This is a genomic window from Pragia fontium DSM 5563 = ATCC 49100 (assembly GCF_900112475.1).
GTDB lineage: Bacteria > Pseudomonadota > Gammaproteobacteria > Enterobacterales > Enterobacteriaceae > Pragia > Pragia fontium.
The window spans coordinates 118,081-215,762 of the sequence record NZ_FOLW01000003.1 but is presented as its reverse complement, the minus strand read 5'-3'; the positions used below and the strand labels follow the sequence as shown (position 1 = coordinate 215,762).

The following is a 97,682-nucleotide window of genomic DNA, read 5'->3' as shown; positions in this document are numbered from 1 at the left end:
AGCCGGGTTAGGGGCGCTCCGGTAGCTAAAGCTACTACGACCCCAACACCCGTCTCTCCCAACGGTTGAGTACGGTAGAATTTTGTCAGCCACCAGAACTTCCCATAACCGACATGGGAAGCTCAGGCTAAAATATCAATTCAAACGTTAACGATTAGAAAAACACCAAATAGATAACGCCGGCCACAAAGAAGCGATAAATCGCGAAAGGGATAAACGAAAAACGTTTAATCAGGTTCAGAAAGGTTTTAATCGCCAATAGTGCGACAACAAATGCGGTGAAGAACCCAACGGTAAACATCGGCAGATCGTCCCACACCAGCAGGCCAATACTTTTATACATCACCAGTATGGTGGCACCCAACATCATCGGTACCGCCAGAATAAAAGAGAATTCAGATGCCGCATAACGACTCACGCCCATCAGCATTCCCCCAGAAATCGTTGCCCCTGAACGGGAGAAACCCGGCCACAATGCTAAACACTGGAAACAACCAATTATAAAAGCCTGACGATAAGTCATATCATCCAGACCTTCCGCCCGCGGTTTTTTCGGTTTCAGCAACTCCGCAGCGATCAGCAATAAACCACCGGCAATCAGCGCATACATGACGGTTTTAGCGCCAAATAGATTCGCTTTAATCATATCGTGCAAGGCGAATCCGACGACTACCGCCGGCAGCATGCCCAGAATAATATGACCAAGCGTTAAGCGCCCCTTACCTCTCCCTTCATGGGGTACTTCACCAAAATGAATACCGATTAAACCAAACAATCTGCGCCAGAACACCACAACAACGGCAAGAATAGAACCTAACTGTATAACAACTTCAAAGGTTGAAGCCCTATCACCGGAAAAGCCTAACAGTTCACCAACAATGATCATATGACCCGTCGACGAAACCGGTAGGAACTCTGTTAATCCCTCAACAACTCCGAGAATAAATGCAACCACCAGATCGTGGAAATTGCCCATCAATGTTATTCCTTGCTAAAGAAGAAAAATAAAATAAATAATAACTATAGTCTGTACAGCGCTTATTGTTTATAAAGCTGTCTAACTCAGACACAAAGCAACATATTTAGTTTCATTCGGGCATGATAACCGATGGTAAATTAAACAATTACCGTCAAACTGAGCGGGAACCACGTTCAATGATTACACCGACCTGTTTCGCCTCTGCGACAGCGCCGGGTTTACTCACTTTAATTTTGATCCAAGGAATAGAAAACTGACTCATCAATAAATCGGCCACTTCCTCCGCAACGCGCTCAACCAAGGCAAAACGCTCGTTTTCAACCTTTTGAATCACCGCTTCACTCACATCCGCATAGCTCAGACAGTCGGCAACATCATCACTGGCCGCTGCTTTACGGTTATCCCAGCCCATTTCGATATCGAAAATTAGCCTCTGACGGATGGTCTGTTCCCAGTCATAAACCCCAATAGTTGTAATAACGTTTAGCTGTTCTATAAATACAATATCCATTACACCACTCTCAGTTTTTCAATTAAGACATACCACTTCGGGCAGAATATGCGTATTATCCATGTTAGCAATGAGTAAAACGACAATTATTAGATGGAATCGAGTTTATGAGTGCTATCGCGCTTGGCATGATCATTATCGCCTATCTATGTGGCTCTATTTCCAGCGCAGTGTTGGTTTGTCGTATCGCCAAGCTGCCCGACCCACGAGAACATGGTTCCGGTAATCCCGGAGCAACCAACGTGCTACGCATCGGCGGAAAAACCGCGGCGGCGGCAGTATTAATCTTTGATGTATTAAAAGGCATGATACCGGTTTGGGTTGCTTATAAACTGAATCTTTCTCCGCTGTATCTTGGCCTGACTGCCATTGCGGCCTGCTTAGGCCATATCTATCCGATTTTCTTCCATTTTCGCGGCGGCAAAGGCGTCGCCACCGCATTTGGTGCCATTGCCCCAATTGGCTGGGATCTCACCGGCCTGATGACTGGAACCTGGCTCTTAACGGTATTACTGAGTGGTTATTCCTCACTGGGTGCGATTGTGAGTGCGCTGATTGCTCCGTTTTATACTTGGTGGTTCAAGCCCCAGTTTACCTTCCCGGTTGCTATGCTTTCCTGTCTGGTGTTAATGCGCCATCATGACAACATTCAGCGCCTGTGGCGCGGTCAGGAAGGTAAAATTTGGGATCGGTTCAGAAAGAAGAAAAAAGAAAATACAGTTACCGATTCGGATGATAAATCTGAATAGTTACTTACCCCATATTCAATTACAAAAAAGCGCGTAAATTACGCGCTTTTTGCTATTTAAACGGAAAGTTCTATTACACTTTCACTGCCGGCAGTTGCTCCAACGGCCAACGCGGCCGTACGGTCAACTCAAGCCCACTGTGCTCACCCGCTTTTAAGCGTACCATTCCAGCATAGGCAATCATGGCACCGTTATCGGTACAAAACTCAGGGCGGGCATAAAACACTTCACCTTTGCGCTGTTTCATCATCTCCGCCAGCTTGCTACGCAAAGTGCGGTTAGCGCTTACGCCACCGGCCATCACTAAGCGATTAAATCCTGTTTCTTCCAATGCACGACGGCACTTAATCGCCAGCGTATCAACTACCGCATCTTCAAACGCTTTGGCAATATCCGCCTTCGTTTGTTCATCATCGCCGGATTGGCGAATGGTGTTAGCGGCAAAGGTCTTTAATCCGGAAAAACTAAAGTCCATACCGGGACGATCGGTCATAGGGCGTGGGAAGGTAAAACGACCGGCCACCCCTTGCTGCGCCATTTTTGACAGCATCGGGCCACCTGGATAGTCGAGCCCCAGTAACTTGGCGGTTTTATCGAATGCTTCACCTGCCGCGTCGTCAATCGACTCGCCCAGCAATTGATATTCACCAACGCCAGTCACGCTAATCAGTTGAGTATGCCCGCCGGAAACCAGCAAAGCGACAAAAGGAAACTGCGGAGGATTATCTTCCAGCATCGGGGCTAACAAGTGTCCTTCCATATGGTGAACCGCTATGGCAGGTACATTCCACGCCAGCGCCAGAGAACGCCCAATGGTAGCGCCAACCAACAAGGCTCCAACCAGCCCCGGACCTGCGGTATAGGCTACGCCATCAATATCTGTCGGTTGTAAATTGGCCTGTTTTAACGCGGCCTGAATCAATGGCACAGTTTTACGCACGTGATCGCGAGAGGCTAACTCAGGAACAACGCCGCCATAATCAGCATGCAGTTTAACCTGACTATACAGTTGATCTGCCAATAACCCTTGCCGATCGTCATAAATCGCGACACCCGTTTCATCACACGACGTTTCGATACCTAAAATACGCATAACCCGTTAAACAGCCTCTGAATTCATTATTTAGCCCCGCTGTATTTCCAAGGGTAACCCCGAGAAACAGCGCATCTGCTGATACATCTATGGGCTAAATGATATCACAGACCGTATGCTCGAAATAAATAATCACTCACCAGAAGAAAAATTCTACTGAATATAATGAAATAGCGACAGCAGCCTATAGATTTCGCTAAACTACGCATAAAGTCGCTTGCAGCACACCAGAATCTCTGGGTATGCTTCGCTTTTCTTTATATCCATCCACGCCAAACAACCATTTGATTGAGATAGAAATGACTAAAGCTCAAAGTGTTAAACGCGGAATTCATTCCCTGGCATTGTTGAGTGCACTGGTACTCGCCGGCTGTAGCTCAACCGATCCAAATATGAATCTTCCTGCTGCAGTAAAGACGGCGGGTTCTGCGGATCAAATAACAAAATCTGCCCATAAAGCCAATGCCCAAACCGGGCCTGAAGTGCTGATGTCTGCCGGGCAGAACAACGGTAGCTATAACAATATGCGCCGTGCTCTGGTTCGTTCTGAACTCCCTGCTAAGAACGGTATCCAGCTTGCTGAATGGGTGAATTTCTTCCCTTACGACTATCCACAAACTCAGGGACGTATTCCTTTCTCCGCTGTCAGTGAAATGGCTAACACCCCGTGGAATCCTAACACTCGCTTATTGCGCGTGGCGATAAAAGCCGATGATGCCCAGACCAGCGAACGCCGTGCGGCCAATCTGGTGGTATTTGTTGGTGCGGATGGTAGCGACCTATCTCTTATAAAACTCAGCCTGACGCGTCTGGTTAATCAGCTTACCGCACAGGATAGTTTGGCGATTATCACCACCGCTGGTGACAACGGTGTGTTATTAGCCCCAACCTACGGCAGCAGTAAAGATAAAATGCTGTCAGCCATTGATAATCTGAAAAGTGGGAAGGCCAACAAGGATACCGATCGCCTGAGCCAAGCCTATTCACTGGCTAAGGAACATTACCTCACTGATGGTATCAACCGCGTTATTCTGGCCGGAAACAGCAATTTCAGCGCCGGGTTTAAAGACATCGCAGAAGCACAGAACTTTTTTGCCAATCAGCAAAATTCTGGCGTTTCCCTGACCGCTTTAGGCTTTACCGCGACACAATTTACCCCATCCTCACTGGCTGAAATCGCCGATGAAGGAAACGGTGTCTATAGCTACATTGATAACCAACGCGATGCCGATAAAATCTGGTCTGAACAACTACGTTCAACGCAAACGCCAGTCGCCAAGGACTTCTCCATGAAAGTGGAGTTTAACCCAAGCTATGTGAAAGCCTATCGATTGCTGGGCTATCAGGCACCGGCTACGGACAATGAGTCAGCCAATAAAGGCATCGTGGTGACCGGTCAAACGTTAACGGCGCTCTATGAAGTGATTCCAGCAGGCGATGCTGGAAGCTGGGCCGGTCAGGAGTTTGGCCCGATTTATACGCCATCAAACAGCAGCTACCTGAGCAAGACCAAAGAAATGGCCATGGTTCATCTGCGTTATCACAAACCAACCGCACAGGGTGACTCTCAGCGCATTGAGCTACCGGTTCCTGCATCACGGATGAATACCCCGCTGAAAGACAGCAGCCAAGACTTCCGCTTTGCTGCGGCCGTCGCTGCCTTTGCACAACAGCTAAAAGATGGTGGTGTCACTACCGGTAACTTTACCCTGAATGACACGCTAAAACTGGCTAATGAGGGTCAAGGTAGCGATAAATTTGAACTACGTGGTGAATTTATCCAACTGGTAAAAAATGCCCAAGAAGCGTTACCAAAAGCTTCTCCGGTAAAAGGTAAAGAAGACAAGTAACCCGCTGATTAGCCTCAGTCATAGCGGGTTAGGAATCCATTTCCTGACTCGCTATTTCAAGGCAATAGCACCATTGCGAAAATTTATATCACGAATAAAGGCCGTTTTATCTGAGATACCGGTGAATGAATCGGTAACAGGACTTTACAAGCGCCCCCTATTCGCAGTAGAATTCCGCACCATTTTGAATATGGCTGGCACTAGCGCCAGCAGCAAAACCGATTTCTATTGAGGTGAAAGGCACATGCCGGTAATTAAAGTACGTGAAAACGAGCCATTTGACGTAGCATTACGTCGTTTCAAGCGTTCATGCGAAAAAGCAGGTATCCTTGCTGAAGTTCGTAGCCGTGAATTCTACGAAAAACCAACTACTGAACGTAAGCGCGCTAAAGCTTCTGCTGTGAAACGTCACGCGAAGAAATTAGCTCGTGAAAACGCACGCCGCACCCGCCTGTATTAATTTCTTTCGGATAGCTCCGAGCGCGCGATTAATGCGCAGGTTGGTCGTGTAGCTAAAGCTAGTAATAGCTAACTGCATATAAGTATGCCGTGCTTTCCGGAAGGGATGCGCGGCTTATTCTCATTTATGGATTTACGAATTGAGGCTTAATGGCAGGACGAATCCCACGCGTATTTATCAATGACTTGCTGGCCCGTACGGACATTGTCGATCTTATAGATGCCCGTGTGAAGCTGAAAAAGCAAGGCAAGAATTATCACGCCTGTTGTCCGTTCCATAATGAAAAAACGCCCTCTTTTACCGTAAACGGTGAGAAACAGTTTTACCACTGCTTCGGTTGTGGAGCTCACGGCAACGCCGTTGATTTCCTGATGAACTTTGACCGATTAGAGTTTGTGGAAAGTATTGAAGAGCTGGCCACGATGCACAGTCTCGAGGTTCCTTACGAATCGGGAACCGGCAGTAGTCAGCTTGAGAGACACCAGAGGCAAAGCCTTTACAAACTGATGGAACCGCTATCCCAGTTCTATCAGGAATCATTAACCCAGCCTCAATCTCAAGAAGCGCGCAATTATCTGGCGCAGAGAGGTCTAAGCGACGATATTATCCAACGCTTCGCCATTGGCTATGCGCCTTCCGGCTGGGATAACGTATTAAAACGTTTTGGTCGTTCACCGGAGAATCGCGAATCACTCAGCGATGCCGGAATGTTAGTGACTAATGATAACGGCCGTACCTACGATCGCTTTCGTGAACGCGTGATGTTCCCAATCCGCGATAAACGCGGTCGTGTGATTGCCTTCGGCGGTCGAATTTTAGGCAGTGGAACACCGAAATACCTGAATTCGCCAGAAACAGAGATATTCCATAAAGGCCGCCAGCTATATGGCCTGTATGAAGCCCAGCTCAATCATAATCAGTTGGCTAAGCTGCTGGTGGTTGAAGGCTATATGGATGTGGTGGCGTTGGCGCAGTTTGGCATCAATTATGCCGTTGCCTCGTTGGGTACCTCCACGACCGCAGAGCATATTCAGTTAATGTTTCGCAGCACGGACAACGTTATCTGCTGCTACGACGGCGATAATGCAGGTAGGGAAGCAGCATGGCGCGCTTTAGAAACCGCACTGCCCTATCTGACCGATGGCCGCCAGCTTAAATTTATGTTTTTACCCGAGGGTGAAGACCCAGATACATTAGTACGGAAAGAGGGTAAAGAGGCTTTCGAGCAGCGTCTGGAACAAGCCCAACCACTTTCTATGTTTCTATTTGATACACTTATGCCTCAGGTTGACCTCAGCTCGCCTGATGGACGTGCTAAACTGAGTACACTGGCATTACCTTTAATTACCAAGGTGCCCGGCGAGACACTGCGTTTGTATTTACGCCAGCAGTTGGGTCAGAAACTCGGTATTTTAGATGATAGCCAGCTTGATAAACTGATGCCCAAAACCATTGAGTCTGAACAGCAAGGTTATCAGGCTCCACAGCTAAAGCGCACTACCATGCGCGTACTGATAGGACTGATAATCCAACGACCAGAGTTAGCAACACAGGTACCCTCAATACAGGGATTGGAACAAACCGGTCTGGCCGGAGTCCCGCTATTTATCGAGTTGGTAAAAACCTGTCTGGCACAGCCTGGTTTAACTACCGGGCAGCTTTTAGAGCTATATCGAGGTAATAAATTCAGTCAACAGCTTGAAACCTTGGCAACATGGAACCACATGATTGTAGAGGACATGATTGAAGAAACATTTATCGATACATTAGCCAAACTGTATGACTCAGTTCTGGAACAGCGACAGGAAGAGCTGATCGCTCGCGACAGAACACACGGCCTGAATGCCGACGAACGTAAAGAGCTCTGGTCATTAAATATGGCCTTGGCGAAAAAAGATTAGTTTTTAACAGAATTAACGGCTTAAGTGCCGCTCATTGCAGGAACGAAATCCTGCGCATAGCTGTTAACAAAGGCGACAGCTGAATAAATTAGCCCGACGACTTATGATTACCGGCTTTAGCCGATAAAAAATTTAATACTCTGAAGTGTGGATACCGTCTTATGGAGCAAAACCCGCAGTCACAGCTTAAACTTCTTGTTACCCTTGGCAAGGAGCAAGGCTACCTGACCTATGCCCAAGTCAATGACCATCTGCCAGAAGATATCATCGATTCAGATCAGATCGAAGATATCATCCAGATGATCAATGATATGGGTATTCAGGTTATGGAAATAGCACCTGATGCCGATGATCTAATGCTCGCAGAAAACACGGCAGATACCGACGAAGATGCAGCAGAAGCTGCTGCACAGGTGCTTTCTAGTGTTGAATCCGAAATCGGTCGGACCACGGATCCCGTACGTATGTATATGCGTGAAATGGGAACCGTTGAACTCTTAACCCGCGAAGGCGAGATCGATATTGCAAAACGCATCGAAGAAGGGATCAACCAGGTTCAGTGCTCCGTTGCTGAATACCCGGAAGCGATTACCTATCTGCTTGAGCAATATGACCGCGTTGAAACCGGTGAAGCACGCCTGTCTGACATTATTACCGCGTTTATCGATCCGAATGCCGATGACACCATCGGTCCGGCGGCTACTCATGTAGGCTCGGAGCTCTCCACCGAAGAGCAAGACGACGATGATGAGGATGAAGACGAGGATGATTCCGATTCTGATGAAGATATCGGTATCGATCCAGAACTCGCTCGTGAAAAATTCAATGACCTGCGTGTGCAGTATGAAGCTGCGCGTAAAGCCATTAAAGAGTTTGGCCGCAGCCATCAAAAAGCGATAGACGAGATCGTTCAGCTGTCTGAAGTATTTAAACAGTTCCGTTTAGTGCCTAAGCAGTTTGACTATCTGGTCAACAACATGCGCCAAATGATGGATCGCGTTCGTACTCAAGAACGCTTAATTCTTAAGTTGTGTGTTGAGCAAAGCAAGATGCCGAAGAAAAACTTCGTCACCCTGTTTGCCGGCAATGAAACCAATATGGCTTGGTTCCATAGCGCCATTGCGCTGGGTAAGCCTTGGTCTGAAAAGCTGAAAGATACCACTGAAGAAATTGAACGCAGCATTCAAAAACTGCAGTTAATTGAACAAGAAACCGGCTTAACCATTGAACAGGTTAAAGATATCAACCGTCGCATGTCTATCGGTGAAGCTAAAGCTCGCCGTGCGAAGAAAGAGATGGTTGAAGCGAACTTGCGTCTGGTTATTTCTATCGCTAAAAAATACACCAACCGTGGCTTACAGTTCCTGGATTTGATTCAGGAAGGTAACATCGGTCTGATGAAGGCAGTAGACAAGTTTGAATACCGCCGTGGTTATAAGTTCTCAACCTACGCCACTTGGTGGATTCGTCAGGCGATTACCCGTTCGATTGCCGATCAGGCGCGTACCATCCGTATTCCGGTGCATATGATTGAAACCATTAACAAACTCAATCGTATTTCTCGCCAGATGCTGCAAGAGATGGGGCGTGAACCGCTGCCGGAAGAGCTGGCTGAACGTATGTTGATGCCGGAAGATAAGATCCGTAAAGTGCTGAAAATCGCCAAAGAGCCAATCTCCATGGAAACGCCAATCGGCGACGATGAAGATTCTCATTTAGGGGATTTTATCGAGGATACCACCCTCGAGCTGCCGCTGGATTCCGCTACTTCGGAAAGCCTGCGTTCAGCAACGCACGACGTTCTGGCTGGTCTGACAGCTCGTGAAGCCAAAGTACTGCGCATGCGTTTCGGTATTGATATGAATACTGACCATACGCTGGAAGAAGTCGGCAAACAGTTCGACGTAACCCGTGAGCGTATTCGTCAGATCGAAGCGAAAGCGTTACGTAAATTACGTCATCCAAGCCGTTCAGAAGTTCTGCGCAGCTTCCTTGATGAGTAATCTTGTCTGATTGACAGCAAAAAACCCCGGTCTCCGGGGTTTTTTATTGGCCTAAATTCAGCCTCTAAACCATTTTTAACGCCACTGCCAACTCATGATAGCTGGCGGTTAGCTGTTCCAGCGTCGCTCGATTTAAACCGCTTGGATTGGGTAATAACCAAACCTGAGTTTGACCAATACAGATGTCCTGCTTTCCCCATTTAGCATTACGTACGCCAAAGGCCTGATGATAAGCCTGCTTACCTAATATCGCCACGGCGCGAGGTTGATAGCGTTTAATGTTATTAATCAGCGCCTCTCCCCCCTGCTTTAATTCATCCGCCGAGAGTTGATCGGCTCTTACCGTCGGGCGATCAACCAACCGGGTGATACCGCAATGATTATCCAACAGCATCAACTCATCCTGCGGCGCTAACAAGGTTTTGGTCAATCCAGCCAGATAGATCACTTTCCAAAACCGATTAGTCGGATTGGCAAAATGAAATCCGTCAGAAGACGAGGTTAAACCGGGATTAATACCGCAAAACACCACCTGCAGGCCGGGACGTAAAATATCGTTAGTCATAGAGCTCCTAAAATTAACGCACGAACCACCAATGCTTACGCTATCAATAAATACAATCACCTACAACTGTACAGAAAACCAACGTTTGCATTAAGTAGCTATGGACTAAGCGCTAAAGATTACCGTATAATCCCCGCCACTTGGCCCCTTAGCTCAGTGGTTAGAGCAGGCGACTCATAATCGCTTGGTCCCCCGTTCAAACCGGGGAGGGGCCACCAAATTTTAGTAGTAGATATAGAGAGTTAAGCCCGCTTTTTAGAGTGGGCTTTTTTGTGCCTGAAGCAGAGTGTCGCACGAGTTTTTTGTACCACAAACGCAATGCAAAAGAGGTATAGATCTGGTATTGAACCTAGCACTATTAAAAACGCTGCGACTTATATTGACTCTCTTGACTAAGCTGAATAACTAACGTTATCAATTTCAGTATTTCATTTTTCCTATTCTTCCGAAATCAGCGATTTTCTCAAGCTCTTTCAAAAACTGTAATCCAATAAAAACCCTTTCAAAATTTTATCATTGTGGAATTGGTGAAAAAAACCAGCAGCAGCGTGATTGATAGGATCCTTTTAATTCTAATTCGGATTCATCTTAGATAATACGGACTGTGTAAATATGGGATCCATTAAGCAATAATTAGTAAGTATTTACCTTTTAATTAAGACACTTACGTTGTACTTCTTAGATCTGATCGACTTTCTATCTACCCATAAACTGAACTTCCCTTCAGTTAATAAAAATCAATACCTAAATGCCACTAACTCATTGAATAAATATGTTTTTGCCTTTCCATCTCTTTTTCCCTACTTTAATAAATTCGATACTGATTAAAGCAACAAGGACTGTTTGCTATGCCCAGAATGTTAGCCTGTTTAGGCAATAAAACAACGAAGGGAACCATAATTCACGCTTCCAGCACCTTATTTGAAGGCTCTCATCCTCTCGCCAGAGACGGCGATTTAGCTTGGTGCAATGAGTGTAAAAATTCATTTCCTATGCTCGGTACAGCAACCAGCATAATTGATGATCGTCCAATGGTCGCTTTCGGAGACAAAGTATTATGCCGGTGCTCCGATCATTGGGTAATCGCCCAATCTACTTGGTTTTGTGAACATCAAGACTCAGGTAAAGAGAGCACAATAACTAACCAACAATCATTCACACAGAGTAATCCACCTTCCCTAGCTGAATTATCATATACCGATAACTCTCCGTCTGTTGAGACTGTTTTTGCCAAATCCTGTTTGCTTAGCGACGGTTGTACTGATGCTGGTCAAGAGCAAGAACCAGTAGAGAATTTTGGTGAGGTTTCATTATTTCAGGGAACTGACATTGAGTGCGGTTATCGTTGTGAGCCTTCACCATCACCTCAAATAACTTCAGTGGGTGCGCTGATAGCCTCACAGACCGGTATAAGAGTTTTACAACACAGTGCTGGAACATCTATTGCCGGACGCTGGATGGTATCTAATCCGATCTCCATATTATTAATTGGCTTATTTTATTCTCCAGAAATCAGTCAAGGTAGTCATCGTGATGGATTGGCCGATTATATTGCCCGTGATAAATTAGATTATTTGGCAACGACAGGTGGAACGGCTACAACACGGGTCCGCTTTCAGGCTCGAGTGAATATACAAACAAATCAACCAGTAATTGAGGGATACCACACACCAGCTAATTCAGAATTAGACCAAGTTCCAGTTATTAAGATGAGGCTGGATAGTTCTAACGGCATACGGCGATATATTCCTGAAGGTCAGAGTGGCCCGAGTATTATCTGGACACCAGCAGAACCAGAGTATAGCCCCATTAATCATACTGGCAATCATTCAGGTTATTCTGCTCCGCTATCTATTCTGGTTAATCCACTACCAGAAACTCCAGGGGATCATTCGACAACCTCGCCAATACCTGAAAAGAAAAACTTTAACGATTATATTTTGGTTTTCCCTGCTGATTCAGGTATGCCACCTATCTATATTATGCTGGATAGTCCACGCAATGAATCTGGTGTTGTCATTGGTCAGGGTGAAACCATCTTTGGTACTTGGTTAAGGGATGCGGGAGCAGGTTTAGGTTGCCCTGTTCCAGCTCAAATCGCGGATAAACTTAGAGGAAGAGAATTTACAAATTTTGACCAATTTAGGGAAGCATTCTGGATAGAGGTTTCAAAAGATGCAGAATTATCTTCTCAATTCATTCCTTCAAATCGTAAAAAAATGGCTAATGGTAGAGCGCCAAGAGCTAGATATAGAGATACTGTTGGTGGCCGCCGCTCTTTTGAATTACACCATAAACACCAAATACAGCACGGTGGAAACGTTTATGATGTTGAAAATCTAAATGTCGTCACACCTAAAAGACATATTGATATACACAGGGATAATTAATAATGATTCTACGTAGCCGATTAAACGAATATACAGAAGCTGAGTTTTTGGAGTTGATTAACGCATTATGTAACGATTTAGGTACGGAACAACAACAAGATTTATGGTTAGAACACTTTATCGAAGTAACAAACCACCCCGATGGTTCTGATTTGATCTATTACCCAGTGCATGAAGAAGATAGCACCCCTCAGAGAATTATTGAGATTGTAAAACAATGGCGTTCATCTCAAGGATTAGCCAGCTTTAAGGATACACAATAATTCTATAGGTCGGTTTTCGAAGAGGTTCATTTACCAATTTCTCTACATAAGAACCGACCTACTATTTAGAATCTATCAATAACTCAGTGTATTCCAAGGTATTAAAGGTTAAAGCTTGATCATCCAACTCGATAATAAAACAACTAATTACCAGCTACTTATTCTGAATTTTCATACTCCCACATTTTCAATGCCAACTTGCTGTCACCCTGTGTAATTATCACATATAACCCTATCCTCACCCACAAACGATAATGAAAATAATTATCATTTAATATTGTTTATTTAATCATTGTTTGCTTCAATAAAACGCAGTGTCAGGGCTGAAACTGTTACTTTAATGGCTGATTCAGTCCTGAGTCACAACAACAAATAAAAACCAGTGCATCAAGGACAACAAACAATGAAAAACTACACACTGCTGGTAGGATTACTACCCGCGATAATGGTGACGGGTGCGGTAAATGCGGCTGAACTGTATAACAAAAATGGTAATAAGTTAGATCTTTCCGGTCAAATTGAAGGGAATCACTACATTTCCGATGATAAGAGCGAAGATGGCGATAATAGCTTTGTCCGTTTCGGCCTTATGGGTGAAACTCAAGTTAATGATCAAATTACCGGTTATGGTTTTTATCAGGCAGAACTGACCGCCAGCGCTTCTGAAGACGATGGTGATAACGGTTCAAAAACCCGTTATGCCTATGCCGGTCTTAAAGTTGGCGATGCGGGCTCCTTTGACTATGGCCGTAATAACGGCATTCTGTATGACGTTGGCGGTTGGACCGACGTTCTACCGGAATTCGGCGGTGACTCCTATCAACAAACCGATGTCTTTATGACTCAACGCGCCGGTAATCTGGCGACTTATCGCAACAAGAACTTCTTTAACCTGATTGATGGGCTGGATTTTGCGGTTCAATATCAGGGGCGTAACGACGCCAACGATCGCAATAAAAGCGAACGTAACGGTAACGGCTGGGGTATGTCGACCACCTACGACTTAGGTATGGGACTCTCTTTAGGTGCCGCCTATAGTTCATCCGAACGCACCAACAAACAAAAGGAAGATGGCAACGGCGACCGTGCCAATGCGCTAAGTACCGGCCTCAAATATGATGAAAACAATCTCTATTTAGCCGCACTCTACGCCCAAACCTATAATATGAATCTCTATGGCGGTGACGATCGCGTTACTAATAAGACTCAAAACGTAGAGTTAGTGGCGCAGTACCAGTTTGAATCCGGCCTGCAACCCTCTTTAGCCTGGGTCTACTCTAAAGGTAAAAATCTCGGACATGAGATCGGCAGCAAAACCTATAGCAGTGAAGCATTAGCAAACTACATTGATGTGGGTGCTAACTACCACTTTAACAAAAACATCACGGCCAAAGTCGATTACAAAATCAATATGTTGGATAACAGCGCCTTTACCAAAGACGCCGAAATTTCGACCGATGATATCGTCTCACTGGCAATTATTTATCAGTTCTAATACTGAGTAAATAGACCTACAACACATCACCATCGTTTAGCCCGCTATCAGCGGGCTAATTGTTCACAATAAGACTTATCACCCGGTTTACAACCCGCTTAAGCCCTACTCCTATTGACGCCCAGATGCTGAATTATCAGCTTCAATATCCTGCGGTTGGTGCAAATGAACTTCTAACTGATTGAATGCAATATCAATATTATTCTCTCTGCACAAAGCATCAATCGTGCGATTTAGCTCATCAACCGTACGAGTCCGATATTTCAATTCACCCACATAAAAACGCAGCTCATGATCGAGCGTGCTATCACCAAAGTTGAGGAACAGTACCTGCGGCTCCGGCTCTGGCAATACGTGCGGATTCATTTTCATCGCTTGTAATAAAACGGATTTTACCTTATCTAAATCAGAGCCGTATGCCACACCCAGCTTAATTGAAACGCGCGTTACCGTGTCTGACAGCGTCCAGTTAATCAATCTTTCAGTTACAAACGATTTATTCGGAATAATCACTTCCTTACGGTCAAAATCGATAATCGTCGTGGCACGGATATGAATCTTACTGACTTTACCAGAATAGGTACCAATCGTTATCGTATCCCCGATACGTATTGGCCTTTCAAATAAAATAATCAGGCCTGAAACAAAATTAGCCAGAATTTCCTGTAGACCAAAGCCTAAACCGACGGAGAGCGCTGCCGCTAACCACTGTAGCTTATCCCACGAAATACCCAATCTGCCTAATGCAATCATGATGCCAATCACTGCAATCAAATAGGTTAAAACCGCGGTAATTGCATAAGAAGTACCCGGTCTTAATTGCAGTCGGGACAATACCGAAACTTCTAATAATCCCGGTAAGTTACGCATCATAATGTAGCTCACGACTAATATCGCCAGACAGACTAATAAACTGCCCAACGTCACCGATTGCAACATCGCATTACCAGAAACGACGGCATCATAATTCCAAAGGGTAATACCGTATAAGTAAGAAAGATCGACAATGAGATCGGACCAAATCCAATAGAAAAGAACCGCAAAAATCAAAAAGAAAACCATGTTAATAATGCGCAGAGACTGATGGTTAATTTGCTCCATGGCTAACTGAGGCTCTTCTATCGGTGTTGGGTCATCATCCCCATTTTCCTCTTGTGTTAAATCCTGACGACGTACCACTGCTCTGCGATGGGCCAATTTTTGAGCGGCAACTCTTAGCACACACAGGGTGGTTAAAAAGATATAGTTCCATGCAATCAATAAATAAAGGCTATCAATCCAGCGGCTCGCTAAGCGTAATGTGGTATAAAAATACCCCAACACCATCAAAACAATGAAAATTAACGGCACAACGGCAACAATACCGACCACCGATAGGCGAATGGTAAGTGAATGACCCTGTTGTAAATAGCGCCGACACACCGGGAAAATTTGGACGCAGAGTAAAATCAAGATAAAGAGAATGATCGCCTGACCAATAACATCATCCATTAACCACAGCGGATTTTGCTCGCCTAATACTGACCAAAAAATAAAAGGTAAAATCGTCAGGCTCAACCATAACGTCTGACGCCGATATTGAATACAGTGCTGTGCCGGAAAAGCAAAATGATGCTCAACAATACCTTTCGGCGAAAGGCTATGCCAAATAAAGGCGCAAACAAACCAAAACAGCGCAAGTTCAAGGGACAAACGCCAGCAAAAATGGCTAATACTGCTGTTTGATTTTAAACACACTAAACCCACGGCTAAAATCATTAACGCTCCGGGAAGCGCTTTGATTAACGTGAGATAAATTGCTTTGGGGGTATTTATCTGGTTATCCTGAAAGTGACCAACTTCTGCCGATAACCGAGCAAGAGACCGATTAATACTGCGCATCCGCCAATAAATAACTCCGATGCCAAAGAGTATTAACAATAAATAACCAATTGAATTTTTCACACCTTGCATCAAGGCATCAGACGATATTGATAAATCAGTCGTTTTTAATTGCTGTTTAGCGGCGGCAGGAAAGTCAGTCAGCCAAGATAAATTCATGGGCTTATTACTGCTGACCCAAAAGATCTGTTGAGTCAGCGTACGCCAAATCGCGGTATTAATTTCAATTAACTGTTGTTGATTAATCTGCAGCTTGATTGACTGCGTGAGCTGATTGCCTAATTGCTCATTCAACTGCTCCAATAACTCCAGTCGAACCATAACAATCTTATTTAATGTCTCTCGCAGTTCACTGGATTGCTGCTCTGCACTTTGGCTGACAAGTAAGTTATTAACGTATTTCTCAGAGTCAAACAGCGTATTGATATTTTGGCTAATGTTAAACTTTTCAATACGGATATTATCAATATGTAAATCCTGCACCAGTACCTCAGACTGGAAATTTTTCTGTTGCTGATACAGAAGGCGGGAAAGTAATAGCGTTCCCCGAAACATATTGATCTGTATATTAAGATTACGCTGAACTTCCTGAACATTATTCAGCCCACCTCTAACCCTGATGTTTTCCTCAACTAAACGATTAGTATCATTTGTTACGGTATTGAGACGTTGGCCAATCCGATCGATCGCCTCAAGCTCTTGGTTAATTAATGGATGTTGCTTAACGTCTCCGGCAAGGTGCTCATCTTCAATAATACTTTTTGATAAATTAAGCCGCTTAGTATTTAACTCTGCTTGCAACTCAAACACCGTACTCTGTAATTTATTAATATAAACAGAAAGATAATCATTGCGCATTTGTACTAAACGGCTTAACTGAGTATTAATGTCTAACTTTTTAAATTCTAAAGCCCGCTGTACATCTAAAAAACTTTGCTGATTAACCAGCATAAGACGCTCAGTTGGACGTACGTTACTTGAAGAAGACAAATCGCTCAGTTGATTTTGTAATGCGACCTGCTGATGAGTCAGGTCTTGAATAATACTTTGGGCTCGTTCTGGTAATGTTTGTAACGAGGCTAGCTGGCTACTATAAGAAAAAAGACTTTCCTGAGCTATTTGTAAGCGGTTAGTTATATCACTAAGTAGGCTTTCTAACTGCTTAATTGATTGTGACCGTAACTTATCCGGTGTGGGTAACAGATTATCAGCCTGATTTAAGGTAATAAGGTTACTCGTTTCACTTTGTATCTGTGCTGGCTGTTGTTCTAATGCCAAACGTTCTTGTGCAACGTCATTAATTTTGTCCATATACTCTAACGTATGCATTAGATCATCTTTGATCAGCTTATCTTCTGGCGAAAGATTATTGTTATTATTCAGTATATTAAGCTGATTACTGACTTCATCACGCGTCGGAAATTGATTACTCAGTGCTAATACATCTGGCACCATAAATAAGAAAAAAAGGCAGAATAACGCGCCCATTCGACGAATCTGAAATAATACAAAGGTGGCCGACTTAGCTGATTTAGTCATTTTATTTATAACTCGATAAAGTAAAGATAAAAATAACAAAACGTTTAAGACAAATCTGTGTGACATGAGCAATATCGTAGAATGTTCATATCGTCTTATAAAAAAACTATAAATTAGTATCATTTAAATAGATATAAACGCCCGATGTTTTTTCTCCTCTATTTTGCACCAACCAGAAAAACAGGATAAAAAATACCAGTCTTTTTCCTCGCCTCAATAATCAATGTGCTAATCGTGTGTTTTTCTTTCTATCAAGGCCACTTTATTCTTGATATATGACATGGCCATAATGAAAAAAACATCCACCATAAGCCAGTACAAAAAACCAACTTTAAAGACAAATTCAATATAAATATTCTTTAACCAATATTATTATTTAACGATAACATCCAACTAGCTAACCCGATACGAAGTGCAACATAATCAAAAATAAAAAAATATAAAAAAAACATTCTAATAAAATCAAAAAGTAATACTAAAAAGGTCTAAATAACGCACTATCATTCTTTTTTAGATTATTCCACTGTGCTTATATTTGTTAGATAATACCCATGACAACTATTAGATAAAGTTATAGTGTAATTTTTAGATGCTAATAATGAAAAGGAGGCCATTAACATAGATCTTGCTTAAGCTGGGGTGTCCTATGAGTTGGATGGTAGATGCGTTCGCAACCTATCTCTACGGTATGAAAGTCATCGCTATTGCACTGGCCATTGCCATGCTGATTAGCGGAATCGATGATTTATTCATTGATATTATTTACTGGTTTCGTCGTATAAAGCGCGCCTTCACCGTCTATCGCCGCCATAAGCATATGGATTATCGTGAACTGTATAAGCCTGATGAAAAAGCATTGGCGATTATGGTTCCCGCCTGGAATGAAACCGGGGTCATTGGCCATATGGCTGAGCTTGCCGCCACTACCCTAGACTACGAAAACTACCATATCTTTGTCGGTACCTACCCTAACGATCCGGATACCCAACGCGATGTTGATGAAGTCTGCGTCCGCTTTCCCAACGTACATAAAGTGATTTGTGCTCGCCCGGGTCCAACCAGCAAAGCCGACTGTCTCAACAATATATTGGATGCCATTACCCAATTTGAACGTAGCGCTAATTTCACCTTCTCCGGCTTTATTCTGCACGATGCCGAAGACGTTATCTCACCGATGGAACTCCGCTTATTCAACTATCTGGTCGATCGTAAGGACTTAATTCAAATACCGGTTTATCCATTCGAACGGAAATGGACCCACTTTACCAGCATGTCATACATTGATGAATTTGCTGAACTACACGGTAAAGATGTGCCGGTACGCGAGGCCATAGCCGGACAGGTTCCCAGCGCCGGAGTCGGTACTTGCTTTAGCCGCCGCGCCATCATGGCCCTGTTAGCGGACGGTGACGGTATCGCTTTCGATGTACAAAGCTTAACTGAAGATTACGACATCGGCTTCCGCCTAAAGGCCAAAGGCATGACCGAGATTTTTGTGCGTTTTCCAGTCATACCGGACGACTACGACAGCCGGAAAAAGGCATTTTTACAGCGCACCCGCTCCGCTAACGTTATTTGCGTGCGTGAATATTTCCCCGATACCTTTAGCACCGCAGTACGTCAAAAATCACGTTGGATTATTGGTATTGTTTTTCAGGGATTTAAAACCCATAAATGGAGCAATAGCCTGACGCTAAACTACTTTCTGTGGCGCGATCGCAAAGGTGCCATCAGTAACTTTCTTAGCTTCACCGCCATGATTGTGATGATCCAGCTGGTATTGCTGCTGATCTATCAGCGCCTTTGGCCTGATGCCTGGCAGTTCCTGTCTATTTTCAGCGGTAGTCAATGGCTGACCACACTGCTGTGGCTCAACTTAGGGCTAATGATCAATCGTATTTTCCAACGGGTGATTTTCGTCACCGTTTATTATGGATTAAAGCAGGGACTGTTATCGATCCTGCGCCTGTTCTGGGGCAACCTGATTAACTTTACCGCCAACTGGCGGGCGCTAAAACAGGTGATTCAGCATGGGGATCCGCGTCGGGTTGCCTGGGATAAAACCACCCACGATTTCCCCAGCGTTACTGGCAATAACCGCGCGTTAAAACCGCTGGGACAAATTTTAATTGAGCAAGGTGCCATTAACCAAACCCAGCTTCAGGATGCGCTGATTCATCGCATGCCCGGTCTGCGTCTGGGCGGTACCCTAATCTATCGCCAAGTGATTACTGCCCAGCAGTTGGCTGCCGCATTGGCCGAACAAAGCGGCGTGAGTGCCGAATCTATCGATGCCTGGCAGATCCCCGAAGCGCTGATTAAGTTGATGCCAGACTCTGTCGCCCTGCACTATGCGGTATTGCCGCTGCGAATTGAGGACGGCACCCTGATACTGGCTAGCGAATCCCCTATCGATCCGGTTTCGCTGGCGGCGCTGGGGCGTAAAATGGACAAGCCAGTACGCTATATTATTGCCCCTCGCGGTCAAGTGGTGGTCGGCCTACGCCATTGGTATGCCCGTAAACGCCAAAATGATGAACGCTCCCTGCTGCAAAAAGCGGTTCAACGCCGTTGGCTCTCGGCGGAACAGGCAGAGATCATTTGGTCAAACTTCGTTCCACGTCAGCTGCTGTTCGCTGAAATCCTGATCTCTCTGGGTGATATTGATATGGCCGCCATGAATTCGCTGCTATTGCGCTATGAACGCAGCGATTTAGCGCTGGGAGAGTTTCTGGTTGAACAAGGCGTGATAAGTGCTGAGACACTGAATTACGCTCTCGAATTACAGCATCAGTTGCAGGTCTCGATGCCGACCCTGCTACAGCAGGCCGGAATCAGTGAAGAACAGCTGCAACAGTTGGAACGGGAGAACGCCTGATATGTTAACCACACCACGAGTTAGCCACCTTACCCTACTGAGCCTACTGCTGACGACCGCGTTGGTTAGCCTACCGGTACAGGCCGATGAGCATCAACAAGCGACTCAAACCGATCTCGGCCTTAGCGATTATCACCGCTTTATTATTTTCCCGCATTTTGAAAAAGCCCTAAGAGCCCAAAAGAATAATGATGAAAAAACGGCGCTGTCTGAGTTTGAATATATGCATCAGCAGTTTCCCGACAATATTGCCATTACCCTGTATCTAAGCGAATCCTATCGCCATTTTGGTCATCATGATAAAGCGCTCCAGTTACTGCGCCAGCAGTTGAAAAAAGCACCAAATAATGCACAGCTACAAAGCGCCTATGCGGCAATTCCCGTTGAGATAACACCGATTAACAATCTCGAGGAGTTACTGACTCAGGAACGTCAATGTCATAGCCAGCCCGATCCCCTGTGCCGCAGTCGAATCGGGCAAAGTGCCCTCAATCTGGCTAAATTAGACATTGCCGACCGCCAGCTAACCGGCAGTTTCGCTGATTCTCCGCAGGGAGCGACATTACGGGAAGCCATTCTCCAGCGAGCGGTTTATCTAAAGCAGTGGCAATATGCCGACGAGATGTTGATGCAACTACACCAGCAGCGCACACTGAGCGCACAACAGGCTCAACAATGGTTTGATATTCTGCTTGCCGCCCAACGAGACGATCGCTTGTTGGCGCTCCAGTCTCAGGGGTTAATCAACTCGCCAGAACAGCAGATTGGCTACGCCAATAGCCTTATCGCCCGCAACGAAACCGCTAAACTACAAAACTATCTGGCCAACCGCCATCCATCGTTTGCTAACGCGGCACAGGAGAAAAGCTGGCTGTATCTGCTCACTCGCTACAGTAAAAATCCGGCACAGTCGCTAAGCCAATTTAAGGCGCAATTTCCGCAAAATCAGCATTATCAAAACGGCTTTAAACTGGCGGATGCGCTAAAGGCTAAAGATTACGCCACCGCCCAGCGGTTGTTGGCTACTTTGCCAGAAAATGAATGGCTGGAAGAGCGCTTTACCGTCAGCCTTGCTCAGGGCAACACAACGCAAAGCCGTCAATTGGCACAGCGGTTATCCGCTCAGCAACCAAAAAACATGGCCTTGTTGGATAGGCTCAGTTATCAACTCATGCAGGCTGGTAAGAGCAAAACCGCCGCCCAACTCTTACTATCATCCTATCCGTTTTCAGCGTCCACGATTGCCAGCCAAAACCTGAACACTCGCTTATTTGGCTTATTGACTCGGTACCCTGAGCTAGCCAGCCCAGAACAGATAGCCAGACTAAGTCGCCCATTGTCTACTCCATCCCAGCGGGAAATTCAGGCCGCATGGCTCGCGCCAAATGGGCAATGTGCCGATATTCAGCGACTACTGGGGGATATGTCCACCAGCTATAGCGCCAATAGTTGGAATTTACTGGCAAACTGTTATCAGAAAACGCTGCCGGGTCTGGCGCTGTATGCCTATCAGCAAAGCGCTCAGCGTCAACCCAGCACCAACGCCCTACGCGCTGTAGCCTATCAGGCTTATCAAACCGAGGATTATGCAACGGCGGTGCGCACATGGGCCGATCTCAGCCCAGCAACGCTAAGCGACCAAGATATTATGGCCGCGGCCAACTCGGCTCAGGCAGCCGGTAACCAAACCGCGTTGCAAAGTTGGTTAGCTCAGGCCCAAAGCCGAAACCTCACCCACAGTGAAGCTTACTGGTGGTTACACGCTCAGCGCTTTATACCTAACGATCCTGATGCTGCGCTGGCGGATCTGAATCGGGCAAACCATATTCAGCCCAGCGCGCGGGTCTATGCGGCACGGGCAAATATCTATCGCCAACGAGGGGAATATGCGCAGGCCATCACCGAGCTGCAACAGGCGCTGAAGTTAGAACCGAATAACAATGATATTCAAGCTAACCTTGGCTATACGCTATGGGATAACGGCGATGTCGCACCGGCGCGCGAAATGTTGCAACAAGCTAATCAAACAACACCGGACGATCCAGCCTTATTAAAACAGCTGACATACGTTAATCAGCGACTGGCGGATATTCCGCAAACTCGGCATTACGCTGAACGAGTCATTGACGATATCGATAATGCCAGTGCATTACAGCCGATGAACGAACAAACGAACCAACAACGATTCAACTTCCGTCGATTACATGAAGACGTATCCCGGCGCTGGACCTTTAACTTTGATACGGTACTGGGTCTGCGTTCTGGCGCCGTCAATTCCGCCAACAATAACGTGGGTGGTCAGCCCGGCCAAAGCTATCGTAGCTTTGGTCAACTGGAAGCCGAATACCGTATTGGTTCTAATATGTTACTGGAGGGGGATCAGCTCTCCGCCTATAGCCGCGTATTTACCGGCACCGGTACCAGCGGAGTATTTATTCCCAGCAAAGATCCCATGTGGGGCACCGGTATCCGCTGGAAGCCGCTGTCCAGTCAGGTATTTTTTCTGGCGCTAGAACAACAAATTCCTCTCGATCGCCACCATGGCGAATCCGATGTCATGATCCGTGCCAGTAGCTCATTCTTAAATAGCGGAAAATTCAGTGATGCGTGGCACCCAAACGGCAACGGCTGGCTGGCACAAAATCTCTATCTGGATGCTGCCCACTATATACGGCAAGACAACCAGGCCTATACCGCCGACTACCGCATCAGTTGGCATCAGAAAATTGCCGCCAATCAAACCATTGAGCCTTATAGCCATGTTCAATATAACGGATTTAACGGTGATAGCTTTCAGGGTGCACAGTTAGCCGGCATCGGGGTACGCTGGAATATCTGGACCGGGGAAAGCCATTATGATGCCTGGCAACATAGAATGAGTCTGGGTCTGGAATATCAAAATACCTTTAAGGGTATCAACCAGCATATTGGTGAAAGAAACAGTGCCTTTATCACTCTGGGAGTTCATTGGTAATGTTAAACCTATATCGCATATTCATGATCGGCCTGATGCTGGTCGCTCCCGGCGCTTTCGCCATTAACGGCGTTATTTATCAACCACAGCTGCGGGATAGGCAAAGCGATCCAGCCCAGTGGCAAGCCCTGATGACTAAACTCCATCAACAGCAGATAGATACGTTGGTGGTGCAGTGGACCCGTTATGGTGATGCCTTTCAATCTCCGCAGGAGCAGCAGTGGTTACAGCAACGGCTGTTAACCGCTCATCAGTCCGGGCTGAGGCTGATTATCGGTCTTAACGCCGATCCGGACTTCTTTAGCCGCCAGAACCAACCACCGGCGGCGCTGGAGAACTATCTGAACAGGCTACGCAATCAGGATGTTCAGCAGGCTAAAGTCTGGCAACGGTTACTGGGCAGCCATCGTATCGATGGCTGGTATATCAGTGCAGAAATCGATGATCTCAATTGGCGCAGTGAAGCCAAGCAGGCTCAGGCTGAACAATGGCTACAGAGCACTCGACGCCAGCTTAACCAACTCGATGATAAACCGGTATATATCAGCAGCTTTTTCGCCGGCAATATGTCACCGCAAGGCTATCAACAATGGATAAGCCGGTTAGCGGCAAGCGGTATGAAAGTCTGGGTACAGGATGGTGCCGGCATTGCGAAGCTCTCGCCTAATGAACGGAAACTCTATCTCAATCCCTTGGTCGAATGCACGAATCCATCACCAGCAGCGGGGGTAGTGAATGAGGTTTTTCGCCAGTTACCGGGAGACACCTTTAAGGCTCAACCCATCACGGAGAAACAGCTCAAACAGCTGCTTACACAGCCTCAACGCTGCGCGAAAGATCGGCTGTTATTCTCGCTACGCTATCTACCCCAGGCTCAGGGTGTATTGGATTACCGCTAGAATCGCAAAATATCAGGGGGCTAAATCCATGGGTTTAGCCCTCACCACAACCAAGCTTAAGCCACTAACTCAGCACCATCTCCAGCGCTTTTACCGGGCAAACAAACGCACATTCGGCGCAGCCATCACACGCCTCGGTTAATATCTGCGGCGAAAGTCCACTTTGCCAGCGAATCGCGTTTTTACTACAGCGCTCAACGCAGCTATCGCAGTACATATAGCTATTCTGACAGGCATGATTTAGCGTCGGACGAGCATGAATATTAAAGGTATTTTTTTGCAGTACGCCGATTGGGCAGGCCTGAATACAGGCTTCACAGCGGGTGCAGTAATTCGCCAGAAAATCGATCTCCGGCCGTTGTTCATTTAATACAATCAGCGACTCAGGACAGGCGGATACGCATTCGCCACAGCCGGTACAGGCCTGACGAAATAGTACTTCAGCTACCGCGCCGGGAGGACGAATCACTTCGGCTTTGATGTTATCTTCGTGCTGAATCTCTGGCGTGACTTGCGCTCCCTTTAATAAGCCACGAAACAGCCCCCGTCGGCTGACGGTTCGATGTTCCATATAGGCTTTATAGAAACGCTCATCTTTCATTACAGATACAAGTCCGTTGGTTTCTCATTTAAATCAAGCTGCTGCTGCAACGTTTGCAAATAGATATCTGCAATTTGTGCCAACAAAGGATAAAACCGCTGGCCGCTGTCATATTGGCTAACTAACTGCAAATAACGTCCGGCCCACGGCAGGATATATTGACTTAACAGCTCTATCGCTGCCTGAGATTTATCCGACTCTAGCAGGTAGGCAAAGGCCATCAGCATCAAACCAAACTGGTCATCTGGCTCTGGATTTTCCGTATCAGTTACCACGCCATTGCTCAACAGAAACTCGCGATAGCGTTGAGTTGACTCCCCCATCAGCAGGTTGTCCTGCTCCAAATAAACCGAACTCCATGGCGGAGCAGGCATTTCCCCCTGCCCTTCAAACAACACCGAATAGTCATAATCCAGTAATGCCAGATCAACCTGTGATATTTGCTCTGCATGCTGGCGAATCAGCGCCGGCTGCGGCCATGGAAACAGATCGGCCAGCTCGGATAAAGCGCCCGTTAACTGACTAAAGCTGTTTGAATAAGGAGGATAATAAAAGCAGGCGCCAATAATTCGGGGAATGGTGGTATTCAGTAGCGTCACGGTAAAGCCTCTCAAAATATATCAGAACTGACTGACCAGAAAACCCGGCCAGTCAGATACGGCCTATCTCCACATAGTTCAAGTTACAAATTGAAGTATGGCGGAGATTACATCGGTATTGCCCACAAGTTATAGAAGGCAATACGCGCAGACAGCTCACCAATCACCACGGCACCGGCGCATAACGCCAGCAGTGCGGAGGATCCCTCGCGCTTAACCAGTGCCACCACTGCCATCAACAGCCCCACGGCCAGACAGAAGGTCTGTACTGCCCAGAACAGGGTTTGCTGAGAAGAAAGCATTGGGTCGGTATGACTGACAAAGTCGATATAGTCAGGCTTAGCAATCAGGCTGATCACCACGCCAATCGACAGCGCAATCGCACCAGTTTTACGTACCCCAGCCAGCACGGCACAGGCACCGCCGCCAACTAACACCGTTAGCCACATTTGTAGCGAAGTATGCAGGCTATCCCAGCTTGCCACGGTTTTCAGTTGGTAAACCTGAATAATTGACCAAACAAATACCAGACCAACCAGAATCGCCGCGACGTTACATACCCGCGCAAAACCGCTATGTTTTTTCAGATAAGAGAAGAAAATAGTGCCGCAAACCAGCGCAAAGAAAGCGCCGCACAACACAATTTCATTACTCATTGGTGAGCGGCCTAATCCGGCCAGCATATTCGGTGCCCGGAAAATCTGCCCTAAATGGAGAATACCAATAGCCAGACCGATTGCCATCAGCACAAACGCCAGCAGATTAGCGCGCTTCAGCTGCTCCCCATCGCTCAGTTTTAGCTGATAGCTAATAAAGGCCAGCAGGAAGATGCCGACGGCGCTTTGTCCTAAAACGGTAAAAAATACCAATGGTAATTCATGCATCTTACACCTCCGCCGGATTCTGAATATAGCCGGATGTATCACCGTTTGGTTTGGCATCTTGATGCGCCTTAATCACCAAACTCGGCTTAGTTAATGACGGATCGGGCAATGGCGCTACACCATCTTCATGACCATACTTCTCACGCAGTAAACCAATTTCATCAAAGTCCAACGCTCGCTGCGGACAAGACTCAACGCAAACCGGCTTCTGTCCCTGAGCCACACGCGCATAGCAACCATCACACTTGGTCATCACTTGCTTAGTGGCATCAAACTGCGGAGCACCATAAGGGCAGCGCATTTCGCAGTAACGACAGCCAACGCAGATGTCCTGATTCACCACCACTAAACCATCTTCTGCTCGCTTATGCATGGCTCCGGTCGGGCAACCAGCGACGCAGGTGGGTTCCGCACAATGGTTACAGGCGATAGACAAATAATAGCTGAACACGTTTTGGGTCCAGACATTACCTTGCTTCGCCCAGGTACCGCCGCCGTACTCATACACCCGACGTAATTTTGGCCCCAGCTGTAGGTCTTTTTCATCCTTACAGCTAATCTGGCAGGTCTTACAACCGGTGCATTTGGAGCTATCTACATAAAAACCATACTGTTTCATCACTATCTCCTTATGCAGGTTGTACTTCAACCAGGTTAGTGTGTTGCGGGTTGCCTTTCGCCAGTGGAGAAGGACGCTGAGTCGTCAGGGTATTGATACACCCGCCGACATCCACACCTTCAGCATTGGTATTGCGCCACGCCCCCTGCGGTACACCAATAACGCCAGGTAAAATACGGGCAGTCACTCTAACTGGAATGCGAATACGACCGCGATCGTTAAAGATCTCCGCCATATCCCCCTGCTTCAGGCCTCGAACCTGTGCATCAACCGGATTCATCCACACCATATGCGGTACAGCTTCACGCAGCATCGGTACCGAGTAGTAAGTTGAGTGGGTATGCCCCTTATCGTGGAAACCGATCATTTGTAGCGGATAGGTCTTTTTCTTCTCGCTATCCTGCACCCCTTCAAACGATGGGCAATATTCAGCTACCGCTGGAATACGATCCCCTTCGGCCAGATCCCAGATTGCGCCAATCGTCGCCAGCGCCTCAGAGTAAATCTCAATTTTACCTGATGGCGTTTTGAGTGGATTAGCCTGCGGATCGTCACGGAACGCTTTCAACGCAATGTGCTTACTGCTGTCCGCCAGCACCCGATCGATAATGCCTTTATCGTTGGTATCGGCAAACGTCGGCAGGGCTGGGTTCTTCTCACGCATCTTGTTATAGCAATACTCGATCCACTGCTCATGAGTGCGGCCTTCGGTAAACTTATCACCGATGCCCAGTTTCTCAGCCACTTCAGCCAGCACATCATAAGACTGACGGCACTCCCATAACGGCTCAATGGTATTTTGCATACGTACAAAGTAGTGATAAGCACCGCTGGCGTAAGAGTTATCAATTAAATCGTTAGACTCTACGCTGGTCACATCAGGCAACAGCAGGTCGGCATATTTCGCCGTAGCGGTCATATGGTTTTCCCATACCAAAATAAACTCACATAGCGATTCATCCTGCAAAATCGTGTGGGTTTTATTGGTATCAGAATGCTGATTCATTAACACGTTGCTGGCATAGTTCCATAAGAACTTAATGTTGGTTTCTAGCTTATCTTTCCCCTTCACGTGAGCATTTTTCGCAGTCATTTCCGTGCCACGGGTAATGGCATCAGTCCACATAAAGCAAGGGATAACCGTTTTCACCGGGTTCGGCAGGCTAAAGCCTTGAACCGCGTATTTAACGTTACCGCCCCACCCGCCAGTGTTGGTGCCTGGGCGCCCAATCTGACCGGTCATCAGTGGAACCATCATCACCGCACGAGCAGCCTGTTCACCGTTGGCCGTACGCTGTAGCCCCCAGCCTTGAGAAATCCAGGCCGCTTTTGCCGTAGCGATTTCACGCGCCAACTGCATAATGCGATCCGCTGAAATACCGGTAATCTCACTGGCCCACTCGGGAGTTTTCGCGGTATTGTCCGGGCCATTACCCAGCAGATAATCTTTATAGGACGCGTTTCTCGGTGCTGAATCCGGCAGCGTAGACTCGTCCCAGCCGACACAATACTGCTTAAGAAAATCTTCATTGGTCAGGTTTTCTTTGATCAGCGTATAGCCAATGGCGGCCACCAGCGCACCGTCAGTTCCCGGATAAATCGGGATCCATTCGGCATCCAGCGTGGTAACGCTATCGGTGCGGCGCGGATCGATAATGATTACCCGGGCTTTACTCTGCTTAAGGGCATTCAGGGTTTCATAAAATTGACCACCGCCTGACATCCGCGTTTCCGCCAGGTTATGACCAAACATCACCACCAAATCGGAGTTTTTGATCTCCGACAGCAAGCTTTCAGGCGCGCCGCCGTACACGTAAGGGAAAACGGTATTAATCTGAGCGGTGGAATAGGTGCCATGCTGCTCCAGGAAACCACCGTATAAATTCAGCAAGCGTTTACAGGCATTGCGTCCCTGTAAGTTCGCACCGGTCGAACCGGAGCCATATTGATAATAGATCGCCTCATTGCCGTATTTCTCAACGGTATATTTCAGCTTCTCAGCCAGAATAGTTGTAGCTTCATCCCAACTGATACGTTTGAATTTACCTTCGCCACGCTTGCCGGTACGCAGCATCGGATACTTAACTCGATCCGGATTGTAGGTTTTCCAGCGTACTGAGCGCCCGCGTAAGCAAGGACGAATTTGGTGTTCACCGAATGTTGAGTCGTCATAGATTGACTCATTAGCAATCTTGGTAATGACTCCATCTTTAACGTGCACTTTAAGTGGGCAACGGCTACCGCAGTTAACCAGACAGGCACTGTATTTAATGGTTTCCGCAGAAGAAGAGTCAGACGTTGGTGTTGCGCTGGCAGTAAACGGTAGCGTAATTGAACTCGCCACCGCCACTGCTCCCGTCGCTGCTACAGAAGTTTGAAGAAACTCCCGTCGTGTCACCTCGCCAAGGTGAGATACTTTTTTAGTGTGCATCGACATTACCCTCGTGGTAATAACAATAAGAAATATAAAAGATTTTTATTTATTATGCTTACTGATATTACAATTAACTCCGCATACCCTTACTGATCTATATCAACGGCATTTCGCAAAATTCGAGAATGGCATCTTATTTGTTAAATCCATGCCCAAAGTATCACTGCACATAGTCAGAAAATAAATTAACAAGCTGAATAATATGAAATTTATTTTTATGCTAAATAAATCTGATGACGTCTAATTATTGGTATTTATGGCGAAGGGAACAGAAGCTGATTAAAAATCAAGCCAATGGATAACCGGAGAATAATCGGCGTCAATCACCTAACCGTTTGGGATGACCACACAGAGACTACCGCGCTATTTATCAGCACCTAAAATAGTGCTATTTTTGAACAATGGCAGCCATTGCTCAGAGAACCATCATGCCTCTACTCGAACAGCTTATTGAAGGTATTCAGCGCAAAAAAGAGGATATCTTTTTACAATACGGTCGAATTCCGTCGGACAAACTGCTGCTGGTGATGCGGAAAGACGATATGCATGAATTGTTTAAAATGCGCTACAACAATAAAAATGCGCCCCACATCACGCTCACTGCGGGCTATATGCTGAAAGTGATGGATATCAAGATCATCACGGCACCGGAAGAAGTGCTCAAGGGCAAGCTCTTTCATCTGACCATGATTACCTGAGAAATTTACCACTACGCGGAAAAATCAAATCCCAAAGCGTTGCTATTTCCCCTGCCAATAACCGGGAATATTGACAGCTATATTGAAAAACTAATTCATGCGATCCTTATGAGTGAGCTAACCTTAAGAAGAAGGATTGTAGGCGGCTCAGGATTTCACCATCTACAGGGACACTATTATGGTCAACATGCTTAACCTTATTGCTAATATCCTTAGCGTTATTAGTATATTAATCATTTCTTATGGCGCACTGATTGCGATCATCAACTTTCTACGGGGTGAGATAAAACGTGATGCTTCGCCCCTCACCGCACTCACTACCGTTCGCACCACATTAGGTTCCTACCTGCTATTAGGCCTGGAAATACTGATTGCCGCTGATATCTTAAAAACCATTCTGGAGCCAAGCTACAGAGAACTGATCGTTTTAGGTTCTGTTGTGCTGATTCGTACTGTTCTGTCCTTTTTCCTGAATCGGGAGATCAGCGAACTGTCTGCCCGCTCGGAAGCGGTAAATAAAGTCACCACGCCAGAGATCGTGATTATAGATAATATCGTTAAAGATGAGATAAAGCCGGAAGAAGAGAAAGCGGATAAATAAACATGATTTTATCATGTTAAGTTTAATGACCGAGCAAAGGCGCTAAAATCAGCGCCTTTGCTCCGAGTTCAGGTCGGTTATGCTTAAACTATTGAGGGCGAGATCCCATCACTTCTCGCGCCAACTTAACCACAATCAGCGCCAGACCAATTACCCCAACAATCAATAACCCCCACAGTAGCCATTTTTGCCACTGACTGGCCTGCTCCGCCGATGACGTCGCCGTCAAACGCTGTTCTCCCCCCAAGACCATCACCGATCCAACGTGAGCTCTTGGCAAATCATTCAATCCGCTTTTTGGTATAGCGCTTGCCGGAATCAACTGTTCAATCATCATTGTCGCCGCTGGTGCCTGATGCGATCCCCAGGCCAGTAAATAAGGCGAACTCCCCTGAGCATTAAAGATCACATCGATCTGATTGCGGGTTCCCGTCATGGTCGGCGGTTGTTCGCCCCAGTTGCCGTTAATCGCCTTAATGCGTATCCCCTGCACTAGCTTTTGATTTAATGACAGCGGCTCAGAAACCCGATATCCAGTTTCACCATCAAGCTGATACACCACCGTATTCATCAACCAATGCCACTGGTCATCATGACTGGTACGATACTCAATGCTAATCGGCAACACCGTATTTTTCTGTTCAGGAACAATCGATAGTGTCGTCAGCGGCTGTGGACGATCCAAAACGTATTCCACTTCGATTTTCGATACCGCTTTGGCGTTGAAAGGTAAATCAACCGTCTCAGTCCGCTGGTCGCGAATAATAGCAATACTGTTGGCTTTAGTGATTATCGGCGCAGATGACTGACCATCGCTATTAATCACCAGCAACCAATAACGAGCTCGTTTGCTATTGTAGTTATCATCAATATCGATATGGTTGAGCAATAATCGATCGCTGCCGGAAGCCAGATCCATCAGCGGAGCGTTATCCGCCTGTTTATGCCAGCTTTTTAAATCACGGCTGCTAAATACCGTCACGTGGGCTTGCCAATTATGTTTCGACTGTGCCCAGTTCAGAACAATCTGGTTGAGGTTCTGATTTTCCTGTTCTCCTTCTACCTGTAGCAGATAAGAAGTGGCTAATTCACTCTTCTCATCCTGAGAAATCTTAATCTCCACACCGTCAGCTGACTTTAGAGTAATTCTTTCCCCTTGATAGCTGCCATCTGGCTTATCCACGCTCATTTTCAGCGGGAAAATCCGTAATGGACTCTCCCGCATTTCAACGCTGGATTGTTCAACCGGCGATAGCGAAAACGTCACAGCCTGCCCCGAGCTGTTAAACACCCGCATATCACTCAGATCGGGTTTGACGCTTTCGCGATAAACCTCTTCCGGCAGCGTTACGCGGTAAAAAGGAAAAGCCTCCGTCGTTTCCAGCTCTGCCCCATGATAAAAATCCTGCGGCGTCAGCTCAGGTGATTCTGCGTAAACCGGTGATAGGCTGAACAGGCATAATATCCCCAGCGCCACGCCCGAATTAAACGTTGAATTTTTTATATCCTTTAACCACATCATGCCTTTGACTCCTGCTCAATCGACGGCCGGGGAGGCAGAGGCGAAACGTATCCCACCACTAATAACAATATCGCGACCCCAATAAACGCGATAGCCCGGGCCAGACCGCCACCCTGAGCACTATCGACCAAAAATAGTTTAACAATCACCACACCTAACACTGCTGCCCCCGTAAACCAAAGCGTTCTACGAGCGATGCGAGTTGAATAAATCATACAGACCAGCGCAATCAGCGTCCAAACAATGGCAAACGTCGCCTGAATCAATCTTGATGCCCACAAACTATTAAGCCACCATGGCACATCGGCATAATAGGCCAGCGCTCGTAGTAGCATACCGTTCAACCACCATGCGGCTATTGCCCAAATAATCCAATGCACTAACACATCAAATTGCGGGGCAAACTGTCCCATCAGTGACGAAGTACGACGCAACCAAACGGCCAGCATCAATATGCCAAAAATCGCCGCTTCTTCTAACGGATTCACCAACGGAACATAGGTCCAATTGACCATCTGTCCATCCATCATATTGCCGGTCAATAGCATAATCATCATCGATAAAACCAAAGGAATACATCCCAACCAATAAACGTCACCATGCGTTTTTATTGGCCAAGCCTGACGGCGCTCTGCTATCCACAACAGCAGAATAACCAGCGACAGACTGCACATAAACAGGTAGAAGCGCCACTCGCTCATTCCCCATGACAACTCACTAATACGCCAGAGGATTTCACTACCAGCCAATATCAATACCAGCCAGAACAACAGCAAATGAGCACCTTTCTCCAATATCATTGGTAACAGTTTTGACGCATCCTTGAACAGTAAAAAAGCGGCAGAGACAATCACCGACAACCAGCTCAGGTTCCACCATCCCATTTCCAAAGGATGCGAACTACCCTGCAATTGGATTAACAAAATAAAACTGGCTACCGGCCATAATAGCCACACGGTTTGCTTCAGTTCCCGCCAGTCTAAGCGCTGTCCGGCTTGACGCCATATCCACACTGAGAGACTAAAGCCGAGCAGCGATAGCAGCACCGGTTGCAAATCGTAGGTACGCATATAGAAATAAGCCGGCATCTCCGCCAACCACCAGCCCCAAACCGCAATACCGACCATCAGCATGCCCAGGCTTAATACCTGCCACGGGCTGTGTTGTGGTTTGTAATGGCGCCACAGCGCACCTGCGCTAATAAAGCACAGGAAAACCACCGGCAGTACCAATACCAGCGAGATCCCCCAGAGATAATCGGTATAGGCAACCAGTTGAGACCCCAGAGCCAGCACCAACAATGCGCTACCGCTCCAGCTTAGACGACGCTGGTTCTGTAGCAGACCAAACCATAGAATCCCCAAGCCTTCCAGTGACCATGCCAGTGCGGTCCATTGGGCTGACAGGGCTAACGGAATCGCCAGCGTGACGAAACAGCCACCCAGCGCCAAATAGCCTGTAGCAATGCGCTTGCCATCCAGCGGGAATCGTCGCAGCGTACCCCAGGTAATCACCAAATAGATCAGCCCAAAACCCAGCGCGGAGAAGGCGGGGCCAAATGCCCAATGGGAGGTTATGGCATACTGCATAGCAAAGCCAATCAGCGGTGGGCCAAACAACAATGTGCCGTCGATAGCCATATGCTGTTGAATACGATTTTTTACCGCAAACAGTTCGGCCAACAGACTAAATAGAATCAGGTTAGCCAGTAAAAATAGCTGGCAAGAGAGGTAATATTCAGGGCGGTAATATTCCATTCCCCAAATTGTTGCCACACCGAATGTAAACACAAATCCCAGCAGGTTTAACACCCGCCACGATTGCCAAACAGCAATGACTAAAATACCGCTGGAAATCAGCAGGTAATAAGAGAATAAACCGACATGATTCGCACTGCCGGTTGATAATAGAATTGGTGATAAATACCCACCAATGCTGGCCAACATCGCCAAGCTTAGCGCTCGCTGTAATACCGCTAAACCAACGCTGGCGGCGCAGATGAGCAGCATCAGGCCAAAAGCAAACATATGTGGCAATAGCAGATAGAGCCTGAACGCGGCAAATACCGTGATATACAGCGCACCAACGGCACCGCCCTGTAATATCAATCCGTACAGCGGCTGCTTATGGCGTAAACGCCAACCCAGTCCTAAAAGCACAATACTGATTAACGCTGCACTGGCTAAACGCAATTCAATCGGGAACATATCTCGATCGATGGTATATTTCATCAAATAGGCTAAGCCGAAAAACAGCAGCAAGATGCCTAACTTAGCAACGGGATTCTCTTTAAAGAACCAATGAATCAACCCTGAGAACAGATCGTTATCGGTACTTTTCGCTACAGAGGTTGAAGGTGTCACGACCTTGTTCGACGCAGCTTTAACCTCATCGTTGCTGCTATCGGTAGCAGGCGTAAAGGATTCTTGCGGGGCTGTAGTTTGAGTGGTGCTGGTCTGAGGAACAGGCTCAATCACCATTGGTGCAATGCTGGAAGAGATAACCTCAGCTTCAAACTGTGACTGAGGAATAGAATAGGCATTAGCCGCCGTAAAAGAACCGCTTTCTGGCGGTGGAGCCACCGGTTCTTCAGTCACTAAGGCTTCAATCGGTGCCGGAGCCAATGGCTCAGCTGCCTCGTCCTTATATTGTGCATTCGCCAGTTTCTTCTGCAGTTCCTCAACCTGCTGCTTGAGCTGAGAAATCGCATATTTAGCTTGATTGCTACGACTCAATGCCACCAATGCAATAATCGGTGCCGCAATTATCGCAACAAGAATAAGAAACCCAAATGCTATCAATCCATCCATATCTATTCATCCTGAATAAAGGTTAGACCAGTTTTACAGGAATCCCAGATATCGTCTACAAATGGAAGCGTAAACTGTTAGCTAAAGTGACAATATAATTGTAACGTTCTATGAAATAGGTAAATTTTCGTCTTTACTGATACCACTAAATTCATTCTCTGTTCAATTAAGAAAATGCGAGCAGTGAGTTTTATCTTTTGCCCTTTCTATTGAGCGCTGGAATTTAGCCGACAACTGAGTGAGGGAGCACGCCCTCTGCTCGGCCACGTGCGCTCACGTTGATTTATACTCTGTACTCATAGTGGACGAAACATTCGCTGTCATTAAACCTAACGAACAAACCTTCAGTCTACTCATCCTACACAACCGGAATTAACCAGCTAAAACTCATCTCAACCAACGTGTGAGTTAATAGTTAAATACAACACCAGAAACAAAGAGAATTAAATAACTTTAATAAAACATCATTTCTCAGTGGCCCTACCGCTCCGATGTTTTGGTAAACTCAATATCACCAATGCCAATACCACCAAAACAATCCCAACCAATTCCGGAGCATTAGGTCGTTCTCCCAATAGCACCCACGATAGCAACGCACCTAAAACCGGAACCGCCAGCGTTCCCAGCCCCGCAATCGCCGCAGGCAAATTTTTCAGGATAAACATCCACAAGATCCAGGCAATAGCCGTTCCCAGTACCGCCGTATAAGCCAGCCCGCCCCACAAATAAGGGTGCCAGATAATGGGTTTAGAGTGAGTGAATAGCGCGATAACCGTTAATACTATCGCCCCCATTACCATCTGCCAGGTCGTTAAAGACAACAGATCGGTTGGGTTACGAATATACAGCCGCTTAGCGATAATCACGCTGGCTCCCCAGCTTAAGCCAGAAAGTAACGCCAGTATCGAGGCCATCATCGAACCATCAGTATTCCACGGCTGCAGAATAAATATCATGCCGCCTATCGCAATACCCGTTGCCCAGTATTGCAGCTTACTCAGGCGTTCATTAAGAAAAAGAGCCGCCAGCAAAATCACCCAAAACGGCATGGTATAGGTCAAGATAGCCACTTTACCAGCACCACCGCTCACCAGCGCCCACTGGGAAAAACCCACCATGCCTGCGGTTTGTAATACCCCAATCATAAACGTTGGAACAAGGGGAGGAGGCTTCATACCGCGATTACGCAACTTTAAGACAACCAACAGTAATACGGCCCCTAACGCACAGCGCATGGCCGCAAAATCAAATGCACCGACATAAGGCAGCCCAGATTTCATTACAATCCAGCTATAGCTCCAAATGCAGGTAAGAACAATGAGAGCAATCACTGCCGAAAGATTGAGTTTCAAAATGCCTCCCTATAAACGAGCTCAGTTCTGAATAGACTTAGCCAGGTCAATGATTCCCTGAATAGCCCCCCGCGCCTGTGGACTATTATGCCAACAGGTCGACCCCATCATTTGCGCAATCTGTTTAGTGACATCGCCAGTATCAGCCTCAGCCAATTGAGACAGTGATGAAAAACCAATCTGTTCCAGTCGGGAAATCACCGTTTCACCGACGCCTTTTATGGCAAGCATGCGTGATCTTTCCTCGGAGGAAAACATAATGGCTCCTGACAATTAAAAAGGTGAATAAAAAAACAACAGGATCATCATACGACCAAGTACCAGATAAATACAGATGATAGCCATTTAAGGATAATTAACATCCTTGATAACGCGACTTAAGGCTAACTACCTGTACCGTGACGATTTATCTCTCCTACGCCAATCACTCTCAATGATTGCCGCACTTTTTGTATGTTCATCATGATTGTATTGGGCTAATGCCTTCGATAAACTATTAAGAAATTGTTAAGAAATATTATCAAACTAGTAAAAAGAATTATTGGATCTGGTCCGGTATCGGACTTATCAAGGAGAACCAAATGGCTTCCAGCCGTGCAATAAAAGTAAATGGACAATGGATCCGTTTAGAGAATACCCCGCCAACCACCCCATTATTATACGCACTACGCAATGACCTGATGCTTAACGGCCCGAAATATGGCTGTGGCTTAGGTGAATGCGGTGCCTGCACAATATTGATTGATGGTGTAGCCACCCGCTCATGTATTACTCCCGTGTCAGCGGCCTATCAAAAAGAGGTCACTACCCTTGAAGGTATTGGTACCGAGCAGGATATGCACCCGGTACAGCAGGCTTTTGTTGAAGAACAAGCTGCCCAATGCGGTTACTGCACCAACGGCATGATTATGACGCTGGTGGCGCTGTTTGAGCGCAATCCTAATGCTTCAGAAGATGAAATTAAGCAAGAGCTGACCTATAACCTATGCCGTTGCGGTACCCATATGGAAATTCTCAGTGCGGCTGAAAAAGCCAAAGCGCTGCTGGCAGAGAGGAAAACCGCATGAGTATGTTAGAAATAACCCGCCGTCGGCTACTTCAGGCCGGTGGACTATTAATGGTCAGCGTGGCAATGCCTATGCCATTTAAAGCATTGGCGGACGACGTAGCTAAAGGCCATGGCAAAGAGATTCCCCTCGATCAGGTGGATAGCTTTATTGCCATTTCTGCCGACGGTCAGGTCACGGTCTTTTGTGGTCACGTCGATTTAGGTACCGGTATTCGCACCTCTTTGGCGCAGATTATTGCCGATGAGCTGTATGTCCCTTTTGAAAAAATCACCATGATTTTGGGCGATACATTACGTACTCCCGATCAGGGTCCAACCATTGCCAGCGCCAGTATTCAAGTTACCGCGATACCACTGCGTAAAGCCGCGGCACAGGTACGTCAGTTCCTGCTCAAACAGGCTGCGGTTGTTTTCGCACAGCCGGTTGACAAGCTGGTGACCCAACACGGAATGATCAAGATCGTTGACAATCCAGAGCGTGAAATCAGCTATGGCGATTTGGTTAAGGGCGAGAGTTTTAATCTCACCTTAAATAACGACATTGCCTTAAAACCAACGGCTGAATACCAGTTTATCGGCAAACCCATTGCCCGCGTTGATATTCCGGCCAAGGTGACCGGCGGTCTGACGTTTGTCCATGATTTTCGCTTACCCAATATGCTGCACGGTCGAGTGATCTTGCCGCCATACGGTGGCGCAGACAGTTCCGCCCCGCTGGGTGATTGCTTACTGGAAGTCGATCAATCGTCGATTGCCGACTTACCCGGCATCGTTAAAGTCGTGGTGATTAAAGACTTTGTGGCGGTTGTCGCCGAACGTGAAGAACAAGCTATTCAGGCAGCTCGTAAGCTAAAAGTAAAATGGAAAGAGTGGGCTGGGCTACCGAATCTTGAACCTGATGATCTGTTGGCAACCCTGAAGGCTCATCCGAAAAGCCCGAGAATGCTGAAAGAAGATGATGGCGTCGATGGTGCGATGGGTAAACTGACTAAAGTGGTAAATGCCGACTACGTTTGGCCTTACCATATGCACGCTTCAATCGGGCCTTCCTGTGCGGTTGCTGACGTCACTGCCGATAAAGTGGAAGTGTGGTCCGGTACCCAGAATCCACACGATCTGCGTAACGATATTGTCACTTTGCTGGCCTGCGATCGTGAGAAAGTGAATATTCACCGCATGGAGGCTTCTGGCTGCTATGGCCGCAACTGCGCGGATGATGTAGCCGGTAATGCCGCCCTGCTTTCCCGTGAAGTTGGCCGACCGGTTAGAGTTCAACTGATGCGTGAGCAGGAAAATGCCTGGGAGCCTAAAGGTACCGCACAGCTTATCCAGATCCGCGGCGGTCTGGATGCTGAAAATAATGTGGGTGCCTATGAGTTTAAAACCTGTTATCCGTCCAACGGCGCGACGTTACTGCCGCTGATTTTAACCGGTGTTGTAGCGAATACCGCCGTGACTCAGCAAATGGGTGACCGTACCGCGGTACCTCAATACGAATATCCCAATATGCGCGTCGTTTCCGAAGATGCCGCCCCGATTGTCCGGGCATCATGGATGCGCGGTGTATCAGCGTTACCTAACGTCTTTGCCCATGAATCCTGGATTGATGAACTGGCTTATCTGGCACAACAGGATCCGATTGCTTACCGTTTACGCTACCTGAAAGATCCACGGGCTATCGCGCTGATTGAAGCATTAAAGAAACAGTCTAACTGGGTTGATGGCCCATCGTTTAACCATAAAAACAGCCAAGATGACATTGTGACCGGCAGAGGATTTGCCTATGCCCGCTACTTCCACAGTAAATTCCCTGGATATGGCGCGGCGTGGGCTGCATGGGTGATTGATATTGAAGTTAACCGTAAAACCGGCCATATCAAACCGAAAAAGATCTTTATCTCCCACGACTGCGGACAAATTGTGAATCCGGCCGGCGTTCGCCATCAGATCCACGGCAATATTATTCAGTCCACCAGCCGAGTGCTTAAAGAGTTCACCACTTTTGATAAGTCTGGTGTGACTTCGCTGGACTGGGGCGGTTATCCGATCCTGCGCTTTGACGAACTGCCTGAAATTGATATTCATTTGATTGAAAATCAGGCCGAAGCACCAATGGGCGTAGGGGAATCAGCTTCAGTACCCAGTGCAGCAGCGATTGCTAACGCAGTGTTTGACGCTACCGGCGTCCGTTTGCGTCAAGTACCGTTTACCCCTGCCCGGGTTAAACAGGCGCTGGACAACGCCGCGGCGGCTAAATAATTAGCCGATAATTGGACTGAATATCGCGTCCGTCAAGCTAACTTAGCGACGGACGCCATGTGACTTTTGGACTCTGAGCGTTGACCGATAAACGCCAAATAAATGGATAAATAATGATGAGGCTTAAACGTGTATTAGGCTGGTGTGTTGCTATCGTTGCGGTGGTCGGCGTAGCCGGTCTTTGGTATAGCAGCCATCCTGAAATTGAGCCGTTAAACGCGAGCAACCCGGCCAAGTTTTCTGATGAAATGGTGGCCCGAGGCAAACTCTTGGCAGACGCTGGCGATTGTGCGGTTTGCCATACCAGTAAAGATGGCGTGACCAATACCGGTGGTTTAGCAATTGAAATTCCTTTCGGCACCATTTACACCACCAATATCACCCCAGATGTTGAAACGGGCATCGGTAGCTGGAGCTTTGACGCCTTTAAGCGTGCAATGAGAGAAGGTATCGACCGAGAAGGTAACTACCTGTATCCCGCCTTTCCATATACCGCCTTTACTAAAACCAGCGATGCGGATCTGGAAGCGTTGTACGCCTATTTGATGTCGCAAACCGCGGTGAAAAGTCATAATCCGAAAACCGACCTTTCATTTCCGTTCAATATTCGTCGTGGAATCTCGGCCTGGAACTTGCTGTTTCTCTCTCCGGGCGCCTATCAGCCAGATACCGCGCAAAGTGAAGAGTGGAATCGTGGTGCTTACTTAGTCGAAGGTTTAGGCCACTGTAGTGCCTGCCATACGCCTCGTAATCTGATGTTTGCCGAGAAAACTGGCGCTGACTATTTGGGCGGCGGCGTGGCTGAAGGCTGGATTGCCCCAGCGTTAAATCAACACTCACCGTCACCGTTAGGTTGGAATAAACAAGAGCTGGTTGAGTATATGCGTACCGGTTTCTCCATTAATCATGGTGTCGCAGCGGGTCCGATGGCACCGGTGGTGAAAGAGGGATTATCGGCGCAGTCTGATGCCGATCTCATGGCTATCGCGACCTATCTGCTGTCGTTTCAAGGTTCAGAAACCAAAATACCTGACGGCGACCGAGAAAAAGCCGCGGCGGATATTAATCTGAAAGCATATAGCCAGATTGAGCCATTAACCTCTCAAGGAGCGCGTATTTTCTCCGGAGCCTGTATGGCTTGCCATAACCAAGATAGTGGCCCGGCATTAAACGGGGTTAAGCCATCAATCGCCCTAAACAGCAACCTGTATGAGTCTTCGCCGGATAATATGATTCATATTATTCTTAACGGTATTCAGTCACCGGCAACCGACAAATTGGGTTATATGCCCGCTTTCCGCTACAACATGAACGATCAGCAAATTGTCGCGCTGTTAAGTTATCTGCGGGAAGATTTTGCCAAACAGCCGGCGTGGCCGGATCTGGCCGAACGAGTGAAACAAATCAGGCTGGAGACAGAGAAGGATAACTAAACCGATAAGCTAGCCTACACTTCACATGGTTCCGATAAAAAACGGAACCGGTCGTCGTAGGCTAAGCCAACATTCGCACGGCGAATCATCGGGCTTTTCGCTAACCAATTAACGGTTAACGCCGATCTTGGTATAGGTTTTATCCGACTTTTAAACTTTTGACAGGCTACTCGTAATGCAGCACATGGAACTCGAAGTGATTCAGCGTAGCATCGGCTGGATTGAACAACAGCAGCCGATATGGCTTTGTACCGTACTCAATACCTATGGTTCATCGCCGCGCGGGCCGGGTGCCATGATGTCGGCTATTTCTGCTGGTCAATTTAGCGGTTCGCTATCCGGCGGCTGTGTTGAAGACGATTTTCTTGAGCGTATTGCCAACGGAGAATTCAGACAGCCGAGTCAGATCGTTCGCTACGGTGCAGGTTCACCAAGAACGTCAGTGGCGCTACCGTGCGGCGGTTCGATCGACGTATTGGTAGAATACCTACAACCTGGGGAAGAAAGCCTTAACCACTTAAGGCATATCGAGAATGCCCTCAAAGGACAAGGCCAGTGGGTTAAGCGAGTAACGCTTCCCCACGCCAGCCAGTTACCTGAACCTTGCCAGCGGGGTTCCGGCCCGGTAGTGGAACATCACGACAACGAAGTCACTCTTTATCTCGGAGCAGTCACGCGGATTATTATTGCCGGTCTGTCGAGCGTTGGCCAATACTGCGCCCAGTTCGCCGCCGCATTAGGTTTTGAAGTGATTATCTGTGAACCTCGCCCTGAGGTAATGGAAAACTTTGCTCATCTGGATATGCCTATTCTTGATATTTTTCCTGCTCGATATATCGAACAGGGCGGGGTTCATCCCAATACCGCGATTGTCGCCTTAACGCACGATCCACGTATGGATGACTTAACCATGATGGAAGCGGTTCATACTCCGGCGTTTTATATTGGCGTCATGGGATCGGAACGCACCAGCGCCAAACGCCGACAGCGGCTGACGGATATCGGCGAACTGACTCAAGATCAGCTAAGCCGTATTCATGCGCCGATAGGACTGCCCATTGGTAGCAAAACCCCGGCAGAGATTGGCATCGCCATTGTCGCAGATATTGTCAGGGTCAAGAATGGGATGTGACCTGTTCCCCCTATTCAGTCTACTTTGGATAACTGACTCAGCCCGTATTTGTTAGTTCAACTATTTATTGTTCAACTATCTATTGTTCAACTATCCATTCTTTAAGTAATGAGTTCATCAAGCGGCTAGCTTTGTAGCCGCTGTACCTCTCTCCGACAATCAAACAAAAGAACGAAATATAAACTTTCGTTCAAAAATATCAGCAAAAATTATGCAATAAAAAAAGACAAACGTCCCATTAGCGGTTTTTTATTGGCAAATCCCCCGACTTTCGTGAACTGAATCGCTTTTTCCAGCCAAGATAAAAGCCATGAATAAAGAACAAATGAAAATTATCTGTTCATGCTACATAACAAATGTTCTAATCCTTGCTATTATTCAATGCGATAGCTTTTGTCATTGAGCAATAAATCATCATGACGCTTCACAATGTGCATGATTGACTGAAAGGGCATAAACAAATGGAAAAACAGACCGTTCCTCAAGACAATGAACTACTGACAGAAATTGCGGTGGCTTATTATCAGGATGAAATGACTCAGGAAGAGATCGCGCATAAATTCGGCATATCAAGAATTAAAGTAGGTCGATTATTAAAGCGAGCCAAGTCAGAAGGCATTGTAGAAATTACCGTACGTTACCATCCGGTATTCAGCACCCGTCTGGAACAACAGTTGATCGAACATTTTGGTCTAAAGCGCGCATTGATTGCTCTGGATAATCAGGATGAAGATGAACAGCGGCGTCAGGTCGCGTCACTGGTTTCCGGCTATCTGGCTACCAACTTAAAAGACAACACGGTACTGGCGGTCGGCCAAGGGCGAAATATTGCCGCGGTGGCAGACCACGTCAGCATCGTACCGGAAAGAAACTGCAAATTTATCTGTGGCATCGGCGGCACACATCGCCCCGGTGATGCGATTAACGCTGACCATATCAGCCGGCGTCTGGCCAAAAAATTTGGCGGTACCAGCGAAACCCTTTATGCCCCCGCCTATGTGGAAAACCGTGCGCTAAAAGAAGCCTTTATGCAAAACGGAACCATTAAAGAGACGCTGGATCGGGCAAGAAAAGCCGATATTGCTCTGGTTGGCATCGGGGATATGAATGAAAACAGCTACATGGTTAAGCTGGGTTGGTTTACACCGCAGGAAATCGTTGATGCCAGTCTGCATCAAGGGGTGACCGGTGAAATTGCCGGCTATGACTTCTTTAATTCTCAAGGCCAACCGGCCAATACCGTGATGAACGATCGCGTTATCGGCCTCAGCACTGAAGAGCTGCGCCAAATTCCTTGTGTGATTGCCATTGCCTCTGAGAGCACCAAAGCCCTGGCTATTCTTGGCGCATTACGTACCGGCGCCATTGATATTATTGCCACCAGCGCGGCCAATGCACGTACTATTCTGAATATGCTACAGCAGCAATAATATCCACCCATATCTTAATGCTTCAACTGGCGTAAATACTCTTTTTTACGCCATCTTAGCTGAATACTCTCTCATCCCCGCCATCATGACCTAGCCTCATCGGGCTCCTTCGATAGCCCACGGTTCTAAATCGTTAACCGCCCAGAATGAACATAAGATTAACAAAAATACTATTGTTCAAATCAGCAATTAATCAGATGAAATCGAGTATAAATCACACCGTTTATTAATTATTACGGGCCTAAAAAGGACTTAAAATAAGCACCGCACTCACAAACCGATCAGAATAACGCTAAAACTGAACATAAGTTTATTGACTTAACATATGAAAAGCACGAGTATAAAACAAAAGAACAGTCATTGAACTTTTGTTGTTTATTTCGCGTCAATGCCGTAGTTGAGGCAACAGTCATCACACGACTCACTCTCCTTAACCCGGTAGATAGCCGATGTGACATGGCAGCAGCAACGCGATCGAATTACCGTTAATCTGTAAAGAGGTGAAATATGTTACCCATTGCTATCGGCTGTGACGATGCGGCGATTGAGATGAAAAACCAACTGGTGAGCTATCTACAACAGAAAGGCATCAAGGTTATTGATTACAGTTGCGATCGGCAAAGTGAGCCAACGATCTATCCAGATATTGCCATGCAAGTCGCTCAGGCGATCAAAGCCGGCACCCATGAACGCGGGATCCTAATTTGCGGCACCGGGATCGGTATGAGCATCACCGCCAATAAAGTCCCCGGTATACGTGCCGCCCAGTGTCATGATGCCTACTCGGCTCAACGAGCAAGAAAAAGCAATGATGCACAAATTATCTCGTTAGGCGCGCGCGTCATCGGGTTAGAACTGGCAAAAACCATTGTCGATAACTGGCTCGATGCCGAATTTGATGGTGGTAACTCAGCGCCTAAAGTTGACAAGATCGGTTATTACGAACAACAAATGCAGCGTGGCTGACACGCGCTGTTATGCCTGGCTCACTATGAATACGGTGGGCTGGGATCACGGTTTATATATGATTAAAGGAAATCCCTTATGAACCAGCTCGAAGCACTAAAACAAGTCACCACGGTAGTGGCTGACAGTGGCGATCTTGACTCTATCCGCCAGTTTTCACCGGAAGATGCCACCACCAATCCCTCTCTGATTCTAAAAGCCGCCGAACTCCCCCAATACCAACACCTTATCGATGCCGCAATTAACGATGCTAAAACACAAGGCGGAGATAAAGCCACGCAGTTAATTAACGCCAGCGATCGGATCGCGGTGTATATCGGCGCAGAAATCGTTAACAGCATTCCCGGCAGAATTTCAACCGAAGTAGATGCTCGCCTGTCGTTTGACCGCGGAATGTGTGTGGCAAAAGCCCGTAAGCTGATTTCTCTTTATCAAAAAGCCGGCATCGATAAATCACGCATATTGATCAAGCTGGCAGCCACCTGGGAAGGGATTCGCGCAGCGGAAGAGCTGGAAAACGAAGGGATTCATTGCAACCTGACCCTGCTTTTCTCATTTGCGCAGGCCAGAGCCTGTGCAGAGGCCGGCGTCTATTTAATTTCACCGTTTGTTGGCCGCATCTATGACTGGTATCAGGCCAATCAGCCTATCACTGATTATCAGGCGGAAACCGATCCTGGCGTGGTTTCCGTTCGTCATATCTACCAATATTATAAACAGCATCGCTACCCTACCGTCATTATGGGAGCCAGCTTCCGACGCACTGAACAAATACTGGCGCTGGCCGGTTGCGATCGCCTGACCATTTCCCCTGCTCTGCTAAAACAGTTACAGGAGAGTAACGGTTCGGTAGCCAGAAAGTTAGCGCCTACCAACGAAGTCCTCAATCCCCCCAGTAAAATGACCGAAGCGGAGTTTCGCTGGCAGTATAATCAGGATCCGATGGCGGTGGATAAATTGGCTGAAGGTATTCGTCTGTTTGCCGCCGATCAGCAAAAGCTGGAAACCATGCTGGCAGCGCGTCTGTCGTCAGATAAGATAAAAATTTAACTTCTTGGGATAAATAAACTGATATAACTATAGCCCTCAATAATAACAAGACGTTTAATTTATCCTGATATCCCTTATTTCAATGGAGTTAATAATGCCTTCTCATAAAGAACTCGCTAACGCTATCCGCGCCCTGAGTATGGATGCGGTGCAAAAGGCCAATTCCGGCCATCCCGGTGCCCCAATGGGCATGGCGGATATCGCCGAAGTGCTGTGGCGCGGTTTCCTGAACCATAATCCAACCAACCCTAACTGGGTGAATCGCGACCGCTTTGTACTTTCCAACGGCCATGGCTCAATGCTGATTTATAGCCTGCTACACCTGACTGGCTATGACCTGTCTATTGATGACCTGAAGCAGTTCCGTCAGCTCCATTCGCGCACCCCGGGCCATCCGGAATACGGCTATGCGCCGGGCGTAGAAACCACTACCGGCCCGCTGGGTCAGGGTATCTGTAATGCGGTGGGTATGGCGATTGCTGAACGTACCTTAGCGGCGCAGTTTAACCGTCCAAACCATGAGATTGTCGACCATTACACTTATACCTTTATGGGTGATGGCTGCATGATGGAAGGGGTTTCCCATGAAGCTTGCTCACTGGCAGCGACCCTGAAGCTGGGCAAACTGATTGCGTTTTATGATGACAACGGTATCTCTATCGACGGACACGTTGAGGGCTGGTTTACCGATGATACGGCGATGCGTTTTGAAGCCTATGGCTGGCACGTGATTCGCGGTATTGATGGTCATGATGCAGACGCTATCCGTCAGGCGGTTGAGCAAGCACAAAAAGAAACCGGCAAGCCTTCTCTGTTAATGTGTAAAACCGTGATTGGCTTCGGTTCACCGAATAAAGCCGGTACTCATGACAGCCATGGCGCACCGTTAGGAGCCGCTGAAGTAGCCGCTACCCGTGAAGCATTAGGCTGGAAATATGAGCCGTTTGTTATTCCTCAGGATATCTATGCCGACTGGGATGCGAAAGCCGCCGGTCAGGCCAAAGAACAGCAGTGGGATAAGCAGTTTGCCGCCTATCAGGCCGCCCATCCAGCTTTAGCCGCTGAGTTTAAACGTCGTGTGAATCATGAACTACCGGCGAACTGGGCCAGCGAAGCGCAGACGTTTATTGAACAGCTTCAGGCTAACCCAGCCAACATTGCCAGCCGTAAAGCCTCACAGAATGCCCTGGAAGCCTTTGGTAAAGTGTTACCGGAATTCCTTGGTGGCTCTGCCGACCTGGCACCCAGCAACCTGACCATGTGGTCGGGCTCGAAGTCAATTGTTGACGACCTGGCGGGTAACTATATCCATTACGGCGTACGTGAGTTTGGTATGTCGGCCATCATGAACGGGATTGCGCTACACGGCGGATTTATTCCTTACGGCGCCACCTTCCTGATGTTTATGGAATATGCCCGTAATGCGGTACGCATGGCAGCGCTGATGAAAATTCGCAGCGTGTTTGTCTATACCCATGACTCCATTGGTCTGGGTGAAGATGGCCCAACGCACCAGCCGGTAGAGCAAATGGCTAGTTTGCGCCTGACGCCAAATATGAGCACCTGGCGTCCGTGTGACCAGGTTGAATCGGCAGTGGCGTGGAAATATGCCATTGAGCATTTAACTGGCCCAAGTGCGCTTATCTTCTCTCGTCAGAATCTGGTTCAACAGCCGCGCACCGCGGAGCAATTGGCGAACGTGGCGCGGGGCGGCTATATCCTGAAGGATTGCGCTGGAGTGCCTGAGCTGATTCTGATTGCCACTGGCTCTGAAGTGAGTCTGGCGGTTGATGCAGCGGCGAAACTGACGGCAGAAGGTCGTCAGGTGCGCGTGGTTTCCATGCCATCAACCGAAGTGTTTGACCGTCAGGATGAGAACTACCGTGAGTCGGTGCTGCCGTCAGCGGTAAGCGCACGCGTGGCCGTGGAAGCGGGTATTGCCGATTTTTGGTTCAAGTATGTGGGCTTAAATGGCCACATCGTGGGCATGCACAGCTTCGGCGAATCTGCACCGGCAGACCAGTTGTTTGCTGAGTTTGGCTTTACGGTGGATAACGTGCTGACGCATGCGCGTGCGTTGTTGAAGTAAGATTGTTTTAACGTGTAATGAGCCCCGATATCAATATCGGGGCTTCTGATTGATAACAAAGTCCTAATATACTCAATCGTAGGGAGAGTTTTACAGGCAACATTCTGTAGCCTGCCCTTCGGGCCAACACTGAGTGTTGTTCAACGCTAAGGCGTTGTCCGTTGGGGTCGTAGCAGCTTTAGCTGCCGACAAATTTGTCAGGAACAAATTTGAACAGCACTCGTGCTGGCCCGTAGGGTGAGACACATGAATGTGTCTCATAACGGCCCCTAAGAAGCCTAGGCCCGACGCCCGTCGAACTCAAAAACATTACCCTCGTCCGTAAGGAAAAGCGAATATTCCAGCGTTCTCTTTACGGACGAAACATTCACTGAATTCAAATTAAATGATTTTAGCTACATCCTAAGCCCTGACAGCCATGTCATACCTTATGTACTTATCAAACGGTACTCATACATCATCGCCCAGCTTTCCCCCATCACCTCAATAACCTCGGTTAATATCTGCCAAATATTGCTCTACGCTATAGGGAGGGATAATATGCATCGATTAGCTTTCAGACCCGACTCTGATGCCTTACTTCAAATAAACAGTATATTTACTCAATCCTATTCAGCGCGTTACGGGAGAAAAAATGAGCCATGGCATCACATTAATGATTGTTGCATTCGGCGGTGCCGTTGGTGCTATCAGCCGTTTTCAAATCACTCATTGGTTTACCCAGTGGTTTGGCAATAATTTTCCCTATGCCACTCTCGCGGTCAACGTCGGTGGTTCACTGATTATGGGGTTACTAATGTCAGCCTTGGCCAATGGTTCATTAATTTCACCCCACTGGCGTCCATTAATTGGCGTTGGTTTTCTCGGGGCGTTAACCACCTTCTCAACCTTTTCATTCGATACGCTGCTTCTGTTTACTCAGGGAGAATGGCTTAAAGCGGTGCTGAATATTTTGCTCAACGTTATCCTGTGTCTGATCGCCGTTGCGGTTGGTTACCAGCTATTACTCAAGGCTCAATAATTTTGGTTTTTTTGGCCTCTATCAATAATGTTTTCTGCTAGTGATGTTATCCTGCCCAACGCTTTTATATAACATCAGTTTTTCTGTAAAGATGTTAAAATAAAGCTCAGAAACGGCGAAAATACTTAATTTCTTCTGTTTCAGCATACTGAACTTTGGTAGAGTGCATTCACCTTTTTGCCCGGTATACAACCAAAACCATAACGGTACACCGGCAAAAATTAACAAAACTGATATTCAAGCCTGAATTTAACCATGGCTTACTCATTTAGCTGTAGATTACTTAGCGTCAAAAGAAGTCTGTGGATGTTCAGGTCATGCGCCATGCCAGATGCAGGTCTTACTTTAGCAAGAGATATCTCTAGCAAACGTTTATTCCCCTCCGGGGCTATATTCCGGTTATACCGATGTTTTAGGAATACGAAATGGATGTAATACACACGCTCTGGCAGGCACTTTGGCATCATGATATTGCCATGTTGACTAACCCCTCTTTAGTCTGGACGTTATACGGCATACTTTTTACCATTCTACTGTTAGAAAACGGTGTCTTACCGGCGGCTTTTTTGCCTGGCGATAGTTTGTTATTGCTGGTAGGCGTGCTGGTTGCCAAGGGTGCCATCAACTATCCGTTAGCCGTTGTGATTCTGACCGCCGGCGCCAGTATTGGTAGCTGGATTGGTTTCCTTCAGGGGCACTGGTTGGGTAACACAAAAGTGGTGCAAAACTGGCTTTCCCACATTCCCTCCCATTATCATCAGCGTGCGCACAATCTGTTTCACCGCCATGGTCTGGCGGCCCTGTTTATCGGCCGTTTTCTGGCGTTTGTCCGCACACTGCTCCCGACCCTTGCTGGCATTTCTGGCCTGAACAGCGGTCGTTTTCAGTTCTTTAACTGGATGAGCGGTTTCCTGTGGGTGGTTATCCTAACCAGTCTGGGCTACGCATTAGGTAGCACAAAAACCTTCGACCGTTATGAAAACGAACTGATGAAAGGTTTGGTGCTTCTGCCCATCGTACTGTTGGTCTTAGGACTAGTGGGTTCTATCATTGTTATTTGGCGTAAAAAGCGGGAATCTAAAGCCAATAAATCCGAATAACCGCTGCCGTTGTAACAACATCAATTTCTCATCACCACCAGCGTAGTTAAAAACTGATTGCGTTGGTGGTTATCTCTTTGACTAGTCAAGATAAATAGCCATCATTTCACACTACCACCGTTAGCCTCGCCAACAAGAACAGCACAATTTCGCCTTTAACAAGCCTCGATTATGGGCTATGTTTATTAACACATTTCGCTAAAATAAAGGATATATCCAAATGGCACAGCAAAAAGAAAGTACTTCTGAATTACTTCGTGAAGAGCTGGAAACACTGGCGGACACTTTGGAAGAACTCCTGCACTCCTCAGGCGATAAACCTAAAGCCGAAATAGATAAATTACGTTCTAAAGCTGAAGGCTTATTAAAAAATACCCGTTCGCGCTTAACGGAAACCAGCGGAAAAATTGTCGATCAAACCAAAGAGATCGCCGATAAAGCCGATAACTATGTACATGAAAAACCTTGGACCGGCGTAGGTATTGGTGCCGCCGTTGGTTTAGTGCTCGGTGTTCTGCTAACGCGCCGTTAATCATGGCCAATTACTCCTCCTCTCAGGGCCCCGGCAAGGGTGCCCTGAGCACCATCCAACGTATTTTTACTTTGCTACACGGCATGGTGCAAACGCGGTTGGAATTACTGGCCGTTGAGCTGGAAGAAGAAAAAGTCCATCTGACTCAGCTCCTGATAATGGTGGGCTTAACGCTGTTGTTCGCCGGTTTCTTCTTAATGGGTCTATTTATTCTGGTCTGTCTGGCCATCGATCCTGCATACCGAGTCTTGGCGCTGTCTGTTATCACCGGCACCTTGTTCCTGCTGACCTTAATCGTCGGTATTTGGACCATGGTAAAAGCTCGACGCGTGACTTTCCTGAAAGAAACACGTACTCAGCTAAAGCTGGATCGCCATGCGCTAAAGGATGAGCAATGAATAAGAAATCACGTGAGTTAAAAAAAGCGTTGCTGGTGGATAAAATTACTCGGCAGCGCACTGAACTGGCTCAACAGTGTGATGCGTGGCTGGAATATACCGCCGATATCGACAGAGGATGGCTCACGCTATTCAAGTATCGCAAAGTTGCCGCCATCGGCGTTGGTGTAGTGGCGGTGGTCAGCCTACGTCATCCGAAAAAACTGATGGTTTGGGGTCGCCGTGCATTCGGTATATGGACAACGGTGAATCTGGTTCGACAGAATCTCAGCGCCAAGTAGTTCATTTCTCGCCCTTTCTAACTTTTCTAATCTCGCTCAACAATCCCACAGTAAAATTGAGGCATTCTGCCGATATCACCCGATAATTTTAGCGAAGAACTCAACAATCTTGATATACCAGCGCTCTTAGCACCTTCTCTTGCTCAATTTTTTTGAATTAATTATGCAATTCTTCTCGCTAACAAGTTTTTGTCAGTTGAACTACGATTACTTCATCGAAACGAAACAATGTTCATTCATGATTATTTCGAATGAATGTATTTATTATCAATTTTGGTTCTGGAGTTAAGAGTAGAAATGAAAAACGTAAATAATCTGGCGATTCTGATTGCTCGTGTTCTTATGCCGATTCTGTTCATCGTTGCCGGTTATGGCAAATTAGGTGATGCGTATGCTGGCACTCAGCAATATATGCAATCTATGGGCGTCCCTGGATTCCTGCTACCACTGACTATTTTACTTGAACTGGGCGGTGGTCTGGCGATATTACTGGGTTTTCTGACCCGTACAACTGCGTTATTTACCGTATTCTTTACTTTAATGACCGCGTTTATCTTCCACATTAACTTTGAACAAGGTGCTAACCAGTTAATGTTTATGAAAAACCTGACCATTGCTGGCGGTTACCTGTTACTGGCTGTCACCGGCCCAGGTGCATGGAGCATCGACGCCCTACTGAAGAAAAAGTGGTAATTCCTTTCTTACCAATGGGCCGTGCACATCCTGCACGGCCCATTGATTTTTAGCACTAATCAGAGCGATAGAGAGTATCGCCATACTTACCGCTCAAACTGAGCTATACCTTTATTACCCACCAACTTATCTGCGGAGGTACATCATGGGACAGTTAGTAAACGGAATCTGGCAGGATGTTTGGTACGATACAAAATCAACTCAGGGTCATTTTAAGCGTACAACGCCGCAGTTTCGCAACTGGATAACGGCGGACGGTCAACCCGGTCCAAGCGGTGACGGTGGTTTTAAGGCTGAGGCTGGCCGTTATCACCTGTATGTTTCTCTGGCCTGCCCGTGGGCTCATCGCACGCTGCTCATGCGTAAGCTAAAAGGTCTGGAACAGATGATCTCTGTTTCCGTGGTACACCCTTTAATGTTGGAACACGGATGGACATTCGCTACTGACTTTGCAGAGGCGACGGGCGATACCCTGTTTGGCTTTGACTATCTCTATCAGGTCTATCTCAAGGCCGCCCCTGATTATACTGGCCGGGTGACGGTTCCTGTGTTGTGGGACAAACAAAAAAATACCATCGTTAGCAACGAATCCTCTGAAATTATTCGCATGCTCAACAACGCATTTGATAGTCTGGGTGCTAAACCTGAAGATTACTATCCTGACGCGCTACGCAGTGAGATCGACAGTCTGAATGACTGGATCTATGCCAATGTTAACAATGGTGTTTATAAAGCAGGCTTTGCTACTGAGCAGCAAGCCTATAGCGAAGAAGTACAGAACGTGTTTCAAGCGCTGGATAAACTGGAAAAAATTCTGAGTCACCAGCGTTACCTGACAGGCAGTCAGCTAACCGAAGCCGACCTGCGGCTCTGGACCACGCTGGTACGTTTTGATCCGGTTTACGTCACCCATTTTAAGTGTGACTATCAGCGCATCAGTGATTATCCAAACCTGTATGGCTTCCTGCGTGATATCTATCAGATGACCGGCATTGCGGAAACCGTGAGTTTCCCACATATCCGCCATCACTATTATTGCAGCCACAAGACGATCAACCCGACCGGCATTATCTCTATCGGGCCAAAGCAAGATCTTAATGCGCCACACGATCGCCGTGACCGCTTCTCTGAGAAATAAGGAGAACCTAATGAGCAATCAACAATATCGTACTATCAGGCAGGTATTTTCTGCGCTGGCCACCGAGGACGGAGCCGGCGTTAGCCTTAAACGTGCGCTGGGCCAAACTGACGGTCAGAGGATGGATCCTTACCTGATGATGGATGTCTTTTTCTCTGACGATCCACAAGATTATATCGCCGGATTTCCCGATCATCCTCACCGCGGCTTTGAAACCATCACCTACATGTTGGAAGGCAATATGCTGCATGAAGACCACGTTGGGCATCGAGGTGAATTAAAAACCGGCGGTATTCAATGGATGACCGCGGGTCGGGGGATTATTCACTCAGAAATGCCCCAACAAATTGATGGTGAAATGCGCGGCTTCCAAATTTGGCTGAATTTGCCGCGCAGCGAGAAAATGAAAGCGCCCAGCTATCAAAATTTCGATGCCGAGCAGTTACCCAATATTTCACTATTGGAGCAGGGTCAAATCATCCTGATTGCTGGTTCTTTAACGCTGGATGGCGATACGTATACCAGCCCGGTTCAGGCGCAAGCGACCCAACCACTGATCGCCGATATTCGACTGGAAGCCCACGGTGAAGTGCATATCCCAATTCCTACCGGTCTTAATGCGCTGCTCTATCTGTTCGAAGGTGAAATTGAAGTTGGCGGCCATACCCTACAGTTTGATCAAACGGCTATTCTCAGCGATGGCGATATGGTTCATCTCAAAGCGGGTATTCTCGGTGGTCGAGTGATGCTGCTGGCAGGTAAACCATTGAATGAACCGATAGTGCAATATGGGCCGTTTGTCATGAACAGCGTGGAAGAGATCCAACAGGCGATTGATGATTACAATAGTGGTAAGTTTATCTCATAGCGCCAAAGTAGGAACGCAATACAACTTCTGAGACGGCTGATAAACCTTTTTTAAAATTGGGTCTTGTGGATATTCCGGTCGTAGCTAATGTTGAGAAAATATCACCATCTCGCACGACCGGGCTGGTGTATTCTCGACTCCGTAATATAACGTCCCCATTTTATCTATCCGACTGACTTCTTCTTCGTCGACCAACCCACGGCAAAAATAATTAATACGCCGCCCAGTAACATGCGTAGTCCAGGTTGTTCGTGGAACAGCATCCACGCCACCAAAATCGCATACACCGGTTCCAAAGCGATTATTAACGCCGCCGTACGGGCATTAATCACTTTCAGACCGTTAATAAAAAAGCTATAGGAGAGTCCGGTACACAATAGCCCCAAACAGGCTATCCATACCCAATCCAGCCACGGCACCAGTGGAATATCGCTAAAGGCAAAAGGAAGTAAACACAGTATCGCCGATAGATTTTCCCACCAGTTAACCTGTACTCCTGACATTTTAGCCGCCACATTACGGTTGCCGATGGTCAGTAAGGCATAGATAAAGCCTGAGGCAATACCCCAAATCAGCCCTTCGGTGGCACGATCAGAAAAATCAAAGCTGGGGGTAACCAACACTAAGCCGAGGGAAACCAAACCAATCAACGTATATTCTGTGCGGGTCAATTGTTCGCGGTATAACACGCTTTCCAATATGGCAACAAAAGCGGGGAAACAGGCAAAACCCAACGTAGCTACCGCGACACCGCCCACTTTGATACCAAGAAAGAAAGTCACCCAGTGCGCCACTAACAACAGGCCCATTGCCATCAGATTAAAAATGCGTTGCATGCTAACGCCATGCCAAGGCATACGGCGCGATTTCACTAACAACAGCGATAATGACAGCAGGGCAAAAAATGCCCGACCAAAGACCAGCACAGCAACGCCGCTCAAAATCAGCTTACCGAAAATACCGGATATGCCGAACAGAAGCGCGGCGATATGTATTTGAATAAGGGCACTACGACGCGTCATAGTCCAACCTGAAATCACTGAAAGACAGGCAGTATACTATGAGCGCGGATCAGGAGAACAGTTTTGGAATCTCACGCAGTAACCATGCTTTGGCTTTACCAATCTGATCCCGTCGCCACGCCATAATAATTTCAACTTCACTACCAGGATCGTTACCAATAATCTTCAGCCTACCCGCCTTTAGATCGTCCTGAATCGCATCAGATGGCATAGAACCAATCCCCAAACCGGCCACCAGCGCTTTGTGTTTATCTTCCAAAGAACTTACCGTCAGTCGGCGCTGTTTTTCCAACACTTTAACCGTCAGAATCGGGCGTTCTTTAGCCGTATCTGCAATCGCCACGCCTCGATACTTCAAGCGAACAGCGTCATCCAGTGGGTTTTCTTCCTGATGAATAGGATGATCCGGGGAAGCAACGTATTGACTGCATACTTTATACAAACTAATAAAATTTATTTCCGCGGACTGGCGCAAATAGCCCGATGGGCCAATAACAATATCGGCTTTTCCCAGCTCCAATTGTTCCCATGCACCGGCCAATACTTCAGTGGTAATCGATAGTTGGGTATCTGACTTCTCTGCCAACCGATTGACCAACGGAAATAGCCGCCAGGCGGAAACCAACACCTCGGTCACCACACTGATATTGGTTTCCCAGCCGCGTGACAAAGCTTCAGCATCCGAGGTGAGCTTATCCGCGGCTTCCAACAGAATACGGCCTCGCTCTAATAATAAACGACCAACGGGGGTAAACTTGGTGCGATGCCCGGAGCGGTCAAACAGCACCACATCGAGCTCCTCTTCCAGCTTTTGCATAGTGTAACTCAATGCCGAAGGCACTCGCCCCAGCTCTTCTGCTGCGGCTGCAAAACTACGACGGCGCTCGATCGCATCCATTACTCTCAACGCCTCAAGCGTTAATGCCCGGTCTTTATTCATATTCTTAGTCGTTAATCTGTTGTTTTTTATTGCTCATAATGGGGATCAGACTAGCTTGTGAATCTATGCTCGTCCAGTGACAATCAAGCCATTGCCGATTTTTTTATACCCTATATCACAGAGAACATGAATAATTTTCATCATCAGTGAAAATTATTCAATTGTCTTTATTCAGCGCAAGTGACAGGATAAAACCATCAATTTAGCCATCTAAACGTCTAAATAAAGCAGGAGTCAATCATGGCAAAATCTTTACCCCCATTTAGAGCGGATACCGTAGGTAGTTTACTGCGTACCCAGCGCTTAAAGCAGGCACGTCAACAATTCGCCAGTAATGAAATTAATGCCGCACAGCTGCGACAAATTGAAAATGAAGAAATTAAAAAAATTGTCGCCAGTCAGGAACACGTTGGCCTGCAAGCAGTCACCGACGGTGAATTTCGCCGAGCATGGTGGCACTTTGATTTCCTTGAAGGTTTAGATGGTGTAGAAGGTATCGACGCTGCCCAAGGCATTCAGTTCAATGGCGTACAAACCAAAGCCCGTAGCATCAAGGTTACCGGCAAGCTTGGGTTCAGCAATCATCCGATGCTGGAAGATTTCCGCTATTTAAAGAGTATTGTTCAACATGCAGTCCCCAAAATGACCATCCCTAGTCCAAGTATGCTGCACTTTCGCGGGGGTCGGGCAGCCATTAACAGTCAGGTTTATCCCGATATTAAAGATTACTTTGCCGACCTTGCCGAAACTTATCGTCAGGCCATTCATGCCTTCTATGATGCCGGCTGCCGCTACTTACAGTTGGACGATACAGTTTGGGCCTACTTCTGCTCAGAACAGCAGCGCCAGCAAATTCGCGAGCGTGGGGAAGATCCTGAGCAGTTAGCGGCGACCTACGCATGGGTGATTAATACCGCGATTAAGGATAAGCCAAGCGATCTCATTATCGGTCTGCACGTTTGCCGGGGTAATTTCCGTTCCACCTGGATTTCAGAAGGCGGTTATGAACCCGTTGCCGAATTATTGTTTGGCAGCGTTAATGTTGATGCCTTCTTCCTTGAATATGACAGCGAACGTGCCGGTGGTTTTGAGCCACTGCGTTTTATTAAGCCTGGGCACCAGCAGGTAGTATTAGGATTAGTCACCACTAAAACCGGCCAACTGGAAAATCCACAAGACGTCAAACGACGGATTCAGGAAGCGGCACAATACGTCGACATCAATCAGCTGTGTCTTAGCCCACAGTGTGGATTTGCCTCAACGGAAGAAGGTAATCTACTAGCGGAAGAAGAGCAGTGGAATAAGCTAAAACTTACGGTTGAAGTGGCGAAAGAGGTTTGGGGGGAATAATTTATATTATCCGACAAGTATTCCAGATCAAAATATCGTCATGCCGTCTTGGTACCAGCCAGGATGGCGACTCCCCAATTCCGGCAATATCTCTGACAATCATAAAAAAACCATAAAATGCCCCTTTCTACCTCGGCCAGTTAGCACTTTATGCTAAGGTAGAACTAGGTTCATTAGGCGGTTTAGGGTAGAATTTCAGGTCTACACAGAGAATAAATCCTGTTTTACTCTAATAACCAAGAAAACACCGCCACCTCAAACGGGCGTACCGTACACCGTTTGGTATCTATCTGTCCCTGAGACATGGTTATTAGTCTAAATTTTAGGCTATTATTTATTATGCCCGGTGTTAACTCAATACACTCAACAATAATGATAACGACGATATATCTGATATGAAGAAACAATCTATTATTACGCTACTATTTATTATCGTTGTCGTTGCATTGGCTATATTATTTCGCGCCCATAACCAATATATCCTCTTACAGGGTGAGGTGGATGCTCCAGAGGTATTAGTGACCTCTAAAGCGAAAGGGCGAATAATAGAGCGCTATGTTGAACGCGGCGATGATGTCAAAACCGGTCAGCTACTGATGAAGCTCGACAGCCCGGAGCTGGATGCACAGGTCAAATCGCTGGAAGCCGCCCGCGATCAGGCGAAAGCACGCTTAGAAGAGTCGATGCACGGTACCCGTGAAGAAAGCATTCGCAACCTCAAAGCCGCCTTGGCGCAAGCGGAAGCCTCATATCAAAATGCCGAGAAAGATTACCGTCGTAACCTCAGCATGGCACCTAAAGGCTATGTTTCTGCTTCGATGCTGGATTCATCATTAAAAGCCCGAGACACTGCGCTTCAACAGGTCAACTCCGCTCGTGCCCAGTTAGATCAAGCGGTGCACGGCGATCGTTCCGAACAGCGCGATGCATTTGTTGCCGCGCTCCATCAAGCGGAACAGAATCTGGCTCAGGTGAAAGTCCAACAGGATGACTTACTGGTTAAGGCACCGGTTGATGGTGAAGTGGGTACCATTCCAGCCGAACAGGGAGAGCTATTAAACGCCTCCAGCCCGTTACTGACCATTATTCGGCTACCTGACGCTTACTTTGTCTATAACCTGCGAGAAGATATTCTGGCTCACGTTCGTAAAGGCGATAAAGTGAAATTGCAGGTTCCGGCACTGAATAATCAACAGCTTGAAGCCGAAGTTCGGTTTATTGCTCCAATGGGCGATTTCGCTACTAAACGCGCGACTCGCGCAACCGGCGATTTTGATTTAAAAACTTTTGAAGTGCGGCTTTACCCGATTAAACCGGTTGAAGGGCTTCGTCCTGGAATGAGCACCTTATGGAAATGGGAAGACTAAAAGCCGGCTGGCGCTGTTTTAACCGCTCATTTAACGTTGAAGCGAAAGCGGGATCGCGCAGCATTGTTCTGCACTGGCTAACGTGGATTTTTCCACTGCTGCTGTTTACCTTGATCAGCGCTAACTTTTCTGCCGGTACATTACTGGAACTTCCGATTGCCGCTATCGATCACGATCACACCACGCTATCGAGAAAAATCATCCGCAATTTGGATGCCGGTTCGCACGCGCAGGTCAATATCTATCAAGACGGAATAGAACAAGCGTTAATCGATCTGCGTTCGGCTAAAATCTATGCCTTACTGTATATCCCCCATAACTTTGAGGCGGACGTTCTCGCGGGTCGTCAACCCAGTCCGGTTCTTTATTATAATGGGTTATTCTACGGCGCAGGCCTGTATTCAACTCAGGACTATCCCGGTCTGATATCTGAGCTTAATCAAACCTACTCACAAATTCTGGCGACCGCAATCGGTCACCCGCTTCCCCCACTGGCTCAGGTGAACCTTTCGTATGAAAGCCTGTTTAACGCCAGCGGTAATTTCATCTATTATCAACTGTTTGCGGCAACTATCCATCTGCTGCAACTGTTCGTTGTAACCTGTACCATTTATGTACTTAGCCGTCGTAAAATGCTGCTTAAAGCTAAACCCTTTAGTCTAGCGCTGATGGGCAAACTTGCCCCCTATACCATTGGTTACACCATTTTGTTGATGGTGGAAATTGCTGCACTGGTTATCTATTCCGGGGCTCGGGTTAACGGTAATCCGCTGTTTATGCTGGCCATTGGTTTTTGCTATGTGATGGCGGCGCAAAGTATCGGCCTGTTACTGTTTACCTTTACCAAAGATATCATTACCGCCTATACCTTGATCGGTCTGCTGGTGGGGATTGCCATGACTTATTCAGGCATTGCAGTGCCCGAGCTTTCGATGCCCCTTGCCGCCCAAATCATCGCAAATATTGAACCCCTGACCCATGCGCTATACGCCCTGTTTGATATTTTCCTGCGCGGTATTTCCGCAACTTCAGTGCTGTATGTCTGTGGATTGTTAGTGCTTTATCCGCTGGCAACCGCTTTTCTGGTGCGTAAACGGTTACCGCTACGGCTGCACGGTGAGGATATTCGCTGATGATGAAAGCCTATTTCCGCGGGTTTATGATGATCACCACCCGGATGTTAGAGAAGCCATTATGGATGATGCTGCTCTGCTCCCTGTGCATTATGAGCCTGGTTTATGCTAATCACTCGGTCTGGGATTTACCGGTAGCCGTAATCGATCAGGATCACAGCTCCGCCAGCAGAATGATGACCCGTAGTTTGGATGCCAGCTCAAAAATCGCGGTTAAAACCTATAACACCGTGGAAGAAGCACAGCAAGATTTGGTTGGTCGTAAACTGTTTGCCGTGGTGGTGTTACCCCACAACATGGAAAAACGTATTCTCCATGGAGAAAATGTCACCATACCGGCCTATGGTGATGCCACCAGTCGACTGGCTAACGGCCAAATAGAAATGGATATTCTGGCAGCCTACCGCACCATGCTCTTGTCCTACAATCAAGAGCTGATGATGAACAATGGCTTTACGCCGACTCAAATTGACAAAATTCTGTCACCGATTAAAGCCCAAACCGTCGATTTATTTAACCCGGGGATCAGCTTTGCCGCCATCACATTCCCGGGTCTGATGGTGATGCTACTCCAGCACTCCCTGTTAATTGCCGGTACGCGAACCAGCATCGTGTTGCATTCTTTACCACAGGGTAAACCGCCCCTACCTGTCTACCTTGGCTGCCTGTCAGCGTTAATTCCTATCTGGCTATTTTTATCGGTTGTGTTATTCGTGGTCTGGCCGATGCTGCTGGGCTACCGACAGACGGCCCCCATACCAGAAATATTACTGCTCACCTTTCCATTTATTTTAGCCACCCTTGGCTTTGCCAAGTTGATTACTGAATGTTTACGTAATGTTGAGTTGATCTATCTGACGCTGGCGATGGTCACCACCCCAGTGTTCTATATTTCCGGTACTATTTGGCCGCTACAATCCATGCCAGCTTGGGTGAGATTTATCTCTCATTTACTGCCCTCCACCTGGGCGACTAAAGCCATTGCCAGCGTCAACCAAATGGGATTATCGATTAGCGAAGTTGGCTTTGAAGTGATGATGCTCTTGGTACTGGGTGTGGTTTATGCCAGTTTAGGTTTGCTTGTTGCTGCATTGAGAGATGGGCATTTGAGAAGATTTATCAGTGCCAGAAGACATCGCCGTCATACTGCTCCCTGATAGTTAGCTATATGCTTGTCAGTTACGTTTAATGGTAGCGAACGTTTCGTCCACTATCAGTAAATCAACGTGGGGCACGTGGCCGAGTAAAGGGCTTTAGGGCGAGATCCCCGCTTTCGCGGGGATGACAGCACAGGCAGATGAATATCTCATCGTCATTCTGGTGACGGAAGAGGGCTCTTGATGATACCTATGTTGTCATCCCTACATTTATACCGTCATATTTTGGCACTTTAGATGCCGTAAAGTCGGGGCGTCCATCTCATTATCCATGCTGCTCATACAGCCTTATTGGCTACGTCGGCTGAATTCCAGCGCTCAATAGAAAGAGCAAAAGATAAAACACATTAATCGTCAGCAATCCCTCGATCACATCCCTCTCAATTGCATCACCGCAGGATCTTTCTCCGGCACGGACACCTCAATACTATGGGCAGAATTCCGACCAATATAAGGCTCGGCAGCCACCAGCATATAAGGGAACATATAGCGTAAATCGTCATTATCATTATGGCTGATAATCATGACATCCCACAGTGGCTTAACCGTTTTATCTTTAGCGTAAACCACCGCATCAATTGCTTGTAGGCGTACCAGTTTTTTATAGATAATCGACTGGTAAACCATCGGTTGATAGACCGGATAACCTAGTATCGGATAGGGATGATGGCCGAAACGGGTATCGTAAAATGGCCCAACATTTGGGTAAACGGGCACATTCACAATATCAGTTCGGGTTTGCGGTGCGCTAAGCCGATAGCTTAAGGACACCAGAATCTGGGCATCTTTACTGTTCTGCGCCTGCACATACCCTTGTTGATTCAACACAGCAGTCACTTGACGAGCATATTCGGCAAACTGTAAGTCATCATTAGTCGCCTGATATTTATCAGACACGATGGCAAACTTTTTATATTGTGTGGAATCATCACCGGCGGCAATCGCGCTAACCTGGATATTTTCCGTATGAGCACAGCCGGATAGAACACCAACCAAGAGTAGAGTGAACATCATTTGCCAACGCATAGCTACGCTCCTAACTTATTAACTTCTAATATGAAGTATGGCAGCTAAATACAATATTAGTTCGGTAAAAAGCAATATTTGTTTAATGGCTTAAGTCATGCCACTGACTTAAAAAAACAACAAATCACCGTAAACGTATCTATTTATAATTACTTGTTTTTCTATTCTTTAATACTGAAAGCTCAGTGTACATTTCCCCCCTTAGGGGGTGTGCCCAACCTATGGCAACAGTCAACGATTGTTAAAAGGTCAAAATCACCAACTACGTTTATCTCACCGTCATACATAATCAAATTGACTATATTTACATCTGTATTTTTTCTATTCGGTTAACACGGCAATCGTTTATTTTCCCTGCAAACTGTACGGTTACCTACCTCTTTCTGGTGAAAAATGGGCTACACTACCCACAGCCGAAATAGGATTACTCATATTTATCGGCTTTCTTTAGTACTTTTCGTGGTGAGACGAATAGTTACTTTCATAAAAAATCACATGATTAAACAGGCGAGCAATGAAAAACTTAAATCAACCGAAAGCCAAACGGCGCGGATGGGGTGTGCTATGGATTTTAATCATAGGCATCATTCTTGGCGCTGTTTTGCTGGGTGGCTCAGCATTCGTTATGCATAAAACCAGCGATACCGCCTTCTGCGTATCCTGTCACTCTATGCAACAACCTCTGGCAGAATATCAGGGAAGCGTGCACTTCCAGAATACCAAGGGGATTAGAGCCGAATGCTCTGACTGCCACGTTCCTCACGAACCTATCGATTACCTGTTAACTAAAGTTGCCGCACTGAAAGACGTATACGGTGAAATGACCGGAAAAATCGATACCCCGGAAAAATACGAAGCGCATAAATTGGAAATGGCGCAAAAAGTTTGGAAAGACTTTGAGGCGAATGATTCAGCCACCTGCCGCTCCTGCCACAGTTTTGAAGCCATGGATATCGTCTCTCAGAAACCTGAGGCGCGCATTCAGCACCCGACCGCCATTAAAGAAGGCCAAACCTGCATTAGCTGCCACAAAGGCGTTGCCCACATTCTGCCGGATATGAGTTCCTTAGCCGCTGCCGGCGCCGGTGAACTCTCCAGTGCCGCCGCTAAAACACCGGATAGCGCCACTAAACTTTATACCATCGCGACCGAACCGTTCTATCTACAGGCGAAAGAAGAACACAATGCCGGTAACCTGATGCCTTCCACCGAAGTTAACGTGATTCAGCGCGATGGCGATCGTGTTTTAGTTAGCGTCGCGGGCTGGCAGCAAGACGGCGTCAGTGAAGTTCTGTACGCCGCCGAAGGTAAGCGCATCCTAAGCGTATTACTGGGTGATGAAGCACAGAAAAATCTGAAAACCGAAAGCAGCGTCACCGATCCAGAAACCGGTTTAGTCTGGCATCAGGCTTCTATTCAGGTATGGATAGCTAAAAATCAACTGATCGACGATCAAGAGAAAATCTGGCAGTACGCCTCCAATATGATGTCCGCTAACTGTACCGGCTGCCATGGTTTAACCGCATTGGATCGCTTCAATGCCAACCAGTGGATCGGCGTCGTGAAAGGTATGGCTCCGCGCACCTCCCTAACGCCAGAACAGCTGCGTCTGTTGACCCAGTACGTTCAGAAACACGCAAGCGATATGCAAAATGCGCAACCGTCTAAATCTTAAGGAATACAGAAAATGAGTAAATATGATTCCGACGACCGTACCGTTGATACGTTTGCCGCTTTTGAACAGCAACCTTTAAAACTGAGCCGCCGTCGTTTTTTACTTGGCACCAGTGCCATGGCAGCACTGCCTTTACTGAGTGGTCTGTGGCCTAAATCGGCGTTGGCAGAAGCCATCAGCCAGGCACTGCCACAATTTATTGCTTTACGTCAGGCACAAAAAGGTATTCTGACCGCTGCCCACTGGGGCGCGTTCGAGGCCATAGTCCAAGATGGAAAAATGGTTTCGACCCAAGCGATTCAGGACGATCCCTATCCGAACGATCTAATCGCCATGGCGCCTCATCAGGTACATGCTAAAAACCGCATTAAGTACCCTATGGTGCGTAAAAGCTGGCTGGAGAAAGGCCCGGGTGCGAATCCGGAACTGCGCGGTAACGATGAGTGGGTTCGGGTTAGCTGGGATAAAGCCCTCGATTTAGTGGCGGCGCAAATTACCCGCCTGCAAACCGAGCACGGCCCGCAGTCTATTTATGCCGGCTCCTACGGCTGGAAAAGCGTTGGTATGCTGCATAACTCCCGTACCCTGCTTCAGCGTTTAATGAACCTGAGCGGCGGCTTCCTCGGTTACGCTGGTGACTATTCAACCGGTGCGGCACAGGTCATCATGACCCACGTGGTCGGTTCGATGGAAGTGTATGAGCAGCAAACCGCTTGGCCAAACGTGATTGAAAATAGCCAACTGGTGGTGATGTGGGGCTGTAACCCAATGATCACCCTGAAAAACAGTTGGAACGTGCCGGATCACTACGGTCAAACCGGATTTGAAGCCCTGAAGAAAAAAGGCACTCGAGTGATCAGTATCGACCCGGTTCACAGCGACAGCGCCAAATTCCTGAACGCTGAGTGGATTGCTCCCCATGCTTATACCGATAGCGCCATGCTATTAGGTATCGCACATACCCTGCTAACGGAAAAACTGCATAAGCCGGACTTCCTGAAAACCTATACCGTAGGTTTTGATAAGTTTGAAGAATATCTACTGGGTAAAACCGACGGTGAAGAGAAAACCGCCGAATGGGCTGCGGCTATCTGTGGTGTCAAAGCTGACGATCTACGCCAGTTAGCTCGCGATATGGCCAACAACCGCACCATGATTATGGGCGGCTGGGGTATCCAACGTCAGCACCACGGCGAACAGCCACACTGGCTGTTGGTAACGGTCGCGTCGATGCTGGGGCAAATTGGTTTACCGGGTGGTGGCTTTGGCTTTAGCTATCACTACTCTTCCGGCGGTAGCCCAACGGCTAAAGGCGGCATTGTTGCGGGTATCTCCGCCGGTAACGCACCGAAAAACTCACCGACGCCAATTCCGGTTGCGCGGATTGCCGAATGTCTGACCAGCCCGGGTAAAACCGTTGATTTTAACGGTAGCAAAGTCATCTATCCGGACGTGAAAATGGTTTATGTTGCCGGTGGTAACCCATTCCACCAGCATCAGGATACCAATAACCTGCGTCAGGCTTATCAGCATCTGGAAACCGTGGTAGTTAACGAACCTTACTGGACTGCATCGGCCAAACACGCGGATATTGTGTTTCCTATCACCACCAGCTACGAACGCAACGATCTGGAGATGGGCGGTGACTATTCACAGCTGTATGTCTTCCCTATGCATCAGTGTGTTCCACCGCAAAATGAAGCGCGCAATGACTTTGATGTCTTTGCTGGTTTAGCTGAACGTTTAGGGGTTCATGATGCCTTTACCGAAGGCAAAGATGAAATCCAGTGGCTTAAAGGCATGTATGACGATATGAAACAGCAAGCGCGTGATGCCAAAGTGGCACTACCGCCGTTTGATATGTTCTGGTCATCCAATAACTATGTGCGTTTCCCAGTGCCGGAAGCCAATACCCAGTGGATCCGTTTTGCCGATTTCCGCGACAATCCGTTGCTTAACCCGCTGGGAACACCGTCCGGTAAAATTGAGATCTTCTCGGAAACCATCGCCAAGATGAACTATTCTGACTGCCGTGGTTATCCAAGCTGGATGCCGCCACACGAGTGGAATCAAGCGGAAGTCGCAGCTAAATACCCACTGTCGCTGAACACCGCCCACGCCGCTAACCGTCTGCACTCCCAGTTGGATAACACCCCGCTGCGCGACAAGTATGCGGTAGCCGATCGGGAAGCGATTATGATTCATCCGCTGGATGCTGAAAAACGTGGCATCAAAGACGGTGATCTGGTTCGCGCGTTTAACGATCGTGGACAGATTCTGGTTGGTGCTCTGGTCAGTGAAGATATCCGTGATGGCGTGGTACGCATCAGCGAAGGGGCATGGTTTGATCCGGCAGAGCCGAGCGAAGAAAAATCGCTGTGTAAAAACGGTAACGTCAACTGCCTGACCTTCGATATTGGCTCCTCCAGTCTGGCACAGGGTAACTGTGGTCAGATGGCGCAGTTGGAAATCGAGAAATATCAGGGGCCGGTACTGAAAAACACCGCCCACGATGTTCCCGCTGGAGCATAATTTCAGCAACAGAGAGCGTCGGGCCTACCTTTCCTATTGGCACTCCGGCAGCTAAAGCTGCTACGACCCAAACGGAAAGGTCTCCCTCCGTTTAAATGTATTAAGACTTTGTCATCAATCTGACGCCGGGTAAATGCCCGGCGTTATTCTTCATCTAACCTTAAAAGAACAGCGCATTCACCACTAACAGTGCCACCACACCCGCAGCCCAGCAAATCGTGGAGGTAATACTCCAGACTTTAATCTGTTCGTTCACCTCGGTAACGCCCAGCGAGCGGTTAACCACCCAGAAGTAAGCATCATTAAAGTGGGAGAAAATAAATGAACCGATGGAGCACCCCAAACCAGCCATAATCGGATCGACGCCTAATGTACCGATCATCGGTGCGGTAATACTCGCTGCCGTAATCATCGCCACCGTACCAGAGCCCTGAATCAGACGAATCAAGGTTGAAATGGTCAACGGCAATAGAATGCCCGGCACGCCAATACTGACAATATACTCAGCAATCACGTTACCCGTGCCGGAATCACGCAGCACCATGCCCAGCGCTCCACCGCCGCCAATCACCAGCAAAATGATGCCGGCAGAGCGAATAGAGCCTTCCATATGATGAACCACTTCCTTTCTTGGGAATCCATCGGTTAATCCCATAATGGCCACCAGCAAACCAATACCCACTGCGATCACCGGATGGCCGATGGTTTTAAACATATTGGCCAGAATGCCGTACCACTCTTCCTTATAGGTAATATTCCAACGCATTTCACCAATAAGAGTAGAGATAAGAATTAACACAATAGGCACCAAAATCGGCGCAAAGGAGATAAAGGTTCCCGGTAATGTTTCGCCCTCTTCCACTTCGGTAAAGTGAGCGATTAAACGTTCACGGGTGAAGCCTTCACCATCTTCCGTGGGTACTTGATAAATCTTCTTACCGATATAGGTGGTGTAGGCAAAACCAGCAATGGTAATCGGCACCGCCAACACCATACTCCACAGCATATATTCCCCCAGCGGGATGCCAAACTGGGAAACCACGCCAAATGGCCCAACCGCCGGTGGAATCATACTGTGACTGATCACCAATCCCATGGCCAATGTAGCCCCCAATCCCACCACCGATTTCCCCGAACTGCGGGAAATGGCTTTGACTAGCGGCGTTAACACAATAAAGGCCGAGTCGCAGAACACCGCCATACTGACAATCAATCCGATAAACACTAATGCCAGTTCTTCACGACCTTTACCCAATAGCCGAATAAAAGTCTGAGCCATTTTTTTCGCCGCACCACTCAGTTGCAGCAGCGATCCCATCATCACGCCAAAACCGATAACAATACCGATATGTCCCAGCGTATTACCAAACCCTTTACTGATAGCCGCGATCATGGCATCGCTTTGCATGCCACCGATTGAGCCGGTAATAATCGAGGCGATAATTAATGCCGGAAAGGCCTGAATGCGTGTTTTTAATATCATAAATAACAGCATGGTAATCGCAATGATCAAACCAATAACCATACGCACGCTGTTTCGCTCTATATCCGGCATGCTGCCCAAATAGAACACAAACAGTCCTATTATCAGCAGTAACAGATAATTTAATTTATTATTTTTTCGACCCGGATTACTTTTTGCTTCTATTGCCTTTTCCATAAACAATACCGCCCGTTCGAGGTCGGGCTATTCGCGGATTACAGACAGCGTAACTCCGTCAGATAGCGCCGACAATATGATGATTTTTATATTAGTTTTTAAATATAACGACCGTAATTCAGATCGGTTATTATCGTTTCAGACTAATATTTATTTTTTGAAATAAGGCGCATAGAGCGCCGCCAAACGAACGGCTTCAATTAAACTAACGGCATTCGCGATCCCTTTGCCGGCAATATCATTTGCCGTCCCGTGATCCACCGAGGTTCTTAAAATCGGCATACCGTTGGTAATTGAAATCGTGCGGTGGAAATCCACCATCTTGGTCGCGATATGCCCTTGATCGTGGTAAGGCGAGAGCACCGCGTCATACGCACCGAGTAAGGCAAAATGGAATACGCTATCCGCCGGTTTAGGGCCAACCACATTGACGCCCGCTTTTTGCGCCATCTCGATACCCGGCAATAAAACGTCATCGTCTTCATGACCAAATAAGCCGTGCTCACCACAGTGTGGATTAATACCGGCCACCGCCATTTTCGGATCTTTAATCCCTAATTTATGCAGCGCTTCTGCACAGCGGATGGCATAGTCACACACCCGCTCCGGTGTTAAGGTCTGAATTGCTTTCACCAAAGACAAATGGCGCGTCAGGAAGAACACCCGCAGCTCTTTAACCTGAAACATGGTTAGCGGATCGTCAGCGCCGGTTAGATCGGCCAGTATCTCGGTATGACCGATATAGTTAACCTTGCCTGCTTTTAATGACTCTTTATTAATCGGCGTTGTTGCCAATACATCAAACTGATTGGCCAGCGTCAGTTCAGTGGCGACTTTGATATATTCATAGGCTGCTTTACCACACTGCCCCTGAATCGCTCCGGGTTTAAATGCCTGATAATCCAGTTCACCGCACTGGATCAGATTCAGCGTTCCATCCTGGTATATGGCCTCATTAACATCTCCGATAGGGTTAATGTCAATATCCACATTCGAGAACTTCGCGGCATCCTCCAATATGCGTTTATCCCCCACAATAATCATTCTGCCATATTGATGGGCCTCTTTTGCCGCAACGGTTTTCACCACGATTTCCGGCCCAATGCCTGCCGGGTCACCCATAGGAATACCAATTAAAGGTTTTGCGTTCATTTATGCTCCTGAATTAATAACGGTAGATACTGAAATGTCTCTGTTCACGTTGGTATCGTAAGTCGAGATTTTGGTACTGAGATAATCGATACAGTGGACTAACGTACTGTCGTTACCGACAAATCCACCCTTAGTGACAATCGATAATCCATTACATCTTTCGCCGATTAAGTGACCGTAAACCGCCAGCGGCTCAACTTCATCTTTCAGAATGAATCCCTTACTCCCTAAACGGTTAGTAACCGCTACGGTAACGTCACCGCCACTGGTATAGATGCCCCGAAAGGTCGATTCTCGATTGAGTAAAACCTGAGCCGTCACTTCGGCAATACCGCGGTTGATCATCTGGCTGGCTTCGGATTTATCCACCTGATATTCCTGCGCCAACTGATTGAGATCGCAAACGTGCTCCGGCGCTTCCACCGTATCTATTCCGACAATGTCAAACTGCTCTGATTTATTCAGCAGCATCTTCACCAACGGCCCGGCTTTACCCGGATGACGGGAAATATCCATCAACTGGCGTGGTGCCACCACTTCCAGCCAAACGTTACGGTCATACTTCAATTTTTTGATCTGCCGCTGGGTCAGCTCCGACACGCTGCCAATGGCGATAAACACTTTATTGGTCATGGTACGGTTGCTGGAGTAGCGTAAATGGGCTAACTGGGCGGTAAACGGCCCGGGATCGACACAAAATACCGGGAGCAGCGATTGCTCAGCCGCTTTAGCAATGGTGGCAATATCCAGATCGGTCGTGGCATCGAAGATCACCAGACGACCGCCCTGCCGGTAAATTTCCGTCAAACGATCCGCCAGCACTTGCTCCCCGGCTAACACATCCCGCAGCGGGATATGGAACGGTTCATACTCAGACTGCTGACGAAACAGCTCCAGTACCGACGATTCGGTCATTGGATTTTTAGGATCGTCTTTCATCATGGTGTTCTGTAGCGGTATGCCAGCAACCAGCAGCGATCCACCGACGCAAATTCGTCCGCTGGAAGGATAAACCGGCACCACTAGCGCCATTAGCTCCGGGTTATTATCCAACACGGCATCAACCTCAGCCCCCAAATTGCCCCTAAGGGTAGAGTCAATGCGTTTACTGATCAGCGGAGCCAAAGGTTTAAACTGTTCGATACATTGACTCACTCGGCTATAGGCTTCCTTTGCCGGAATGGAACGGGAATCGGTAGAAAAAGAGACAATTTCAAAATCACTCAATGAGTGATGAAACTCCTCTAAACAGGTGATGGCGCTAAACCCTTTCTTACTCAGCAATGCGCTGGTGGCATTGGCGCCGGTTAAATCATCGGCAACAATCGCGACTTTCATGGTGTGCTCCTTAATCTTATTATTAGTGTTATTGGGACAAACGCAGGTCTTGTGTGGAATTGGGATAGAGCTCGGTCAATGTCCGGTCGGTAATCAGGTGGTGAAACTGAGACAGGTCGCCAATTTTATGGCGACAGCGAATATTCAACTTGCTGCTATCCACCAGCAGCGCGGATTGAACAGAACGATTTATCGCCATCCATTTGCAATCGGCTTTGATTTGACTGGTGGTAAGCGCACCAAATTCAGTGCTGAAGCCATCGGCACCAATGAAAGCAATATCGGTAATACGTTCAGACAGATAGCGAATGGTTTCGGAGTTATAGCAGGCTCGATTTTTTGGCAGTACTTCCCCCGGACAGAGAATCAACTTCACTTCAGGCTTACTATTCAGCGCCATGGCAATCGCCAGATCCAGCGTGATCACCGTAACCGGTACTTGGATGTATGGAATCATCTCGCGCACGGTAGTGCCGCCGTCCATAAACACCACCATATCTGGCTGGAGCAGCTCACAGGCCTTCTGACCAATCAGCTTTTTGCTTGCAGAACAGCGAGTTTCTTTGATGTCATAAAGCGGGCTCTGTTCGAGAAACCGCTTTTTAACCTGCCCTCCGTAAGCCAGTTGAACCAGCCCTCGCTCCTGCAACTGTTTTAAATCTCGACGAATACTCATATGAGACACGGCTAACAACCGAGCCAGATCGTTAATCATGCAGACTTCATAATTATCTAATATTTCTAATATTTTTTTATATCTTGGCATCTCCAGCATCACACTCCCTCACATCACACATCAGTGAAAACAGCAGCAAGTATGCCCGGTGAATTTTTAGCATCTGTGAATCCATTAACACTTTCACAGAATAAAATCACAGTTGCTAAGCAGCTCTAATTTCTTAAATTTGATTATTCAATTTCTGTTAACCCGGGCTTAATGCCATAGAGCGGATATGCCGTAGGCGTTATGCTAAAGGCCGTTTAAGCAGGATTGGCGAGAGTGAATATGAACAAGCATCTGGACTTTATTGAGCAAGCCCGGCAGGTACTGACAACTGAAATGCAGGCAATCCAGGTTGCCGCAGACCGAATCGATGGGCAATTTAGCCAAGCTATTGAAACCATCCTAACGATGAAGGGACGGCTCATTCTGACCGGAATGGGAAAGCCGGGTTACATTGCCCGCAAAATAGCAGCAACACTGATGAGCACCGGAACACCAGCCTATTACCTGCATCCGGCAGAGGGCAGCCACGGTGATTTAGGCATGATTACCCCTCATGATGTGGTGATTGCCCTATCCAACAGCGGTGAAACCCCGGAAATTATCAATATATTGCCGGCGATTCGTCGTATCGGTGCACAAATTATCGCCCTGTGCGGTAACACTCACTCTACGCTGGCTCAATATTCAGATATCACCTTGGATGCCTCGGTAGATAAAGAAGCCTGCCCGCTGGATTTAGCCCCGACCAGTAGCACCACCGTGGCACTGGCATTAGGTGATGCCTTGGCCGTTGTACTGATGCAGTCTCGCCAATTTACTGCCAATGACTTTGCTCTGTTCCACCCGGGAGGCGCACTGGGGCGCAAGCTGCTGTTAACCGTTGAACATGTGATGCACAGCGGAGAACAAAACCCACTGGTCACACCGGAAAACAGCATTGCCGACGCGCTGTTCGTCATGACCGACAAAGGGTTTGGTGCCACATCGGTGATTGATTCAGCGGGTAAATTAATCGGTTTGATAACCGATGGGGATATCCGCCGACATCTGGCGCAAGATACGCAAATTCTGCACCAGCCGGTAGCCAGTGTAATGACCCGAAATCCCCTCGCAGTGCATCACGACAAGCTGGCAGCAGAGGCAATTTCCCTGATGGAAAATCATCAACCTAAACCGATAACCGTACTACCGGTGATCAATGATGAAAGTGAAGTGGTCGGTATATTACATATTACCGATTTGATGAAGGGGTTTTTATAACGCCAATTTAGATATGTTACTTTTTGCGGCATAAAGGACAGAATGGATAAGCTGGTTAGTCAAGATAAACCCGAGCAGAAGCAAAACCATGCCAAGGCGTAAGGGAGAGTTCAGGAACAGTTCAGAGCTGTCTATCTGGCTTATCCCCCCCGGAGGTGCTCAGAGCAAGCCGGCGAAAGTCCGGCTACAATAAAGGTATCATGGCTAATAGGAGTGATAGATTAAATATGTATGAATCAAAAAAATAAGCCGGAAAAGGAACCTTTGTTCCCTTCCCGGCCTAGGTGTTTGTAATATGGGCAAACCAAAATCGATAAGCCCATGCTTCAAGACATCAATGTGACAAACTACTTATGCTCAAGCCTGATTTGTTTAACCTGCTCAGGCGTTACCATCGATGCCTGATTGCCCCAGCTTCCACGAATATAATTAACGATATCGGCAATTTCCTTATCGGATAATCTGTCACGGAAATACGGCATACGCATTGGGATCTGCTTACTATCGATAGTTGGCACATCATAGCCATCCAAAATAATGCGGATGACTGACTGTGGATTCGGCGCAAGCACCGTGTTATTTCCAGCCAATGCAGGGAATATATCGGCCTCTCCCTGCCCATTACTTTCATGGCAATATGAACAAGATTTCTGATAGGCAAAGGCCATACGCGCTTTTTCGTTCAGCACTTGATCGCTTTCTTGAGATACCACAGCAACAGGTGCAGTAGCTTCAGACTTAGACTCTGGCAATGATTTAAGATAAGCAGCAACTGCCTCCAAATCATCGGTATTCCACATGGAACTGCTATTGATCACCACATCATTCATTGGGCTACCAATCACCACGTGTTTTGCCGTACGGCCGGTACGCAGCGTTGCCACAATATCCTCTGCTGAATAGTGTTTAAGCCCTTCCGCATTATTAAGCAGGCTTGGCACAAACCAGCCATCGATAACCTGTCCGCCAGCCAAATAGGTTGGCGATGAGTTATCAAGGCCTTGCTCTTTCAGGGTAAAGTCACGAGGCGTATGGCAGGTACCGCAGTGTCCCAGTCCTTCGACAATATAAGCCCCTTGCGCAATTTTAGCATCGTGATAGCGGGCGGCATCGAACGCCACATCCTCAGGAGCAAAAAGTTTACGCCAGATAGCCAAAGGCCAACGTGTAGAAAGAGGCCAAATAATATCAGTCGGCTTATTCGGCGTTGCGTTAGCCTCCACCCCATAGCGGAAATAAGCATAAAGGGCGGTAATATCATCATCACTTAGGCGTGAATAGGAAGGATAAGGCATCGCTGGATATAGGGTAATGCCATCTTTACGAATACCGTTACGCATCGCTCTGGCAAAATCATCAAGCGTATACTCACCTATACCATTTTCTTTGTCCGGTGTGATATTGGGAGGATAGATGCCGCCAATCGGCGACTGAATTGCTGCACCGCCGGCATACAATGCGGAGCCAGACTGAGTATGGCAGGCCGCACAGTCACCTAATGTTGCCAGATAGCGTCCTTTCTGAACCAGCTCGGGATTGTCCAAGGCGTGTTGATCTGCGTTTAATGGCGGAGTACTAGTCGGCCACAGCGCAAAAGCAAGCACGATCAAGAAACAACAGATGAGCGTGACAACGGTTCTCAAGATAAATTTTTTCATCTTTGGTCTCACATGCTTTTCAATACAAAAAATAAGAAAGCCTAATCAGGGCAAATCGTAACGGAATTAGTCCATATCAACATATTCATAGCCAGGTTTACGCAGGAAATGAATCTGCTCCTGAGTAATTTTATCTTTGTAATCATTACCAAAATGACTGCGAATATAGTTGGTCAATTCCATAATTTGCTCATCATCCAGCACGCCACCAAAAGGCGGCATACCGCGTTTTCCATACATAATGATATCGGCTAAAAACATCGATGAGATCAGGTCCCCGTTATCAGCCAACGGTGGATAATGACCCGCGCCTACCGCACCTTCACCGGCAGGCATATGGCAAGATTGGCATATGGATTGATACAAGGCATCACCAGTGCGTTCTGGAAATTGGCCAGGCCCCGTGGTGCCAACACCATCTGCAAAGCACAGACTGGTACCCAAAAGCGACAGGCTTAAAGCCAGAATCAATTTTCTAAACATCGCAATGTCTCCCCTATTATTTAGACGCAGCCGCACGCTCATTAACCTGACGGATTGCTTCCATCGCGGAAAGAATGGCACCTTCCTGCCAGGCCGGAATATAGGAGATATGTTCGCCAGCCATCACCACCCGATTATCCATCTGCGATACGTTTTTAAAGTGCTTATCTCTGGTTTCTGTCGTCCAAAGACCATAGCAGCCTAATGAGAAAGGTGAACGGTGCCATGCCATGGTGACGCCATTATCAAATTCATCTTTCGCCTGCGGATGGATTTTGGTAAATGACTCCATGGTTTTTTTCAATCTTTCCTCTGGTGACAAACTGGAAAACTGGAAGGCATTAACACCAAACAGATAGGAACCCAACACCACACCCTTACCTTTAGACAGGTAATCACTGCTTGGGTAAGATATCTGACCGATTGGCAAATCGGTAAAGGTAATGCCGCCGTAGATGGCTTCATCTTCTTCCCAGAAGCGGCGTTTAAATTGGATACCGGCTTTAAAGCTTGGTGCATAAGGCACACTGGCAATACCCGCTTCCATGGCTTCACTAAAGTTATGCTCGATTTGTGCCAAGATAGAGAATGGAATGGTACAGATACACCAGTCAGCCTGAACCGTTTTTTCTGCATTATTGTTCGCAACATCTTGATAAGTGACTGTCACATTCTTATCGGACTGAATGATCTTTTTCACCTTGGCATTAAACGTCACCAAATCGTTCAGCGTTTTGCCCATCGCTTTAGGCAACGCATCCATACCACCTACCGGTTGGAAAATACTGGAACCGTACTCATAAGAGAATGGCAGACTGAGCGTTTCCCACAGGCGGGATGACAAAATATCATCGAGTTTTATTGGCGTGCTCGGTACACCATCGGCGGTGGCACCCGGATCTTGTGCAAAACCACGCTGGGCTGAAGCGGTGGCTGGCGTATAGCGGAAGTCTTTATCTAACACCCCCCACGAACGTAATGATTCCAAAAGGACTTCCTGAGTCTCTTTTGTCACCATATCGTCAAGCTTATCTTGGGTTACCGCTTTACTTAGCAGTTCAGTAATCTGGCCGTTGTAATCGGAAACAATATGGCGATAACGCTGAGGTTTGCCGCCAAATGCCTGAGAATTATGCAGAAAAGCATTACCATTAAGGGCATTGAACGCTTCCAGCTTAACGCCAAATTCACGGGCATAGTGTAGATAGCCTCGATGATGATAAGGAACACGCCATGGACCCGGGTTAATGTACAGGCCGGGATCAAAACGGCATTCCTGAGTGAAACCGCCAAGTTCAGTATATTTATCACCGCCGTGGATAGCCCAAGCTCGACCGCCAACCCGATTGTTATATTCGAGAAGAGTGACCTTGTAGCCCGCCTTGCGCAATTCATGTGCAGCAACCAGACCGGCAATACCTGCTCCCAGAATGACAACGCTCGACCCATTCGGTGCCCCACCCAGTACTGGGGGAGCAGTAAAGTCACTTTCATTCGCATGGGCTAAAGCCGTCATTACCTGATACATCACGGCGCCACCCGCCGTTGCACCAATAACTTTGAGCAAATCTCTACGACTCACATTCTTTGTATTCATGATAAAACACCTTGAAAGTTGCGATAAATATAGTTTCCTGCGAACTATATCAATTTGTTTTTTCACCAAACCATACAAATAATGTGCTTTTCAACTCATATTTTTTAACATACTGATTACATTAATTTTATATATTTACAATAAGCACAATATGTAAATAAACCTGTGTTTTCGTCATAATTTGTCAATTAACCGTTGCTTGATGCATATTTTCTTAATCATTGTTTTATATTTTTACTTAACTAAAAACCATAGGCGCTCAAATACCTCCATTCCTCAGCAGGATTGAAATATGTTGATATCACATCTGCTGATAATAAAAATAAAAGCGCTTAAAAATTTAAAAAACAGCGAGTCCGCAGGCTAACATCGAAATACAGAATACCGTTTTTAATATATATAGGAGGCTTTTAGTTTAAAAGGTCACTATCAATATCATCGACCCTATGCTTGATAATGTAGAATCAGTCATGTATTGCTCAGTGATGACATTCAATGAAGATGGATTAAAAAATTGATAAAACAGTAAGATAACCGCTATGGTTTGGCAAAATACAGTCACTTTTTCAGCCGGACTTCCTCTATGCTTTAGTTAAAAAAAGTCTATCATTATCTAAAAATAATCTGGGTTCATCAGATATCATCTTAAATAACGCATAATAGATAACGATGATATTCTCACGCCTTTAATTTAAACCCATCAACCTGATTAATTAATAACAAAAAAACCTATCAAAATTTACATATCCCCCCTGCTAATTTAATTTATTTAAATTATTTATCAAAACAAGCAACCAAAGCGTTGTTGCACTTCAGCACCTTCTCTTAAAAAATAAATAAAAACCAAACCACTTAATATTCATACAGATAAATAATGTTAACAAATCAAACGATCTGTTACACCGATCATTAACAAGGAATTGATAGTGAAAAGCTATTGCAAAAGAAGAAATCAAAATGAATAAACGATTTTTTTGTTATGTCTTAAACGTGTAATCTACCCTCATCAGGATAAATATTAAAACGTTGCATATTAATAATAATTAATAGTTATTAATTCAATGAAAAGGATATTCATTTAATGCCGAATACATTTAATTATAAAAAATTATCGCTTCTTATATTATTATCGCTCTCCGTGAATATCCCTAAATATTCAATCGCCGCCCGTTATAATATCACTATCGATGATGGTAAAAATTACAAATTCAGCTTCCCTTATTTTGGTAAAATTTTTATTACTGGGGAAAACAGTTCTGCCGACTTTTATAATGAACCCGAGATCAGTGTGAAATCTCTTGGCATGGGCGTGTCTTTAGATCTCGGTGGCAGCGCAACCTTTCACCGTAATTTGAATATATCCGGCGCCCCTAACCAGGAGGGAACCAATAACCTTTCCGTTATCAATGAGAGTTCATTTTTAGTCAAAGAGAATCTAACCATAACCGGTCAGGGCGAAAATGCTGCCCATATTAATGTTGAGAATAACAGTTCCGTCAATATTGGGGGCGATCTGAGTATTCGTCATACGACCAACAAAAGTATCAATGATGCCACCCTGATTAACCTCAGCCAGAACAGCATTTTTCGCGTTGGCGGCAATACCACCCTGACCAATGAGGGCAGCAATGAAGGAATCGCATTACAGTCCGGGGCTCAGGCCATTTTTGAGGGCAGCTTCTCATTAGCACAGCGGGCAACCGCCCTGACGGTGGCAGACAACGCCAGCTTTACCACCAAAGGCGATACCGCTATCTCGGTCACCGACCCGCTTCTGGTGGAAGATCCCGACGGCAAGATGACGCGCCGCCCCGCCACCGCGGTTAATGCTTACGGTACATCGTTAATCAGCTTAGGCTATATCGATCAAGCGACGCAGTCTGAACTCGATGCCAACCGCGCAACCCATGCACAAGTCTATGTCGGCCAAAATACCCGCATTACCGCCTCTGCTACCGACCCTATTCATGACGTCATTGCCCTCAACCTCAAAGCCGATAACGCCTCACAGGTGATTGTTGACGGCTTGCTCAGTGCCAAAGCGGGGGGCGGACAGGCCCTGGCCTGGTCGCTCTTCAGTGCGGGCGATGCAGCCGATACGGTAAAAATCAGATATGGCGGTAACCTCATTGGTAGGGTGAATTTAGGCAATGGCGATGATGCGCTCTATGTCGATGCCGGACCCAAAGGCGGAATTACCGGCGATACCTACACCGGAAATGGTAACGATAAGGTGGTTGTCACTTCCGGTCATATCAACGGCGATATCTACTTTTATGATTATGCCGACAACACCAACCCCGGTGGCGATGACTATTTCGACTTTGTCGGTGGAAAAATCACTGGCCGGGTGTTAATGGGCGGCTACGGCCATGATAAAGCCTTTATCCGGCAAGGTGCCGATATCTCCGAACTGTACAATGTCGACGGTGGCGGCGGTCTCGGTAGCGGCGCTAATCCAAACTCAACCGGTGAAATCACCTTTGAAGGCCAGAAGTTCAGAGCCTATAGCGGTTATACCGATAACCGTGAAAACGGGCTGCGGGTATCCGCCTGGAATAGTGTGTCACTGAACAAAGGATCCGAGCTAACCCTGACCGGAGACGGCCTGTTTGATAGCCAAAGAACCGGTACCTTAAATATTGATAACTCTTCGACGCTAAAATTAGAGGGCATCAATGCCAGCAAGCGCATCGAGGGGCATGTTAATAACAGCGGAACCCTTCATCTGGCCAATAAAAACCCCGGCGAAACCCTCAATATTGCCGGTAACTATACCGGTAACGACGGTTTAATCATGATGGATGTTCAACTGGGTAATGATAACTCGCCAACGGATAAGCTGGTTATCACCGGAGATACCGCAGGCACCACCTTAGTCCGAGTGAATAACATTGGTGGTCTCGGGGCGTTTACCGATAAAGGTATTGAATTAATTAAGGTGGGAGGCGCCTCAAACGGCACCTTTAAACAGGATGGGCGCGTCGTCGTCGGGGCCTATGATTATTTTCTCAATCGGGGAAATACCGCCAGAGGCGCAGACGCCAAAAGTTGGTATTTAACGTCAGGGTTACCGACAACAACGCCTCCGGCAGATCCTCAAGACCCGGGAAATGGCCTGCCCCCCAAGCCATCGACGCCTGCACCGATTGTCCGTCCGGAAACCGGCAGCTATATCACCAATATGGCCACGGCCAACCATTTATTTATTACCCGCCTGCACGATCGACTGGGGGACACCCAATACACCGATATCCTTACCGGTGAAAAGAAAGTCACCAGTTTATGGTTACGTCAGGTCGGTGGACATAATCGCGCCCGCGATAGCAGCAGCCAATTAAAAACCCAGAGCAATCGTTATGTGGTGCAACTGGGGGGCGATATTGTCGACTGGTCTCATGATGGTTTAGATCGCTGGCACCTGGGCTTAATGGCCGGTTATGGCAACAGCCACAGCAATACTGATTCCAAAGTAACTGGCTATACATCCAGAGGTACGGTCAGCGGATATTCCGCCGGGGTATACGGCACCTGGTATGCCAACGATGAAGATAAAAACGGCACCTATATTGATACCTGGGCCCTGTACAGTTGGTTTAAAAACACCGTTAAAGGCGATGGGCTGAACAGCGAAAAATATAACAGTCAGGGCGTCACCGCCTCCATTGAAGCCGGCTACACCTTCAATCTGGGTCAGTACGATGAAAGAACCCGTTATTTTCTCCAGCCCAAAGCACAGGTGATCTGGATGGGGATCGACGCAGACACGCATAAAGAACACAACGGAACAACGGTAACCAGCACCGGCAAAAACAATATTCAAACGCGGTTAGGTTTACGCGCCTATTTAAGCGGTCATAGCACCCTTGATGATGGCAAAGATCGCACCTTTGAACCGTTTGTCGAAACCAACTGGATCCATAACACCAAAAATATGGGCGCCAAAATGAACGGCGTTAGCCATACGCAGGTGGGTGATGACGATATTGCGGAACTGAAAACCGGCGTAGAAGCGCAGTTTAACCAAACGCTGACCGGTTGGATTACTGTCGCTCAGCAAATCGGCACCAAAGGTTACAGCGATACTTCGGCAATATTAGGCATGAAATATAGCTTCTAATGATGCCATCGAAGTTCAAACACCCGGATTAAAACGCTGCCTGTTATTCATCCAATGAAAAGGATATTCATTTCATGCCGAATACATTTAATTATAAAAAATTATCGCTGCTTATCTTGTTATCGCTATCAGCCAATGCGCCGCACTATGTCATCGCCGCGCCAATTAAAGTCGATATCAAAAATGGTCAGAACCACAAATTTACTAACGATGAATTTAGTAGCATTTCGATTAGTAGGGAAAACACTTCCGCCGATTTTTATGCTGACGAAGTCAGTGTCGCGGCCCCCTATACCGGAGTGGAGGTCTTTAAGGGCGGCCGCGCCACCTTTCACAATAATCTGAATATTACCGGCGCCCCGAACCAAGTCACATCGCATAACCTTGCGGTCACAGATAAGAGTTCTGTGTTAGTAAAAGGTAATCTCAATATAACCGCTCAGGGGGAATGGGCTCCCCATGTTAAGATAGCTGATGACAGCACCCTCACGGTCTGGGGCGATTTAAACATTCATCATACCGCCAGAAAAAGTAAACATGATGCCCAGCTCATTACCCTCAACCATAAAGACAGCCGCCTACACGTTCGGGGAAATACCACACTCATCAATGATGGCGGTAATAACGGGATATCATTACAGTGGGGCGCTCAGGCGACTTTTGATGGCAACTTCTCATTAACACAGCATGCGGCAGCCCTTACGGTTGGAGATAACTCCAGCTTTGTGGTGAAAGGCGATACCGATATTTCGGTCACCGATCCTATTCAGACTGAGGATCCTGCGGGTAACGGTCTTATACGCCGCGGAGCCTACGCGATTACCTCATATGATACGTCTTTAATTAGCTTAGGCTATATCAATAAAGAGACGCAGGCTGAACTCAATGCCAACCGTGCAACCCATGCTCAAGTCTATGTGGGCCAAAATGCCAAAATTTCCGTCTTGGCCACCGACCATTATAGTGACTCCAGAGCGCTTTGGCTCCGAGCAGATACAGCGTCACTGGTGATTGTGGATGGTTTGCTCAGTGCCAAAGCGATATTAAGCGAAGGGGGCGGGCTGGCGGATCAGCGTAAGGCCTGGTCGATCTTCAGTGATGGAAAGGCGGCCGATACGGTAAAAGTCAGACAAGGCGGTAAGCTGATTGGTATGGTGAATTTAGGCAATGGCGATGATGCGCTGTACGTCGATGCCGGGTCAAAGGGGGGAATTGACGGCGATATCTACACCGGCAATGGTAACGATAAGGTGGTTGTCACTTCCGGTCATATCAAAGGGGATATCTACTTTTACGATTACCAGACTGTCAATAATATCAACCCCGGCGGTGATGACTACTTCGACTTTGTCGGCGGAAAAATTACCGGCCGGGTGTTAATGGGCGGCTACGGCCACGATAAGGCCTTTATCCGGCAAGGGGCCGATATCTCCGAACTGTATCATCTCGACGGCGGTGCCAGTATCGGTAACGATCCCGAACCGAGCTCAACTGGTGAGATCACCTTTGAAGGTCAAACGTTTAGAGCCTATAGCGGGTATCACGATAACCGCGAAGACGGACTGCGGTTATCCGCCTGGAATACCATCTCACTCAACAAAGGATCGGAGTTAACCCTGACCGGAAAAGGCCTGTTTGATAGCCAAAGAACAGGCACCTTAAATATTGATGCCTCTTCCACCCTAAAATTAGCCGACATCAATAATAATAAGATCGTTGAAGGACACGTCAATAACAGCGGAACCATTAACCTCGCCAATAAAAACGCTGGAGAGACCCTTAATATTGCCGGTAACTATACCGGTAACGACGGTTTAATCATCATGGATGTTCAACTGGGTGAGGATAATTCGCCAACGGATAAGCTGGATATCACCGGGGATACGTCAGGTACTACCTTAGTCAGAATCAATAACATTGGCGGTACCGGCGCACTCACCAATAAAGGTATTGAACTCATTAAGGTGGGTGGCGCCTCAGACGGCACCTTTAAACAGGATGGTCGCATTGTGGCAGGTGCCTATGATTATTTTCTCAATCGGGGGAATACCGCCCGAGGTGCAGATGCCAAAAATTGGTACTTAACCTCTGAGCTTCCACCGAGCCCACCGCCGGAGCCTCAAGAACCAATTATACCGCCACCTTGTGATTGTGTGCTGCCACCACCGCTGCCACCGGTAACGCCAAAACCACCGGTTCCGGCACCAATTGTCCGTCCGGAAACCGGCAGCTATATCACCAATATAGCCACCGCTAACCGTTTATTTATTACCCGCCTGCACGATCGACTGGGGGATACCCAATACACCGATATCCTTACCGGTGAAAAGAAAGTCACCAGTTTATGGTTGCGTCAGGTCGGTGGGCATAACCGCGCCCGCGATAGCAGCGGTCAGTTAAAAACCCAAAGCAATCGTTATGTGGTTCAACTGGGAGGGGATATTGCCGACTGGTCTCATAATGGTTTAGATCGCTGGCATCTGGGCTTAATGGCCGGCTATGGCAACAGCCAAAGCAATACTGACTCCAGAGTGACCGGATATACATCCAGAGGTACGGTCAGCGGGTATTCCGCTGGGGTATACGGCACCTGGTATGCCAACGATGAAGATAAAAACGGCACCTATATTGACACCTGGGCCCTGTACAGTTGGTTTAAAAACACCGTTAAAGGCGATGGGCTGAACAGCGAAAAATATAACAGTCAGGGCGTTACCGCCTCCATTGAAGCCGGCTATACCTTCAATCTGGGTCAATATGATGAAAGAACCCGCTATTTTCTCCAGCCAAAAGCGCAGGTGATCTGGATGGGCATTGGCGCAGACGATCATACAGAACACAACGGGACGACGATAACCAGCACCGGTAAAAACAATATCCAAACGCGATTAGGTTTACGCGCCTATTTAAGCGGCCATAGCACCCTTGATGATGGCAAAGATCGCACCTTTGAACCGTTTGTCGAAGCCAACTGGATCCATAACACCAAAAATATGGGTGCCACAATGAATGGCGTTAGCCATACGCAGGTGGGTGATGATGATATTGCTGAACTGAAAACCGGCGTAGAAGCGCAGTTTAACCAAAAGCTGACCGGCTGGATTAATGTCGCTCAGCAAATCGGAACGGAAGGCTACAGCGATACCTCGGCAACATTAGGCATGAAATATAGCTTCTGATTGATGGCTGAGTTCAGCAATAATGATTTTATTGCTGAACTCACGCTTTAAAGATATATCGTCGATTTTCAGGCTGCAAGCCCGTGACTTATAGCAAGTTGACGCAATTACTTTTTCGAAATCTGTCCAAAGTTATATTTAACCCCGAGCATAAAGACTGCATCGCTATACCCACTGTCACCAACTTGAACCCCGACGTTTCCCCACATATTAAAATTAGGGTTAATCTGACCTTCAACCCCCAATTTAATTTCAGCGATATTATCGGTACCCACTAACTTAATGCGTTCATTCCCCATTAAGGTACTAAACGTTTTCATATTGTGTATCCAGTTAGCTTCCACAAATGGCTCAAACTCTCGCCCTTTTCCCTCATCAGACTGATGATGCCCCTTCAGGAAAGTACGAATACCCAAGCGGGTTAAAATATTACCATTACCTTCGCTGCGAACCCGAGTAGCGTTGGCATTCGCTTCAGTAAATGTGTTGGCCTTGACGCCCATCCAAATTATTTGAGCCTGCGGTTGCACAAACCACTGGTTATTCTCGCCCTTGCTATCTTTATAATCGCCGCCTTTAAAGGTATAACCGGTTTCAATAGATGCCGTGATTCCTTTAGATTTATAGGATTCGGCTACCTGCTCCTGCCCCTGAACCCTATTTTTAAACCAGCTATACAAAGCCCAAGTATCAATATAGGCACCGGTGCTTTCACCTTCATTTTGTTGCCAGGTGCCGTAACCGCCTAGGCTATAACCATTAACAGAACTATCGGCGCCGTAATGTGTGACGGATGAACGCGTATTGCTATGACTGTTAGCGTAGCCCGCCATCGCACCAAGATGCCAACGGTCTTCACCATCGCTGCTCCACTGGGCGACATCACCACCCAGCTGTAAAATATAACGATTGGTTTGAGTTTTAAGCTGACCACTACTGTCTCTTGAGCGAGTATGTCCACCCACGTTACGCATCCACATGCTGGTGACCTTCTCTTCCCCGGTCAAAGTATCGGTGTAATAAGTTTCACCTAAACGGTCGTGTAACCGATGAACAAAAAGCATATTAGAGGCGGCGATATTATGACTATAGCCACCAGCTTCAGGCCGAATGGTTGGCACAGCAGGTTCTTTTGGACTCGGTTTTGATTGAGAGTTCGTTAAGTACCAGCTCTTCTCATCGGCACCTTTGGTGGTATCCCCTCGATTGAGAAAGTAGTCATAAGCCCCGGCAGTAATACGCCCGGACTGAAGAAAAACGCCATCTGACTGACCACCAACGGTAATCAGTTCGATCCCCTTTTCCGTGTAATTCCCCATGCCGCCAACGTTTTTAACAGAAACCATGGTGGTTCCTGACGTATCCCCCATCACCGTCATATGGTCAGTGATAGAGTTATCGTCGCCAACAATAGTATTAAAATGAAGTGAACCACCGCCCTGATAGTTACCATTCACAACCAGCTTATTTCCGACCAGTGACGGAGCATTATTGTTGGTTCTACCCACATAGATATACCCTTGGTTATTGAGATGAGTATCAATATTCAGGGTCGATAAACTCGGTTGGTTGGCATGGTACAGACTTCCTACCATCAGACTTCCGCCGGACGCTACCGTCGTCTTGCCCAAATACCCAGTAGCAGAAAGCAACGCCTGTTTTTCAACAGTGATTTGACCACCTAAAGCGTTGGTTGAATCCAGATTACCATTCGCCACCGTCGTTAACCCGTTATAGCCTCGGCTATCTCCACTGAGGGCTAACTGAGCCTTTCCTGACTTGGTGATAGTGCCAGCACCGTCAAACTGACCCGCAAAGTAACTATCTACATTTTGATTAATCGTCAGATCTGCGGAAGTGACGCCAACCACGCCGCCGGAACCCGAAAGCGACGACATAATCAGATCGTGATGATTAAGATTTAACCGACCACCATTAACGATATAAGCGGTGTTATTAACAAATGCGCCAGAAGAGTTTGAACGCAGTTCCCCGGCTTCGACGCGAGTTCCGCCAGTATAATTATTATCACCAGAGAAAATAACCGTTCCTGCACCGGTCTTAACCAGCCCACCAGCACCAACCAGATTGCCATTCAGCATCATGCGTTTATCGGCGTCATCCGCTTCCAGAAAGGATTCGGAGAGCACGTTCATATTTACCGAGGTCGTTAACTTATCATCACAATATTTACAGGAATTAACCCGGAGAGTACCGCCATTGAGATTAAAGTCATAAGCTCCGGCGCCTGCCACAATCCCGTCTTTATTCGGAGATAAATTGCTATCAGAAATGGAAATTGTTCCCCCGGCGTTCAGGTTTACCGTAGCAGATGAACCCTCATCACTGGCCAGAAAGAGTCCTGACGTTGGCACTTCAAAACCATCCCCGCCCACATAAGCCTTACCTTCAAAATAGACTTCAGCCCCCTTTTCAACGGTTAAAACTGCATTTCCAATCCCTTTTATATCAGTGCCAATATCAACAGTATAAACTCTGCCTCCCGCGTTTGAAGCCAGCGCCATTAAACCCTGAACGCCTAACTTACTACCGGCCCCAGTAACATTAATATTGACTGAAGGAAGCTTGGACAAATTACCAACAATGTCATTTTTTCCAATAAATGAAGCAATGATACGACCGGCAATAAATGAACCGCCATCGGATATATTAATATCAGCCTCACCGAGATACCCTAAAAAAGCATCGGCATCTACCATCGAGTCATCATAATAAGGATGTTCTTCTATATATTTATTAATTAAAGAAAGCTGACTGTTTTTTCCACTGATATTAATTGTGCCGGAGTTCACTGAATTTCCGCTTCCGACCCATAACTGAGAATCAGAATATTCCCAGAATTTGTCTGGAATTGGGCTAACACTCAGCCTTGCACCATCGAGAATATTCAATACTCCTGTAATGGCTTTATCGCGTTGAGTCTTTACGTCAAATAATAAACCAGTATCGCCAACGCTCAATCCTCTGGAGTTAATCTCCCCCATACCTGAGCCTATCAAGTTCAGAACGCCGTGGGTTTCACTTGAGGGTGTATTGCGAGGGTAAACTGTTCCTATCTGGAAACGAGTCAGACCATTAGCATTAATGGCATTATCTTTGATGGTCAATACACCATTGCCGCCGTTATATCCGACGGAGAAGTCATTATTATAACTGGCAGAACCTTGCAGAATTAATTCGCCCCGATTACCGTCACCTCCACCAATAACATTGCCCTTATTTTTCCAGTCCCATACACCGCTACTCACAACGTCTGAATCATTGAAATAAGGAGGAGCAGCTTTCGCGGAGCTGAGGGCTGAGGCATTGGTCATAATACCCATAGAGGGCGCGGAAAATGCACGCATCTTGGAACCGGCAGCGGCAACCATGGCTCCATCGCGATAAGCAACATATAAATTCTTGGTTGTCAGCGTTGAATTTGCCCCATGGTTAAATGCACGATCAATATCGCCATTTACATTAGACATAACGCCAGTATTTAAGGCTTTAGAATCAATAGCTTTTGAATAATTATTAACATAGCCAAGATACGAAGAGGCTAAAGATAACGCAGGCGTCGACATGAATGCTAATTGAATACCCACAATCAACAAATGACGTTTTATTACAGATTTTAACGTTGTTTTCACGTACACAATACATCTCCATATGCTAATAAACCAATCCTTGGAATACTTAAGCACTTTAGCCTTTAAAAAACATTTAACATCAATTAGTTAAATTTACTATAGAAATAATTCACATAATAAACTAAATCAAATACGTTTTTTTATCAATACTTTTAATTTTATTAATACGTTGCACATGATATTTAAGGGTTAGTCGTTATTTAGTAAAACCTCCACTTTAGTGAGCTGAGTAGCCCGATGATGGTTTAGTTATATGATTTGTAACCATAACGTTTATCAAATAGCAGAGATACGACAGGTAGGACGTTTGATAGTATCTTAGAGTTCACATTAAACTGACGACCTAAAACAACAGGCTATCTTTCAACCGTATAGAGTTTTGATAAATTTACCGGTGTAACTCGGCGTGTATCCACCGTATCTTAGTAGAGATAGTACGTCACCAGGCAATTGGAAAGTTAATTTTTTTGTACATGGCGACAGTAAAATAAAGGTATATTATCGTTGATCAAAATAGCGCCATCTTTCATATTAAAAATATCAAAATAAATAGAGCTATTATTCTTAATGAAAAAATTATGAAGTATTTTTTCAGCTATATTTTCCGATAGATTATCTTTAGGAAAAACCGTTACGTTATAACTCTGATAGTTGACTGTACCATGTTCCCTTGTAGCACCAGGCATTCTCTTTACGGTAAATTCAATTTGCCGATTAACAATCCCGACCAATTTATTGTCAAGAAAAACAGGACCCTCATAAAAAATAAGGCCTTTATCTTTATCTACTCGAAAATTGACTATTAATGGTGCTCTATAACCATTTTTATTAAATTCCGTTGTGGCCCGACACTCAGGTATATGGCTACCGACCTTTAATAAGCTGGCTTTCCATATGAATAAAACACCCAATATGCTAGATAAAATGACAAATACCATGACAATCCAGTGTTTTTTTGTCATTGATAATTGCTCTCATAAAAATAAGTAGTACAAGATAGCTCGTCAGATCGGTATCGAGCCATAGAGCACAAGACAATCGAAGTTCTTGTCCACTCTGGCCACCTTGTAATATAGGCTTGGTTGAATTTTTTACAATCCATGGTATTAATTATTTGCATATCTGAGTATATAAGCGCTTCATTATCCAGCTTATTTATAAAAACATCGCATCCAGAATTTGATTTCCCATACAAAGTGTACTGATTAAAAAATAGAGTGTTTTTCTCTAACTGATATCGGTAATAAACTATGCTGGAAGCCAAAAATAGCAAAGCTATCAAACAAATAGTTAAAGATATCGCTAGATTATATTTTTTTCTGAACGTTGAATAAGAATCAATGTATATATCAGGATCCTGGATCCTCTCTGAGAAAACCTCAGGATTAGCACCGATAGACTCGATATTAACTTCATTACTAATGAGTAAACCAACGCGTTTTATCGTTGTAATAACCTCCAGCCCAGGAAGTAGCTCGTTGAACGCCCTACGGATATTAGCAATATTTTGATAAAAAGCATTGGGGGAGACGCTCAAACCATGCATCTCCCAACCGATCAACATAAGTTCTTGCTGCTTAATGATAGTATTCTGTTTTTCAATAAGTAAAAGCAGGCAGCGGGAGGCTGGAGCAAAAAGTGTCACTTCAACGTTAGTAGAACAATGCCGTAAAATATGATTTTGAGGTTCATAGTCAATCTGACCGTTTATCCGATAAAAAGTATTAGATGATGTAGTCACGGTAGCGCCATTACTCACTATTTTAGCCAATCAATACAGTTATTCTGCCTATATAGCATAACGCATTCTGGTAGCGTATGTACAAAAGTTCCAGCTAAAAAGAGAAATAAAAAATAATATTAACCTTAAAAAACTGAATAATATACCAAACAATAACAACGTATTAAAAATAAAATAAAATTACCTAAAAAATAATAACCAACTGTAATTATTTATTTTTAACATAAGTAACGAATTGATCACAAGTCATTAAAAATAAATTTCCACTATAGCAATAATAAATTTCTCATCAATTATACTTATGAATATTAATTATCATTACTAATTATAAATTATCATAACACCTAAAATTACCAACCCCTTAAATCGATAAATATCAATCAAAAAACACATTAACAAAAGCAATAACTCCCCCCACTCACTACACCCACGTTATACTTACAATAATTTACAAAAAGAAGCAGGATAAAAAATCAATATAAAACAATGCAATAGATTCATTTTTGGTGAAATTGATTTTTAACAAAGTCTCTTTATTACATTTAGTTCCTTAATTAATACATTAAAGCATTCTCATTGTAAAAGTTCCTCCTTATAATAAGATAAATTTAGAGTTTCGCTTCCATTTTTACTTTTTCTAAAGCAGAATGGAGGAGAAGTCAATTTTATTAAATAATCATACTAACCGATATATTAAAACGGATTAATCATTTCCACCTTAAAGGAATTACTAAGGTTAACATATTTATGAACACCAAAATACAACGCTTTAATTTATCTATCGCCGCAGTACTTGTACTTTCTTCAATTCATTCAGCCTATGCCGCGACAACAAATGTTGATGGTAAAGCGTTAACCGTGACAACCGACCAGCAAGGAACAAAATTTCAGGTTTCAAATGGGGGGCATCTGACCGTTGATAGCGGTGGCGTTATTGGTGGAGAAAGTCTGACTCAACGAGCTGCTATACAGGGCTCTACCCTTGATGTCAAAAATGGTGGCATTTCTGGCTCTATTTCTGCGAACGCAAATAACGCAGGAGCGAGTTCAACAATTAACGTTAGTAATGGTGGCAAGATATTAGGCTATATCGCTACCAACACCAGAGATGGCGAACGCCATATCCTTACCATCAATGACGCTTCAGTGAAGAGTACTCGGTTGAGAAACTTCGCGCTTGCCCTACAAAGTACCAACGCCACTATTAATAACAGTACGATTGACAGTGAAGCCTACGGTATAGGCTTATCTTATGATTCTATTGCCAATATCGATAATAGCGTAATAAATGCAACGGGTACGGTGGAAAAAGGTGGCTACGGAGTTTCCAGTATGTCGTCCGATTTAACCATGACAAATTCGGTAATTAACTATGCGGGTCCGATTGGTAGCGGTGCAGGTCTAACAATATTTGGCAGTAACAAAAATGATTCGAACACGCTTATTTCAAGTTCGAAAATCAATTCAAGTGATACCGGTGCTTATATAATTGGTGGCGATACTACTATTTCAAACACCGAAATTGTGAGTCAAGGTAATAACGCTATTTTGCTGCAAGGCGGAGAGCTTAACCTAACTAATAATAGTTCTATTAAAGCATTCGGTAACGGTTTTGGCCTTTTATTATATAAGGGATATGATACCGGTGACTATTTAGAGAATAATATTACTCTGAATAACTCGACCATCGAGACGGAAGCTGCGCCAGGAATTTATGTTGGCAGAGATGCTACAGCGAATATTCATATTGAAAATAATGCAAATATCATTGGTGGTTTTGGCACCTTTTTACACGTTTCTTCTGGAGCGATAACGGCAGCATCACTCGATGATAGTCATATCGTTGGTGATGTGGTATCTGCCACTGACGCTATCACAGACATCACTCTTCAGAATGGCGCTTCGCTGACCGGTAAGATGTTAAACGTGAATAGATTAGACGTTAACACACAATCGTTATGGTCATTAAGCGAAAACTCAAATATCAACCACCTGTCGATAAACAACGGCGTAATCCGGTTTGCTTCCAATAATAATGACACGACATTTAATACGCTGACGATAAATGATTTAAGCGGTAGCGGTACATTTATCATGCGTACAGATATTGCTGGAGAGGGTGGTGGCATCAATAATAGTGGCGATAAACTCGTTATTTCAGGTACCAGCCAAGGTAACCATAAACTTACCATCTTGAACCGTGGAGATCTGTCTACTAACGGTAATGAAACCTTAACCGTGGTGGAAACTGCCGATGGTAACGGTCAGTTTGCGGTGACCAATAAAGTTGAACTGGGCGGTTATGAATATGATTTAAGAAAAACCGGTACTGATTGGGAGCTATTCGGTGCCCCAGTTGATAATAATACCGGCCCAATAACGCCTGAAATTACCTCGACGGCCAACGCTGGAGCTAATTTCCTAAATATTGGTTACCTGATGAATTATGCTGAAACTCAGACGCTATTACAGCGAATGGGGGATTTACGTCAAAACGGTGAACACGGCGATATGTGGCTACGCGGTTTTGCCGGTAAATTTGACTCTTTCTCCGGCGGGAAACTCAATCAGTTTGATATGACTTACAACGGTATACAAATCGGTGTCGATAAGCGAATTTCACCACAAACTCCGCTATTTTTAGGCGTGTTTATGGGGCAAACCCATGGTAGCCCAGATTATCGCTCAGGTGACGGTACCACTGAATCCAATAATGCCGGTATTTATGCTTCATACCTAGCCAGCAATGGTTTCTATCTTGATTCTGTTGTGAAATATTCACACATAAAAAATAAGTTCAACGTCAAAGATAGTCAAAATGAACGGGTAAGCGGTAATGGTAATTCCGATGGCGTGAGCTTCTCGCTGGAAGCAGGCCAAAAATTCAGCCTGAGTGAGCAAAACAATGGTTTCTATATCGAACCACAAGCACAGCTAGCCTATGGCCATCAAGAAGCAACGCATATTAAAGCCTCAAACGGCCTGAAGGTCGATTTAGGGAGCTATGAGTCGCTAATGGGAAGAGCCAGTGCTTTGTTAGGCTATGAGCTTAATCAGGGTGATAACAAAGTGAACGTTTACCTAAAGACCGGTATCGTGCGTGAGTTTGAAGGGGATGTGAACTATCAGCTAAATGGCTCAACCGAGAGTCATACCTTTAAAGGAAACTGGTGGAATAACGGCGTTGGCGTTAGTGCTCAGGTAGCAAAACAACATACCTTCTATCTGGATGTCGACAGTTCTACCGGCAACAAGTTTGATCAACGCCAGATAAACGGCGGCTATCGCTTTAGCTTCTGATAAATAGATAAAGCTTATAGACCTCATAAAGGCAGCGCTAAATAGTGCTGCCTTTATCTTTTATCGCCGTAAAAATCTCTTAAAAATGAAGTTAATCTGAAGGTTCTTAGGCCAGCTCAATATAATAATGATTTAAAAAACCGATTATCAGGCAGCCGAAAGTAGAGATAAAAAATCCCGTTTCGTTGCAAGGTATAAGGAACGTTTTGTGTTGGAAGGCAACTGTCGATGTATCCCACTCTGTATCCCATTATCTGAGATACGGCAGGAACTACATCAACACATTGTTTTATAAGATATTGGAGTCGGCCGTTAAGCCGGGTTCTGTCGTGGACAGTCATTCATCTAGGCCAGCAATCGCTCACTGGCTCAAGCAGCCTACCCGGGTTCAGTACGGGCCGTACCATGTGAACCCCTATTTGGCCTTGCTCCGGGTGGAGTTTACCATGCCACGAACTGTTGCCAGCCGCGCGGTGCGCTCTTACCGCACCCTTTCACCCTTACCTGATCCCACTTACGCGGGCCATCGGCGGTTTGCTCTCTGTTGCACTTGTCGTGGGCTTGCGCCCCCCAGGCGTTACCTGGCACCCTGCCCTATGGAGCCCGGACTTTCCTCCCCTCCACCCGTCTCCCCGAAAGGACTACGGTGAAGCGGCGACTGTCTGGCCGACTCCGGCGCGGAGTATACATGCGCCGAGCCTGAGAATCCAGAAAACAAGAATCTTATTTATCGTTTATCTGCGCGCTAACGCCGATAAAGTCTTACTCTTGATCGTCCTGCTGTTGCTCTAAGGCATATTTATATAGCGCGTTTTTCTTTACCCCATGAATTTCTGCCGCCAGCGCCGCTGCCTTTTTCAACGGCAGCTCTTTGTGCAGTAAAGCCAGAGTGCGTAAAGACTCAGGAGAAAGCTCAGCAGACTCGGGAGCCTTATACCCCTCAACCACCAACACCATTTCACCTTTACGGCGCACTTCATCTTCTTTGATCCACGACAGCAGCTCCCCTACCGGGGCACCGTAAATATTTTCCCAGGTTTTGGTTAATTCACGGGCCAGCACCACATAACGTTCTGCTCCCCAAACCGTCACCATATCTTGCAAACTGTCGAGTAATCGATGGGTAGACTCATAAAAGATCAGCGTTCTGGGTTCGGTTTCTAAAGCCCGCAACGTATCACAGCGAGACTTGGTTTTAGCCGGCAGAAAACCTTCGTAACAAAAACGATCGGAAGGTAGTCCCGCAGCAGACATGGCGGTAATTGCCGCACAGGCTCCCGGTAACGGTATGACTCGAATACCAGATTCCCGGCAACGACGGACTAAATGATAGCCGGGATCGTTAATTAATGGGGTTCCCGCATCAGAAACAAGCGCTATACTGTGTCCATCTTGCAGTTTTGCGATTAAACTATCGGCCTTTGCCTGTTCATTATGGTCATGCAGTGCAAAAAGCTGAGCATTAATAGCAAAATGTTGTAATAGTAGACCGGTGTGTCGGGTGTCCTCTGCCGCAATTAAATCAACGGCGCCCAGAACATCCAAGGCTCTCTGAGTAATATCGCCAAGGTTACCGATGGGCGTGGGTACCACATAAAGGGTCGAAGGCTGAATAGCGACTTGATTGTGTTGACTCATTGTTTCGTCCAGATGACCGCTTTAATATTAACGATCTCAAATTAGAATAAATTGGATACAGCATGCGTTTAATCACATACCTTCGTACTAGGGCAAGCATGGCTCTGCCAGTAGTACTGGCTGCGCTGTTTTTGGTAGGATGCCAAGGATTAAAAAACTCCACGGACAGTATTCAGGGTGAGATTACCCAAAAATCACCTTACTACCTGCAACAGGCTGCCGAAAGTAACGGCGAAACCAAAACAAACTGGCAACTCTTGGCTGTCAGAGCGCTGATTCTCGAAAACGATACCAAACAAGCGTTCAGTATACTGCAAGAATTCCCAGAGCTTCTCCCTATTCCACAGGATCAGGAAAGACAACTTTTACGTGCCGAGCTAGCTGCAAAGCAACAGGATAGCAAAGGTATGTTCCAGTGGCTAAAAAACATTAACCTTGCCAGCCTGTCTAACGAACAAAAAGCCCGCTACTACCGGGTAGAGATTCAGGCCAATCAGGGGCGCGACTCATTAGCACAACTGCGAGCCTATATTAACCTTGAGCCTCTGGTTTCTGACGAAGAGCGCCCTAAAGTTATCGACAAAACCTGGAATCTGTTAACCCAGTTTACCCCAGCGATGCTGAATGCACTGGTCATTGATGCCAATGAAGAAACTCTGCGCGGCTGGTTAGAACTACTACAGACTTACCAGAACAATAAAGCAGACAATACCATGCTTCAGACTGCCATCAAAGATTGGCAGGATCGCTATAACCACCACCCGGCATCTAAAACATTACCCGGCCAATTAGCTCGTGCGTTAGGTTTCCAGAAAGTCTCTAATACAAACATTGCTCTGTTATTGCCATTAAGTGGTCCGGGTAACAAATTCGGCCCAACCATTCAGGATGGTTTCAATACCGCCAAATCCATGAGCAGTAACGGTGCCAATACTCAGGTGAAAGTTTATGACACCGGCAGCAAGCCATTAACCGCCATTTTGGCTCAGGCCGAGTTGGACGGTGCCACTATGATTGTTGGGCCACTGCTTAAAAATGAAGTCGAGCAGTTAGCACAGTCCGCTTCGCCATTAAGTATTTTGGCACTGAACCAACCGGAGAAAATGGCCGATCGTCCGAATATCTGTTATTTCGCCCTGTCTCCGGAAGATGAAGCGATTGATGCAGCAAAACACATCAATATTCAGGGTAAAAAATCACCGTTAATCATGGTGCCTCGCGGTAACTTCGGCGATCGCGTGGCCAGAGCGTTTGGCGAACAATGGAGCAAGTTCGGCGGTGATGCTGCCCGTGTGCAATATTTTGGCAAGCTGGGTGATCTGAGAGAAGCCATTAGCCGTGGCGGCGGTATGAGTGCTAGCGGTCAGCCTATCACCCTCTCTTCTGGGGTAACCGGTGTTGCTTCCGGTTCAGTCGATGCGATTTATATTGTGGCCACTCAACCAGAGCTAGCCCTGATTAAACCTATGCTGGATATCTCTAAAGCCTCCAAATCTGCCGCTCTTTACGCCAGCTCACGTAGCTATCAGGCAGGTGCTGGCCCTGACTTCCGCTTTGAGATGGACGGCGTTCAATTCAGCGAAATTCCAATGTTAGTCGGACTGTCTCCGGCGCTATCTCAACAGGGTAGCAGCAAATACGGCAGCGACTATTCCCAGTTCCGTTTATACGGTATGGGAGCAGATGCTTGGGAACTTGCGATGCATTTCGCAGAGATTCGCCAGTTACCTGACTTCCAACTCACTGGCTCTACAGGCATACTCAGTACAGACAATAACTGTGTGGTGCATCGCCAATTGCCATGGATACAATACCGTCAGGGACAACTCGTACCGGTAAAATAACCAGTCATCAGGTTGGGGCGTGTTATGAAGCAATAGCACGCCGCTATCTGGAACGTTCTGGTTTACGCTTCATCGATGCTAATATTAAATATCGCGGCGGTGAACTCGATTTAATCATGCAGGACAGCGATATCTGGGTGTTTGTTGAAGTCCGCTACCGCCGAAACGCTGACTATGGTCACGCAGCAGACTCCGTTACCTGGCATAAGCGGCAGCGTTTACTTTATGCAGCTGCACGCTGGTTGGCTCAACGCCAGTTATGTCTGGAAACAACAAACTGCCGGTTCGATGTTTTAGCTATTACCGGTAATCAGTTACAATGGCTGCCAAATGCATTTAGTGCCGATGGTAGTACTTAGTACCTGTCTCAGGTCATCACAAGCAAAGACGAAAGCAGAACTTAAATTATGTTGGAAAGAATCAAAGGTTGTTTCACCGAAAGCATTCAGACACAAATCGCGGCGGCGGAAGCGCTACCCGACTCAATCTCCAGCGCGGCCATGACCATCGTTCAGTCTTTACTTAACGGTAATAAAGTACTGACTTGCGGCAATGGTGCTTCAGCGGCCAATGCTCAAAATTTCGCAGCCAGCCTGATTAACCGTTTTGAAACTGAACGCCCAAGCCTACCCGCTATTGCCCTCAGTGCCGATACCATCACCCTAACGGCCATCAATAATGATGGTATCAAGGATGAAGGTTACGCCAAACAGGTGAGAGCCTTAGGTCAGGCCGGTGATATTCTATTGGCCATTTCAAGCCGTGGTAACAGCCGCGATATTATTAAAGCCGTTGAAGCGGCAGTGACGCGCGATATGACGATTATTGCCCTGACCGGTTCAGACGGTGGCGAACTAGCCGGTCTGCTAGGCCTGCAAGATGTTGAGATCCGCATTCCTTCACACCGGGGCGCCCGGATACAGGAAATGCATATGCTGATCGTCAACTGTCTTTGCGATCTTATTGATTACACCCTATTTCCTCACCAGGATGACTGAAGGAGCTTTTTGCATGAAAATCCGTAACCTAACGGCATTGGCTATTTTATTAACCACCACGATGCTGCATGGCTGTGTTGCCTTCGTCGCCGGTGGTGCCGCTATGGCCACCAAAACAGCGACCGACCCTCGCACAGTAGGGACACAGGTAGACGATGTTACCCTGGAAGCCCGCGTGAGTAGCGCTATCGCTAAAGATCAGGAAATTAAGCAGCAGTCGCGCATTATTACCACCGCCTATCACGGCAGCGTATTATTAACCGGTCAATCGCCAAGAGCAGAATTAGCAGAACGAGCTAAAAATATCGCCGTTGGCGTAGATGGTGCTCAGGAAGTGCATAATGCGGTACGTGAAGGTAAACCGGTGGATATCGGCACGGCATCCAGCGACAGTTGGATCACTACCAAAATCCGCTCACAGTTACTCACCAGTGATAAGGTCAAATCCAGCAACGTCAAAGTCGTGACCGAAAATGGTGAAGTCTTCCTGCTTGGTTTAGTCACCGAAGCGCAAGGTCAGGAAGCCGCTAAAATTGCCAGCGAAGTGAACGGCGTTAAACACGTTATTACCGTGTTCCAGTTGGTGAAGTAAATTTTGGGTTCAAGGATGAGATCCTGGCTTTCGCCCTGAGGAATCCCCAGAAAAATAAATATGAATTCTTAACTATGATTTATATTGTCATTCCCGCATTTATACCGTCATCCCCGCGAAAGCGGGGATCTCGTTCTTAAGCCAAGCGTTGTCGTTAAGCGAAAACATTAGATGATTCGCTGCGCTCCCCTTCGGGCCATTCGCTATGCGAATGTTTGCTACGCCTGCGGCTACGCGTTCCGGTTTTCACCGGAATGACGAAGGGGGGAATGCGATCATATTCTGACTGAGCCACTAATAAGTGGGACAAATCGCTCACAAAACACCCACTTTAATCCTTTGAATCCCCAAAGAAAAATTTGTGGGGATTCCTCAGGGCTTTCGTCAGGATGACGAAGTGGTAGGCTAAACATATCCTCGTCATGCCGATCCCCCGGTCATTCCGGCGAAAGTCGAAATCTAGGTTTTAGCTTAATCACAACGTTTGGCTTTAGGGCGAGATCCTGACTTTCGTCAGGATGACGAAGTGGT

The 97,682-nt window shown here is 46.7% G+C and carries 71 protein-coding genes, 1 tRNA gene and 1 other RNA gene; 44 read left to right on the top strand and 29 right to left on the bottom strand.

Annotated elements, in window-relative coordinates:
* Positions 1-154 precede the first annotated feature (154 nt).
* Complete coding sequence (gene bacA / locus BMZ28_RS06670; protein WP_047781906.1) at positions 155-976, bottom strand: undecaprenyl-diphosphate phosphatase; 822 nt, start codon at positions 974-976, stop codon at positions 155-157.
* Between the two features lie 154 nt (positions 977-1,130).
* Positions 1,131-1,490: a bifunctional dihydroneopterin aldolase/7,8-dihydroneopterin epimerase gene (gene folB, locus BMZ28_RS06665; RefSeq protein WP_047781907.1), complete on the bottom strand. Its 360-nt coding sequence runs from the start codon at positions 1,488-1,490 to the stop codon at positions 1,131-1,133.
* Positions 1,491-1,597: 107 nt separating this feature from the next.
* On the opposite strand from folB, the gene plsY reads away from it, so the two are divergent.
* On the top strand, positions 1,598-2,239 hold the full coding sequence (gene plsY / locus BMZ28_RS06660) for a glycerol-3-phosphate 1-O-acyltransferase PlsY (RefSeq protein WP_074821728.1): 642 nt from the start codon (positions 1,598-1,600) through the stop codon (positions 2,237-2,239).
* Between the two features lie 73 nt (positions 2,240-2,312).
* Here the strand turns inward: plsY and tsaD are convergent, their stop codons facing one another.
* A complete protein-coding gene (gene tsaD, locus BMZ28_RS06655; RefSeq protein WP_047781909.1) occupies positions 2,313-3,332 on the bottom strand; it encodes a tRNA (adenosine(37)-N6)-threonylcarbamoyltransferase complex transferase subunit TsaD in 1,020 nt (339 codons plus the stop codon).
* A 299-nt stretch (positions 3,333-3,631) separates the two neighbouring features.
* Between tsaD and BMZ28_RS06650 the strand changes: the two genes are divergently transcribed.
* The 4 genes from BMZ28_RS06650 (at position 3,632) to rpoD (ending at position 9,546) form a co-directional block, all read left to right on the top strand.
* A complete protein-coding gene (locus BMZ28_RS06650; protein ID WP_074821723.1) occupies positions 3,632-5,182 on the top strand; it encodes a vWA domain-containing protein in 1,551 nt (516 codons plus the stop codon).
* Between the two features lie 244 nt (positions 5,183-5,426).
* Positions 5,427-5,642, top strand: a complete 216-nt coding sequence (gene rpsU / locus BMZ28_RS06645) for a 30S ribosomal protein S21 (RefSeq protein WP_027275017.1) — start codon at positions 5,427-5,429, stop codon at positions 5,640-5,642.
* A 149-nt stretch (positions 5,643-5,791) separates the two neighbouring features.
* Positions 5,792-7,543 carry a DNA primase gene (gene dnaG, locus BMZ28_RS06640; RefSeq protein ID WP_074821720.1) on the top strand — a complete coding sequence of 584 codons (1,752 nt, stop codon included), beginning with the start codon at positions 5,792-5,794 and terminating at the stop codon, positions 7,541-7,543.
* Between the two features lie 140 nt (positions 7,544-7,683).
* On the top strand, positions 7,684-9,546 hold the full coding sequence (gene rpoD, locus BMZ28_RS06635) for an RNA polymerase sigma factor RpoD (RefSeq protein ID WP_258554932.1): 1,863 nt from the start codon (positions 7,684-7,686) through the stop codon (positions 9,544-9,546).
* 64 nt (positions 9,547-9,610) lie between these two features.
* Here rpoD and mug read toward each other — a convergent pair whose 3' ends face one another.
* Complete coding sequence (gene mug, locus BMZ28_RS06630) at positions 9,611-10,111, bottom strand: G/U mismatch-specific DNA glycosylase (protein ID WP_074821716.1); 501 nt, start codon at positions 10,109-10,111, stop codon at positions 9,611-9,613.
* Positions 10,112-10,253: 142 nt separating this feature from the next.
* Here mug and BMZ28_RS06625 point away from each other — a divergent pair.
* The 4 genes from BMZ28_RS06625 (at position 10,254) to BMZ28_RS06610 (ending at position 14,259) form a co-directional block, all read left to right on the top strand.
* A tRNA-Ile gene (locus BMZ28_RS06625) sits at positions 10,254-10,329 on the top strand.
* 630 nt (positions 10,330-10,959) lie between these two features.
* Positions 10,960-12,501, top strand: a complete 1,542-nt coding sequence (locus tag BMZ28_RS06620) for a pyocin-S2/colicin E7-DNase domain-containing protein (RefSeq protein WP_074821714.1) — start codon at positions 10,960-10,962, stop codon at positions 12,499-12,501.
* A gap of 2 nt (positions 12,502-12,503) precedes the next feature.
* On the top strand, positions 12,504-12,764 hold the full coding sequence (locus BMZ28_RS06615) for a bacteriocin immunity protein (protein WP_175474933.1): 261 nt from the start codon (positions 12,504-12,506) through the stop codon (positions 12,762-12,764).
* Positions 12,765-13,167: 403 nt separating this feature from the next.
* The gene (locus BMZ28_RS06610) at positions 13,168-14,259 is read left to right on the top strand and encodes a porin (RefSeq protein WP_074821708.1); all 1,092 of its coding nucleotides are present in this window, start codon (positions 13,168-13,170) and stop codon (positions 14,257-14,259) included.
* A 111-nt stretch (positions 14,260-14,370) separates the two neighbouring features.
* Here the strand turns inward: BMZ28_RS06610 and mscK are convergent, their stop codons facing one another.
* A complete protein-coding gene (mscK, locus tag BMZ28_RS06605; RefSeq protein WP_074821703.1) occupies positions 14,371-17,679 on the bottom strand; it encodes a mechanosensitive channel MscK in 3,309 nt (1,102 codons plus the stop codon).
* Between the two features lie 646 nt (positions 17,680-18,325).
* On the opposite strand from mscK, the gene nfrB reads away from it, so the two are divergent.
* Genes nfrB through BMZ28_RS06590 form a run of 3 tightly spaced genes read left to right on the top strand, consistent with a single transcriptional unit; the run spans position 18,326 to position 24,430 of the window.
* The gene (nfrB, locus tag BMZ28_RS06600) at positions 18,326-20,557 is read left to right on the top strand and encodes a cyclic di-3',5'-guanylate-activated glycosyltransferase NfrB (protein WP_074821700.1); all 2,232 of its coding nucleotides are present in this window, start codon (positions 18,326-18,328) and stop codon (positions 20,555-20,557) included.
* Position 20,558: 1 nt separating this feature from the next.
* Complete coding sequence (locus BMZ28_RS06595) at positions 20,559-23,531, top strand: NfrA family protein (RefSeq protein ID WP_074821698.1); 2,973 nt, start codon at positions 20,559-20,561, stop codon at positions 23,529-23,531.
* A complete protein-coding gene (locus tag BMZ28_RS06590) occupies positions 23,531-24,430 on the top strand; it encodes a DUF4434 family protein (RefSeq protein ID WP_083399647.1) in 900 nt (299 codons plus the stop codon). The genes BMZ28_RS06595 and BMZ28_RS06590 overlap by 1 nt, the downstream gene beginning before the upstream one ends.
* 64 nt (positions 24,431-24,494) lie before the next feature.
* Here the strand turns inward: BMZ28_RS06590 and BMZ28_RS06585 are convergent, their stop codons facing one another.
* From BMZ28_RS06585 to BMZ28_RS06565, 5 genes are all read right to left on the bottom strand, one after another.
* Positions 24,495-25,031: a 4Fe-4S binding protein gene (locus BMZ28_RS06585; RefSeq protein ID WP_074821695.1), complete on the bottom strand. Its 537-nt coding sequence runs from the start codon at positions 25,029-25,031 to the stop codon at positions 24,495-24,497.
* A complete protein-coding gene (locus BMZ28_RS06580) occupies positions 25,031-25,630 on the bottom strand; it encodes a TorD/DmsD family molecular chaperone (RefSeq protein WP_126468092.1) in 600 nt (199 codons plus the stop codon). The genes BMZ28_RS06585 and BMZ28_RS06580 overlap by 1 nt, the downstream gene beginning before the upstream one ends.
* 107 nt (positions 25,631-25,737) lie before the next feature.
* Positions 25,738-26,514 (bottom strand): dimethyl sulfoxide reductase anchor subunit family protein, encoded by a 777-nt coding sequence (locus BMZ28_RS06575; protein ID WP_074821690.1) that lies wholly within the window; start codon positions 26,512-26,514, stop codon positions 25,738-25,740.
* A 1-nt stretch (position 26,515) separates the two neighbouring features.
* Entirely contained in the window at positions 26,516-27,133 is a 618-nt protein-coding gene (locus BMZ28_RS06570; protein ID WP_047781932.1) for a DMSO/selenate family reductase complex B subunit, read from the bottom strand.
* A gap of 10 nt (positions 27,134-27,143) precedes the next feature.
* On the bottom strand, positions 27,144-29,564 hold the full coding sequence (locus BMZ28_RS06565) for a DMSO/selenate family reductase complex A subunit (RefSeq protein WP_074821687.1): 2,421 nt from the start codon (positions 29,562-29,564) through the stop codon (positions 27,144-27,146).
* 431 nt (positions 29,565-29,995) lie between these two features.
* Between BMZ28_RS06565 and BMZ28_RS06560 the strand changes: the two genes are divergently transcribed.
* Complete coding sequence (locus BMZ28_RS06560) at positions 29,996-30,265, top strand: hypothetical protein (protein WP_047781934.1); 270 nt, start codon at positions 29,996-29,998, stop codon at positions 30,263-30,265.
* A 178-nt stretch (positions 30,266-30,443) separates the two neighbouring features.
* Entirely contained in the window at positions 30,444-30,866 is a 423-nt protein-coding gene (locus BMZ28_RS06555; protein ID WP_071845508.1) for a DUF1622 domain-containing protein, read from the top strand.
* An 88-nt stretch (positions 30,867-30,954) separates the two neighbouring features.
* Here the strand turns inward: BMZ28_RS06555 and BMZ28_RS06550 are convergent, their stop codons facing one another.
* The 4 genes from BMZ28_RS06550 to BMZ28_RS17350 all read right to left on the bottom strand — a co-directional run bounded on the left by BMZ28_RS06550 (position 30,955) and on the right by BMZ28_RS17350 (position 36,781).
* Positions 30,955-32,388, bottom strand: a complete 1,434-nt coding sequence (locus tag BMZ28_RS06550; RefSeq protein WP_074821681.1) for a DUF3999 domain-containing protein — start codon at positions 32,386-32,388, stop codon at positions 30,955-30,957.
* The gene (locus BMZ28_RS06545; protein ID WP_074821678.1) at positions 32,385-35,198 is read right to left on the bottom strand and encodes a DUF2339 domain-containing protein; all 2,814 of its coding nucleotides are present in this window, start codon (positions 35,196-35,198) and stop codon (positions 32,385-32,387) included. Before BMZ28_RS06545 ends, BMZ28_RS06550 begins: the two co-directional genes overlap by 4 nt.
* Positions 35,199-35,662: 464 nt before the next feature.
* Positions 35,663-36,550, bottom strand: coding sequence for a DMT family transporter (locus tag BMZ28_RS06540; RefSeq protein WP_074821675.1), 888 nt, complete (start codon positions 36,548-36,550; stop codon positions 35,663-35,665).
* A 21-nt stretch (positions 36,551-36,571) separates the two neighbouring features.
* Positions 36,572-36,781, bottom strand: coding sequence for a helix-hairpin-helix domain-containing protein (locus BMZ28_RS17350; RefSeq protein WP_373994779.1), 210 nt, complete (start codon positions 36,779-36,781; stop codon positions 36,572-36,574).
* Positions 36,782-37,131: 350 nt separating this feature from the next.
* Between BMZ28_RS17350 and BMZ28_RS06530 the strand changes: the two genes are divergently transcribed.
* The 16 genes from BMZ28_RS06530 (at position 37,132) to BMZ28_RS06450 (ending at position 54,009) form a co-directional block, all read left to right on the top strand.
* Positions 37,132-37,617, top strand: coding sequence for a (2Fe-2S)-binding protein (locus tag BMZ28_RS06530; protein WP_047781939.1), 486 nt, complete (start codon positions 37,132-37,134; stop codon positions 37,615-37,617).
* On the top strand, positions 37,614-39,878 hold the full coding sequence (locus BMZ28_RS06525; protein ID WP_047781940.1) for a xanthine dehydrogenase family protein molybdopterin-binding subunit: 2,265 nt from the start codon (positions 37,614-37,616) through the stop codon (positions 39,876-39,878). Before BMZ28_RS06530 ends, BMZ28_RS06525 begins: the two co-directional genes overlap by 4 nt.
* A 113-nt stretch (positions 39,879-39,991) precedes the next feature.
* A complete protein-coding gene (locus tag BMZ28_RS06520; protein ID WP_047781941.1) occupies positions 39,992-41,311 on the top strand; it encodes a c-type cytochrome in 1,320 nt (439 codons plus the stop codon).
* Between the two features lie 175 nt (positions 41,312-41,486).
* The gene (locus BMZ28_RS06515; RefSeq protein ID WP_074821672.1) at positions 41,487-42,443 is read left to right on the top strand and encodes an XdhC family protein; all 957 of its coding nucleotides are present in this window, start codon (positions 41,487-41,489) and stop codon (positions 42,441-42,443) included.
* Positions 42,444-42,904: 461 nt separating this feature from the next.
* The gene (locus tag BMZ28_RS06510) at positions 42,905-43,873 is read left to right on the top strand and encodes a sugar-binding transcriptional regulator (protein ID WP_047781943.1); all 969 of its coding nucleotides are present in this window, start codon (positions 42,905-42,907) and stop codon (positions 43,871-43,873) included.
* A gap of 507 nt (positions 43,874-44,380) precedes the next feature.
* Positions 44,381-44,839, top strand: a complete 459-nt coding sequence (gene rpiB, locus BMZ28_RS06505) for a ribose 5-phosphate isomerase B (protein WP_074821669.1) — start codon at positions 44,381-44,383, stop codon at positions 44,837-44,839.
* A 78-nt stretch (positions 44,840-44,917) separates the two neighbouring features.
* The gene (gene tal, locus BMZ28_RS06500) at positions 44,918-45,889 is read left to right on the top strand and encodes a transaldolase (protein WP_074821666.1); all 972 of its coding nucleotides are present in this window, start codon (positions 44,918-44,920) and stop codon (positions 45,887-45,889) included.
* 94 nt (positions 45,890-45,983) lie between these two features.
* A complete protein-coding gene (gene tkt, locus BMZ28_RS06495; protein ID WP_074821664.1) occupies positions 45,984-47,978 on the top strand; it encodes a transketolase in 1,995 nt (664 codons plus the stop codon).
* 634 nt (positions 47,979-48,612) lie between these two features.
* A complete protein-coding gene (gene crcB / locus BMZ28_RS06490; protein WP_047781947.1) occupies positions 48,613-48,999 on the top strand; it encodes a fluoride efflux transporter CrcB in 387 nt (128 codons plus the stop codon).
* Between the two features lie 425 nt (positions 49,000-49,424).
* Positions 49,425-50,099, top strand: coding sequence for a DedA family protein (locus BMZ28_RS06480; RefSeq protein ID WP_047781949.1), 675 nt, complete (start codon positions 49,425-49,427; stop codon positions 50,097-50,099).
* A gap of 220 nt (positions 50,100-50,319) precedes the next feature.
* Entirely contained in the window at positions 50,320-50,631 is a 312-nt protein-coding gene (locus tag BMZ28_RS06475; protein ID WP_047781950.1) for an ElaB/YgaM/YqjD family protein, read from the top strand.
* Between the two features lie 2 nt (positions 50,632-50,633).
* Positions 50,634-51,029 carry a phage holin family protein gene (locus BMZ28_RS06470; protein ID WP_047781951.1) on the top strand — a complete coding sequence of 132 codons (396 nt, stop codon included), beginning with the start codon at positions 50,634-50,636 and terminating at the stop codon, positions 51,027-51,029.
* Positions 51,026-51,310, top strand: a complete 285-nt coding sequence (locus tag BMZ28_RS06465) for a YqjK-like family protein (RefSeq protein WP_074821662.1) — start codon at positions 51,026-51,028, stop codon at positions 51,308-51,310. Before BMZ28_RS06470 ends, BMZ28_RS06465 begins: the two co-directional genes overlap by 4 nt.
* 297 nt (positions 51,311-51,607) lie before the next feature.
* Complete coding sequence (locus BMZ28_RS06460) at positions 51,608-52,003, top strand: DoxX family protein (RefSeq protein WP_047781953.1); 396 nt, start codon at positions 51,608-51,610, stop codon at positions 52,001-52,003.
* Positions 52,004-52,148: 145 nt separating this feature from the next.
* Positions 52,149-53,141 carry a glutathione S-transferase family protein gene (locus tag BMZ28_RS06455; RefSeq protein WP_074821659.1) on the top strand — a complete coding sequence of 331 codons (993 nt, stop codon included), beginning with the start codon at positions 52,149-52,151 and terminating at the stop codon, positions 53,139-53,141.
* Between the two features lie 10 nt (positions 53,142-53,151).
* On the top strand, positions 53,152-54,009 hold the full coding sequence (locus BMZ28_RS06450) for a pirin family protein (protein ID WP_047781955.1): 858 nt from the start codon (positions 53,152-53,154) through the stop codon (positions 54,007-54,009).
* A 164-nt stretch (positions 54,010-54,173) separates the two neighbouring features.
* On the opposite strand, the gene BMZ28_RS06445 is transcribed toward BMZ28_RS06450, so the two are convergent.
* Both BMZ28_RS06445 and BMZ28_RS06440 read right to left on the bottom strand, forming a co-directional pair.
* On the bottom strand, positions 54,174-55,031 hold the full coding sequence (locus BMZ28_RS06445; RefSeq protein WP_074821656.1) for a DMT family transporter: 858 nt from the start codon (positions 55,029-55,031) through the stop codon (positions 54,174-54,176).
* Between the two features lie 49 nt (positions 55,032-55,080).
* Positions 55,081-55,971 carry a LysR family transcriptional regulator gene (locus BMZ28_RS06440; RefSeq protein WP_047781957.1) on the bottom strand — a complete coding sequence of 297 codons (891 nt, stop codon included), beginning with the start codon at positions 55,969-55,971 and terminating at the stop codon, positions 55,081-55,083.
* 240 nt (positions 55,972-56,211) lie between these two features.
* Between BMZ28_RS06440 and BMZ28_RS06435 the strand changes: the two genes are divergently transcribed.
* The 4 genes from BMZ28_RS06435 (at position 56,212) to BMZ28_RS06420 (ending at position 60,978) form a co-directional block, all read left to right on the top strand.
* Positions 56,212-57,321, top strand: a complete 1,110-nt coding sequence (locus BMZ28_RS06435; protein WP_074821653.1) for a cobalamin-independent methionine synthase II family protein — start codon at positions 56,212-56,214, stop codon at positions 57,319-57,321.
* Between the two features lie 395 nt (positions 57,322-57,716).
* Positions 57,717-58,688, top strand: coding sequence for an HlyD family secretion protein (locus tag BMZ28_RS06430; protein WP_074821652.1), 972 nt, complete (start codon positions 57,717-57,719; stop codon positions 58,686-58,688).
* Entirely contained in the window at positions 58,670-59,821 is a 1,152-nt protein-coding gene (locus tag BMZ28_RS06425; RefSeq protein ID WP_074821649.1) for an ABC transporter permease, read from the top strand. Before BMZ28_RS06430 ends, BMZ28_RS06425 begins: the two co-directional genes overlap by 19 nt.
* A 2-nt stretch (positions 59,822-59,823) precedes the next feature.
* Entirely contained in the window at positions 59,824-60,978 is a 1,155-nt protein-coding gene (locus BMZ28_RS06420; RefSeq protein WP_047782766.1) for an ABC transporter permease, read from the top strand.
* A gap of 369 nt (positions 60,979-61,347) precedes the next feature.
* Here the strand turns inward: BMZ28_RS06420 and BMZ28_RS06415 are convergent, their stop codons facing one another.
* Entirely contained in the window at positions 61,348-62,004 is a 657-nt protein-coding gene (locus BMZ28_RS06415) for a DUF4136 domain-containing protein (protein WP_074821648.1), read from the bottom strand.
* Positions 62,005-62,518: 514 nt separating this feature from the next.
* Between BMZ28_RS06415 and BMZ28_RS06410 the strand changes: the two genes are divergently transcribed.
* Together BMZ28_RS06410 and torA are read left to right on the top strand one after the other, a co-directional pair.
* Positions 62,519-63,679 (top strand): NapC/NirT family cytochrome c, encoded by a 1,161-nt coding sequence (locus BMZ28_RS06410; protein ID WP_047781962.1) that lies wholly within the window; start codon positions 62,519-62,521, stop codon positions 63,677-63,679.
* 12 nt (positions 63,680-63,691) lie between these two features.
* Complete coding sequence (gene torA / locus BMZ28_RS06405) at positions 63,692-66,211, top strand: trimethylamine-N-oxide reductase TorA (RefSeq protein ID WP_047781963.1); 2,520 nt, start codon at positions 63,692-63,694, stop codon at positions 66,209-66,211.
* Positions 66,212-66,371: 160 nt separating this feature from the next.
* Here the strand turns inward: torA and BMZ28_RS06400 are convergent, their stop codons facing one another.
* The 4 genes from BMZ28_RS06400 to BMZ28_RS06385 form a co-directional block, all read right to left on the bottom strand.
* Positions 66,372-67,871, bottom strand: a complete 1,500-nt coding sequence (locus tag BMZ28_RS06400; RefSeq protein WP_114987061.1) for a GntP family permease — start codon at positions 67,869-67,871, stop codon at positions 66,372-66,374.
* 150 nt (positions 67,872-68,021) lie between these two features.
* Positions 68,022-69,023, bottom strand: coding sequence for a 4-hydroxythreonine-4-phosphate dehydrogenase PdxA (gene pdxA / locus BMZ28_RS06395; protein ID WP_074821645.1), 1,002 nt, complete (start codon positions 69,021-69,023; stop codon positions 68,022-68,024).
* Positions 69,024-70,361, bottom strand: a complete 1,338-nt coding sequence (locus BMZ28_RS06390; RefSeq protein ID WP_074821642.1) for a four-carbon acid sugar kinase family protein — start codon at positions 70,359-70,361, stop codon at positions 69,024-69,026.
* A 28-nt stretch (positions 70,362-70,389) separates the two neighbouring features.
* Positions 70,390-71,127 carry a DeoR/GlpR family DNA-binding transcription regulator gene (locus BMZ28_RS06385; protein WP_047782768.1) on the bottom strand — a complete coding sequence of 246 codons (738 nt, stop codon included), beginning with the start codon at positions 71,125-71,127 and terminating at the stop codon, positions 70,390-70,392.
* Between the two features lie 240 nt (positions 71,128-71,367).
* Here BMZ28_RS06385 and BMZ28_RS06380 point away from each other — a divergent pair, with 240 nt between their 5' ends.
* Positions 71,368-72,348: a KpsF/GutQ family sugar-phosphate isomerase gene (locus BMZ28_RS06380; protein WP_047782769.1), complete on the top strand. Its 981-nt coding sequence runs from the start codon at positions 71,368-71,370 to the stop codon at positions 72,346-72,348.
* Between the two features lie 347 nt (positions 72,349-72,695).
* Here BMZ28_RS06380 and BMZ28_RS06375 read toward each other — a convergent pair whose 3' ends face one another.
* From BMZ28_RS06375 to BMZ28_RS06365, 3 genes are all read right to left on the bottom strand, one after another.
* Positions 72,696-74,006 (bottom strand): cytochrome c, encoded by a 1,311-nt coding sequence (locus BMZ28_RS06375; RefSeq protein ID WP_074821639.1) that lies wholly within the window; start codon positions 74,004-74,006, stop codon positions 72,696-72,698.
* A 66-nt stretch (positions 74,007-74,072) separates the two neighbouring features.
* A complete protein-coding gene (locus BMZ28_RS06370; protein ID WP_053007658.1) occupies positions 74,073-74,489 on the bottom strand; it encodes a c-type cytochrome in 417 nt (138 codons plus the stop codon).
* Between the two features lie 16 nt (positions 74,490-74,505).
* Positions 74,506-76,086 carry a flavin monoamine oxidase family protein gene (locus BMZ28_RS06365; RefSeq protein ID WP_047781967.1) on the bottom strand — a complete coding sequence of 527 codons (1,581 nt, stop codon included), beginning with the start codon at positions 76,084-76,086 and terminating at the stop codon, positions 74,506-74,508.
* Positions 76,087-77,167: 1,081 nt separating this feature from the next.
* On the opposite strand from BMZ28_RS06365, the gene BMZ28_RS06360 reads away from it, so the two are divergent.
* The gene (locus tag BMZ28_RS06360; RefSeq protein ID WP_074821637.1) at positions 77,168-80,206 is read left to right on the top strand and encodes an autotransporter outer membrane beta-barrel domain-containing protein; all 3,039 of its coding nucleotides are present in this window, start codon (positions 77,168-77,170) and stop codon (positions 80,204-80,206) included.
* A gap of 74 nt (positions 80,207-80,280) precedes the next feature.
* Complete coding sequence (locus tag BMZ28_RS06355; RefSeq protein ID WP_074821636.1) at positions 80,281-83,385, top strand: autotransporter outer membrane beta-barrel domain-containing protein; 3,105 nt, start codon at positions 80,281-80,283, stop codon at positions 83,383-83,385.
* 107 nt (positions 83,386-83,492) lie between these two features.
* On the opposite strand, the gene BMZ28_RS06350 is transcribed toward BMZ28_RS06355, so the two are convergent.
* From BMZ28_RS06350 to BMZ28_RS06340, 3 genes are all read right to left on the bottom strand, one after another.
* Entirely contained in the window at positions 83,493-87,044 is a 3,552-nt protein-coding gene (locus BMZ28_RS06350) for an autotransporter outer membrane beta-barrel domain-containing protein (protein WP_248296108.1), read from the bottom strand.
* 452 nt (positions 87,045-87,496) lie between these two features.
* Positions 87,497-88,000: a YqeJ family protein gene (locus BMZ28_RS06345; protein ID WP_047781968.1), complete on the bottom strand. Its 504-nt coding sequence runs from the start codon at positions 87,998-88,000 to the stop codon at positions 87,497-87,499.
* A complete protein-coding gene (locus tag BMZ28_RS06340) occupies positions 87,997-88,779 on the bottom strand; it encodes a winged helix-turn-helix domain-containing protein (RefSeq protein ID WP_074821635.1) in 783 nt (260 codons plus the stop codon). Before BMZ28_RS06340 ends, BMZ28_RS06345 begins: the two co-directional genes overlap by 4 nt.
* Before the next feature lie 747 nt (positions 88,780-89,526).
* Between BMZ28_RS06340 and BMZ28_RS06335 the strand changes: the two genes are divergently transcribed.
* Positions 89,527-92,079, top strand: a complete 2,553-nt coding sequence (locus BMZ28_RS06335; RefSeq protein ID WP_074821634.1) for an autotransporter outer membrane beta-barrel domain-containing protein — start codon at positions 89,527-89,529, stop codon at positions 92,077-92,079.
* Positions 92,080-92,376: 297 nt separating this feature from the next.
* Here the strand turns inward: BMZ28_RS06335 and rnpB are convergent.
* Together rnpB and rsmI are read right to left on the bottom strand one after the other, a co-directional pair.
* An RNA gene (gene rnpB, locus BMZ28_RS06330) (RNase P RNA component class A) lies at positions 92,377-92,753 on the bottom strand.
* Positions 92,754-92,841: 88 nt separating this feature from the next.
* On the bottom strand, positions 92,842-93,717 hold the full coding sequence (gene rsmI, locus BMZ28_RS06325) for a 16S rRNA (cytidine(1402)-2'-O)-methyltransferase (RefSeq protein WP_047781969.1): 876 nt from the start codon (positions 93,715-93,717) through the stop codon (positions 92,842-92,844).
* Between the two features lie 62 nt (positions 93,718-93,779).
* Here rsmI and BMZ28_RS06320 point away from each other — a divergent pair, with 62 nt between their 5' ends.
* From BMZ28_RS06320 to dolP, 4 genes are read left to right on the top strand one after another with little or no spacing between them, the layout of a single operon-like run.
* Positions 93,780-95,561 (top strand): penicillin-binding protein activator, encoded by a 1,782-nt coding sequence (locus BMZ28_RS06320; protein ID WP_074821633.1) that lies wholly within the window; start codon positions 93,780-93,782, stop codon positions 95,559-95,561.
* Complete coding sequence (locus BMZ28_RS06315; protein WP_074821632.1) at positions 95,519-95,920, top strand: YraN family protein; 402 nt, start codon at positions 95,519-95,521, stop codon at positions 95,918-95,920. The genes BMZ28_RS06320 and BMZ28_RS06315 overlap by 43 nt, the downstream gene beginning before the upstream one ends.
* Positions 95,921-95,968: 48 nt before the next feature.
* Complete coding sequence (gene diaA / locus BMZ28_RS06310) at positions 95,969-96,559, top strand: DnaA initiator-associating protein DiaA (RefSeq protein WP_047781971.1); 591 nt, start codon at positions 95,969-95,971, stop codon at positions 96,557-96,559.
* Positions 96,560-96,572: 13 nt separating this feature from the next.
* Positions 96,573-97,151, top strand: coding sequence for a division/outer membrane stress-associated lipid-binding lipoprotein (dolP, locus tag BMZ28_RS06305; RefSeq protein ID WP_114987067.1), 579 nt, complete (start codon positions 96,573-96,575; stop codon positions 97,149-97,151).
* Positions 97,152-97,682: the final 531 nt, after the last annotated feature.

Coding starts and splice junctions, on each gene's coding strand:
- BMZ28_RS06650 (WP_074821723.1), top strand. CDS start 3,632: ATGACTAAAGCTCAAAGTGTTAAACGCGGAATTCATTCCCTGGCATTG.
- diaA (WP_047781971.1), top strand. CDS start 95,969: ATGTTGGAAAGAATCAAAGGTTGTTTCACCGAAAGCATTCAGACACAA.
- BMZ28_RS06575 (WP_074821690.1), bottom strand. CDS start 26,514: ATGCATGAATTACCATTGGTATTTTTTACCGTTTTAGGACAAAGCGCC.
- BMZ28_RS06415 (WP_074821648.1), bottom strand. CDS start 62,004: ATGCGTTGGCAAATGATGTTCACTCTACTCTTGGTTGGTGTTCTATCC.
- BMZ28_RS06365 (WP_047781967.1), bottom strand. CDS start 76,086: ATGAATACAAAGAATGTGAGTCGTAGAGATTTGCTCAAAGTTATTGGT.
- tal (WP_074821666.1), top strand. CDS start 44,918: ATGAACCAGCTCGAAGCACTAAAACAAGTCACCACGGTAGTGGCTGAC.
- BMZ28_RS06450 (WP_047781955.1), top strand. CDS start 53,152: ATGAGCAATCAACAATATCGTACTATCAGGCAGGTATTTTCTGCGCTG.
- BMZ28_RS06615 (WP_175474933.1), top strand. CDS start 12,504: ATGATTCTACGTAGCCGATTAAACGAATATACAGAAGCTGAGTTTTTG.
- pdxA (WP_074821645.1), bottom strand. CDS start 69,023: ATGAACGCAAAACCTTTAATTGGTATTCCTATGGGTGACCCGGCAGGC.
- rsmI (WP_047781969.1), bottom strand. CDS start 93,717: ATGAGTCAACACAATCAAGTCGCTATTCAGCCTTCGACCCTTTATGTG.
- tsaD (WP_047781909.1), bottom strand. CDS start 3,332: ATGCGTATTTTAGGTATCGAAACGTCGTGTGATGAAACGGGTGTCGCG.
- torA (WP_047781963.1), top strand. CDS start 63,692: ATGAGTAAATATGATTCCGACGACCGTACCGTTGATACGTTTGCCGCT.
- BMZ28_RS06420 (WP_047782766.1), top strand. CDS start 59,824: ATGAAAGCCTATTTCCGCGGGTTTATGATGATCACCACCCGGATGTTA.
- BMZ28_RS06470 (WP_047781951.1), top strand. CDS start 50,634: ATGGCCAATTACTCCTCCTCTCAGGGCCCCGGCAAGGGTGCCCTGAGC.
- BMZ28_RS06460 (WP_047781953.1), top strand. CDS start 51,608: ATGAAAAACGTAAATAATCTGGCGATTCTGATTGCTCGTGTTCTTATG.
- BMZ28_RS06390 (WP_074821642.1), bottom strand. CDS start 70,361: ATGAAAGTCGCGATTGTTGCCGATGATTTAACCGGCGCCAATGCCACC.
- bacA (WP_047781906.1), bottom strand. CDS start 976: ATGGGCAATTTCCACGATCTGGTGGTTGCATTTATTCTCGGAGTTGTT.
- plsY (WP_074821728.1), top strand. CDS start 1,598: ATGAGTGCTATCGCGCTTGGCATGATCATTATCGCCTATCTATGTGGC.
- crcB (WP_047781947.1), top strand. CDS start 48,613: ATGAGCCATGGCATCACATTAATGATTGTTGCATTCGGCGGTGCCGTT.
- BMZ28_RS06510 (WP_047781943.1), top strand. CDS start 42,905: ATGGAAAAACAGACCGTTCCTCAAGACAATGAACTACTGACAGAAATT.
- BMZ28_RS06590 (WP_083399647.1), top strand. CDS start 23,531: ATGTTAAACCTATATCGCATATTCATGATCGGCCTGATGCTGGTCGCT.
- dolP (WP_114987067.1), top strand. CDS start 96,573: ATGAAAATCCGTAACCTAACGGCATTGGCTATTTTATTAACCACCACG.
- BMZ28_RS06525 (WP_047781940.1), top strand. CDS start 37,614: ATGAGTATGTTAGAAATAACCCGCCGTCGGCTACTTCAGGCCGGTGGA.
- BMZ28_RS06440 (WP_047781957.1), bottom strand. CDS start 55,971: ATGAATAAAGACCGGGCATTAACGCTTGAGGCGTTGAGAGTAATGGAT.
- BMZ28_RS06585 (WP_074821695.1), bottom strand. CDS start 25,031: ATGAAAGATGAGCGTTTCTATAAAGCCTATATGGAACATCGAACCGTC.
- tkt (WP_074821664.1), top strand. CDS start 45,984: ATGCCTTCTCATAAAGAACTCGCTAACGCTATCCGCGCCCTGAGTATG.
- mug (WP_074821716.1), bottom strand. CDS start 10,111: ATGACTAACGATATTTTACGTCCCGGCCTGCAGGTGGTGTTTTGCGGT.
- BMZ28_RS06430 (WP_074821652.1), top strand. CDS start 57,717: ATGAAGAAACAATCTATTATTACGCTACTATTTATTATCGTTGTCGTT.
- BMZ28_RS06425 (WP_074821649.1), top strand. CDS start 58,670: ATGGAAATGGGAAGACTAAAAGCCGGCTGGCGCTGTTTTAACCGCTCA.
- BMZ28_RS06435 (WP_074821653.1), top strand. CDS start 56,212: ATGGCAAAATCTTTACCCCCATTTAGAGCGGATACCGTAGGTAGTTTA.
- BMZ28_RS06360 (WP_074821637.1), top strand. CDS start 77,168: ATGCCGAATACATTTAATTATAAAAAATTATCGCTTCTTATATTATTA.
- BMZ28_RS06410 (WP_047781962.1), top strand. CDS start 62,519: ATGAAAAACTTAAATCAACCGAAAGCCAAACGGCGCGGATGGGGTGTG.
- BMZ28_RS06565 (WP_074821687.1), bottom strand. CDS start 29,564: ATGCACACTAAAAAAGTATCTCACCTTGGCGAGGTGACACGACGGGAG.
- BMZ28_RS06610 (WP_074821708.1), top strand. CDS start 13,168: ATGAAAAACTACACACTGCTGGTAGGATTACTACCCGCGATAATGGTG.
- BMZ28_RS06570 (WP_047781932.1), bottom strand. CDS start 27,133: ATGAAACAGTATGGTTTTTATGTAGATAGCTCCAAATGCACCGGTTGT.
- rpsU (WP_027275017.1), top strand. CDS start 5,427: ATGCCGGTAATTAAAGTACGTGAAAACGAGCCATTTGACGTAGCATTA.
- BMZ28_RS06550 (WP_074821681.1), bottom strand. CDS start 32,388: ATGATGTGGTTAAAGGATATAAAAAATTCAACGTTTAATTCGGGCGTG.
- BMZ28_RS06465 (WP_074821662.1), top strand. CDS start 51,026: ATGAATAAGAAATCACGTGAGTTAAAAAAAGCGTTGCTGGTGGATAAA.
- mscK (WP_074821703.1), bottom strand. CDS start 17,679: ATGACTAAATCAGCTAAGTCGGCCACCTTTGTATTATTTCAGATTCGT.
- BMZ28_RS06515 (WP_074821672.1), top strand. CDS start 41,487: ATGCAGCACATGGAACTCGAAGTGATTCAGCGTAGCATCGGCTGGATT.
- folB (WP_047781907.1), bottom strand. CDS start 1,490: ATGGATATTGTATTTATAGAACAGCTAAACGTTATTACAACTATTGGG.
- dnaG (WP_074821720.1), top strand. CDS start 5,792: ATGGCAGGACGAATCCCACGCGTATTTATCAATGACTTGCTGGCCCGT.
- BMZ28_RS06315 (WP_074821632.1), top strand. CDS start 95,519: ATGGATACAATACCGTCAGGGACAACTCGTACCGGTAAAATAACCAGT.
- BMZ28_RS06475 (WP_047781950.1), top strand. CDS start 50,320: ATGGCACAGCAAAAAGAAAGTACTTCTGAATTACTTCGTGAAGAGCTG.
- BMZ28_RS06375 (WP_074821639.1), bottom strand. CDS start 74,006: ATGAAAAAATTTATCTTGAGAACCGTTGTCACGCTCATCTGTTGTTTC.
- BMZ28_RS06455 (WP_074821659.1), top strand. CDS start 52,149: ATGGGACAGTTAGTAAACGGAATCTGGCAGGATGTTTGGTACGATACA.
- BMZ28_RS06385 (WP_047782768.1), bottom strand. CDS start 71,127: ATGCCAAGATATAAAAAAATATTAGAAATATTAGATAATTATGAAGTC.
- nfrB (WP_074821700.1), top strand. CDS start 18,326: ATGAGTTGGATGGTAGATGCGTTCGCAACCTATCTCTACGGTATGAAA.
- BMZ28_RS06400 (WP_114987061.1), bottom strand. CDS start 67,871: ATGGAAAAGGCAATAGAAGCAAAAAGTAATCCGGGTCGAAAAAATAAT.
- BMZ28_RS06480 (WP_047781949.1), top strand. CDS start 49,425: ATGGATGTAATACACACGCTCTGGCAGGCACTTTGGCATCATGATATT.
- BMZ28_RS06445 (WP_074821656.1), bottom strand. CDS start 55,031: ATGACGCGTCGTAGTGCCCTTATTCAAATACATATCGCCGCGCTTCTG.
- BMZ28_RS06530 (WP_047781939.1), top strand. CDS start 37,132: ATGGCTTCCAGCCGTGCAATAAAAGTAAATGGACAATGGATCCGTTTA.
- BMZ28_RS06380 (WP_047782769.1), top strand. CDS start 71,368: ATGAACAAGCATCTGGACTTTATTGAGCAAGCCCGGCAGGTACTGACA.
- BMZ28_RS06320 (WP_074821633.1), top strand. CDS start 93,780: ATGCGTTTAATCACATACCTTCGTACTAGGGCAAGCATGGCTCTGCCA.
- BMZ28_RS06345 (WP_047781968.1), bottom strand. CDS start 88,000: ATGACAAAAAAACACTGGATTGTCATGGTATTTGTCATTTTATCTAGC.
- BMZ28_RS06560 (WP_047781934.1), top strand. CDS start 29,996: ATGCCTCTACTCGAACAGCTTATTGAAGGTATTCAGCGCAAAAAAGAG.
- BMZ28_RS06595 (WP_074821698.1), top strand. CDS start 20,559: ATGTTAACCACACCACGAGTTAGCCACCTTACCCTACTGAGCCTACTG.
- rpiB (WP_074821669.1), top strand. CDS start 44,381: ATGTTACCCATTGCTATCGGCTGTGACGATGCGGCGATTGAGATGAAA.
- BMZ28_RS06370 (WP_053007658.1), bottom strand. CDS start 74,489: ATGTTTAGAAAATTGATTCTGGCTTTAAGCCTGTCGCTTTTGGGTACC.
- BMZ28_RS06620 (WP_074821714.1), top strand. CDS start 10,960: ATGCCCAGAATGTTAGCCTGTTTAGGCAATAAAACAACGAAGGGAACC.
- BMZ28_RS17350 (WP_373994779.1), bottom strand. CDS start 36,781: ATGCTTGCCATAAAAGGCGTCGGTGAAACGGTGATTTCCCGACTGGAA.
- BMZ28_RS06335 (WP_074821634.1), top strand. CDS start 89,527: ATGAACACCAAAATACAACGCTTTAATTTATCTATCGCCGCAGTACTT.
- BMZ28_RS06520 (WP_047781941.1), top strand. CDS start 39,992: ATGATGAGGCTTAAACGTGTATTAGGCTGGTGTGTTGCTATCGTTGCG.
- BMZ28_RS06355 (WP_074821636.1), top strand. CDS start 80,281: ATGCCGAATACATTTAATTATAAAAAATTATCGCTGCTTATCTTGTTA.
- BMZ28_RS06555 (WP_071845508.1), top strand. CDS start 30,444: ATGGTCAACATGCTTAACCTTATTGCTAATATCCTTAGCGTTATTAGT.
- BMZ28_RS06545 (WP_074821678.1), bottom strand. CDS start 35,198: ATGGATGGATTGATAGCATTTGGGTTTCTTATTCTTGTTGCGATAATT.